Genomic DNA, 111,090 nt, shown 5'->3' on the forward strand with positions numbered 1-111,090 from the left:
ATTGAAAGGCATGTCGAAACGGCAGATTTTCTCGGGAGAGACAGATCTGTGGAGCCGGAAATGCTGAGGATATTGTCGTCGTCGCTGAAGGTCTTTTTCGCTGCGACTACTTCGCATGAGCCGCGCCGGGACAGCGAAACGCAGAGATGGCTGATCGATCCGCTTTCGCATCCGGTGCTGAACACCATGTCGGAGCGCGAACTGGGCGATGTGCCGTTCAGGCTGACGGCACGGCGGACAGTGCACGAGACGGTTCCACTATGCGCCGGCGGTCGCTGCTGAGCAGGTGCCAAGCGTTCCGGCTTGAGGAAGTCGAGGCGAGCACGTCCCGCGTGCGCACTGGCCCAACAGATGGCGATTGTTTCAGCGATCCCTGTACTTATTGTGCAGTGCAATGACATCAGCCACCTCGACAGCGCTGCGTTTCGCTCTCGCCGGCATGATTGCCATGGCGATTGCCATGGGCATCGGCCGTTTCGTCTACACGCCGATCCTGCCCGGGATGATGCAGGAACTGCATCTGTCGCCTGCCGATGCCGGCTGGATCGCGTCGGCCAATTATCTCGGCTACCTCGTCGGCGCGTTGGCAGCGGCGGGCGGCTGGGCGCATGGGCGCGAGCGCCTGCTGATGCTGGCGGGGCTTGGCGCCAGTGCGGTCCTTGCCGCGCTGATGGGGCTGACCGAAGCGATGGCGGCCTTTCTCGCCATCCGCTTTCTGGCCGGTCTGGCCAGCGCCTTCGTCATGGTTTTCATGGCCAGCATCGTGTTCAGCCATATCGCGGCTGCCGGTCGCAACGACCTGCAGGCCTGGCATTTCGGCGGCGTCGGGCTCGGCATAGCGGCATCGGCGGCGATGATGGCGGTGCTGGTCGCCGAGCATTCGGGCTCGGCGGCAGGCTGGCTGTGGTCGGCGGCGATTTCGGCCTGTGGTTTCGTCCTCGTCGCTCTGTTGGTCAATGAGGGGCCGCTCGGAAACGGCGAAGTCGCCCGCGAGCCGGCACTGCGGATGGACCGGTCGTTGGTCAAGGTCATCATCGCCTACGGCCTGTTCGGCTTTGGCTATGTGGTGACGGCGACATTCCTGGTCGCCATCGTTCGGCAAGGCGGCGGCAGCCGCATCTTCGAGGCCATGGTGTGGATGGTCGCCGGTCTTGCGGGCTTTCCCTCGGTCTGGCTCTGGCAGAAGATCGCAGCCCGGACCGGCCTCTATGCCGCCTATGCGCTGGCGTGCTTCATCGAAGTTGCCGGCGTCACCGCCAGCGTCGCCATCGGCGGAGCCACCGGGCCGCTGCTTGCCGGCGTGCTGCTCGGCGGCACCTTCATTGCCATCACCGCATTTGGCCTGCAAGCCGCCCGGCAGCAGGCGCCAGAGGCGCCGCGCCGGATCTTTGCCCTGATGACGGCTGCGTTCGGCCTTGGCCAGATCATCGGTCCGGTCGCCGCCGGATTTCTGGCGCAAATGTCCGGCGATTTCTTCCTCGCCTCGATCACCGCCGCAATCGTGCTGGTCGTCTCCGGCGCCATCACATGGTCGGCTGCGCCAAAATCGCCATGATTGTGGGCTTGCTGTGCGGGGCATCGGGCACGGGCATTTTCTTTCCCACTAATGTGTGACTTTATGCCCGCTGTCGTCAGCTGATTTGCGCCTAGATCGAGGAATTCGCCACAGTGTTCGTATCCTTTTTCCCGCAGCCGAAGCTGTTCTTCACTTCGGCCGCCGTCTGGAGCCTTGCGGCGATCCTGTTCTGGTTCTTCGGTGGTGAACAATTAGGTGCGGTTTTCGGGTTACCGCCCGCCGCGGCTGGCGCGCCGCCCATCATCGGCATCGCCATCCTCATATCGCCGCCATTTCTGTGGTTTTATCTCTATTTCGCGTTCTGCGTGCTCGTCTTCTACGCATTCTGGAGCTGGTATTCGCCGCATCCATGGCAGCGCTGGTCGATCCTCATGACCGCGGTCATCCTGTTCTTCATCTATTTCAATGTGCAGGTCAGTGTCGCCGTCAACGCCTGGTATGGGCCTTTCTTCGACTATGTGCAGGGCCTGATGTCGGGGACTGGAAAGTCGACCAACAGCGAATTTTATATCGGATTGGCCGATTTTTCGTGGCTGGCGCTGGTCGGCATGAATGTGCAGGTGGTCAATGCCTTCATCGTCAGTCACTGGATCTTCCGTTGGCGCACGGCGATGAACAACTACTTCGTCGAGAACTGGGGCAGGCTGCGCCATATCGAGGGTGCCTCGCAGCGTATCCAGGAAGACACGATGCGGTTCTCGCAGATCATGGAAGATCTCGGCTCCAGCTTCGTCCAGTCGATCATGACCTTGATCGCATTCCTGCCGGTCATGATCCAGTTGCAGGCCCATATCACCGAGTTGCCGATTATCGGCGCGATCCCGCAGCCATTGGTGGTCGCGGCCCTTGCCTGGTGTCTGTTCGGGACGATCTCGGTCATGGTTGCCGGTCTGAAACTTCCAGGGCTGCAGTTCCGCAACCAGCGTGTCGAAGCCGCCTACCGCAAGGAACTCGTCTACGGCGAGGATCATGCGGACCGGGCCCAGCCGGCCACCACCGCCGAGCTGTTCGAGAATGTTCGTCACAATTATTTCAGGCTCTATTTTCACTACATCTATTTCAACGTCGTCCGTTACACCTACCTGCAGGCCGACAACATTTTCTCGCTGCTGATCCTCGGTCCCTCGCTGGTGGCGCACAAGATAACGTTCGGCGCGCTGAACCAGATTTCGAACGCATTCGGCAAGGTGACCGGTTCGCTGCAGTTTCTGCTCACCTCCTGGTCGACGATCGTCGAGCTGCAATCGGTCCACAAACGCTTGCGTGCTTTCGAAGCGACGCTGCAAGGCGAGCCGCTGCCTGAAATTGACCAGCGCTATCTGGCAAGGCAGGGCGCCGAGGATCCGGCCTAAAGACCGAGGTTGGAAATCGAACCGGGTTAGCGGCTCAGCCGCCGACCGAGACCTGCCTTTGTCCAGCATCCTGGCGCGAAACATAGTCGCGAAAACTGATGCATTCGACATCGGCCTTGACGCAGACCTCGCCGGCAAAGCGCTCAAGCGCGTTCCAGTAGGCGCCGTCATTCATCAGCGCGAAGTGGAAGCCGAGTTCCAGCGGAATGCGCTTGCCCGCATACTGCTTGTCGAAGGCGGCGCGGAAGGCAGCATAGGTCCGGTTGGCGAACTCGCCCGCTTGGCTTGGCCGCTCGAAGCCGCCGGAATGCCTGACATAGAGGTTGTAGTCCATGGCAATCACCGGCCGCGACTTCGGTCCTTCGGGAATCTGAGGCAGGGAAAAGTGCATGATGCCGTTGCTGGCCGTCGGTCGGGCAGGGCCTTGCGAGACGCCGCTGGCATCGAATTTATATCCGGCCGCCGGCAGCGCTTCGTAAAGCGCCTTGCTGGTCGACAGATACGGCGCGCGAAAGCCGACCACCGCATGCCGCGCGAAATCGCGCCAGCCCTGTGGTTCGGGCGCAATGCCGTTGATGGCATAGGCGTTTTCGAGAATGTGCTCGAACGAACTGAACTCTTTCAGCCAGTCCGCCTTGCTCCAGTCCTTGCCGTCGAAATGGCCGCAGCCATGGCTGGCGATGTCGTGGCCTTCATGCGCGGCAAGCCCGATCTGTTCGAGCCGCTCGGTGACTTCCTGCTTCGAGGCGGCAAAGCCGATGTTGGATTTGCCGGCGCCTTTGCCGGGTGCGGTGTATTCCTTGCGTGTCTCCGTCGACAGCAGGAAGACGCAGGAAAGAAAATAGGTGAAGTGCGCGCCGGTGCGCTCAGCCAGTGCCCGGCTGCGTTTCCACTGCGAAATGTCGCGGGCACTGTCGAATGAGATGATGACGACCTGTTTCGGCTTCGCCGGCGGCGGTGGCGCGGGCGGATCGGCCAAAGCCCCGCCACCAGTGGCGATCGCGGCAAGGGAAAACGCAACAACGCGGAACGGACGAAGCATAGGCAATCTGATCTGAACTCTAGGAACGTCTGCAAGCCGGCTATCGCCCAAATGTGGCGTGGGTGCGATTGGGCCTTTCGGCTGCTTGTCCGTGGCAAACATCCGTTTGCCCTCGGCAATAGGCGATTTTCCGGTTGCACCCCTTCCATGCCGGCAAAATTTCGCTAAAACGCGGGCTGACAAAGCCCGACCGGGCAGGAATGGTTTGATTTGATGTCCGACGACAGTTTTATCCGTGAAGTCAACGACGAGATCCGTCGCGAACAGGCGCAGGCGCTGTGGGACCGTTTTGGCCCCGCTCTGATTGTCGTTGCGATCCTCGTGGTGCTCGGCACCGCCGCCTTCGTCGGCTATCGCTATTGGGACGAGACGCGCGCCAACCGCTCGGGCGATGCGTTCTCGCAGGCGCTGAAGCTCGCCAATGACGGCAAGAACGATGAGGCGCTGACCGCGCTCGATCAGTTGGAGAAGGATGGCTACGGCGCCTATCCATTGCTCGCCCGCATGCGCGGCGCGACCGTCAAGGCGAACAAGGGCGACGTCCCCGCCGCCGTCAAGGATTTCGACGAAGTCGCCGCCGACACGGCCATTCCCCAGGGCATTCGCGACATGGCGCGCCTGCGGGCAGCGCTGCTGCTCGTCGACCACGGCTCCTTCGCCGACGTTTCCAGCCGTGTCGAAGCGCTCACATCCGACACCAACACGCTGCGCCATACGGCGCGCGAGGCACTCGGCCTTTCCGCCTGGAAGGAAGGCAAGACGCAGGATGCGCTGAAACTGTTCGACCAGATCGCCGCCGATGACGGCGCCCCGCGCAACACCCGCGAGCGCGCAACATTGATGTCCGAGCTGATCCGCGGGTCGGGCAGTGCGTCGTGACCTTCAAAGTCGCCATCATCGGCAGACCTAACGTCGGCAAATCGACTCTTTTCAATCGGCTGGTGGGAAGGAAGCTGGCGCTCGTCGACGACACGCCGGGCGTCACCCGCGACCGTCGCGTCCATGCCGCCAAGCTCTACGACCTGCATTTCGATGTCATCGACACCGCCGGCTTCGAGGACGCTGGCGCCTCGACCTTGCCCGGCCGCATGCGTGCGCAGACCGAGATCGCCATCCGCGAAGCCGACCTGATCTTCTTCACCATCGACGCCAAGTCCGGCCTGTTGCCTGACGACAGGACCTTCGCCGAGATCGTGCGCAAGTCCGGCAAGCCGGTCGTGCTGGTCGCCAACAAGGCCGAGGCGAAGGGCGCCCAGGGCGGCATGCTGGAAGCCTGGGAACTCGGACTTGGCGAGCCGATCCCGGTTTCGGCCGAGCATGGCCAGGGCATGCCCGATTTGCGTGACGCCGTGATCGGCGCGCTCGGCGAAGCGCGCGCCTTCGGCGAAGAAGAAGATGGCGAAGACGAAGACGTCGCTGCCGGCGAGGTGCTGATCGGCGAGGATATCGCCGATCCGGATGCCGAGCACGCCTATGACGACACCAAGCCGATGCGCATCGCCGTTGTCGGCCGTCCCAATGCCGGCAAGTCGACGCTGATCAACGCGCTGATCGGCGAAGAGCGGCTGCTCACCGGACCGGAAGCCGGCATTACCCGCGATTCGATCTCGGTCGATTGGGATTGGCATGGTCGCCGCCTGAAACTGTTCGACACGGCCGGCATGCGCCGCAAGGCCAGGATCCACGAAAAGCTGGAAGTGATGTCGGTGCAGGACGGCCTGCGCGCCATCCGGTTTGCCGAGATCGTCATCATCGTGCTCGACGCCACCATTCCGTTCGAGAAGCAGGATCTGCAGATCGCCGACCTGATTATTAGGGAAGGCCGGGCGCCGGTGATCGCCTTCAACAAATGGGACCTGATCGACCATCCCCAGGAGCTTCTGGCCGAACTGCGTGAGAAGACCGAACGGCTTCTTCCCCAGGCGCGCGGCCTCCAGGCCGTACCTGTCTCCGGCGAGACCGGGCGCGGCCTCGACAAGCTGATGGATGCAGTCATCAGGACGCACAAGGTGTGGAACAGCCGCGTCTCGACCGGCAAGCTCAACCGCTGGCTGGAAGGCATCCTGGCACACCATCCGCCGCCTGCCGTGGCCGGGCGCCGGCTGAAGGTCAAATACGTCACCCAGGCCAAGACCCGGCCGCCGGGTTTCGTTGTCCAGTGCTCGCGGCCCGATGCGATGCCGCAATCCTATGTCCGCTATCTCTCCAACAGCCTGCGCGAAGCCTTCGACATGCCCGGCGTGCCGATCCGCATCGCGCTGCGCACGTCGGACAATCCATTCGCCGGCAGGTCGAACAAGCGCAAATAAGCGGTCGGGCGCTGGATACCTGTTCCGGCTGTCTAAGCGACCTCCTTCAACCGCTCGTCCCGTGGCAGCGCCTGCAACGCCGCCTGCAACAATATGTCGGCCAGCCGCGCTGCCACCGGATCCAGTTCCGCATCCTTCTGGTGCAGCACCAACGCCATTTTGGGCAATGCCGGCAGCCCGGCGATCTCCGGCGTCATCGCACTCACGCTGGCCGGCAGGCCGATGTCGGTGCGGATCGTCAGCCCCAGCCCCGCCGCCACGGCTGCCCAGATGCCGCCAAGGCTCGGGCTGGAAAAGGCCATCCGCCACGACAGCCCGGCGCGGTCGAGCGTTTCGGTTGCCACTGTGCGCAGAAGGCATGGCGCTTCGAGCGCCACCAGCGGCAGCGGCTCACCGTCGCGCAGGCTGGTCTCGATGCGCTTTGCCGGCCCGATCCAGCGCATCGGCACATCGGCGACATGCTGGCTGTAGGGCAGCGTTTCGCCGCAGTGCCAGGCGAGCGCGATGTCGAGACTGCCTGACATGACCCTTTCGGCAAGGTCGTGGCTGCGTGCGATCCTGGCTTCGATCTTCACCTTGGGGTGCGCCCGGGCAAATCGGCCGAGCACGTCCGGCAGCACCGCCTCGCCGAAATCCTCCTGCAAGCCGAGCCGTACCCAGCCTTCCAACTCGACATCGTGGATGGCGGATGCCGCCTCATCATTCAATTCGATCAGCCGGCGCGCATAGCCGAGCAAGGTCTCGCCGGCCTCGGTCAGGGCGAGGCCGCGTCCTGATTTGCGGAAGATCGGCGTCGCCGCCTGTTCTTCCAGTTTCTTCAATTGCGCGCTGACCGCCGACGTCGACCGGCCAAGCCGGCCAGCGGCCTTGGCAAAGCTGCCCAGTTCCATGCCGGTGACGAAACTGCGCAGGACGTCGAGGTCGAAAGTTACGCGTCGCATGTGAGTCCCGATTTTCAGGATTGTATGTTCAAAACTTCCTAATTTTCAGGATGAAATTATGGCGGTAGGGACAGATCGTCAAGGCCGGACCACTGGCCAGAACGGGAAATGAAATCATGTCCGCCATTGTCAATTGCACCGACCGGCAGCCGTCAGAACTCCTGGAAGATACGGCAGCCGGTTCCGCCGAAAGGGTATTCAAGCCCGGCCATCGCTGGAAGGTTCTGGGCATCGGCGTCGCCGCCAATGCCGCCTTCTCGGCTACGTTCTCCGGCATCCCGGCGACGGCGGTCGTTCTTCGCCAGGGCTATCACCTGGGCAATGCCGAGCTCGGCCTGGCGCTCGGCCTTCTCGGGCTGGGGGTCGCGCTCAGCGAACTGCCCTGGGGCCTGCTCACCGATCGCTGGGGCGATCGCCGCGTGCTCCTGATCGGGCTCGGCGCGACGGCGGTGTGGCTCCTGGTCATGGCGATGCTGGTTGTGCCGACAAAGGCCGGTACTCCCGGCGTCACGCTGCTCGCCGCGAGCCTGCTCATCACCGGACTGCTCGGCGGCAGCGTCAACGGTTCGAGCGGCCGCGCCATCATGGGCTGGTTCCGGGAAAACCAGCGCGGCTTTGCAATGAGCATCAGGCAGACGGCGGTGCCGCTCGGCGGCGGCCTTGGCGCCCTCATACTGCCCTCGCTTGCTCTGGCTTTCGGCTTTGGCGCGGTGTTCGGGGTCCTGGCGGGTGCATCCGCTCTGTCTGCCCTGTTCGCCTGGCGCTGGCTGCACGAGCCGCCGACGGCGGGCAAGGATCATCTCGCTGCGGCTTCTGTGGCTGGACCGGCGCCGCTGCGCAATCGCGATGTTTGGCGTATCGCGACCGCCATCGGCCTGCTCTGCTTTCCGCAGGTGGCCGTGCTCACCTTCGCCTCCGTGTTCCTGCACGATTTCGTTGGATTGGGAACGGCGGCGATCAGCGCGAGCCTCGCCGCCGTTCAGATCGGCGCCATGGTCATGCGCATCTGGAGCGGCCGCTTCACCGACCGTCACGGCAACCGCCGCCAATTTCTTCGCTTGTGCAGCGCGTTCAGCGCCCTTGCCTTCGCCATGCTTTGGCTGCTGGTCCTGTTCGGCCCAACCGTTCCGGGCGGCCAGCTCATCTGCTTGGCGGTCCTTCCAGTCGTGCTTATTGTCGCAGGCATCTCCGTCTCCGCCTGGCACGGCGTCGCATACACCGAGCTTGCCACCCTTGCCGGCGCCAGCCATGTCGGGACCGCGCTCAGTCTTGCCAACACCTTTGTTTTTGTCGGCTTCTTTCTGGTACCGGTGGCCATTCCGGGGCTCTTGCACCTCTGGTCCTGGTCCGGCGTCTGGCTGGCGGCCGCCATCTGCGCGCTGATCGCCCGGCCGATCTTCCTGCGTCCGGCCTGAATAGTCGGCCGCAAAATCGCCTGACTTCGCAACCACGACCTCGGGTCGGCCGGGAAAACCCGATCGAAGCCGTTAACGTCCCATCAAGGTTAATGCATCATTTTGCTCTCCAGTGGGGTCAGTCGCGTTCCTGGAGAGTGTTCCGTGCATCGACGTGTGTTGAAGCGGCTGGTTGCCGCCGCCGGTGAGAGAAAACGTGGCTTTCTGGCTCCGCTCGTCATCGGTTTCGGCATCTGGATCGGCTTTCCGACGGTCGCCGCCTATCAGGACATGACGAGCCTGGTTTCCGGCCTCGAAGCATCGAGCACGCGCTGGAATTCCTATGTCGAGAAATCCGTCGCCGGCTCGACCCATGCGGCCGAGATGCCCTTTGCCGATTCTGATGTCACCGGCTCCATCTCCGGATCGGGTGTCCACCTGGCCGGTGTCGGCAACGTGTCGTTTCGCGGCAAGGGCGGCAAAGTCAGCGGCACGCCCGATGAGGACCGCGTCGTGCGCGCCGAGAAGAAAGGGCGCATCGTCCAGATGTCTCCCGTCGCACCGCCGAAGAACTTCAACGCCGGCTCGATCTTCGAGCGCACCTCCTCCTTGCTGCGGCCCAGCATGGACAGCGGCCTGAAAATGGCTTTCGCCAAGCCGCAGATCAAAGGCAAGGAAATCCAGATCGCCGCGGCATTCCATGCGCGCGAGGACAAGAAGCCGGATCCCGGCGTGCCGGCCATGCTGGCAGCGCTGGTCAACAACGACCATCCGGACGTGCTGGCCACCGCCTACGCGCAGTCCGAGCCTGATTATGCCAAGGCATCGCCCTTCGAAGCCCTCCTTCAGGACGAGCAGCCCAATGAGGGCCGCTTCATTCCGCCGATGGCCAAGGGCGATCATTCGTGGATCCAGAACCCGCTGCCCGCCAGTGTCTTCTCCCAAAAGGAGCAGGCATGCCTTGCCAACGGCATCTATTTCGAGGCGAGGAGCGAATCCGTGCGCGGCCAGGCCGCTGTCGCCCAGGTCATCCTCAACCGCGTCCGCAATCCGACCTATCCGAATTCGATCTGCGGCGTCGTCTACCAGAACGACAGCTGGTTCAACCGCTGCCAGTTCTCCTTCGCCTGCGACGGCAGGAAGAAGCGCATCGATAGCCCAGCCGCCTACAAGACCGCCCAGGAGATCGCCATGGCCGTCACTGCCGGCAAGATCTTCATCCCGGAGGTCGGATCGTCGACCCACTACTATGCCCAATATGTCCATCCCGGCTGGGCGCGCACAATGCAGAAGATGACCAAGATCGGCCTGCATATCTTCTATCGGACCTATGGCGGCGGCTGGAGCTGAGTGCAGAGCAGCCGCTGATCTTTGATGTGGCGCGCAGCCTATCGAAGAGCCATTGCGCAGGGGATTCGCGCCATGCATCCTCGTCATCATGGCGGGCACGATGTCGCACCTTTCTAATTGATTGATTTTATTGCCTAAAATACATGGCAATGAACTTCCGCCCGTGGCTTGACGGGCGCAAACCCTCTAACTATGTTGCCGGCGACTTTAGAAGCGGACGGACGGTGACGGTCTGACCGGGCAGGGGGGTTGCGATGGCCGACAAGAATGGGCCAGACGGAACCGGAAAAACCGGCCGCGGCATTCAGCATGAACCCGATATCCGCGACGACGATCTTGAGCGCCGCCGCCGTGACCTTGAAGCTTCGCTTGCGACAAGGCGGCCGGGCCGGCTCGAGGGGAAAGACGACGCGAAAGCGGGCAGTGTGGCCGGTTATGGTCAGGCGCTCAAACTCTCCAGCGAGTTTATCGCCGGGGTGGTGGTGGGTGCCGGCATCGGCTGGATCATCGACCGTCTGGCGGGGACATCGCCATGGGGTCTGATCGTGTTTCTGCTGCTTGGTTTTGGCGCCGGAGTGCTCAATGTGATGCGTTCCGCCGGCGTTGTGGCAGAATTTGGACAGGGCGATAAATCGCGCCGTGACCAAGACGACAAGAAATGACCGCGCTTCATGTGCGGTAATGGTAACGAGGCCGTACGCGGCATTGACGGGGTTTGAACGTGGCAGCTGACAAGGTCGATCCGATCCACCAGTTCCATATCAACAAGCTGATTCCGATCGACATCGGCGGCTATGACCTGTCTTTCACCAATTCGGCGCTGTTCATGGTCGCAACCGTGATCGTCGCGGCTGGATTCCTGTTTCTCACGACGTCGAGCCGCAGCCTGGTTCCCGGGCGGCTTCAGTCGGTCTCCGAGATGGCCTACGAGTTCGTCGGCAACATGTTGCGCGATGCCGCCGGCACGCAAGGCATGAAGTTCTTCCCTCTCGTGTTCTCGCTGTTCATGTTCGTGCTCGTCGCCAATCTGCTTGGCCTGTTCCCGTATTTCTTCACCGTCACCAGCCACATCATCGTCACCTTCGGCCTTGCCGTGCTGGTGATCGCAACCGTGGTCGTCTACGGCTTCATGAAGCATGGTTTTGGCTTCCTGAAACTGTTCGTGCCGCATGGCGTGCCGGTCTTCCTGCTGCCACTGGTGGTGCTGATCGAAGTGATCTCCTTCGTGTCGCGCCCGGTCAGCCTCTCGGTTCGTCTGTTCGCCAACATGCTCGCCGGCCACATCACGCTGAAGGTGTTCTCCGGCTTCGTGGTCAGCCTGAGCGCGCTCGGCGCGGTCGGCGTTGCCGGCTCTATCCTGCCTCTGGCGATGGCGGTGGCGCTGACGGCACTGGAACTGCTGGTCGCCTTCCTGCAGGCCTACGTCTTTGCCGTGTTGACCTGCATGTATCTCAACGACGCCCTGCACCCCGGGCATTAGGTCCAAAAGTTTCCGGCCCAGGAATTTCCAACATTGGCGCCGGATGGAATCGCAACGGAATTTTAGATCCAAAGGAGTTGAACAAATGGACGCAGAAGCAGCAAAGTACATCGGCGCCGGCATCGCTTGCCTGGGCATGGGTGGCGCGGGCATTGGCCTCGGCAACATCTTCGGCAGCTACCTGGCGGGCGCTCTGCGCAACCCGTCGGCTGCCGATGGCCAGTTCGGCCGCCTGATCTTCGGCTTCGCCGTGACCGAAGCTCTGGGCATCTTCTCGCTTCTCATCGCGCTTCTGGCCCTGTTCGGCTGAGCACTCGGGAAGATTGGACAGGCCGGCCGCGCGAGCGGCGGGCCTGAATTTCGGGGATAGTCCATGTTCGTGACATCTGCCTTTGCGCAAGAGTCCGCGCCATCAGCCGATACCAGCCACGCTGCGACGGAAGGCGAAACGCATTCCGGCACCAGCGTGCCTGCTGAAGCGCATGGCACGTTTCCGCCATTCGATCCGGCGACGTTCCCGTCGCAGCTTCTGTGGCTGGCGATCACCTTCGGGCTGTTCTATCTCTTCCTGAAGCGGGTGGTGATGCCGCGCGTCGGCGGCATCATCGATGTCCGCAACGATCGCATCACGCAGGACCTTGATCAGGCGGCCAAGTTGAAGGGCGAGGCCGACGCCGCCGTTGCTGCCTACGAGCAGGAACTGGCGGAAGCCAAGACCAAGGCCAACGCGATCGGCCAGCAGGCCAACGACGCGGCCAAGGCCGAGGCCGACACCGCGCGCAAGAAGGTCGAGGCCGCGCTCGACGCCAAGCTTGGCGAAGCCGAAGCCCGCATTTCTTCCATCAAGGCCAATGCCATGAAGGAAGTCGGCAGCATCGCCGAGGATACCGCTTCGGCGATCGTCGAAGCCCTGGTTGGCGGCAAGGCCAGCAAGGCCGAGATCGCGGCCGCGGTCAAATCCGTGGCCCGGTGAGGAGCGCATCATGGATTACACATCTCTCGCGACGCTCTGGGCCACGGTTGCCCTGGTCATTTTCCTGGGCATTGCCGTCTACATCAAGGTGCCTCGCCTGATCGCCAAGGCGCTCGACGCCCGCGCCGAAAGGATCAGCAACGAACTCGACGAAGCGCGCCGGTTGCGCGAGGAAGCCCAGCAACTGCTTGGCCAGTATCAGCGCAAGCGCAAGGAAGCCGAGCAGGAGGCCGCTGACATCGTCGCCGCCGCCAAGCGCGAAGCCGACTTGCTTGCCGCCGAAGCGCACAAGAAGACCGAGGACTATGTTGTCAGGCGCACCGCGCTTGCCGAGCAGAAGATCGGCCAAGCCGAGCGTGATGCCATCAGCGAAGTCCGCGCCAGCGCCGTCGACATCGCCGTAGAGGCAGCGCGCGCGCTGCTTGCCGGCAAGATCGACGCCAAGGCCGGTGCCGATCTGTTCAAGGCATCGCTCGCGGACGTGAAGTCGAAGCTGAATTAGGCCTTCGCAGGCCCCATACAGTCAAAGCCGCCCGGGCAACCTGGCGGCTTTTTTGTTGTGGCGCTGAAGCTGCCAATCTCCCCCCACGAGGGGGGGAGATTGGCTTGTCGCCGCTGCCGTTGCTCAATCCAGCCCAGCAAAGCTCTCTTCTTCGACCACTTCAGCGCCACCCAGCCTGAACGGCGAAAACGACACGCGATGCAGCCGCGCCACCGGGCCATGCGCTTCGATCGCGGTGCGATGGCGAAGCGTGGCGTAGCCCATGTGGACTTCGAACCCGTAGCGGTCGTGATGGTTGCCGCAGCCGCACATCATGCGGTCACGCATCACCTTGGCGACGATCGAGGCGGCAGCGATCGATTGCGAACGCTGGTCGCCCTTGATCAGCGCGCGCCCTTCACAAGGCAGCCCCGGCGGCACGTCGCGTCCATCAGCGAGGGCTAGTTTCGGTCGGACCGACAGTCCGACCAGGGCGCGCCGCATGGCTTCCAGGCTTGCCTTGAGGATGTTGCTGCCGTCGATGCCCTCGGCACTGATTGAGGCCATCGAGACCGCCTGCGCGGAGCCAAGAATTCGCAGGAACAAGGCCTCACGCTGCAAATGGCTGAGGCGTTTGGAATCGTCGAGGCCGTCCGGAATGTTGGCGGGATCGAGCACCACCGCCGCAGCGACCACCGGCCCGGCCAGGGGGCCACGGCCGGCCTCGTCCATCCCGGCGACCGGCCACAGGCCCTCCGCCATCGCCTTCGTCTCGAAGGAGAAGTCAGGCTTCTCGATGATCTCAAAGAGAGGCGGAGAATCAGAACGCGCGCGAGCCATGTTGCGGCGAGGTTCGCATCGGCTCTGATTCTCCGCAAGTCCCTCCGGGTCGGGTGGGGCGCCGGACCGGGAGGGGCACCGTCTGCAGGCCGGGGCAGGCCGGACGGGATTCTGGTGCCGCGACGGATCAAACCATCGCGACGAATTGTCTCTCAAAGCAGCGTCAGCTGAACCTGGTCTTTCCCGGCGGCAACGAACTGGTCGGTTCGCAACGTGCGCCGTTCGGCATTGAGGCCGAGCCGCTTGGCTGTGATCTCGAAGCGCCGGCCGATCTGCCAGGCGTAGGGACCGGCGCCCTTCATGCGCTTACCCCATTCCGAATCGTAGTCCTTGCCGTCGCGCATCGAGCGGACCAGCGACATCACATGGCGGTAACGGTCGGGATAATGGCGCAGCAGCCAATCCTTGAAGATCGGGCTGACCTCCAGCGGCAGGCGCAGGATCACGTAGCCCGCTTCGCGCGCGCCGGCCGCACGTGCGGAATCGAGGATGCGTTCCATCTCCGGATCGGTCAGGCCCGGAATGATTGGAGCCACCATGACCGACGCCGGAATGCCGGCATCCGAAAGCTGCCGGATCGCTTCCAGCCGCTTGGTCGGTGTCGACGCGCGCGGCTCCATGGTGCGCGCCAGCATACGGTCGAGCGTCGTCACCGACAGCGCCACCTTGGCGAGCCCGCGTTCGGCCATGCGTGACAGGATATCGATATCGCGCGTCACCAGAGCGGACTTTGTCACGATGCCGACTGGATGGCCGCGCGCTTCCAGCACTTCGAGGATTTCGCGCATGATCCGGTATTGCTTCTCGATGGGCTGGTAGGGGTCGGTGTTGGTGCCGATGGCGATGGTGCGCGGCTGGTAGCTGTCTTTCGAAAGCTCCTTGTCAAGCAAGCGCGCCGCATCAGGCTTGGCGAACAACTTCGATTCGAAATCCAGACCCGGCGACAGGCCCATGAACGCGTGCGTCGGGCGGGCAAAGCAATAGACGCAGCCATGCTCGCAGCCGCGATAGGGGTTGATGGAACGGTCGAAGGAAATGTCGGGCGATTCGTTGCGGGTGATGATTGTGCGCGGCTTCTCGACCTGCACTTCGGTCTTGAAGGGCGGCAGTTCCTCCAGCGAATTCCAGCCATCGTCGAACACGTGCCGGCTGACCGGCTCGAACCGGCCGGACGGATTGATACCCGCTGACCTGCCGCGGTTGCGGTCCGGGCGGACACGCATGCCGCTCTGCTCGACCATCGCGTTGGCCATCTCGGCTCTTCCTGCTCCGAAAGCTGCAATGTCGGCGCGCACGATCTGTTCCATTTTCGCCCGCTCCCAGGGACTGTCCATGTTGTGTCGAATCGCTCTGCTCATGAAATTATTCCTATTTCGTTGAAGAGAACAAAGCAAGAACTTTCTATGGTGTGATGCAAAACTGGCGCTGTCCGGCGCTTTCCGCTATTCGGCTAAGGATGCTCAGTGTTCTCATCGAAACCCGCAATGACGAGGAGGGCCTCGCCCGCACGCTCGCCTCGCTGATTGGCGGCGCCGTCGAAGGCGTGGTGCGTGAAGTCATCGTCTGCGACACAGGCTCTACCGACCAGACGCATCATGTGGCCGAGCATGCCGGCTGTCAGTACGTGACGGGCGGTGTCGCTGCCGGCATCCGCCAGGCCAAAGGGGATTGGTTGCTGCTCCTGGAACCTGGCGCACGGCTGGTGGAGGGCTGGATCGATGAAGTTGTCGCCCATACGGCCAGGCAAACCATGGCGGCACGGTTTTCGCGCACGCGAGCCAGTCGCGCGCCATTCCTGGCCCGGGTCTTTTCGGGAAACCGCGCCTTGGCCGACGGATTGCTGATCAGCAAGCGTCAGGCGGCGGCCGCGGCCAAGAGTGCCGGCAGTGCCGAGGCCATCGCCCGCGGCCTCGCGACGAAGCGGCTCGACGCTGAGATTTGGATGGCGCCGGCCACGCAGGGGCGCCGCTCCTCGACGTGATTTTTTGCAGTTGCTCAGGTCATTGTGCATTGCACAAAATTTGACGCGGGGTTAGCTTCCGTTCAAGCGGGAATTGGGTTTGGGTCATGCCGAGAGGCGAGCACCGATGCGGCATCGGTGGTGCTCTCATAGCCGAGGACCCAATGAAGCTTTCAACCCCCGACACATCCGGCGCGGTCAGTCTCGAGGCCATTGCGCGCAACGGCAGCCTGCTGCGGCGCATCGCCGTGCGTATTCCAACCTATCTGACCGACCTGCGTGAGAACCCTGCCTGGCTGCCGATGTTCGTGTTGGCGCGCACCATGCCCGGACGCCGCATGCATTGGCTCGGCGCAAAGCGCGCCCGCCCGGTCGCCAATGCCGGGGATACGATGTTTGCCGGTGTCGAACGGGGAGCGGTCGTCGATGCGTTGCGCTCCGACGGGCTGTTCTCAGGCCTGGTCCTGCCGCCTGATATCCATGAAGAGATCGCCGACTTCGCCGGGCGCACGCCTTGCTTCGGCAATTTCGACCGCCGTCTCGAATTCATGCCGGGGGAACATGCCGAGGCCGAGAAACGCCTTGGCCGCTCGCTGCTTAGCGGGCATTTTTTCGAGCGCATCCTCGACTGCCCGGCGGCGCTTGCCATCCAGCGCGATCCGCTGCTTCTGGATATTGCCGCGCACTATCTCGGCGGCCAGGCGAAACTGATCACGACGCGGGTCTGGTGGAGTTTTCCCACAGGTGCCGCTTCGGATGCCGACAAGAACCTCGCCTCGCTCGGCAAGTATCATTTTGACCTCGACGACTGGCGCATGCTGAAATTCTTCTTCTACCTCAAGCCGGTCGACGCCGACACCGGTCCGCATGTCTATGTCAGGGGCAGCCACAAGCGCCGCAGCCTCAAGCATCAGTTTACCCTTCTGGTCGGCCATCCCGCGCAACAGGTTCTGGATGTCTATGGCGAGCAGAGCCCGGTGACGCTGACCGGCGAGGCCGGTCTAGGCTTCGTCGAGGACCCCTTTGGCTTTCATATGGGCACCGTGCCGGCACGCACGCCGCGACTGATGATGGAAGTCGGCTTCGGCGTATCGCCGCCGTCGCGCCGACGGTTTCATGGCGAGCCGGTCATCCGCTGAGAGCTGCCTATCCGAAGCTTATCTCGACAGGTGTCCAGTGTGTGCGGCGTCTGGCTTGGCGCTGCGCCCTGTTTTCCGTATCGAAGTCGACACGGACCGGCTCCTGGTTGAACCGCTCTCGGTCGTCCAGGGCGTTGATGATGACGATCGCCCTTGCATCGTCATCTCCGGTGATTGCGGCGACGTAGACACCGCACTCCCGGCAGATCAGATAGTCGGCCGTCCTCAGCCCGAACTGATATCTCTGCAGGCGCGCCTCGTCCTTGACCGAGATGATCAGTTTGCCGGCCGCGTCGGCAGCCGCGCGCGAACCATGCCTGATACAGAACGAGCACTGGCAGGCGCGAACTTCGATTGCGGCGGGTCGAGCTCGGTTGAAAATCCAAGGCGTATGTTGCCGCAATGGCATCCACCGGTATGCACGGTCATCGTAGCTGCCTTGTCGTGAACGGCGATGATCGCCTTCACGCAAGGTACTTTTCCGTGGTCCGGTTTGGAATGGGGTTTCGAAGGCGCCGGCCCTGTTTTGCCGGGCAAACGCGGCGTGGAACCGGCGCTTTGCCTCGGGTTTTACAGAGCCGATTTGCCGCGCCGCAAATGCTCGTCCAGGCGCGGCATGATCTCGACGAAGTTGCATGGCATGTGCCGGTAGTCGAGCTGCGCCTTCAGGATGCCGTCCCACGCGTCCTTGCAGGCGCCTGGCGAACCCGGCAGCACGAAGACGAAGGTGGCGTTAACGACGCCGCCGGTCGCCCGGCTCTGGATCGTCGAGGTGCCGATCTTGTCGTAGGAAATCCGGTGGAACACTTCCGAAAAGCCATCCATGCGCTTTTCGAAGATCGGCTCCAGCGCGTCCGGCGTCACGTCACGGCCTGTGAAGCCGGTGCCGCCGGTGGTGATGACGACATCGATATTCTTGTCCTGTGACCACGCCAGAACCGTGTCGCGGATTTTCTCGCGGTCGTCGGTGACGATATTGCGGGCCGCCAGCAGATGGCCGGCCTCGGTGATGCGGTCGGCCAGCGTCTGGCCGGATTTGTCGTCGGCGAGGCTGCGCGTATCTGAAACGGTCAGCACCGCGATGCGCACGGGAATGAAGGAGCGGCTCTCGTCAATTCTGGCCATCTGCGCCCTCCGATGCGATGCTGCGCGTCGCGGCAACGAACCAGTCGGGCTGGCGGCCGCGGATTTCGGCGGCGGCGCGCTTGGCGACATTGCCGGTTTCGAACAGGCCGAAACATGTCGCGCCGGATCCCGACATCCGCGAGAACCCCGATCCGGCCTTGTTCAGCCAGGAAAGCGCCCTGCCGATTGCGGGTTGCACCTCCAGCGCCGCGGGCTCGAGATCGTTGCGGGTGATCTCCAGCCAGTTGCGCAGGCTGTGAAAATCGATGCTGCGCGGCAGCGGCGGCAAGGCCTCATTGTCGCACCGGGAAAGCGCTGCAAAGACATCCGCCGTCGACACCGGGGTGCCTGGATTGACCAACACCAGGCCAAGCGCCGAAAAATCCGGCACCATCGACAGTTCATCCCCGATGCCGCGCGCCACCAGCGGCTTTGCCGCCAGGCACATCGGCACATCGGCGCCAAGCGAAAGGCCGATCCGCGCCAACTCGCTGCCATCGATGTCCAGCGCCCATGTCTCCACCAGCCCGCGCAGCACGGTCGCCGCGTCGCTCGAACCGCCGCCGACGCCGGAGGCAACCGGCAGGTTCTTTTCCAGCCGGATAGCGACCGGCGGTGTTCTCTCGTGCCCGGCTGTCTGCCGCAGGGCATCGCGCGCCTTGAGCACCAGATTGCTGGCGTCGAGAGGCACGGCCGGGGCGTAACGGCCGGATACGGTAAACTCATCGCCGTCAGCCAGCGCGATTTCGACTCTGTCGCCAAACCGTGTGAACACCGCCAGGCTCTCGATCAGATGATAGCCGTCAGGGCGCCTGCCGGTGACATGCAGCGCAAGATTGATTTTGGCGTGTGCGTGCCAGCTACGCGACCCGATGTCGGTGTCCACAATCGTCTGCGGGATGATGCTCAGTCCTTGGCCAGCCGGTATTCGCCGGTCTTCGGATCCTTGACCAAAGTGCCGATCGCGCCGTTGGCCGTCTGCTTTTCTGTGCGCCGCACCTTGGCGGTCACGCGCTCGGCTTCCCTAATGAAGGTGCGGTAGCCGAAATAGGCGGCAACGCCAACGACGGCGAAGAAAATGATCTGCGGCATGCCAAAACTCCTCCCACGCTGGGCCGGCGAAGGCGGCCGGTCGGGTCGGTTGGTGCATGTCGACCCGCTTTTGGGAACACGACATGCATGAAACTCAAGCTCTCATGCTAGACGGTTTTGCCGGGTTTTCAAAGCCCGAAGCGAGACCACAATGCGCGCTCTTCCGCCGCATCGATCACGCCGCTGGCGGCAGCGGCTGCGATATCGGGCGCTGAAAAGCCCTTGCTTGAGCCGAACAGGCCGAAGCGGCTAAGGAAACCGCGCGGTGTCGTGATCAGCCTGAGTTGGGTTTTCGCCCCGAAACGGGTCTTGAGCACAGTGCGCATGTCGCCGAGCGCATCGACCAGCCCGAGTTCGAGGCCCTTGATGCCGGTCCAGAACAGGCCGGTGAACAGGTCCGGATCGTCCTTCAGTTTCGTGCCGCGCCGCTCCTTGACGAGGTCGATGAAGGTTGCGTGCACCTCGAGCTGCAGAGCCTTCAACCGCTCGACATCTTCCTTTTTCTCGGGCTTGAACGGATCGAGCACCGCCTTGTTTTGGCCAGCGGTGTGGACACGTCGCTCGATGCCGATCTTCTTCATCAGTTCCGGGAAGCCAAACGAAGCCGAGACGACGCCGATCGACCCGACGATGGAGGACGGATCGGCAAAGATCTCGTCACCGGCGACCGCGATCATGTAGCCGCCCGACGCCGCGACATCCTCGACGAAGACCAGTACCTTTTTGTTCTTTTCCGTGGCCAAGTCACGGATGCGCTTGAAGATCAGCCGAGACTGCACCGGCGAGCCGCCCGGCGAATTGATCGAGATGGCGACCGCCGGCGCGTCGTAGGAAAACGCCTTCTCGATGAGGCCGGCGGTGGAAGCCAGCGACAGGCTCGGCCGAAACTGGCCACCGCCTGCCATGATGGTGCCGTGCAGCCGGATGACTGGAATGGTGACGACGGTGGAGCGCCAGGATTTCGGCAACAGGCGGTTGATGAGTCGTTTCACGAGGGCGCGGTCTCCGGTCGATAGGTTGCAGGCATGTAGGGATTTCCCGGCCAACGGCAATGTGGCCGGGCAGAATAGCTCAATCTCCGAACAGCGAGGCGAGGCCGTTGGTGATCATTTCGCTGCGCTCGTCGGGGCCGTTGCCTGATTGCGCGTGCAGCATCAGGGGCGGGCGGATGGCAAGCTTTCCCCGTGCCCCGAGCGCTGCCCGCACGACGATGCGGATTGCCGCCGCGTCGGGGCGAGGGTGGACGGCGAGCATCTCGGGATCGCCGAAGCGCCCCGTGATCGCATCGAGAATGGCGCCGAGCTGTTCGGGCCGGGCGATCACGGCGAGCCCGCCGCGCGGCCTGACCACCGCCGCCGCACTGCGGATCCAGCTCTCGAACACCCCGCCCTCCATGACATGGGCCTCTTTTCTGAGGCGATCGGGGGAGGCGCGGTCCCGGGGAGCGTTGAAGGGAGGGTTCATGATGACGAAGTCGAAGTCGTTGTCGGCGAGGCCCGCGGTCGCCCGCGCCCGACCCGATACGGTGACATCGGCGACCAGCACGGAGGCGCGATCGCTGAGATGAGCATTGCCGGGATGGGCAAGCGTGGCCGCCGCGAAGGCCGCCATTTCGGGCGCTCGTTCGACAAGCACCGCCTCGGCGGCCGGGCAGCGCGACAGCACTGCCAGGCCGGCGGCCCCGGCACCGGCACCGAAATCGGCGAGACGACCGGCAAAGGAGGACGGCACGGACGCCGCCAGCATCATCGCATCCATGCCGGCGCGATGACCGCCATGTTTGGGCTGCACGAGCCAGAACCGGCCGCGATGGAAAGCGTCGACCGTATGGGCCGGCGTGTCCGGGACAAGGGCGGCGGGCGCGGCGGACATTATTTTCCGCGGATTTCGTTGGCGACGCCGGCATCCCTGAGGATGCGCCGTGCCGCGTCGGCCTGGTCGGCATCGACCATGACGCGTTTCTGCAAAAGGCCGATCGACCCTTCGAGAATGCTCATATTCTGATCGGCGACAAAGCAGGCGATGCCGGCGTCGCGCATCAGCGATTCAACAAAGGAGATGATCACGGCATCGTTGGTGCGGACAAGTTCTATCATCGTATGAAACTCGCAGTTTGCGCTATTGATGTAAACGGGCAGGGGATTCCGAGACAGAGCCCCGTTCCCTCTCGGGTCCCCGTTCCCTCTCGGGTCGTTGACATTCCGTCATCGACGCCGCGCCAATTCGCCACTTGCCGTGGCCATGTCCGCCGCCCTAGAGTCCATGCAGGGACTAAGGGTGCCGTCGCACGCTCTATACCAAGACGGGAGTGATTGTTGTGGGTGTCGTTCTCAACATCGAAAACGGGAAGCGGGAGCCCGCCTCCATCAAGGATCTGATCGATCTGACAGCGGCCGATATGGGGCGCGTCAATGAATTGATCCTGTCCAAGGCCGGCTCTGACGTCGAGATGATCCCGGAGGTCGCCAACCATTTGATCTCGTCCGGCGGCAAACGGCTGCGGCCGATGCTGACGCTGGCCGCCGCGCAGATGTTCGGCTATGCCGGCGAGGGCCACGTCAAGCTCGCCACCTCCGTCGAATTCATGCACACGGCGACGCTTCTCCACGACGATGTCGTCGACGAGAGCGGCATGCGGCGCGGCAAGAAGACCGCCCGCATGATCTGGGGCAACCAGGCAAGCGTGCTGGTCGGCGACTTCCTGCTCGGCCAGGCTTTCCGCATGATGGTCGATGTCGGCTCGCTCGAAGCGCTCGATATCCTGTCGAGTGCTGCCTCCATCATCGCCGAGGGCGAGGTTATGCAGCTTGCCGCCGCCAAGAACCTCGAAACCACCGAGGACGAGCATTTCGCCGTCATCAAGGCCAAGACCGCGGCGCTGTTTTCGGCTGCTGCCGAGGTCGGCCCCGTCATTGCCCAGGCGACCCGCAACGATCGTGCGGCGCTGCGCTCCTACGGCATGAATCTCGGCCTTGCCTTCCAGCTGATCGATGACGCGCTGGACTATGGCGGCACCAGCAAGGATCTCGGCAAGAATGTCGGCGACGATTTCCGCGAAGGCAAGGTGACCTTGCCGGTCATTCTCGCCTATCGGCGGGGCACGAAGGCCGAGCGCACTTTCTGGAAGCGTGCCATCGAGGACAATGTCACCGATGACGCCGGTCTGGAAAAGGCGATCGGCCTGATGACTCGCCATGGCGCCATTGCCGACACGATCGGACGCGCCCGCCATTTCGGCGAGATCGCCCGCGACGCGCTGGCGCCGCTGGAAGCGACGCCGCAGAAATCGGCGCTGATCGACGTCATCGATTTCTGCATCAGCCGGGTGAACTGAGCGGCGTCACCCGGTTGCCGGTTACTTCCCCTTTCCCGGCAAAGCGAAGGCGGCCAGCAGGCTGACAAAGATGCCCGCCGCCGCCAGCCAGAAGGCGATCTTTATGCCATCGGCTATCGCGACCTTCAGTGCATCGCCTGTCAGCCCGCCGACACGGCTGTTGGCGATCGCGATCAATGTTGCCATGCCGATCGCGTTGCCGATGTTGAGCGTCGTGCAGGCCATTCCCGAGGCGACGCCCTGTTCGTCGTGAGCCACGCCTGACGCGGCCGCGATCCACATGGCGGTCCAGACGATGCCCTGTCCGACGCCGGAGATGACCAAGCCGGGAACGAGAGCCAGATAGAAGCTGTCGGCTGATGCTCCAAGGACCATCAGCGCTGTGCCGGCTGCCCCTATGACCATGCCGCCGACCAAGGTGGAACGGGTCGAAAAGCGCGTCGCCAGGCGTTCACCGAGCTGCGTGCCGGCGGCGATGGCGATCGACGGCACCAGGAACGCCAAGCCTGTTTGCAGGGCGGTGAAGCCATGTACGGTCTGCAACAGCACGGTCAGGAAATAGGGCAGGGCTCCGAACGTTCCCATGAACAGAAAGGTGATCGTCATGCCGGCGACGAGGCTGCGATTGCGGAACAGCCGCAGCGACATCAGCGGGTCAGCGCTCTTCGCCTCAATCAGCGCGAAGGCGATGATGAAGATCGCTGCCAGCGCGGCACTGGCGACGATCGCTGGCGAACCCCAGCCATATTCAGGTCCCTGGACCAGCGTAAAGACCAGCAATGTGGCGCCCGCAGTGACGGTCAGCGCGCCAGGCAGATCGAAGTTGCGGCGCTGGTGCCGCTTGGGATCGCGTGGAATGATCGCAAATGCGGCGATGATGGCGATGCCAGCCAGCAGCACATTGACGTAGAAGACCGACGACCAGCCGAAGGCGCCTGTCAGGAATCCACCGGCCAGTGAGCCAAGGGTGAGGCCGCTCGCGCCGGCACCGCCCCACACCGCCAGCGCCCTGTTGCGTTCCGGTCCTTCGGCAAACAGGCGGTTGATCAGCGAGAGCGTCGCCGGGAACAGGAAAGCGCCGCCGATGCCTTGTACAGCGCGGGCAGCGATGATGATTTCCGGCGACCAGGCGAGGCCGCCGACCAGCGACGAAAGCGCATAGAGCCAGAGAGCGAAGATGAAGATGCGGCGCTGACCGATAAGGTCGGCGGCGCGGCCGCCGAACAGCAGAAAACCGCCGGTAAACACGGTGTAGGCGCTCACCACCCATTGCAAGGTCTGGCCGGAAAAGCCCAGCCCAGCCCCGATTTCGGGCAGCGCCACGAAGACGATGTTGATGTCGAGAGCGATGATAAGCTGGGCGAAGGCGAGCAATGCCAGCGTGGCGCCGCGCTTCGCGCCAACCCTTCCCTGTGTCGCAGTGGCGCCGAACGGCACCCCTTGATCGAGTGAACTCATGCCAATCTCCTTTTGATTCTTTATCGATCGACAAAGAATTGGGTTTGCAATCCGGAGTCAAGCGGATTATTTGTTGATCGATAAAGAAATGGAGACGGCGATGGCGGGACGGCCAAGGGAGTTCGACAGAGCCCAGGCTCTGCAGAAAGCGCGTGACGCCTTTTGGACGCGCGGCTACGAGGGCACCTCGATGGCCGACCTCGTCTCCATGCTTGGCCTGGCCTCGGCGCGCATCTATGCCGCCTTTGGCTCGAAGGAGGATCTGTTTCGCGAAGCCGTTGTTCTCTACGAAACCAGCGAAGGAAGCTTCGCCACCAGTGCCCTTGCCGAAGAACCAACCGCTCGGCGGTTTGTCGAGCGGTTGCTGCGCGATGCGGTCGATATCTACACAAGGCCGGATCTGCCGAAGGGCTGCATGGTTGTCTCGGCCGCCACCAACTGCGCTACTGAAAATGACGGCGTGCTGCATTGGCTGGCCGGGCGCCGACTGGCGCGCAATGCGTTGATTGTGGAGCGCTTGAAAAAGGGTGTTCGCGACGGCGACCTCAAGCCGGATACCGATCCGGAAGCGCTTGGCGACTACTACACCACGCTGTTGTTTGGCCTCTCTGTGCAGGCACGCGACGGGGTGCCGAAGAAGCGGCTGCATGACCTTATCACCGTGGCGATGCCTGCGCTCGACGGTTTCGTCTCACAGCCTTGAGTCTTGCTTCTGGCGCCTCGCGATTTCGACTGCAATTGGCTCGACAAGCTGCCCTGCCGCAAATTATCTATAAACATGGCAAAGGGCACGGACGACACCATCGCGGTGCGCATCAGCAAGGTTCTGGCGGACCGCATCATCTCCGGTGCGATCGAGCCAGGGGCCAGGCTTCGGCAGGATCATATCGCCGAGGAATTCCAAACCAGCCATGTTCCGGTGCGCGAGGCCTTCCGCCGTCTAGAGGCGCAGGGACTGGCCATCGGCGAGCCGCGCCGCGGCGTGCGTGTCGCGTCTTTCGATCTGGGCGAGGTCAAGGAGGTCGCCGAAATGCGGGCAGCACTCGAAGTGCTGGCGCTGCGCCACGCCGCGCCGCATCTGACATCGGCCATTCTCGATCGCGCCGAAGAGGCGACCCAGGCCGGCGACAAGTCCCGCGATGTCAGGTCGTGGGAAGAGGCCAACCGCGCCTTCCACCGCTTGATCCTGTCGCCATGCGGCATGCCGCGCCTGCTCGCGACCATCGACGACCTGCACGCGGCAAGCGCCCGTTTCCTGTTCGCGGCATGGCGGTCGGAGTGGGAGACGCGCACCGATCAGGACCATCGCGCGATCCTCACCGCCTTGCGGCAGGGAAACACCGAATCCGCGGCCGTCACACTGGGACGGCACGTCCAATGGATTGGCCGCAAGCCGGTCAGGACGGCTTCCGGAACGACGCGCGAAGCCTTCGCCATCGTAGGTTAGACGGCCTCCGCCAAAGCCAGGGCTTGCAATCCCCAGGGAAGTGTGGATTCGATAATAGATCGAAAACAGAAATTATCTATAATTTGCAATCGATCGAAGGAATCCCAATGACAGACGTCGCATTCTCACCCGGCAAGCCGTCGTTCAGTCCGCTCCGGCTCCAGGATCGTTCTCTTGCCTGGCAGGTTGGAGCCGTCGTGCTTGGCACGCTGTTCCTGGCGCTGGCGTCCTATATCGAGGTGCCGATGGTGCCGGTCCCGGTAAACATGCAGACCTTTGCGGTGACCCTGATCGGCGCCCTCTATGGCTGGCGGCTTGGCGCGCTCACCATCGCCGCCTGGCTGGTCGAGGGTGCGGTCGGCTTTCCGGTTCTGTCCGGAGGGGCAGCGGGTGCGGCGCATTTCGTCGGGCCGACGGGTGGCTATCTCTTCGCCTTCCCGCTTGTCGGCGCACTGGTCGGCTGGCTGGCCGAACGCGGCTGGAACGGCAAAAGGGTGATGCTTGCCTTCGTCGCCATGCTGCTTGGCAACCTTGCCTGCCTTGTGCTTGGCACAGCATGGCTTGCCGTCATGATTGGAGCCGAACAGGCCGTTACCTTCGGCTTCCTGCCGTTCATCGTCGGCGGCTTGCTCAAGTCAGCGCTGGGTGCCGCGACCCTCATGGCCCTCCCCGGCGGCAAGGCGAAGCCGGCCAATCCGTGACGATCAGGCTGCGCGCCCATCACCTCCTTTGCCTGCTCACCTATGTGGGCAAGGGATACAGCCCCGCCTTCATCGCCAATTATGACGGGATCGCGGAGCGCCTGAGCCGGGGCGAGGACGTCCTCCTCGTTTCCGGCCCGGACGATGTCTGCGCCCCGTTGCTTGATGGGCCGGAACCGCACTGCCTCAACGAGAGCGTCGTCGAGCGGGACCGGCTCGCGGCGCAGGACGTGGAGGAATTGTTGGCACGGCCAATCCAGGTCGGCACCCGCCTTGATCTCGACACGGCGACCCTGGTCCGGATGCGGCAGGCGTTTTCGGCTGGCCTTGTACGCAAGGCCTGCGGCGGCTGCGAGTGGAACGAACTGTGCAGCACGATAGCGGCCGGCGGATATAGCGACACGCTGGTGCAGCGGTCCGCCTCGCCAGCCGAGGGCTGATATTGGCCCCGAGCCTTAGCGGTCGAAGCCGAGCTCAAGGGTCGAAGCTGTGATATATTCGGCGCTGCGCAGGGCCATGGCCGAAATTCAAAATCGGAAAACTGCCCCCTGTCGCCATGGTTTGTTAATCGGGTGCCCGGATTGTGAATTCGAGGCGGATTGAAGCGCGACCCCAAAAAGGCCATGCTTTGCCTGGAAAGATCGAGTCTACGCCGATTCCGCTGACGCGGAGATGGCGCTTGGCTGAAAGGGATACGATGCGGCAAGGATGTGCGCGCTGGCTGACAAGGCTGGCAATTGTGACAGGCATGGCGATCTCGGCTTTGCCGGCCTATGCCAAGCAAACCAGCGAACCGGTCAAGATCACGTCGTTTTCGGGCGCCTATCTGGCAGCCCGGATCGCCGAAGGCGATAACGACCTCGACAGCGCCATCGCCTACTACAAGCAAGCATTGGCCTTCGACCCGAGCGACACCGGCCTGCAGCAGAGCCTGATGCTGTCGCTGATCGCGCAAGGGCGCTTCGACGAATCCCTGGTCTATGCCGACAAGCTCAAGGAAGTGCCTGACGTCGAGCGTTTCTCGCGCCTGGCGCTCGCCGTCAATTCCTTCCACAAGAAGGATTTCACCAAGGCGCAGTACTGGCTCAAGCTGTCGCTGGAATCCGATCTCGACCGGCTGATCTCCGGGGTGATGTCCGGCTGGGCGCAGCAAGGCGCCGGCGAGCCCGCCGATGCGATGGCGTCAATCGACAAGCTGCAGGGGCCGGATTGGTTCGGCCTGTTCAAGTCGTTCCACCGTGCCCTGATCGCTGATGCATCCGGCATGCCCGAAAAGGCCGAGGCGATCTATGCCGCGACCATGCAGGATACCGCCGCCGGCGGTGCCGCTCCCGAAACCTGGATGCGCAATGCCCAGGCCTACGCCTCGTTCCTGGTCCGCAAGGGCGACAAGACCAAGGCGCTGTCGGTGCTCGACCAGGCCGAGGCTTTTTCGCCGGGCAAGCTGGAAATCGTCGCCTTGCGCGACCGAATTGCAAAAGGCGACAAGATTGCGCCGCTGGTTGCCGGCCCATCCGATGGCGCCTCCGAAATCCTGCTCGACCTCGCCACCGCGCTCAACCGTGGCGGCGGCGAGCCGTTCGTGCGCCTCTATCTGCAATATGCGCTTGCTTTGAAGCCTGATAGCGACGCTGCCCTTGTGCAACTCGCCGCCGTGTCCGAGCAATTGAAGGACGGCGAAGGTGCCATCGCGCTCTATCGCCGGATTCCCGCCGCTTCGCCGCTGAAGGAGCTTTCGGACCTGCAACTCGGCCTCAATCTTGCCGATCTCGACCGTCACGAAGAAGCGATCACCCATCTGAAAGCCTTGGTCGACGCCCATCCCAATGACATGCGCGCCTACCTGGCGCTCGGTGGCGTCTATTCCTCGAAGGACGATTTCCGTTCGGCCGCCACTCTCTACGATAAGGCCGTCGAGGTGCTGAAGGCGCCGACCGCGGCCAACTGGAACATCTTCTACCAGCGCGGCATCGCCTATGAGCGCCTGAAGGAATGGCCCAAGGCCGAGCCGAACTTCCGCAAGGCGCTGGAACTGTTCCCCGACCAGCCGCAAGTGCTGAACTATCTCGGCTATTCCTGGGTCGACATGAACATGAACCTCAAGGAAGGCCTGGCGATGATTCAAAAGGCCGTCGACCTCAGGCCGAGCGACGGTTACATCGTCGATTCGCTGGGTTGGGCCTATTTCCGCCTCGGCAGGTTCGATGACGCGGTGCGCGAAATGGAACGCGCCGTGTCGCTGAAGCCGGAAGATCCGGTTCTCAACGATCACCTCGGCGACGCCTACTGGCGCGTCGGCCGCAAGCTGGAAGCCACCTTCCAGTGGAACCAGGCTCGCGACCTGAAGCCGGATCCCGATGTGCTGGCCAACTTGCAGCAGAAGCTGATGAAGGGCCTGCCGCCGATCGAATCCAACACGGCGCAGGAGACCCCGAAGGTCAAGCCGGAGCCGGTGCCCGCCCCGAAGGGATGAAGTCAGCCGTTTGAATTCAACGCAAACGGGGCTCTTTTCGGAGTCCCGTTTTCGTTTGAACCGCCTATTCGGCTGGCTGCCTCAGAAGAGCTTGCGATAGACGACAAAGCCGGAGTGTTCGGCGACCTTGTCGTAAAGCTTCATCGCCGTGTGATTGGTCTCATGCGTCAGCCAGTATACCCGGCCTGAGCCGGCCGCCTGGGCGCGCTCGTAGACGCCCTCGATCAGCGCCCGTCCGATGCCTTTGCCACGCGATGCCTGCGTGGTGAAAAGGTCCTGCAGATAGCAATTCGGTGCGATCGCCGTGGTGCTGCGATGGAAGAGATAGTGCACGAGGCCGAGAAGCTGTCCCTCGCCTTCGGCCACCAGCGCGTGGACCGGCTCATAGGCATCGAAGAAACGAGACCATGTCATCTGGGTAATCTCACCCGGCAGGGCCGTTTCGCCCGAGCGGCCATAAAATGCATTGTAGCCGTCCCACAGCGGCAGCCATTGCTCGAAATCCTGTCGCGCGACAGGGCGGATGGCGATCGGGCTGGGCATGGCTGAAACCTGTTGTCGTTGCTGCACAGGCGAACAGAGCGCAGGCCCGAGAGATGGGCAATGGGCCAGCCCCTGCAAAGCTTTCAACATTGTCCATAATGTCGGCGCGACCGCTCGGCGCGCCTTGCTTGACGCTTTGCTGCCGTGTCTCTAGGACGTGCCGGCAAGCTAGCCTGTGCTGTCGAGGCCACCCGTGACAATTGAAATCCCCGCCCATATGCATCCCAGCCGCTCGTTCCAGGGGCTGATCCTGACCTTGCACAACTATTGGGCGGCCTATGGCTGCGTCATCCTGCAACCCTACGACATGGAAGTCGGCGCCGGCACCTTTCATCCGGCAACGACGCTGCGCGCGCTCGGCCCAAAACGCTGGAACGCCGCTTATGTCCAACCCTCGCGTCGTCCCAAGGATGGCCGCTATGGCGAGAACCCGAACCGGCTGCAGCATTATTACCAGTACCAGGTGATCCTGAAGCCGAACCCGCCCAACTTGCAGGAACTCTATCTCGGCTCGCTGGCGGCGATCGGCGTCGATCCGCTGCTGCACGACATCCGCTTCGTCGAGGATGATTGGGAAAGCCCAACGCTGGGCGCCTGGGGTCTCGGCTGGGAATGCTGGTGCGACGGCATGGAAGTCTCGCAGTTCACCTACTTCCAGCAGGTCTGCGGCATCGAATGCGCGCCGGTGGCCGGCGAACTCACCTACGGGCTGGAGCGACTGGCCATGTATGTGCAGGGCGTCGACAATGTCTACGACCTCAACTTCAACGGCCGCGAAGGCGCCGACAAGGTCACCTATGGCGATGTCTTCCTGCAGGCCGAGCAGGAATATTCGCGCCACAATTTCGAACACGCCGACACGGCGATGCTTCTGCGCCACTTCGAGGACGCCGAGGCCGAGTGCAAGGCGCTGCTCGACGCCGGCGCGCCGGCATCAAACGACAATCTGCCGATGCACCGCATGGTTTTCCCGGCCTACGACCAGTGCATCAAGGCCAGCCATGTCTTCAACCTGCTCGACGCACGCGGCGTGATTTCGGTCACTGAGCGGCAGAGCTATATCCTGCGGGTGCGCAATCTGGCCAAGGCTTGCGGTGAGGCATTTTTGAAGACGCAGGCGGGTGGCTTGGCGGCCTGAGTCTCAGGCCCGCTTTATCATCTCGAAGGAAGCTTTGATCGGCGGTATGTTCTGGCTGCTGGCACCGTCGATCGTGCGCAATGCCTGTCGAACGCCTGGCATCGAGAAGGCACCGTGCGCCTGCGCGGTGAAGCAGGCGCCGAGTGCGAGGATCTGCAGAAGTCTGGATGCCGTTTTCATGATCGTTGAGCCAATAGTTTCCTGTCTGAGCGTGGGTCGCTTCAGCGCTGCGTTCGGTTCATGGAAATCTTTGATCCAAGGACGGGTGGCGTGGTCTCGTCCCGACAGGGCGGTCAAAATTTGTGTAAAGGGTGACAGCAGCCAGCCGAGTTGCTATGCCCCGCCCGGACCACTCTCCCGCATGAGCTGACCCCGATGCCTGACCTGCTTCTAGAACTTCGCTCCGAGGAAATCCCTGCGCGCATGCAGCGCAAGGCGGCGGGTGATCTCAGGAAGATGCTGACCGACGGTTTGGTCGAGGCGGGACTGACCTATGAGGCGGCGCGCGAGTACTGGACGCCACGCCGGCTGACGCTCGATATCAGGGGTCTCACCGCGCGCTCGAAGGATATAAGCGAAGAGATCAAGGGGCCTTCGACATCGGCGCCTGAACAGGCGGTTCAGGGTTTCCTGCGCAAGGCCGGACTTTCCTCGATTGCCGAGGCGCATACCCATTCTGATCCGAAGAAGGGCGATTTTTATGTCGCCCACATTTCGAAGCCGGGCAGGGCGGCCGAACAGATCATCGCCGAACTGGTGCCGGGCATCATCCGCAATTTCCCCTGGCCGAAATCGATGCGCTGGGGGCCGGCCTCGGCCAAGCCCGGTTCACTGCGCTGGGTACGCCCGCTGCAATCGATCCTGTGCACCTTCGGCCCGGAGACAGAGGAGCCGGTCGTGGTCGATTTCGAGATCGACGGCCTCCGCTCCGGCAACATCACCTATGGCCACCGCTTCCATGCGCCTGATGCCATCACGGTGCGCCGCTTCGACGACTATGTTTCCAAGCTGGAAGCGGCCAAGGTCGTGCTCGATGCCGACCGCCGCAAGGAGATCATCCTTGCCGATGCCCGCAATCTCGCCTTCGCCAACGGGCTCGACCTGGTCGAGGACGACGGGCTGCTGGAAGAGGTGTCCGGGCTGGTCGAATGGCCGGTCGTGCTGATGGGCGAGTTCGAGGAGGCTTTCCTCGCCATTCCGGCCGAAGTGATCCGGCTGACCATCCGCGCCAACCAAAAGTGCTTTGTGACGCGGCCGCAGGGTGTCGACGACGCGCTTTCCAATCGCTTCATCCTCACCGCCAATATCGAAGCGAGGGATGGCGGCAAGGAGATCGCCCACGGCAACGGCAAGGTGGTGCGCGCCCGCCTGTCCGACGCGCTTTATTTCTGGACGACCGACCAGGGCGATTTGCCGGATCTCGACCAGTTGCGGGCATCTGGGGAAAAGTTCGAGCTCGATCTGAAAAAACCGCTCGACCAGCGCATGGCCCGCCTCGACCATCTCGCCGTGACTTTCCACGCCAAGCTCGGCACGCAGGGCGAGCGGGTGGAGCGGATTGCCCGGCTTGCCGAGGAACTGGCGCCGATCGTTGGCGCCGATCCCGCGCTGGCGCGTCGCGCCGCCGTCCTGGCCAAGGCCGACCTCACCACCGAAGTGGTTGGCGAGTTTCCGGAACTGCAAGGCGCAATGGGCCGCAAATATGCATTGCTGCAAGGCGAACATGCTTCGGTCGCCGCTGCCGTAGAGGAACACTACAAGCCACAAGGCCCATCCGATTATGTGCCCAGCGATCCGGTGTCGGTCGCAGTCGCGCTCGCCGACAAGCTCGACACGCTGGTCGGCTTCTGGGCGATCGACGAAAAGCCGACCGGCTCGAAGGACCCGTATGCGCTGAGACGCGCGGCTCTGGGGGTGGTGAGGATAATTGTCGAGAACGGCATCAGGCTGACGCTTCGCACCGTGTTCGCGCTCAGTATGGCCCGATACGTGGTTGGCGATCATTTTCGGAAATTGGATCGGCAGACTGAGGCAGCTCAGCATTTGGCCGATCTTGGGGTAGGAGAGAAGACCGTTCGTGACTTGAACGAAATGGTTGAACGAGAACAGGCTCCAAGCCGGGCTGAACGTATTATCTCGGAAACCCAAGAGAGAGCTCTGCAAATAGCCACTGACCTCCTCGCCTTCTTCCACGACCGCCTGAAAGTCTATCTCCGCGACAAGGGTGCTCGCCACGATCTGATCGATGCGGTCATCACGCCGCAATCCCACGACCTCCTGCAGATCGTGCGCAGGGTCGAGGCGCTGGGCTCCTTCCTCGACACGGAGGATGGCAAGAACCTGCTCGCCGGCACCAAGCGTGCGGCCAACATTCTGGCCGCCGAGGAGAAGAAGAAAACGGTGGTCGCCGAAAGCGTTGAGCCGGCGCTGTTTCGCGAGGATGCCGAGAAATCGCTGTTTGCGGCCGTGAATCAGGCTGAGAAGCAAGGCGGCGAAGCGATTCAAAACGATGACTTTTCCGGCGCCCTGCTGGCGCTTAGCGTGTTGCGCGAACCGGTTGATTCATTCTTTGAGCATGTTCTCGTGAATGATGAGGATCAGGCCGTGCGCGCCAACCGCCTGGCGCTGCTCGCCCGCATCCGCGCAGCCACCGGTCAGGTCGCGGATTTCTCCAGGGTCGCAGGTTAAGGCGAAGAAAATATTCTCTGCCGCCGGCCGTTCGAGCCGGCTTACAGTCATATGGCGATGATCTCTCCGTGGCAAAAGGGACATGTTCCCCAACCCACGGAGGCTTCCATGAATTCCGATCACGAAATCGAAGTGACAGAAGAAACCCCGGCTCCCGCCGAGGCGCTTGAATCCGCTTCCGAAACCATCCTCGATCATGCCGCCGCCGCAGCGATCGAGTCCGCCGAAGCTGCCACGCTCTCGGATGACGACGAAGATGAAGACGAAGAAGACGAGGACGAAGACGAAGACGACGCCGAGGACAGCGTGAAGGCTGAAGGCGACGAGTCCGAAGAAGATGACGACAAGGAAGAAGCGGCCTGATTTTTTCAGCCGCCGATTTCATCGATGGCAAGGCGGCGCTGAGGCGCCGCCTTTTCCTGTCAGCCGTCCCCGAAGTCGACTTTGTCAGGCCCGGGCAACGGCCGGTCAGTTCTCGAGAATGCTGACGCGCACGCTGTTTTCGTAGACATCGACCTGGATCAGCGGCTCGCCATCGACGATGGCGCGCTTGGTCGAGGAACTCATCGCGCCGCCGCGTTCCAGCATGCGCTGCAGGTCGGCGCGCTGGCCGTTGGTCCTGAACCAGCCATCAGCCTCGTCGTCGCTGTCACGGCGGTGGAATTTGTGCCAGTTGGCGCGGTCCTGCCGCACCATCTGCGCGGCATTGTCCAGCGCATAGCCGTCACTCGCCTGATGGTCGCGATCGGAAATGCGCGCGACATAGGATCCCAGCATGTCGTCGGCGTGAGCCGCGACGACGCCAAGCAGTGACGCCAGCAGAAGGCCTGCCCCGGTTACGATTCCAGATCTTCTCATGGTCCCCCCTTAGTGATGAAATCCCGTCTGCCAGAACCACCTGACGAAATACAGGCGATGGCGTCCGGCGGCTGACATAAACCGAAACGGGGTTTTGCCTGGCAATCGTGCGCCGGGCGCCAGACCGCCGTCAAGTCACGCCATCGATGTCAGGCTGTCTTTGAGCCGCGGCTACTTGGTGTAGCCGTTGGGAGGCATGCGCTGACCTGCTGCCGGCGCCGGAGCGCTCGGCGGGGTGGGTTGGTTTTCGGCGTTCCCCGAGGGGGCTGCGGAGGCGGTGGCCGTTGCCGGCGCCGTGCCAGCGGCCGGCGCGGCACCTGTCGCTGGTGCAGCGATTGGCGCGGGTGCCGGGAAATCGGGACCGGTAACGCCGCCACGAATGACCATCGGGCCCGGCTCGAAGCCGTGCCCGGTCGCGGGCTTGTCCGGGATCGCCGCCACCTTTTCATCGGTGACGTCGGGCTGCGCTTCCCCTTTTGCCACCACCGACCGCGCATCGCTGGCGTTGACTGCATCGGCGGTTCCAGGCTGGTTGGGGGCGCCGATCCTGACGATCGATGGTGTGGAGGATGGCGTGCCTGGAAAAACCAGGGATGACGCCTGGGCTTCGCCGGCCGCAGCAGCAAGAATGATACCCAGCAAGATACGCGCAGACACTGATATCGCTCCCCTTTGCCCAGAAGCTGTTCGATAGCAAGCCGGAATTGATGCCGGCTTTCGTGGAAACATAGCATTTTAGGGATTGATAAATCGCCAATGCTCCTGCTCGCCCAACAATCGTTTACCCAACAGCGACTTGCCCAACGGCCGCCATCGTACTACGCACCCCGCATCTGTGAGGTGACGAGAGTGGCTGAAATACTTGGCTCGGGCGAGGCGCTGGAGCGGGCGCTGGCGCTGCTCAGGGAGGGCGATGTCGTCGCCATCCCGACGGAAACCGTCTACGGGCTGGCCGGCGACGCCACCAACGGCATCGGCGTCGCGCGTATCTTCGAAGCCAAGGGGCGGCCGCGCTTCAACCCGCTGATTGCCCATGTCGCAGACATGGCGATGGCAGAGCGCCTCGCGCTGTTCGATCCGCTGTCCAGGAAACTGGCGCTGGCATTCTGGCCAGGTCCGCTGACGCTGGTGCTGGCGCAACGGCCCGGCAACGGCATCCATCCGCTGGTCACCGCCGGGCTCGACACGATTGCCTTGCGCATGCCGAGGGGCTTTGGCGGTGATCTGATCGCCAGGCTCGACCGCCCGCTTGCCGCGCCCAGTGCCAATTCATCCGGCAAGATCAGCGCAACGACCGCGCAGGCGGTGGCGGCGGACCTCGGCGCGCGGATCAAGCTGATCGTCGATGGCGGCGCAACCCTGGTCGGGCTGGAATCGACCATTGTCAAGGTTGAGGGCGCTGCATTGCGGCTGCTAAGGCCAGGTGGCATCGCCGCCGAGGAGATCGAGGCGGCTATCGGCATGGAGCTGTTGCGCGGCGGCACCGCCGGTATCGAGGCGCCGGGCATGCTTGCCTCGCACTATGCGCCAGGTGCCGCGATGCGGCTCCATGCCGGCACGGTCGGCGAGGGCGAGGCTTTGCTCGGCTTCGGCAGCCAGAGGGCGCAAGGCTGGCGCCGCGCCGAAGCCTTCCTCAATTTGTCCGAAACCGGTGACCTGCGCGAAGCGGCGAGCAATCTGTTCGCCTATATGCAGGAGCTCGACCGCAGCGGCGCGCGGACCATCGCCGTCGAGCCTATTCCCTTCGACGGGCTCGGCGAAGCGATCAACGATCGGCTGTCGCGTGCCGCCGCCCCTCGTGACATCACGCAGCCCACACCATAGTTTTCCCCCAATGACCGAAATCATCGAAATCATAGAGACACTCGATCCCGCTCTCATCGATCGCTTCACGGCGATCGTCGGCGAGAAATATGCACTGCGCGACGAGCGTGATATCGCGCCCTACCTGGTTGAGCGGCGGGGGCTCTGGCACGGCGCGACATCGTTGGTGCTGCGGCCGGGCAGCGTCGACGAGGTCAGCCGGGTCATGCGGCTGGCGACCGAGACAGGCACGCCAATCGTGCCGCAAAGCGGTAACACCGGGCTAGTCGGTGCGCAGGTGCCGGACAGGTCCGGGCGCGAAATCGTCCTGTCGCTGTCGCGGTTGAACCGCATCCGCGAGATCGATGTCCTGTCCAACACCGTAACAGTAGAGGCCGGCGTCATCCTGCAGACGCTGCAGGAGGCGGCCGACGCCGCCGACCGGCTGTTCCCGCTGTCGCTGGCCGCGCAAGGCTCCTGCCAGATCGGCGGCAATCTTTCCTCCAATGCCGGCGGCACCGGCGTGCTTGCCTATGGCAATGCGCGCGAACTCTGTCTCGGTGTCGAGGTGGTGCTGCCGACCGGCGAGGTGTTCGACGACCTGCGCAAGCTGAAGAAGGACAACACCGGCTACGATCTGAAAAACCTGTTCGTCGGTGCCGAAGGCACGCTCGGCGTCATCACCGCCGCCGTGCTCAAGCTGTTCCCGAAGCCGAAGGGGCGCGAAGTCGCCTTCGTCGGCCTGTCGTCACCCGAGGCAGCACTTTCGCTGTTCAGCCTGGCCATGGACCGTGCCGGGGCAGCACTCACCGCTTTCGAACTGATCGGCAGGCGGCCATATGATTTCACGCTGGCGCATGCCCAGGGCGTGGTGCGGCCGCTGATCGAGGACTGGCCGTGGTACGTGCTGATGCAGATTTCGTCCGGTCGTTCATCGGAGGATTCGAGAGCCTTGATCGAGGACGTGCTTTCGGCCGGCCTTGAACAGGAATTCGTCGGCGACGCCGTCATTGCCGCGAGTCTCACGCAGGGCGATGCCTTCTGGAATTTCCGCGAGCTGCTGCCCGAGGCGCAGAAGCCGGAGGGCGCCTCGATCAAGCACGACATTTCGGTGCCTATTGCATCGATTCCGCGTTTCATCGCGGAGGCTGCCGGCGCCGTGGCGTCGGTGAGCGCCGGTGCCCGCGTCGTCTGCTTCGGCCATATGGGCGACGGCAATCTCCACTACAACATTTCGCGGCCCGTCGACGGCGACGATGAGGCCTTCCTCGCTCTCTATCACCCCATGAACAAGGCGGTGCACGATGTCGTGCGCAGCCTGCACGGTTCGATCTCGGCCGAGCATGGCATCGGCCAGTTGAAGCGCGACGAACTGATCGCCACCGCGCCGGCGATTGCGATCGATCTGATGCGCAGGGTGAAAGCTGCCTTCGACCCGGCCGGCATCATGAATCCCGGTAAGGTTATCTGATCCTTTCAACGTCTTGTGGCTGGTGGGATTCCGATAACCATCCCTGAGATCAGCAAAATTTAACCGACTTTCTTAAGCGGGGCGGTAAGGAGCCCGCGCTACTGTCTCCATACAAACGAGGCTGGAAAAACCGGCCCGGAGAGAACCGGACACCGGCTCTCAGGAGACAGACAGGAAGGCACTCTATGAACACCGGACTGAAGCCAGTCTGGGCGGGACGCAACATGCGTCTCGACCCATTTCGCTTGCCGCAAGTGGTGAGCTACGCGACACGCGACGACTACGGCGACGTGACCTTCACCATCGACCAACGCGGCGCCGTGATCCGCCGCCTGCTCGAGATGAGCGGCCTGCCCGCGATCATCGTTCTTCCCGCCAATGCGTTCCGCGGCGTTGCCGCCCGCGCCATGGAGGATCCGGACGGCAATGTCACGGTGACCCTGGAACTCCTGCACAACGACCCGATGCTGTCGGTGCCGCTGCTTGTGGCCGACGATCTCGACGATGTCGCAGCCGACTGGCGCGCCTGGGCCGACGCTTACCGTCTGCCGATGCTGCTGATCGAATCGGACGGTGTCGCCCGCACCCTGGAAGAATCGCTCGGCGCTGCCATCAAGACGCTGCCGCCGCAGGATCGGCGCAAGGGGCGGATTTCGAACACGCGCCGCCCGCGTTTCCTCGCTCGCCGCAGAGCAGGCGACCTCGGTCTCAGGCTGGTCATCGACGGCCAGGAGATTATTTCGCGGGAGTAGTTTCGCTTCACACGCGACGGCGATTGGCGAAACCGCCAATGACAGCCTTCTTCTCCCCGTCACTATACGGGGAGAAGTGCCCGGCAGGGCGATGAGGGGCGGCGCTGACCAAGCCGGTTGTCGATCTCAAAAAATCTGACGCATGCCATATCGCGGCCGTGAATTGCACCTTACCTGCGAGGTTGGCGCTGCCCCTCATCCGGCTGCCGCCACCTTCTCCCCGTATAGTGACGGGGAGAAGGGAGATTAAACCAGCGGCTTCAGCGCCACCCACACAGCGCCGCCGATCAGGCCGAGGAAGATCAGCCAGCCGACCTGGTTGTTCGACCTGAACAGTCGCAGGCATTGGTCCGGATTGTCGATATCCAGAACCGCGATCTGCCGGGCCATATGGGCGCCGGCGGCAATCAGCCCGGCCAGCGCCACCACCGGCGCCTGCGCCGACGCGAAGGCGATCGCAAAACAGATCAGCGCGCCACCATAAAGCCCTGCCAGCCACGACTTGGTGTTGTCGCCGAACAAGCGTGCCGTCGAGCGCACGCCGACGATGGCGTCATCTTCCTTGTCCTGATGCGCGTAGATCGTGTCGTAGCCGATCACCCACAGGATCGAGCCGATATAAAGCATGACAGCAGGCCCATCGAGATCGCCGAACTCGACCGCCCATCCCATCAGCGCGCCCCAGGAAAAGGCAAGGCCAAGCACCAGTTGCGGCCAGTTGGTTATCCGCTTCATGAATGGATAGATGGCGATGACCGCCAGCGAACAGATGCCGAGCAGGACGGCGAAGCTGTTGAACTGGATGAGCACGACGAGGCCGACCAGGGCCTGCAGGACGAGAAACAGCCATGCCCGCCGGCGGGTCGCCTTGCCCGACGGCAGCGGTCGCGAGCGCGTGCGCTCCACCTGGCTGTCGATGTCCTCGTCGACGAGGTCGTTGTAGGTGCAGCCCGCGCCACGCATGGCGATGGCCCCGACCAGGAAAAGCACGAGATACACTGGTGCCGGCAGCAGTGAGAGCAGCGGGTCGCCGGGACGCGGATAGGCGCTTGCCGCCAAGGCCGCCGACCACCAGCACGGCCACAGCAGCAGCTGCCAGCCGATCGGCCTGTCCCATCGGGCAAGCTGCGCATAGGGCCATATCGAGCGCGGCAGCACGCGATAAACCCAATGGCCGTTCGGAGCATCGGCGACACGGCCCTGGGCCGCTTTCGACTGGATGTTTTCCATGCCCATGGAGTGGCAGCAGCGGCAGAAACCGTCAAGCGGCAAGCGGGAGAGTGGTCCGTCAGCCTTTCACGAGGCAAAGATGTCGCGGGTGGCGAACCAGTCCCTGGCCACCTCGACGAAGGCCAGCGCTGCATTCGACACACGCTGATGCGTGTCATAGGTAAGCAGGATCCGCTGCATGGGCAGCGGATCGGATAGCGGCCTGCAGATGAGCGGCAGCCCGTCATAGCTGCGGTCGCCGTGCGGGCGGGTATAGCTGACCGCGACGCCGAAGCCGTTGGCGACCATGCTGCGCTGCAGTTCGAACGAGCTTGTCGTCATGTCGGCCACCGGCGAAAGGCCGCGGCTGCGGAACAGGTCGAGCATGTGCTGCCAACTGTGCGGCTGATCCGTTGTGATCAGCGGATAGGCGGCCAGATCGGCAAGACTGACCGACGGGCGATCCGCCAGGGCATGGCCTGCCGGCAACAGCGCGTGCGGGCGAAGTTCGCGCAGCAGGATGCGGGCGAAATGCGTCGGCAGGCTGAGGTCATAGGTGAGGCCGAGATCGATGGCCGCATCCCCCAGCCGTCGTCCCAGCGTCTCGAACGTCTCGTCGCGAACGACGATTTTGACGGCCGGATAGCGTTCGGAGAAGGCGCGGATCAAAGCCGGCGCGAAGAAAGGCGCCAGATCCTCGAAGCATCCCAGCACCAACTCACCGCTGACAGCCGATTTGCTTGAACCCAGGCCGACGAGTTCGTCCGTTTCGGTGAGAACCTGCCTTGCCTTGGCCACGACGGCGCGGCCGAACGATGTTGGCGACACGCCGCTTCCGCGCTGGCGGACGAACAGCTTCTGGCCAAAATTCTTTTCGACCGCGTCGATCGCCACCGAAATCGACGGCTGAGAGACGTTCAGCATCTTTGCCGCGCCGGTGACGCTGCCGTGACGCGCCACGGCAACAAGATAACGCAATTGGGTCAGGGTTACATTCATAGGTTTGTCCTATGTATAAAATGGAAAGTTATTATTTTACTGAATGAGGGCAGGTTGCGATAGTCGGTTCTTCCAAGAGGAGAACGACATGGTTTCCGCAACCGACACCCAGGCGATCGACACCCAGACAATCGATGCAAAGACAATCGCCGACTATCAGCGTGACGGCGCGGTCTGCATCCGCGGCGCCTTCAAGGGCTGGGTCGACACGATTGCCGCCGGCATCGAACGCAACATGCAGAACCGCAGCGCCACCGCATCCGACATCGCCAACGGCCGCGGCAGTTTCTTCGACGACTACTGCAATTGGGAACGCATCCCCGAATTCGTCAGCCTGGTGCGGGACTCACCCGCCGCCAAACTGGCGGCGGCGGTGATGCAGTCGCGCACCGCACAGTTCTTCCACGATCATGTGCTGGTCAAGGAACCCGGCACGCAGAAGCCGACGCCCTGGCATCAGGACATTCCCTACTACTTCGTCGATGGCCGGCAGACGGTGAGCTTCTGGATACCCATCGACCCGGTGAAGGAAGCGACGCTGCGCCTGATCGCCGGCTCGCACAAATGGGACAAGATGATCCTGCCGGTGCGCTGGCTCGACGACAGCAATTTCTATGCCGGCGAGGGCGACTATCTGCCGGTGCCCGATCCCGACAAGGATCCGTCGATGAAGGTGCTCGAATGGGAAATGGAGCCGGGCGACGCCATCCTGTTCGACTTCAGGACCGCGCACGGCGCGCGTGGCAATATGACCGCGGCGCGGCGCCGGGCGCTGTCGCTGCGCTGGGTCGGTGACGATGCGCGCTATGTCGAGCGGCCGGGCCGCACCTCGCCGCCCTATCATGGCCACGGCATGCAGCCGGGCGAGAGGCTGCGCGAGGACTGGTTTCCGGTGGTCTACCAGGGCTGAGCGGCAGCCAGAATATGAGCCCCGGTATTCGACGCCCATATTCTGGCTGGGGTAACGTTCCCGTGCGCAATTCCGATCAAAACACCCTGATGCCTTGACCCGTCGCCCGGAGAGCAATAGCGGGTGCTCCAAGAGACTGTTTCGAAATTCGCGCTGGCGAGTCATATGGTGGTGGTTTCGAGAACCGTAGCGGAGCGGACATTTGGTCCGTGAGCAACGGAAGCGCAGAAAACGCCATCAGATGGCCGCCAGAGCAGAATTTCGGCATCAAGAGGTGGCCATGAACGTTCTTCTTCTGGGCTCCGGCGGCCGCGAACATGCGCTCGCCTGGAAGATTGCCGCATCACCGCTGCTGACAAAGCTCTATGCGGCTCCCGGCAACCCGGGCATCGGCAGCGAGGCTGAGTTGGTGAAGCTGGATTTAGCTGACCACGCCGCCGTGGCCGCGTTCTGCCGGGAGAAAAAAATCGACCTCGTGGTGGTCGGTCCGGAGGGGCCGCTGGTCGCCGGCATTGCCGACGATCTGCGCGCCGAAAATATCCGCGTCTTCGGTCCCTCCAAAGCTGCCGCACAGCTGGAAGGCTCGAAGGGGTTCACCAAGGACCTCTGTGCCCGCTACGACATCCCGACCGCCGCCTATGGCCGTTTCAGTGATCTGGCCTCGGCCAAGGCCTATGTCGAAAAGACCGGAGCGCCGATCGTCATCAAGGCCGACGGGCTCGCTGCCGGCAAGGGCGTCACCGTCGCCATGACGCTCAGTGAAGCACAGGCAGCACTCGATGCCTGCTTCGATGGTTCCTTCGGCGCCGCCGGCGCGGAAGTAGTGGTCGAGGAGTTCATGACCGGCGAGGAGGCGAGCTTCTTCTGCCTGTGTGACGGCACCACCGCGCTGCCCTTCGGCACCGCGCAGGACCACAAGCGCGTCGGCGACGGCGACACCGGTCCGAACACCGGCGGCATGGGCGCCTATTCGCCGGCACCGGTGGTGACGCCGGAACTGGTCGAGCGCACTATGCGCGAGATCATCGAGCCGACCATGCGCGGCATGGCCGAACTGGGGGCGCCGTTCTCCGGCGTGCTGTTTGCCGGGCTGATGATCACCGACAAGGGACCGAGGCTGATCGAATACAACACCCGTTTCGGCGACCCGGAATGCCAGGTGCTGATGATGCGGCTGAAGGACGATCTGCTGGTCCTGCTCAACGCGGCGACCGACGGCCAGTTGGCGCATATGTCCGTGCGCTGGCGCGACGAGGCGGCACTGACCGTGGTGATGGCGGCGAGAGGCTATCCCGGCACGCCGGAAAAAGGCTCCGTGATCCGTGGCGTCGAGCAGGCGTCGAGCGATGGCGTCCAGATATTCCACGCCGGCACCGCCATCAATGGCGGCGCGCTGGTCGCCAATGGCGGCCGCGTCCTCAACGTGACGGCATCAGGCGCCACGGTCGGCGAGGCACAGAAACGAGCCTATGCCGCGCTTGACCGCATCGATTGGCCGGACGGGTTCTGCCGCCGCGATATCGGCTGGCAGGCCGTGGCGCGCGAACAGGGAACCTGAAGTTCCGCGTTGGCTCACCGCTGGCCGCGATCGAGTTCGGTGGAAGCGGTGCTGAGCGGATCGGACAAGGCAAAGGCAGCGTCGAGTTGTGCGGGCGAACGCCGTTCGGTCCGCTTCCAGGCGACATATTGGACAATGCCGAAGCCTGGCCGTCGCGGCACCGTCTTCACGACTGGCATGCGGAAGCCGTCGCGGAAACGGGACCAGCGTGTGCCCAACGCTGCAACCATGTCCTCGAAAGTCGGCGGCGCGGCCACAGACGCATAGGTGATGGTGACATTGCCGGCAAGGCCGGCCTCGCGTGAGACCGGTAGCGGTATCGAGGCCAGATAGTCCGGCGGCACGTCGATAAGCCCACCGAACGGCCATTGCGCGCGCAGCGTGGCGGCGTCCGTCGGCGCGACGTTGACGTCGATGTCGTTGGGCGTGCCGGCAACCCTGTAGGGGCAGCGGAATCGGCCGCAATTGGCTTGCGCGGAAAACTGCCACAGCGCGTAGCCTTGCCAGTTGCCCATCGGAAAATGCACGTCGATGTCGGACTTGTAACGCGCATACCAGAGCGGCAGCCGCGACAGGAGCCGGTATCTGTAGCTGTTGTCGGCAATGTACTGGGCTGTCTTGCCGTTGGTGTACAGCACCGGGAAACGGCCGATGCGCCGATGCACCTGGCGGACGAACTCCTCGGCATCGTCCAGCGACATCCATTGCGAAGGATCATTGCCCTCGATGTCGAGGGCCATGAGATCGTCCGGCGCTGGTTCGGCGAAATCGAGGAAATTATTGGCCTGCTCGACCGGATTGCCGGGGCGGGCAAGGTGATAGGCGCCCCATTTCAGGCCAAGTGCCTTGGCCACCACCCGGCGCGTCTGGAACAGTTCGCGCGTCACCGCATGACGTTTCCACAGCGCCTTGCAAAGCTTCACCTCAATGTCGTTGCCCAGGCAGAAATAGGGCGGCGGCATGCCGTCGGAGGCCTTGTTGATGAAGCCGACGATCCGCTTGTCGGTGGCGAGCTGGGCCCAGTCGATGGAATTGTATTCGTAGGCATCGACGACCAGAGCGCGGTCGGCGTTCTTCCACGGCTCGGAAAAATCCGAGGCCGTTGCCGCCGTCGAAAGCGCCATCGTCGCCGCAAGAGCGAGGAGCGCCAGCGCATGCCGGCCAAAAGTGTGCAGCGGTTTTGGGGCAACGACATGCGCAGGAAACAGAGGCTTGAAGGGCGTCGGTACGACACTCTTCAAGCGGCGAAATAGGCGCGCCGTCCTTTTCAAAACAGGGAATCCCCGTTGATCAAAGACAAATCCTGAACGGCTATGGTTAAGGAAGTGCTTTCGGGGGGCTGGCCTCAGAAAAGCTGGCGACGCATCAGCTGCTAGAATTCAAACGGGTCCGGCGCCGGCTCTTGCCGCAACGTGCCTTCGGCGGCGCGTTTGCGGTGGTGGGCGAGCGAGCATTGCGGCGAGCACAATATGCCGCGATCCGACCAGTAGGCGGCACCGTGGTCCAGTCTGCCCCCATGGTAGCAGAACCCCTCCGCTCGATAGGGCAGGCCGCATTCGATGCAGCGGTAAGCGTCGGGTCTGGCAAGCATGGGCGGTTCCGGTTGGCTGGTTCTGATTCCATCGCCGGTCGTCTTGATCCGGCGTGGGTTGAACTTAATACGCGCCGCCGCGATTGCAAAATCCGCGTGACAAAATTTGACGTTTACGTAAAAAGAAGATGGGGGACCGCTGATACGGCGGATGGTTTTGCAGCGGCACCGGCTCTAGGGTTGGGCGGGCCGATGCATCAGGAGGAGTGAGCGGCATGTATAGGGCACCGGTCGAGGATATCGCCTTCACGCTCAAGCACGTGGCCGGCATGAAATCGGCGCTCGATGCCGGCACCTTCGGCGATCTCGGCGAGGATCTGGTCGATGCCGTTCTGGGTGAGGCCGGCCGTTTCGCCACCGAAGAGGTCGCACCGCTCTACACGATCGGCGATCGGCAGGGTGCGGTGCTGAAGGGCGCCGCCGTCACCACGCCGCCCGGCTGGAAGGAACTCTATCGCCGCTGGATCGATGGCGGCTGGAACGCGCTCTCCGGGCCTGCGGAATATGGCGGCCAGGCGCTGCCGACCATGCTCGGCGTGGCCGCGCTCGAAATGTGGAACTCCGCCGCCATGGCCTTCGGCATCGGCCCGACGCTGACCATGGGCGCGGTCGAGGCGCTCGACAAACACGCCTCCGACGACCTCAAGGCCAAATATCTCGAAAAGCTCGTCTCCGGCGACTGGATGGGCACGATGAACCTGACCGAGCCGCAAGCCGGTTCGGACCTCGCCGCCTTGCGCGCCCGCGCCGAGCCGGCGGGTGACGGCAGCTACCGCATCTTCGGCCAAAAAATCTTCATCACCTATGGCGAGCACGATTTCACCGACAACATCATCCATCTGGTGCTGGCGCGGCTGCCCGACGCGCCGGCCGGCACGCGCGGCATATCGTTGTTCCTGGTGCCGAAATTCCTGGTCGGCGACGATGGCGCGCTTGGCGCGCGCAACGACGTCTTCTGTTCCGGACTTGAGCATAAACTCGGCATCCATGCCTCACCGACCTGCACCATGATCTATGGCGACGGCTTCGAAGGTGCCGAACCCGGCGCCGTCGGCTGGCTGATCGGCGAGGAGAACAAGGGGCTAGCCTGCATGTTCACCATGATGAACAATGCGCGGCTTTGTGTCGGCATGCAGGGGGTAGCGGTCGCGGAAGCCGCAACGCAGAAGGCGATCGCCTATGCCAATGAGCGCCGGCAGGGCAAGGCCGCGAGCTACACTGGCACGGGTATGGCGCCTATCGTCCATCACCCCGATGTCCAGCGTAACCTGCTGACCATGAAGGCGCTGACCCAAACCGCACGCGCCATCAGCTATTCCTGTGCCCACGCCATCGACATGGCCCGTGTTTCCGCCGGTGACGAGGCGGCACACTGGCGCGACCGCGCCAATCTGCTGACGCCGCTGGCCAAGGCGTTCTCGACCGATATCGGCGTCGAGGTTGCCTCGCTCGGCCTCCAGGTTCATGGCGGCATGGGCTTCATCGAGGAGACGGGAGCGGCCGCCTTCTATCGTGACGCGCGCATCGCGCCGATCTACGAGGGCACCAACGGTATCCAGGCGATCGATCTGGTGATGCGCAAGCTGCCGCTCGGCGGTGGCGGCCATGTGCATGGTTACATCGCCGAACTGGCTGATGTGGCCGGAGCGGTGCGGACGTCGAACCTGCAGGGTTTCGGCCGCACCGCCGACGCCCTCGACGCGGCACTTGGCGATCTCAGCGAAGCGACCCGCTTCCTGCAAAAACTGACGGCCGATGGCCGGTCGGAAGAGGCGCTGGCAGGCGCCACGCCCTATCTCAGGCTGATCTCACTTGCCGCCGGCGGCGCCTATCTGGCGCGCGGTGCTCTTGCCGATCACAACCGCATGGCGCTTTGCCGTTTCTTTGCCGAAAACCTGCTCGGCGAGGTCAGCGCCTTGAGGGCGCGCGTCATCGATGGCGCCGAAAGCCTCGCCGCTGCCGGCAAGACGCTCGTCTCCGCCTGACGTTTCACAAGGAAAAAGCCGTGACAGACCACATCCTCGTCGAGCGCCAGGGCGCCATCCAGATCATCCGCATGAACCGGCCCGACAAGAAGAACGCCTTGACGCGCGCCATGTATGCGAAAATGTCAAAAACCCTGGCTGAAGGCGACGCCGATCCCGCGATCCGCGTCCATGTCTTCCTCGGCGTGCCCGGCGCTTTCTCCTCCGGCAACGACCTTGCCGATTTCATGGTCGTCGCCACCGGCGGCGACGGCGGCACAGAAGTCTGGGATTTCCTGATGGCGCTGGCCAAGGTCGAGAAGCCCATGGTCTCCGGCGTCGACGGCATCGCGGTCGGCATCGGCACCACGCTCAATTTGCATTGCGACCTGACCTTCGCCACGCCACGCACCGTGTTCAGGACGCCTTTCGTCGACCTTGGCCTGGTGCCTGAGGCGGGATCGAGCCTGCTGGCACCGCGCATCCTCGGGCAGCAGGGTGCCTTCGCGCTGCTCGGCCTCGGCGAAGGCTTTTCGGCTGAACGGGCGAAGGCCGCCGGCCTGATCTACGAGGTGGTCGAGGAAGCAGCGCTGGAGGCCTCGGTGCTGGCGGCGGCCGGGCAGATCGCGGCCAAGCCGCCGCAGGCGCTGAAGATCGCGCGCGACCTGATGCGCGGCTCGCGCGATGATCTCCTCGCCCGCATCGGCGAGGAAAGCGAGCATTTTCGCGAGCGCCTGAAATCGGATGAGGCCCGCGCCGCGCTCACCGCGTTCATGACGAGAAAGAAGGCCTGAGCCTCAGGGATAAAGCCGTGTCTTGTCCCAGCCGTCCTTCGCACTGCGCGTAAAAACGAGCCGGTCGTGCAGGCGGAACGGCCTGTCGTGCCAGAACTCGATGGTGCTCGGCACGATTCGGAAGCCGGACCAGTGCTTTGGCCGGGGGATCTCGCCGATCGGATAGCGTGCCGTGTATTCTGCCACCGCCTTTTCCAGCGCAAAGCGGCTTTCCAGCGGTCGCGACTGTTTCGAGGCCCAGGCGCCGATGCGGCTGCCGCGTGGCCGCGTCGCGTAATAGGCGTCGGCTTCGGCGTCGCTGACGATCTCCACCGGTCCGCGAATGCGCACCTGGCGGCGCAGCGACTTCCAATGGAAACACATCGCCGCCTTCATGCTGCCAAGAATCTCCTGGCCCTTGGCGCTCTCGAAATTCGTGTAGAAGACAAACCCGCCTTCATCGAACCCCTTGAGCAACACCATACGCACATCCGGCATGCCGTCGGCATCGACGGTCGCCAGAGCCACGCCGTTGGGGTCGTTCGGCTCGCTTTTCGTGGCGTCGTCCAGCCATGCGGCAAAGAGGCGAAACGGCTCGGCAGCCTCGGTAAAGTCACCGCTTGTTAACTCAGTGTCACTCATAGTTTTTCTCAAATTGTCACAAAGCCAAGATTCTTACAAAACCAAGATTCTTTACGAAGCAAGGGGGAGGCTGCCGATTGTCGCGTATCGCGCAAGCTTTTGACAGCAGGCAATGGAGCGTTATCGCTTCGGCCAGCGCGAAAGCCGCGATCGTGGCGGTCGCCTTGCCGCTTGCCGCGTGTGGCGCCGGCGGCTTCAGCCTGGAAAAAGCCGAAGTCGACCGTTCGATTCTGACCAGCAGCACGTCGGCCTCGGCCGCGCCGGCCAATTTGGATCGCGACTCCGACCAGACGACGATCGGCAATGCAGTCTCCTCGGCCGACATCGAGCAACTCGGCGGGCAGGCCGTCCCATGGGCCAATGCCGGCACCGGCTCGCGCGGTACCATCACCGATCTGGCGGAATTGAAGGACAACGGCCAGACCTGCCGCCGCTTCAAGGCCTCGCGCGAAAGCTTTGACGGCGTTGCCATGTTCGAAGGCGAACTGTGCCTGGCCAGCGCCGGCGGCTGGCGCATGCAGGACTTCAAGGCACTCTGAGCCTGATCCGCATGTCGATCGGGCCGGCTCTGATTTTCCGCGTCTGATATGCGGCTCCAGCACTGGAATTTCTTCCTATGCGAGCGCATATAGGAGGCAACCAGAGACTCAACTCTTCTCCAGGGCAGTAAGCATGCGCGACCCCTATGAGGTGCTGGGCGTTGCCAGGAACGCATCGGCCAAGGACATAAAATCGGCGTATCGGAAACTCGCCAAGAAGCATCATCCGGACCAGAATCCGAATGATCCCAAGGCGAAGGACCGTTTTGCCGCGGCCAACCAGGCCTACGAGATCGTCGGCGACGAAAAAAATCGCGCCGCTTTCGATCGCGGCGAGATCGATGCCGACGGCAAGCCGAGATTCCAGGGCTTTGAGGGCGCTGCCGGTGGCGGCGATCCCTTCGGCGGGTTCCGCCGGCAGCAAGGTCCGGGCGGTTCGCGGTTCGAATTCCGCTCCGGCCGACCCGGTGGCGATCCGTTCGACGGCAACAGCGACATCTTCAGCCAGATTTTTGGCGACACTTTTTCGGGTGCGCGCGGTCCCGGAACGGGCGATCGCCGCCAGCAGGCGACAGCAGCCGATCTGAACGTCACGCTCGATGTCACCATCGAGGAAGCGGCGACCGCCGAAAAGGTCACGGCGATGTTCCCCGACGGCCGCAAGGTGGCGGTCAAGCTGCCGGCCTATGTCGAGGATGGCCAGACCATCCGCCTCAAGGGCCAAGGCGAGCAGGGGCCGGGCCAGCCGGGCGACGCGCTGGTCAAGATCCATCTGCGCCGCCATCCACGCTACCGCATCGAGGGCCGCGACCTGCACGCCGATCTGCCGGTGGCGCTGGCGGATGCGGTGCTCGGCGCCAAGGTGCCGGTCGAGACGCCGACCGGCAGGCTTGCGGTCAACATTCCTGCCTGGTCGAGCTCCGACAAGGTCCTGCGGCTGAAGGGCAGGGGCCTGCCGGAAAAGGCCGGCGGTCACGGCGATCTCTACGCTCACGTGCGCATCATGCTGCCGGAAGGCGGTGATAGCGCGCTCGAAGCGCTGTTGCGCAGCCAAAAAGGCTGATCGGCGGCTTTTGTCCCCTGAACTGTCCGTTTTGAGCGCTTGAAGGGGCTCTGTGCCTGTGCGATAGGGCAACCCACAAAGCTGAAATCTTGCGGAGAGCGCTCACATGGCGGGTGGACAGGGCCTAATGGCCGGCAAGCGCGGCCTCATTCTTGGCGTCGCCAACAACAGGTCGATCGCCTATGGCATCGCCAAGTCGTGCGTCGACCATGGCGCCGAGATCGCGCTGACCTATCAGGGCGAGGCGTTCAAGAAGCGCGTCGAGCCACTGGCGGCGGAACTGGGTGCCTTTGTCGCCGGCCATTGCGACGTCACCGATCCGGCGAGCCTGGACGAGGTTTTCGCCAATGTCGCCAAACATTGGGGCAAGCTTGATTTCCTCGTCCATGCCATCGCCTTCTCCGACAAGGACGAGCTGACCGGCCGTTATGTCGAGACGACGCGCGACAATTTCCTGCGCACCATGGACATTTCGGTCTATTCCTTCACCACCATTGCCAAGCGCGCCGAGGCGCTGATGACCAATGGCGGCTCGTTGCTGACGCTGACCTACTACGGTGCCGAAAAGGTCATGCCGCACTACAACGTCATGGGTGTCGCCAAGGCGGCGCTCGAGGCCAGCGTGCGCTACCTGGCGGTCGACCTCGGCGCCAAGAAGATCCGCGTCAACGCCATTTCGGCCGGCCCGATCAAGACGCTTGCGGCCTCCGGCATCGGCGATTTCCGCTACATCCTGAAGTGGAACGAGTACAATTCGCCGCTGAAGCAGACGGTGACGCAGGAGGAAGTCGGCGATTCCGGCGTCTATTTCCTGTCCGACCTGTCGCGCGGCGTCACCGGTGAAGTGCATCACGTCGATTCGGGCTACCACGTCGTCGGCATGAAGGCGGTCGACGCGCCTGATATTTCGACGGTCAAGGACTAACACCCGGCCAACCGTCGTCCGTCCCGATCCCGCACCGGAAGACCTGATGTACCCGCTGGTTTATATCGCGCGCCACGGCCAGACCGCGTGGAACGCCGAAATGCGGCTTCAGGGGCAGGCCGACACCGATCTCAACGCTCTTGGCCGCGAGCAGGCGACCGGAAACGGGCTTCGGCTAGCCGCGTTGGTCCCAAATCCCTGGGAATTCGATTTCCTCGCCAGTCCGATGAAACGGACGCGCGAAACGATGCAGCGTATTCGCGCTGCGATGAAGCTCGATCCGGGTGCCTATCGAACCGATCCGCGCCTCGTCGAGGTCAATTTCGGCGACTGGCAGGGATTTACCTTTCCCGAACTCGAGACACGGTATCCCGGAGCGAGCATGACGCGGGCTCTGGACAAGTGGAACTTTCAGCCCCCCGGCGAAGGCGCCGAGAGCTATCAGATGCTGCTCGAACGGGTGAGGCCATGCTTCGACGCGATCGACCGCCAGTCGATCTGCGTGACTCATGGCGGCGTCATGCGGACCCTGTTTCGCTTTGTGCTGGGCATTGCCGAGGCCGAGGCGGCGAACCTGGAGATACCGCAGGATCGTCTGCTCAAGCTTGAAGGCAAGAGCCTGGAATGGCTGTAAGCCCACCTCTGAGGGCGAGCCACCGCCCGATTTTTACTGGAAGCTCTAGTTGGCAGAGCTGTCCGGCAGTTCCATGTCGGTGACGATGTTTTCACCATTGGTTACATCGTAGGCGATGACGATGTCCATGCCCGGCTTCAGCGCGTCGAGATCGGTCTCGGCGTTCAGCTTGTAGGACTTGCCGTCATCCAGCGTCAGCGTCGCCGTGTCCTTGTCGATCTTCTTGATCAGGCCTTCGGTCTGGCCGGCGAAAGCGGCGGTGGAAAGCAGCAGCGTGGCGGCAATGGCGCCAATCAGGGTACGCATAATCGTTCCTCTTATCATTGCACCGGCACGGTGGCGGCGGATACTCAACGGCGGATGGAAGAAAGCAGAAAACAGCCGAATGTGTCAAAACTTAAACGGCTGGGATGACAGTTTGACCACTGCGAAAAACGCCAATAGAAGACAGGCTTCAGCCGGCTCCGCTGCCGGGCAGGGCACTCTCCATGTCTCACAACACGTTCGGCCACCTTTTTCGCGTCACCACCTGGGGTGAAAGCCATGGCGCCGCCCTCGGCTGCGTGGTCGACGGCTGTCCGCCCGGCATCCGCTTCACTCGAGCCGACATCCAGGCCGAACTCGACAAGCGCCGGCCGGGGCAATCACGTTTCGTGACGCAGCGTCGCGAACCAGACGAGGTCAAGATCCTGTCCGGCTTCATCTTCGACGAGGACGGCGAGACGATGATCACCACCGGCACGCCGGTGTCGATGCTGATCGAGAATGTCGACCAGCGCTCGAAGGACTATGGCGAGATCGCCCGCCAATACCGGCCCGGCCATGCCGACTACACCTATGACGTCAAATACGGCGTGCGCGATTATCGCGGCGGCGGCCGCTCCTCGGCCCGCGAGACGGCAGCCAGGGTGGCGGCCGGTGCCTTGGCGCGCAAGGTGGTGCCCGGCGTGGTGGTGCGCGGCGCGCTGGTGTCGATGGGCGAAAAATCCATCGATCGCGCCAACTGGAACTGGAATTTCATCGGCGATGCCGAAAATCCGTTCTTCACCCCCGATCCGGCTTCCGTTCCGGTCTTCACTAGATATCTCGACGGCATCCGCAAGGCGGGCTCCTCGGTCGGGGCGGTGATCGAAATCGTCGCCGACGGCGTTCCAGCCGGCCTTGGCGCGCCGATCTATGCCAAGCTCGACCAGGACATCGCCTCCGGCCTGATGTCGATCAACGCGGTCAAGGGCGTCGAGATCGGCAACGGCTTCGAGGCCGCCCGCATCACCGGTGAACAGAATGCCGACGAGATGCGCATCGGCAACGACGGCAAGCCGGTGTTCCTGTCCAACAATGCCGGCGGCATCCTTGGCGGCATCTCGACCGGCCAGGCGATCGTCGCCCGTTTCGCCGTCAAGCCGACCTCGTCGATCCTGACGCCGCGAAAGTCGATCGACAAGGACGGCAAGGACGTCGAGATCATGACCAAGGGCCGCCACGATCCATGCGTCGGCATCCGCGCCGTGCCGATCGGCGAAGCAATGGTTGCCTGTGCTATCGCCGATCATTATCTGCGGCATCGGGGACAGACGGGAAGGGAATAGGGGAATAGGGGAATAGGGGAATATGTTGCGCTCTTAGCCCGGCCGGCCAAATCTTTTTGCTTTTCCCTACTCCCGTACTGCCCTACTCCCTTATTCCCCTGCGAGCGAAGCGAGTACCCATGCCTTACGACCAGAAAAAAATCGTCGAAGCCCTGCGTGCTTTCGAACGCGGCGAGATCGTCGTCGTCATGGATGATGACGGGCGCGAGAACGAGGGCGACCTGATCGTCGCCGCCGTCCACTGCACGCCCGAAAAAATGGCGTTCATCGTTCGCCACACGTCCGGCATCGTCTGCACGCCGATGCCGCGCGAAGAAGCCAAGCGGCTTAACCTTGCGCCGATGGTCGCCGACAACGATTCCGCCCACACCACGGCTTTCACCGTCAGCGTCGATTTCAAGCATGGCACCACCACGGGCATCTCGGCCGAAGATCGCACTTTGACCGTTCGCAATCTTGCCAACGGCAATGTCGGCGGCTCGGATTTCGTCCGGCCCGGCCACATCTTCCCTTTGATTGCGCGCGAAGGCGGCGTGCTGATGCGCTCCGGCCATACCGAAGCCGCCGTCGACCTGTGCAAGCTCGCCGGCCTGCCGCCGGTCGGCGTCATTTCCGAGCTGGTCAATGATGACGGCACCGTCAAGCGCGGCCCGCAGGTGCAGGCCTTCGCCGAGGAGCATGGGCTGAAGCAGGTTTCGGTCGCCGACCTCATCGCCTACCGGCAGCGCAAGGAAACTCTGGTCGAACGCGTCGCGTGCTCGGAAATCGACACGCTCGGCGGCAAGGCACAGGTCTTCACCTACACGCTGCCGTGGGACTCCATGCATCACGTCGCGATAGTCTTCGGCGACATCCGCGACGGCGAGGAGGTCCCGGTGCGTCTGCATTCCGAGGATGTGGTGACCGATGTCTTCGGCACCAGCCACCGGCTCGACGCCATCATGAAGGCAATGGGCGAGCGCAGGCGCGGCGTCATCGTCTATCTCAGAGAAGGTTCCGTGGGTGTTGCGCATCAGGAGCGCAAACGACCGGCAAGCGGCGACCGCGAGGATCACGAAGAGGCTCGCCGCCGCGAAAACGAGTGGCGCGAGATCGGGCTCGGCGCGCAGATCCTCAAGGATCTCGGCATCTCCTCGATCAACCTGATCGCCTCGCGCGAACGCCACTATGTCGGCCTCGAAGGTTTTGGCATCCACATCGCCAAGACCGAGATCCTCTAGGCAGCTAGCGCCCGGCTCGAAACCGGGCGCTATCTGATTATTCCGCGGCAATCGCGGCCGCTTCACATCCGTCCATCTCGCACTCAGTCGTGGCAAGGCTGCGCTGGCCAAGCAGCACCGTGGCCAGGGCGATGGTGCCTGAAGCAACCGACACCCAGAACCCGTTCTGTGAACCGAACGCATCCACCACCGCGCCGGCGGCAAAAGAGCCCAGCGCCATGCCGATGCCGATGCCGGTCATGACCCAGGTGATGCCTTCGGTCAGCATCGCTTCCGGCACATGCCGCTCGATCAGGCCGAAGGCCGTGATGAAGGTCGGCGAGATCGCCACACCGCTGATGAACACGGTCAGCGCCAGCAGCGGCACGGTGTCGGCGGCGAGCGGCAACAGCGTGCCGAGCGCGACGAGGGCGACTGCGATGGCGAGCTGGCGTTGCAGCGGCGCCTTCAGGCTGAGCGCGCCGACGATGATGCCAAGCACGAACGATCCCAGCGCATAAACGCCGATGACAAGGCTGGCGGCGCCCGGCTGGCCAAGCTCCTTGGTAATCGCCACGGTGGTCACTTCCGTCGTCGCGAAGGTTGCGCCGACGAAGATCAGGGCAAGCGTGATGATCTGAACCGGCCGCAGGCGGATCGCCGAGCCGCTTGAGCCATGGTCCACCGGCCGCACTTGCGGCTCCGTCGAGCGTTGCAGGATGAAGGCCGCTGATCCGAATGCGAGAAATAATGTGCTCACCAGAACACCGGCTTCCGGGAACAGAGCAGCACTGAGGCCGACCGACAGCGATGCCCCGGCGATATAGACCAGTTCATCGGCCACGGACTCGAAGGCGAATGCGGTGTTCATCTGCGGCCGCCCCCGGAAAATCTCGGTCCAGCGTGCGCGCACCATTGCCGGGATGCTGGGCATGGCGGCCGCCAGCAGTGCCGACACGAACAGCGTCCACACCGGCCAGTCCTGGTTGGCCGCCGCTATCAGGATCGCGAAAGCCAGCACCGCGATGATGGTGGTGGGCACCACGATTCGTGTCTGGCCCAGGCGGTCCACCAGTCTCGATATCTGCGGCGCGACGAAGGCGTTGGCCAGCGCGTATGTCGCCGAGACGGCTCCGGCCAGCCAGTATTCGCCACGCGTCTGCGACAGCATCGCCACGATGCCGATGGGCGCCATGGCGATCGGCAGGCGCGCCATGAAGCCGGCGGCGGCAAAGCCCTTGGCGCCGGGGGCACGAAAGATTTCCGCGTAAGGATTTTGCATCTGTTGGTTCCTCGACAAAGGACGATTGGACAATTACATACGGAGCGTATGATTATTAGATAGAGCATACGTCGCGTATGTCAATTGGCATACGTTGCGTATGTGAATAGGGCCAGAGGCATGCACAGACCCCGCAAGGAGATGATCGCCGAGACGCGCGCAAAGCTTATTGCGGCGGCCCGTCATGCCTTCGGCACAACAGGCTATGCGGAAGCCTCGATGGATGATTTCACCGCTTCGGCCGGGCTGACGCGCGGCGCGCTCTATCATCATTTCGGCGACAAGAAGGGGCTGCTGCAGGCGGTCATAGCCCAGATTGACGGCGAGATGGCGGCGCGCATCAATGAGGTCGCGTCGAGAGCACCGACCCGCTGGCAACATTTCGTCGACGAGTGCTCCACCTATATCGAGATGGCGCTGGAGCCGGAAATCCAGCGCATCATGTTCCGCGATGGCCCGGCCGTGCTGGGGGATCCAGCGCAATGGCCGAATGCCAGTGCGTGCATCGCTTCAATGACCGACCATCTGACCGCGCTGCAGGAGGAGGGGGTCGTTGTCTCCAGCCTCGACCCCGAAACGGCCTCGCGACTGATCAACGGAGCGAGCAGCCAGGCGGCGCAACGGATCGCCAATTCGAACGACCCCGAAGCGACGTCGAAGAAGGTGGTGACGGCGTTCAAGCAACTGCTCGAAGGCCTGCTCAAGAAGCCGAATCCGCAGTCGAATTGAAGTTCTCACGGAGCTTTCGTGCCGGCAGCTGTTCACGATAGGAATTTTTTCTTGACACCATGCCCTCAGCTAAGGTATATATTCGTCTATGGTGCTGATTTGCGCCAGTGACCCGCCGCACAGGCGGGTTTTCGTTTGATGCTCCGTCAGCCAACGCGCCAACGCGCTGGCGGGCTCCGAACCAACCCGTTACCCCGAATTCGTCGCCCTTCGGCGTCGGGGGCCGGCAATTGACAATCGCCGGGTTGAGTCCATCCTCTTCCACCATCTCTGAGGCGGAGATTCGGGGCACATGTGGGATTTCGAGATCGGCCGGTCGGTGTCCATCATGATGCGGACCTGGCCGTTCATCGTCTTTCGCATGATCGTCTATTTCGGCATCACGTTGGCCTACATCATGGCGACCGGCACCGGTGCCTCGGTCGGCTATGGTGTCGGCCATATCTCCACCGATCCCGACGGGCCCATGTCCTTTGCCCTGGGGGGCGGCGTGGTCGGGTTCGGCATCGTCTCGATCGCGGCTACTGGATCCGCGAATACATCCTCTATATCGTCAAGGCCGGCCACATCGCCGTCATGGTTCATCTGATCGACGGCCGCGACATTCCCGGCGGTCAGGACCAGATCGCCTACGCCAGGGATGTCGTCACCCAGCGTTTTGCCGAAGCCAACATCCTTTTCGTCGTCGACCAACTCGTCAAGGGTGCCATCCGTGCCATCACCGGCCTGCTCGGCGGTATCGCCGCCTTCCTGCCGATACCGGGCCTGAGCGGCCTGGTCTCCTTCATCAACACGGTGATCCGCCTGTCGCTGACCTATGTCGACGAGATCATCCTCGGCTATAACATCCGCATCAATTCAGCCTCGCCCTTCGAGACGGCGCGCCAAGGCATAGTGCTCTATGCCCAGAACGGCAAGGTCATGGTCAAGAACGCTGTCTGGCTGGCGGTCATCATGTGGGGCATGTCGTTCATCCTCTTTCTGATCATGCTGGCGCCTGCTGGTGCGATGCTGTTCCTGATGCCTGGCCAGCTCGCCGGCTGGGCTTTTGTGCTCGCCATCGTCTTCGCCTGGGCATTCAAGGCGGCGTTCATTGAACCCTTCGCCATCGCCTGCTTGATGCAGGTCTATTTCAAGACCATCGCGGGCCAGGTGCCGGATCCGGCCTGGGACGCCCGGCTGGCCGAGGCGTCGTCGAAGTTCAGGGAGCTCAAGGACAAGTCGCTCGCCTCCTTCGGCGGTTCGCGCTGGGATACGGCCGGCGCCACACCCTGATCGGCTGGGCGGGTGGTGTCTGGTGCGGCAGAAACGGTGTTGAGGCGCGCCACGGCGGATTTGAGCTGTGTCTCGCCTTGCCCGGAAAAGGTCTCGCTCATGATCAGCTCCGGCAGCGGCAGCCGCCGTCCCCAGCCATGCGTTTCAAGGTCCGGTTTGGGAGCGAACTCGGAAACACGGCCGACGCAGAGATAGGCGATCGGCGTTACGTGGTCCGGAATGGCCAACAGCCGCTTCAGCGCCTCAGCCTCGATGATGCTGACCCAGCCGACACCAACACCCTCGGCACGCGCGGCCAGCCAGAAATTCTGCACCGCGCAGACGGTGCTGTAGAGATCCATCTCCGGATTGTGCCAGCGTCCCAGCGGCGAACCCTTCGAGCGCTGCCGGTCGCAGGTGATGCAGATGTTGAGCGCGCTCTCGCAGATGCCTTCCAGCTTGAGCTTGCGATAGAGCGCCTGTTTTTCCGCCTCGATCGCCGGCAGTTCCTGCTCGCGCGCGGCCAGGAACAGGTCGCGCACCTCCGCCCGTCGTTTGACATCGCGAGTGACAATGAAATTCCATGGCTGCATGAAGCCGACCGATGGCGCGTGATGGGCGGCAAGCAGCAGCCGTGCCAGCACGTCGTCATCGATCGCGGTGGGCAGGAAATGGCTGCGCACGTCGCGCCGCGTGAACATGGCGCGATAGACCGCATCGCGCGCATCCTGGTCAAATCCATCGTCAATGGCAGCGGTCATGTGTTCCGGCATCGCTTGTCCCCCTGCGATTGCAGATTCAAAACTGACAGAGCGTACTTTGTGCGTCCAAGTAGACGCACGTCGCTCTGATGCCATCCGCCTGACCACGCGGATGACAATGCCTGCCAGGCCGGTCTTCTGGCTCGGGATCAACCCGCGTCCGGTGCCTTCCCGTCATCGACAGTGGCATTTACCGGCGCGGTCCCCCTCACAGCGTTGGGCACGCCACGGGATTCAACCGTGTTCCCGATTCTCCCGCTTGCGGCGGGCACCAGGCAGTACCAGGGACCTTACGCCGAAGCGCCCGCGGGGCCAATGCCTGCGGCGACGCGAATGGACGCAGTCGCGATTTTCCCCAGTCATCGGCCGCCCGTGCATGGCCTTTGTCGATCCGGGTCACTAGATTAGGACGATGACCACCCGTCTCTACACCCATCCGATCTTCCTCGAGCATCTCACGCCGCCCGGACATCCCGAGCGGCCCGACCGCTTACGCGCCATCGAGCGCGTGCTCGACGACGAAGCCTTTGCCGGGCTCGATCGTATCCAGGCGCCCGAAGGCGACGAGGCCACCATCCTCTACGCGCATCCCGCCGATTTCGTCGCCCGCGTGCGCGCCGCCATCCCCGACGAGGGGATTGCCCGCATCGATGCCGACACCACTGCCAGCCCGAAGAGCTGGCAAGCGGCGATCACCGCGATCGGCGCCGCCAACGCCGCCGTCGATGATGTCTTTTCGGGCCGCGCCGACAACGTCTTCGTCGCCGCGCGGCCGCCCGGCCATCATGCCGAAAAGACCACGGCGATGGGCTTTTGCCTGTTCAACACGGCGGCGATCGCGGCGCGTTATGCGCAGAAGAAACACGGTGTCGAGCGCGTTGCCGTCGTCGACTGGGACGTGCATCACGGCAATGGCACGCAGGATATTTTCTGGGACGATCCGTCGGTGCTCTATTGCTCGACCCACCAGATGCCGCTTTATCCCGGCACCGGAGCGAAGACCGAAACGGGCGCCGGCAACATCGTCAACGCACCGCTGGCGCCGCAGACCGGCAGCGAAGTGTTTCGCGATGCCTTCCTGTCGCGCGTCCTGCCCGCGCTCGACAATTTCGCGCCCGATCTGATCATCATTTCGGCGGGGTTCGACGCGCACCATCGCGATCCGCTGGCCGAGATCAATCTGACCGAGGATGATTTCGACTGGGCGACCGGCCAGCTGATGCAGCGCGCGGCACGCCACAGCGGCAACCGGCTCGTCAGCCTGCTCGAGGGCGGCTACGATCTGCAGGGATTGGCATTTTCGGTCGCCGCCCATGTCGGGCGACTGATGAAAGGATGAATGATGGCCGATGAGACCAACGAAGACGTCAAGGCGATGAGCTTCGAGCAGGCACTCGATGCGCTGGAGAAGATCGTCGATGATCTGGAGCGTGGCGATGTGCCGCTCGACCAGTCGATCAGGATCTATGAACGTGGCGAGGCGCTGAAGGCGCATTGCGACCGGCTGCTGAAGGCCGCCGAGGACAAGGTCGAGAAGATCAGGCTGTCGCGTGACGGCAAGCCGGTCGGAACGGAGCCACTCGACGCGGATTGAGGCCCGGTCCGACGATGGCCTCGCCTCACCGGTTTTTGGACATGATCATGATCGAGGATATAACTCGTCCCGATTGAAACAGCTCAAGGACAAGAGGAGATACGGAAGCGATGTGCAGAAACATCAAGACCCTGTTCAACTTTGATCCGCCGGCAACCAATGACGAGGTGCGCGACGCGGCCCTTCAGTTCGTCCGCAAGCTGAGCGGAACGACGCGACCCTCGAAGCAGAATCAGCACGCCTTCGACCATGCCGTCGAAGCCATCGCGGCCTCGGCGCGCGAACTGCTCGATTCCCTGGAAACCCATCAGCATCCGCGTAATCGCGAAGAGGTGGCGGCCAAGCTGCGGGCAAAGGCAGCCATCCGCTTTGCCTGATGCGGCCAAGCGGCCTTCGACCACCGACAAGGAGAGTCCATGAGCTTCTTCCCCGGGAAAGACCCTGAGGCAGGCGATGCCTTCGCCAGCGATCAGATCGAATTGATGGTCATCCCGAACGCCAAGGACATAGGTGGTTTTCAGGTGCGCCGTGCCCTGCCGACCGCCAAGAGGCGGCTGGTCGGGCCGTTCATCTTCTTCGACCGCATGGGGCCGGCGATCCTGCGCGCCGGCCAGGCGCTCGACGTCCGCCCGCATCCGCATATCGGCCTGTCGACGGTCACCTATCTGTTCGACGGCAAGATCCGGCACCGCGATTCACTCGGCACCGAAATGGTCATTCAGCCCGGCGACGTGAATTTGATGACCGCCGGCCGCGGCATCGTCCATTCGGAGCGTACGCCGGAGGAACTGCGTGGCGCGCCGATGTCGGTATCCGGCCTGCAGACATGGCTGGCTCTGCCGGACGACAAGGAAGAGGTGGCTCCGGTTTTCGAGAATACCGCAGCGCTTCGGCTTCCCGAGATCGAAGCCGAAGGCGTCAACGGGCGCCTCATCATCGGCGATTTCCAGGGACTGCGGTCTCCGGTCAGGGCCGACTCGGAGACGCTCTACGCCGACCTGCGCCTGGCGCCCGGCGCCAGCGTGAAAATCCCTGCCGATGCAGAAGAGCGCGCCATTTATACGCTGGAGGGCGAGGTGTCGATTTCGGGTGATGTGTTCCCAGCCGAACGGCTGCTGGTGTTCCGTCCCGGTGACGAGATCGTCGTGTCGTCGCAGACCGGGGCGCATTTCATGCTGTTCGGCGGCGCCTCTCTTGGTTCGAAGCGTTACATCTGGTGGAATTTCGTCTCGTCGTCCAAGGAGCGCATCGAACAGGCGAAAGAGGAATGGAAGAGGGGCCGCTTCGACATCGTTCCCGGAGACGAGGAAGAGTTTATTCCGCTGCCGGAAAGCTGATGCCCTGTCACCCAAAAGTGGCAGAACGAAATGCATAGACAAAAGACTAGGGCCTGATCCGCGTCACTGACACGCATTTACTTTCGCCGGCCGGCGGCCTATTCGCCCATCAACCGAAAGGCCCGAGCACCGTGAACGCAACGCCGCATACGCCGCTTCTCGACAAGGTCCGCATCCCGGCCGACCTGCGCACGCTTGCCGAAAGTGAACTGCCGCAATTGGCGTCCGAGCTTCGCGCCGAGCTGGTCGACGCCGTGTCCCGCACCGGTGGTCATCTTGGCGCCGGGCTTGGCGTGGTCGAGCTGACAGTGGCGCTGCATTATGTCTTCAACACCCCCGACGACCGGCTGATCTGGGATGTCGGCCACCAGGCCTATCCGCACAAGATCCTGACCGGCCGCCGCGACCGTATCCGCACGCTGCGCCAGGAAGGCGGCCTGTCCGGCTTCACCCGCCGCGCCGAAAGCGAGTACGATCCCTTCGGTGCCGCCCACTCCTCGACGTCGATATCTGCCGGCCTCGGCATGGCCGCCGCCCGCGATCTCTCCGGCGGCCGCAACAACGTCATTGCCGTCATCGGCGACGGTGCCATGTCTGCCGGCATGGCTTATGAGGCGATGAACAATGCCGGCGCGCTCGATGCACGGCTGATCGTCATTCTCAACGACAACGACATGTCGATCGCGCCGCCGACCGGCGCGATGAGCGCCTATCTGGCGCGGCTGGCCTCCGGCAAGGCCTATATCGGCTTGCGCGATTTCGGCAAGAAACTGACGTCCTATCTCGGCAAGCGCGCGGATCGTGCGATCACAAGGGCGGTCGAGCATGCACGCGGCTACGTCACCGGCGGCACGCTGTTCGAGGAACTCGGCTTCTATCACATCGGCCCGATAGACGGCCACAATCTGGAGCATCTGATCCCGGTCCTGAAAAATGTCCGCGACAATGGCGAAGGCCCGGTGCTAATCCATGTCGTCACCCAGAAGGGCAAGGGCTATGCGCCGGCCGAAGCCGCCGCCGACAAATATCACGGCGTCAACAAGTTCGACGTCATCACCGGCGCGCAGGCCAAGGCGCCGGCCAACGCACCGGCCTACACCAAGGTGTTCGCCGAAAGCCTGGTCCAGGAGGGCCGCGAGGACGACCGTATCGTCGCCGTCACCGCAGCCATGCCGAGCGGTACCGGCCTCGACCTGTTCGGTGAAGCGTTCCCGTCGCGCACCTTCGATGTCGGCATCGCCGAACAGCACGCGGTGACCTTCGCGGCGGGCCTTGCCACCGAAGGCTACAAGCCGTTCGCGGCCATCTATTCCACCTTCCTGCAGCGCGCTTACGACCAGGTCGTCCACGACGTCGCCATCCAGAAATTGCCCGTGCGCTTTCCCATCGACCGGGCCGGCTTCGTCGGCGCCGATGGCGCCACCCATTGCGGCGCCTTCGACACCACCTTCCTGGCGACACTGCCGGGTTTCGTGGTGATGGCGGCCGCGGACGAGGCGGAGCTGCGTCACATGGTACGCACTGCGGCAAGCTATGATGAGGGCCCGATCGCCTTCCGCTATCCGCGTGGCAACGGCGTCGGCGTCGACATGCCGGAGCGCGGCTCGGTTCTCGAAATCGGCAAGGGCCGCATCGTCAAGGAGGGCACCAAGGTTGCATTGCTGTCCTTCGGCACGCGGCTGCAGGATTGCCTGATCGCCGCGGAGGAGCTAGGTGCTGCCGGGCTGTCCACCACGGTCGCCGACGCCCGTTTCGCCAAGCCGCTCGACCAGGATCTGATCCGGCGGCTGGCCCGCTCGCATGAGGTTCTGGTGACGGTGGAGGAGGGCGCCGTCGGCGGCTTCGCCAGCCACGTGCTGCAGTTCCTTGCCCATGAGGGCCTGCTGGAAAGCGGCCTGAAGGTGCGTCCGCTGGTGCTGCCCGACGCGTTCACCGATCATGCCAAGCCGGAAAAGATGTATGCCGATGCCGGGCTCGATGCTGCCGGCATCGTGCGCACCGTGTTCGTGGCACTCGGGCACACAGTCCACGCCCAGAGCGCCTGAATCAAAGTCTCAATGACTTGCATCGGTTTGCCGGCCAACGATCTTAACGCGTTGTTTACGCTGACGTTTGGCGCTTTGCTTACCGTGTCTGTTGGCCGTTTTTCAATGCGCCCTGCTAGATCGTGATCAGGCAGGGAGACAACAACAATGAAAACGCTTCTGTGCGGTGCAGCGCTTTGCGCCGTCATCGTCGCGCCGGCCACAGCCGAAACGCGCTATGATCGCAGCCTCGAAAAGGCGGCGATGGGCATCATCGCCGGCAAGATGGGCGACATCCGCGGCGGCTTTTCATTCAAGCAGGTACCGCAATTGGTGGTTCTGCCGGCCCCTGTTCCCGCGCCTGCGGTTGCCATCGAGCCTGCACGCGAGCAAGCTTCAGGAGGGCGTGAGGATGGGTTGTCTCCAGCCGTCGAGCGTCCGGTTCCGCGAAGCGTATTCTGAGCTGGAGAGCAGCAAGCCTTGATCGGGATTGCCCGATCGTTTCATCGTGCTTGCCGCTGTGCGGGTGATCTAAGAAGGCGTCGGCAATGCTACTCTGCCGCCACCAACTCCGCTTGCTGCGCCGATTTGTCGGGGCGCCAGGATTGCGCCGTGTGGCGGGCGCGGTCTGCCAGGGCGGCTAGGCGTCCGCGCAGGTTTCGTCCACCCACCACTGACGACAACGTCACCGAATGCGTCGCAAAGCGGCGCTTGAAATCCTCGCCGCCGCAGAGAAAATCGATCGTGGTCAAGCCCCGGTCAAACGACCACTGGATGTAGTCCATCATCAAGACCATGCCCGGCGAGGCCCGTTCGAAGGCCGGATCATAGGTGGTGACGAAAGCCATCATCGTTCCATGCTGCTCGAAATTGATCGAGATGGCGATGATCTCGTCTTCGCGTTCGAGCACGAAGATGCGCAGCAATCCAAGCTTGGCCAGAACGGATATGAGTGCCGCCAGCGCGGGGGAACCTTCGTCGAAGAGGTCCGAAACGCGGCCGTGTTTTGCAAGCCATACCCGCTTCAGCGCCGCGACGCGCTCCAGCACCGGCTCGCGGGCTTCGTGCGCATCCATCAGGCGGAAACGCAGCGCGCCGCCTTCCTCCATGAATTTGTAGCCACGGCGATAGTTTTGCCGGGTTTTCTTCGACTGGCTTTCAAACCATTGTGCGCCGCGTTGCCCGGCGCCGGAAACTCGATAGCTGACCTCGCTGCGGTGGCTTGGCTGCAAGATATTGTCTTGGCCTGGGGCGGCGGGACCGAGCAGGGTCCGAAATCGGGCATCGGGCAACAGACGATTGAGGTAGGCAAGATCGAAGCCGCCATCGTCGAGGATATGTTGCCAGAGTTGCGGCAGGATCTGTGGCTCGGCATCGGGAGCAAGCAGGACATCGCCATAGTCGCAGTGATCCTTCGCCGCCCACTCCAGCATACGGATGCCCGAGCGCCAGAAGGTCGCGAGCGCAATGACGGCCTCGAGGCGCTCGCCGCTCCAGACCAGGCCGATCCTGAGGCCGCGGTGGTCCTGATGCGGTGTGGTGTGCCACCAGGCCGAGATCCAGTCGGGATGCTGGAAAACGAGGCCGCCGGCGCGTTGCCAGAGCGCTGCCCAGGCGGGTGCGATTTCTGCCAGCCGCGCTGGCGAGGTTGCAATTTCGATCCGGTGCGTTCGCGGCATCCGGAACACAGCGGGTCCGTTCATGGCTTGCCCCCTTGCGGCGATTGCTGTGGCTCGGGCTTGTCGGTGCGGAAATGTCTGGCGATCTGCCGCCACATCCGCTTCAGCGGCAGGACATAAAGGCCTGCGAGCGACTGGTAGTCGCGCACGTTGCGTTCGATCAAACCGAACTTGAAGTCCTCGTCGGGTCTCGGGACGCACAGAGTTCCGAAGAGCCGATCCCAGAACGAGAAGAGCAGCCCGAAGTTCTTGTCGTAGTGGCGCGGGTCGGTGCTGTGGTGCAACTGATGCCAGTGCGGGCACAGGATCAGATTGTTCAACGGTCCAAACGAGATCTTGAAATGCGTGTGCCTGACGAAATCCATCATCAGGATGTTGCGTATGATGTAGACGTTGACGCCGAAGACCGTCAGCTCGACGAGGTTCAGCGACACCAGCGACCAGATGCCGAAGCAGATGCCGGGAATCACACCGTCCCAGGCCCGGTTCATCAATTCGTCCAGCGGGTGGACGCGATCCTTGGTGATGCCAACCATCACCTCGGCCGAATGGTGGACCTTGTGCAGTTCCCAGAGCACCGGGTAGCGGTGCTGGGCGACGTGATAGAGATAATACGAGATGTCGTAGGCAAGCAGCATGGTGATGGTGAAGATCGTCACCGTCACCGGCCCTGCCGGCCCTTCGATCAGGGGCGGCTGGATTGCCAGCAGCGTGGAAAGCAACCAGTTCGTCGCATAACCGACGGCGCTGACGAAGACGACGCCGGCGGGCAGCATGAGGAATGGCATCAGCGCCTTCCGCGTCACCCAGAACAAAAGGTCGGCTTTCGCCGAAGGATGCGTGATGACCTCGTGCGGGACCGCGAACTCGAAGAACTCTTTCCAGCTCTTTTTCTCGACGGTGCGCCAATAGGCGACCAGGGCGCTGACCAAAGCAGTCAGCAACAGAAGTCCGGTCGCCAGCAGGCCGGCGCCGGAAATCCGGTCAAGAACCTTGTAGACGATATCGTTGGCCATTTCCAAGGTTGCCGCCTCTTCATCCGGGTTTTCCGGTCGTCGCGGTCATAACATTGAAGTCCTCAAGCAAATGCGATGAAAATTGGTTAAGAAATCATGAGGCTTTCTAGGCTTCTGGTATTTCCCGGCAAGCGGCGAGACGTCATGCTTCGGCGGTCATCCGTCTCAACGGGCGTAACGCATGGATATTCATAAGGATGGTCGGCGGGACGGAACGCCTCACCATCGTCGCGGTCCAAGATGCTGGGCGTGATGATGGGAACGGGAGACGAAATGCTTCCAGCCGGCGCTCTTGCCATCGTCGTCGGCTTTCGCCATGAAGGCCGATGAATTCCCCTCTGCCAGCCAGCGCACGCCAGCGGCTCGACGACCTCCTCGTCCGGCGCGGGCTGTTTGCCAGCCGCTCACGTGCCCGCGACGCGGTCGAGCGTGGCACGGTGACCGTTGACGGCGTCATAGCGCGCAAGCCCGGCCAGAGCGTTTTGCCGCAATGCCTTGTTACCATCGATGATCCGGCGCAAGGCTATGTGTCGCGCGCGGCACTCAAGCTGATCGGTGGGCTCGATCATTTCGGCCTTGACCCTGCCGGCTGTGAAGCGCTCGACATCGGCGCCTCGACCGGCGGCTTCACCCAGGTGTTGCTCGAGCGCGGCGTGGCCCATGTCACCGCCATCGATGTCGGTCATGGCCAGATGCATCCTGATATCGGCGGCGACCCGCGTGTGACGGTGATCGAAGGACTGAACGCCCGCGACCTCGCCGTCGCCGATCTCAGCGGGCGTATTCCGGATTTCATCGTGTCCGACGTCAGCTTCATCTCGCTGAAACTGGCGCTGCCGCCGGCGCTTGGTCTGGCGAAGGCTGGCGCCAAGGCCATGTTTCTGGTCAAGCCGCAATTCGAGGCGGGCCGTGATGCGATCGGCAAGGGTGGTCTGTTGAAAGACCCCTACGACGCCTCCCGTGTCGCCGGCCTGCTGCAGGATTGGCTGGATGCCGTCCCCGGCTGGCGCTCGCTCGGGCTGCATTTGTCGCCGATCGAAGGCGGCGACGGCAATCGCGAATTCCTGCTCGGTGGGATCAAGGATCGATGAGCACGCGCTTCAGCATCAGGAAACTTGGCGCTCAGGGCGACGGTATCGCCGAAACCGAGACAGGCGATCTGTTCATTCCCTTCACACTGCCCGGTGAAACGGTCACCGCCGCGCGCGAAAGGGACCGCGCCATGCTGATGGCGGTGCTGGAAGCATCGCCGCTTCGCATCGATCCCGCCTGCCGCCATTTCACCGAATGCGGCGGTTGCGCGCTCCAGCATTTCGAAGCCGAAGCCTATCACCAGTGGAAACGCGAAAAGGTGGTGCACGCCTTGAAGGGCAAGGGCATCGATTGCGAGATCGGCGAACTGGTCGCCTGCGCGCCGCAGACGCGCCGCCGTGTCGCGCTTGCCGCCCGGCGCACCGATACAGGCATGCTGCTCGGCTTCCACCGCCATCTGTCGCCAGAGATCATCGCCATATCGGAATGCCCGATCTCGCTGCCTGAGATCGTTGCCGCGCTCGATCGCTTGAAGGCGCTCGCCGAATTGGTCTGCGCCACCACCAAGTCGTTCCGCATGACGGTCACCGTGACCGGTTCGGGGCTCGATGTCGCGGTTCACGAATCCGGCAAGCTCGGCGAGCACCAGCGCCGTATCGCGGCCAATTTCGTCATGGCGCAGGACTTTGCCAGGCTATCCATCGATGACGAAATCATCATCGAGCCGAGGAAGCCGGTCGTCATGTTCGGCAGCGTCGCTGTCGCCTTGCCCCCGGGCGCGTTCCTGCAGGCAGCCGAGGCCGCCGAACAGGCGATGGCCGATATCGTCGGCGGGCATCTGAAGCGTGCCAAGAAGGTGGCGGATCTTTTCGCCGGTTGCGGCAGTTTTGCTCTGCGCCTGGCCGCGAAGTCTGAAGTCCATGCGGTGGAGGGTGATGCGGCAGCCCTTTCGGCGCTCGACCGGGGATCACGCTTCGCCACTGGCCTGAAGCGGGTGACGGGCGAACGCCGCGACCTGTTCCGCCGGCCGCTGACGTTCAAGGAGTTGAATGCGTTCGACGGTCTGGTGTTCGATCCGCCACGCGCCGGCGCCGAGGACCAGTCGAAGCAGATCGCCCGCTCGGATGTTCCCTACGTTGCGGCGGTGTCCTGCAATCCGGTGACGCTCGCGCGGGATTTGCGCATCCTGCTCGACGGTGGCTACACCTTGAAAAGCGTCACCCCGATCGACCAGTTCCTGTGGTCGCCGCATGTCGAGGCAGTGGCGCTGCTGGAGAAGCCGAAGAAGAGGCGGTAGATCATTCGCTGGTTTGGCGACGCCGTGCTTCCGCGAGCACGCCCGTTTCCATTTCTCTCAATGTTTTCGACTTGCCTCTGTTGGGCAGCGACCCGAACACATCCTCGGGTCGCGTTGGGGGAAAGACCGGAGCAGGCCGTGTGACCTGATCGTCGGTTGAACTGGAGGCAACGGATTTTTCTCCAGTGGCCATCGCATCAGACCCGCGTACCGCCCACCGTCATCTGGTTCATGCGCAGATGCGGCTGGCCGACGCCGACGGGCACGCCCTGTCCGGCCTTGCCGCACATGCCAATGCCGGTGTCAAGCTTCATGTCGTTGCCGATCATCGCCACGCGGTGCATGGCGTCCGGCCCGTTGCCGATCAGCATGGCGCCCTTGATCGGCTGCGTCACCTTGCCGTTCTCGATCATGTAGGCCTCGGTGCAGCCGAACACGAATTTGCCAGAGGTGATGTCGACCTGGCCGCCGCCGAAGGAGACGGCATAGATGCCGTTCTTGACCGAGGCGATGATTTCGTCCGGCTCCATGTCGCCTGATGTCATATAGGTGTTGGTCATGCGCGGCATCGGCTGGTGTGCGTAGCCTTCGCGACGGCCGTTGCCGGTGGCCTTCATGCCCATCAGCCGGGCGTTCTGGCGATCCTGCATATAGCCGACCAGCTTGCCGTCTTCGATCAGCACATTGCGGGCCGAAGGCGTGCCTTCGTCGTCGACGGTCAGCGAGCCGCGCCGCTCGGGCATCGTGCCGTCGTCGACGACGGTCACCCCCTTGGCGGCGACCTGCTGGCCCAGCAGGCCGGCGAAGGCCGAGGTCTTCTTGCGGTTGAAATCGCCTTCCAGCCCATGGCCGACGGCCTCGTGCAGCATGACGCCCGGCCAGCCGCTGGACAAGACGATGTCGAAAGTGCCGGCCGGCGCCGGTATGGCCTCGAGATTGACCAGGGCTTGCCTGAGCGCCTCCTTGGCGGCGTGCTTCCAGCTGTCCTCGACCAGGAATTCGCCAAACGCCTTGCGGCCGCCCATGCCGTAGGAGCCGCTCTCCTGGCGGTCGCCATCGCCGACCACGACGGAGACGTTGATGCGGACCAGCGGGCGGATGTCGCGCACCATTTGGCCATCAGCGCGCACGATCTCGACATGCTGCCAGGATGCGGCGAGCGATGCCGAAACCTGCCGCACGCGCGGATCCTCGGCGCGCAGCCAGGCATCGATTTCCTGCAAGAGCTTTGCCTTGGCCTCGAAGGAAGGCGAGGGGATCGGGTTCTCTTCGCCATAGAGATGGCGGTTGGTGCGGGCGGGTGCCGCGGCAAGCGTGCCGGAATAGCCGCCCTTGACGGTCGAAACGGCATCGGCCGCGCGCAGCAGCGAGGCCTCGGACAGGTCACTGGAATGGGCATAGCCGCTGGCTTCGCCGGCAACCGCACGCAGGCCAAACCCTTGGTCGGTGTTGAAGTTGGCGGTCTTCAGCCGGCCGTTGTCGAACATCAGCGCTTCGCTCTCGCTGTATTCGAGGAACAGCTCGCCGTCATCGGCGCCGTTGATGGTCTCAGCGACGATCTGCTTGATTCGATCGTCTGAAATGTCGAATTGGCCGATCAGGCTGTTCATGGCGCGTCCGTTCACAGGAGGAATGGGTCTTTGCCACGATGTAGGCGCGAAGGTGCGCCGAGACAATCGTTCTGCCGCATTGTGAAGACAAAAGCGGTTTGCCAGCAGCCCGCCGATGTCACTTCTGGTTGATGAAGTCGGTGATGTCGCCGGGCTGTCAGGGGAGCGCGGCGAAGCCGTCGGCAAAACCCTTGAGGTCGACCGGGATGCCGATGCCTTCTTCCGGGGTCTGGAAGACGATGAAGGTGGCCGACGTGCCGGTCTTCAGCGTGTCGAGAAGCGGCTTTTCGAGAATGACCTCGGCATAGCAGCCGTCCTGGAAGCAGCGCACGAAATAGGCGCGGCCGATATCCTTGCCGTCGACATTGAGGCCGAGCCCGTTGGGCAAAAGCACGCCGAGCGGCGCCAGCACGCGCAGGATCTCCGCCTTGTTGTCAGCGGTGCGCAGCACGACGACCGACAGTCCCATCTCGGGACGGTCCTCGGCGACGACGTTCTGCATCATCACGCATTGTTCCGAGGTGGCGCCGGCCGGTGTGTCGCAGATGATCGACCATGCGCCATGCGTCGAGCGCACGGTGCCGCTCGGCTGCGCGGCGTTGGCCGTGCCGGACACGATCGCGGACAAGCCGATGCCAGACAGGGCGGCGAGAAAGATGACCTTCGCCCAGTTTCTCGAAAACCGAGAGTTTCTCGAAAGCCAGTAATTCATGACGGCTCCATTGCGAATCACGGCACTTTAAGCCGCGCCAAAGCCAAGTAAAGGACGAGACCGCACCAGGTCTGCCCCGAAAAAGCCAATAGGGCGCTTTTCCCTGCCAATTTCGCCCGAATTGCGACGTTCGGCACCTGCGGCCCGCGGGAATGCTGCTGCGGGCTCACTGTAGGCGATTCGGTGCTGCCGCGGCTGCCTCCAAAGGCACATCCGGGCTTGCGCGCAAAAATGCCGCACGGTTTCGTCCGCTCCTTTCTTGCGGAGGGAAAAAGAGTATGGTTTGAACCAGCTTGAAACTGTCGGGATTCCCGTCCCGGCATTGTTCATTATTCTCGTGGGTACCGCAGCGAGGAACTGGGAGACGATGAGGGCGATGAGAAATTTCCTGGCAAACGCCAAGGTTCCAGCAAGTGCCAAGTTTCTAAGTGCTTGTGCCGCTATCACGTTTTTCGCCGGCGCATCCGCCCATGCCGACCAGCCCAAGAACTGGGAGACAACCTTCCAGGCGCCGGCGACCGACATGATGCGGCAGATCGAGTGGTTCGGAAACTACACCATGTGGTTCATCGTCCCGATCACCATCCTGGTGCTGCTTCTGCTCGCCTACTGCATCGTCAGATTCCGCGCGAGCGCCAACCCGGTTCCGTCCAAGACCAGCCACAACACGCTGATCGAGGTGATCTGGACTGTCGGTCCGGTCGTCATCCTGCTTTGCCTGGCAATTCCCTCGTTCCAGTTGCTGACCGCGCAATATACGCCGCCGGAAGAAGCAAAGCTGACCGTCAAGGCGACCGGCAACCAGTGGAACTGGGACTACGAGTACCAGACCGACAACACGCTCTCCTTCAACTCCGCGATCCTCCAGGACGGTGATCGGGCCGGCGCCGGCAAGGAGGACCGCAAGGTCTATCCGCGTCTGCTGGCCGTCGACAACGAACTGGTGGTGCCGGTCAACACCATGACCCGCGTGCTCGTCACCGCGACCGACGTGATCCACTCCTTTGCCATGCCGTCGTTCGGTATCAAGATCGATGCCATTCCGGGCCGCACCAACGAGACCTGGTTCAAGGCGGAGAAGGAAGGTATTTTTTACGGCCAGTGCTCGCAGCTCTGCGGCAAGGATCATGCCTTCATGCCGATCGCCATCCGCGTCGTCTCCGATGCGCAGTTCAAGACCTGGCTGGCGGCAGCCAAGACCGATCTGCCCGGCGCCAACAAGACGCTGATGGCCGAGGTCGACGGCCAGAACAAGGTAGCGGCCGCCGGCAACTGATGCCGCGGGTTAGCAAGATTTAGGGAACGGAGCGGAACATGGCAGACGCTGCAGCTCACGACGGGCATGACCACAAGCCTTATCACGGCTGGGTCCGCTGGGTTTATTCGACCAATCACAAGGACATCGGCACGCTCTACCTGATCTTCGCGATCATGGCCGGCATCATCGGCGGTGCCTTGTCGGTCGCCATCCGCATGGAGCTGCAGGAGCCTGGCATCCAGATCTTCAGCGGCCTGGCGCAGATGGTCTATGGCATGAACGGTGACGCCGCGATCGACGGCGGCAAGAGCATGTACAATGCCTTCGCCACCGCGCACGCCCTGATCATGATCTTCTTCATGGTCATGCCGGCGCTGATCGGCGGTTTCGCCAACTGGATGGTTCCGATCATGATCGGCGCGCCCGACATGGCGTTCCCGCGCATGAACAACATCTCCTTCTGGCTGTTGCCGCCGGCCTTCATCCTGCTGCTCACCTCGATGTTCGTGCCGAGCGCGCCGGGCGCCTTCGGCGTCGGTGGCGGCTGGACGCTCTATCCGCCGCTGTCGACCTCGGGCCAGCCCGGGCCGGCCATGGATCTGGCGATCCTGTCGATCCACATTGCCGGTGCGTCGTCGATCCTCGGCGCCATCAACTTCATCACCACCATCTTCAACATGCGCGCGCCTGGCATGACGCTGCACAAGATGCCGCTGTTTGCCTGGTCGGTGCTGATCACCGCCTTCCTGCTCCTGCTGTCGTTGCCGGTTCTGGCCGGCGGTATCACCATGCTGCTCACCGACCGCAATTTCGGCACCACCTTCTTTGCGCCCGACGGCGGCGGCGACCCGATCCTCTTCCAGCACCTGTTCTGGTTCTTCGGTCACCCTGAAGTGTACATCCTGATCCTGCCAGGCTTCGGCATCATCAGTCACGTCATCTCGACCTTCTCGAGGAAGCCGGTGTTCGGCTATCTCGGCATGGCCTATGCCATGGTGGCGATCGGCGCCGTCGGCTTCATCGTGTGGGCGCACCACATGTACACGACCGGCCTGTCGCTCGACACGCAGCGCTATTTCGTCTTCGCCACCATGGTCATCGCGGTGCCGACAGGCGTGAAGATCTTCTCCTGGATCGCCACGATGTGGGGCGGGTCGATTTCGTTCAAGACGCCGATGCTGTGGGCGCTGGGCTTCATCTTCCTGTTCACGATCGGCGGCGTCACCGGCGTCCAGCTGGCCAATGCCGGCCTCGACCGCTCGCTGCATGATACCTATTTCGTCATTGCCCACTTCCACTACGTGCTGTCACTGGGCGCGGTGTTCGCCATCTTCGCCGGCTGGTACTACTGGTTCCCGAAGATGACCGGCTACATGTATTCGCCCGTCATCGCCAACACCCATTTCTGGGTCACCTTCGTCGGCGTGAACCTGATCTTCTTCCCGCAGCACTTCCTCGGTCTCGCCGGCATGCCGCGCCGCACCATCGACTACCCCGATGCGTTTGCCGGCTGGAATTATGTGTCGTCCATCGGCTCCTATATCTCGGCCATCGGCGTCCTGATCTTCCTCTATGGCGTGTTCGAGGCCTTCCAGAAGAAGCGGATCGCCGGCGCCAACCCATGGGGAGAGGGCGCAACGACGCTCGAATGGCAGCTGCCTTCGCCGCCGCCCTTCCACCAGTGGGAACAGCTGCCGAAAATCAGGTAAGGCGGCTGCCCGCTCGAATACGAAACCGCCGGTCCGCCGGCGGTTTTGGCCAACGGATGATGGACTTAAGTACGCATGGCCCTTGTCGACGACCCATTGATTGACGAAGCGGGCTTTCGCATGTCGGAAGCGACGGCGGGCGATTTCTTCGCGCTGCTGAAGCCGCGCGTCATGTCGCTGGTGGTGTTCACCGCCTTTGTCGGCCTTGTCGCCGCACCCGTGACCATCAACCCTCTGCTGGCGGTGATCGCCATCCTGGCTATTGCAATAGGTGCTGGTGCCTCCGGCGCGCTCAACATGTGGTACGATGCCGACATCGATGCGGTGATGACCAGGACCGCCACCCGCCCGGTCCCGGCCGGTCGCATCCAGCCGCACGAAGCGCTGACCTTCGGGCTGGTGCTGTCGGTGCTGTCGGTGATGACGCTCGGCGTGCTGGTTAACTGGCTGGCGGCGACGCTGCTGGCCTTCACCATCTTTTTCTACGCCGTCGTCTACACGATGTGGCTGAAGCGCTGGACGCCGCAGAACATCGTCATCGGCGGGGCCGCCGGTGCCATTCCGCCTGTGATCGGCTGGGCCGCGGTGACCGGGACAGTCAGCCTCGAAAGCATTGTCCTGTTCCTGATCATCTTCCTGTGGACGCCGCCGCATTTCTGGGCGCTGGCGCTGTTCAAGTCCGAGGACTATGCCAAGGCCGGCATTCCGATGATGCCCAACGTCGCCGGCCACGCTTCGACCCGCCGCCAGATCTTCGCCTATGCGCTGGTGCTTGCCCCGGTCGGCGTGCTGCCGTGGCTGCTTGGCTACACCACACCGTTCTATGGCGTGGCCGCCCTGCTTCTGGGAGTCGGTTTTGTCTGGTACGCGTGGAAAGTGCTTGGCATGGCCGACGATGATCGCGTCATGAAACCGGCCAAGGCCCTGTTCGCCTATTCGCTGCTTTATCTCTTCGCCATCTTCGCTGCCTATCTGGCCGACAGCGTTGTCGAACGCGCGCTTGCCATGGGTGGAGCATGACCATGATCGAGGAAAAGCTCGAGACCGTCACGTTGACCGAGCGTCAGAAGAAGGCGCAGCGCAGCCGTTCTATCGCCATCGGTGTGGCGCTGGCGCTGCTGGTGGTCATTTTCTACATCGCGACGATCGTGAAGTTCGGCCACAATCTGGGCACGATGTGATGAGCGTCGAGACCTCAAAACAAGCGGCTGGCAAGAACGGCAACGTCATCGTCGCGGCTGTCTGCCTCGCCTTTTTCACCGGCATGATCGGCATGGCCTATGCCGCGGTGCCGCTCTACAAGATGTTTTGCCAGGCGACCGGCTATGGCGGCACGACGCAACGTGCCGAGAAGCAGTATGCCGGCCGCGTGCTCGACCGCGAGATCACTGTCCGCTTCGATGCCAACATCGCTGGCGTGCCGTGGGAGTTCCAGCCGGTCCAGCGCTCGATGACGATGAAGATCGGCGAGACCGTGCAGGCGCACTATCAGGCGACCAACAAGTTCGATCGTCCCGTGACCGGCCGCGCTACCTTCAACGTGCAGCCTGAACTGGCAGGTCCCTATTTCAACAAGGTCGAGTGCTTCTGCTTCACCGACACGACGCTGAAGCCCGGGGAGACGCTGGACATGCCGGTCCTGTTCTACGTGGACCCCGACATCGTCAATGTGCCGGAGCTCAAGGACGTGAAGACGATCACGCTGTCCTACACGATGTTCCCGGTCGAGAAGACCAAGCCGGTCGCCTCCTCGGAGCCGGCCGGTGGCAACAGCAAGACAAATTCGAATACCGAAGCAAATCTCGGGGGTTGATATGGCAGACGCGCACGCAAAACCACAGCATGATTATCATCTCGTCGACCCGAGCCCATGGCCTTTCCTGGGATCGGTAGGGGCGCTCGTCATGGCCTTTGGCGGTGTCGCCCTGATGGAATATCTGAAGGGCGGGTCGTTCCCGATCTTCGGCTTCAACATCGCCAATCCGTGGCTGTTCTTCATCGGCCTCGTGATCGTCCTCTACACCATGTTCGCCTGGTGGTCGGACACGATCAAGGAAGCGCATGAGGGTCATCATACGCGGGTCGTGTCGCTGCATCTGCGCTACGGCATGATCATGTTCATCGCCTCTGAGGTGATGTTCTTCGTTGCCTGGTTCTGGGCCTATTTCGATGCCAGCCTGTTTCCGAGCGAAGCCCAGCAATATGCCCGCACCGCGTTTACCGGCGGTGTCTGGCCGCCGAAGGGCATGGAAGTTCTCGATCCTTTCCATTTGCCGCTCTACAACACCGTCATCCTGCTGCTGTCCGGCACCACGGTGACCTGGGCGCACCATTCGCTCATCCATGGCGATCGCAAAGGCCTGATCAACGGCCTGGTGCTGACTGTTGGCCTCGGCATGCTGTTCACCATGGTGCAGGCCTACGAGTACATGCATGCTCCGTTCGCCTTCAAGGATTCCATCTATGGCGCCACCTTTTTCATGGCGACCGGCTTCCACGGTTTCCACGTCATCATCGGCACTATCTTCCTGTTGGTCTGCCTGATCCGGGCGATGAAGGGTGATTTCACCCCCAAGCAGCATTTCGGCTTCGAGGCGGCCGCCTGGTACTGGCACTTCGTCGACGTGGTCTGGCTGTTCCTGTTCGCCTCGATCTACGTCTGGGGATCGGTCGGCGCTGTGATCGAAGGCCACTGATCCGCCCAAGGGGATTTTCATTTCTGGAGGCGGCCGCGGCAACGTGGCCGCCTTCTTCTTTTTGGCGCAATGATCGCTGATCGATAGCCAATGCGACTGACAATCTTCCGGGCCATTTGCGCATTGATGATCGCGGCACTCCCGGCCTTTGCCGGCGAGAAGGTGGACCTGGTGCGTGTCCACAAGGCCGAACGCCGGTTGGAACTGATCGGCGACGGCAAGGTCCTGCGAAACTACGGCATCGCGCTCGGTGGCGATCCTGTCGGGCACAAGCACCAGGAGGGCGATCAACGCACGCCCGAGGGGAACTATGTCCTCGACTGGCGCAACCCGAACAGCATCGCGTACAAATCGATCCATATCTCGTACCCCAATGCCGACGATGAGGCCGCCGCCAAGGCGCGCAATGTCGACGCGGGCGGCATGATCATGATCCACGGCCAACCGAATGGTTATGGCTGGTGGGGCTGGCTGCTTCAATTGGTCGACTGGACCGACGGCTGCATTGCGGTTACGGACTCCGACATGGACGAAATCTGGGCGCTGGTGGCCGATGGCACACCGATCGAAATCGAGCGGTAAGCAATGAGCGACGACGCTCCCATGAGTGAAGACAGGGCGATCTGGCCGCCGATCGATCCGATCTCGGCCGGCGTGCATGGCCGCTGCCCGCGCTGCGGCGAGGGGCGGTTGTTTGCCGGTTTCCTCACTGTCGGCAAGCGCTGCGGCAATTGCGGCCTCGATTATTCCTACGCCGATGCCGGCGACGGGCCGGCGGTCTTCGTCATCTTGATCATAGGCTTCCTCATTGTCGGCCTGGCGCTCTGGGTTGAAGTCACGCTTAGCCCGCCGCTTTGGCTGCATCTGCTGGTCTGGATTCCGCTGGCTATCGTGCTGTGCCTGGCGGCGCTGAGGCTGATCAAAGGCGTGTTGCTGACGCTGCAATACCGCAACAAGGCGGCCGAAGGCCGGTTGGATCGTGGCGAATGAGCGAGGCATCCGTTAAAGCCGACGGCCGATCGCGGCCTGGGACGGCATTGCTGCTTGGCCTTGGCCTTGTGCTGTTCCTGATCCTGCTGGCGCTTGGTACCTGGCAGGTCCAGCGCCTGTACTGGAAGGAAGGTCTTCTTCAGACCATCGACCGGCGCACCCATTCGGCGCCCTTGCCGTTGGTTGCGGTCGAGAAAGAGTTCGCCGCCACCGGGGATGTCGATTATACGCCGGTTACCGTCACCGGCACGTTCCTGCATCAAGGCGAACGCCATTTCTACGCAACCTGGGAAGGTGACGCCGGCTTCAATGTCTACACGCCGCTGGCGCTCGACGACGGCCGCTTCGTCCTGATCAATCGCGGCTTCGTGCCTTACGATCTGAAGGACGCCGCCAAGCGCGCCAAGGGACAGGTGACTGGCAGAGTGACCGTGACCGGGCTGGCCCGCAACCCGCTGCCGGCGAAGCCGTCGATGATGCTGCCCGACAACGACGTGGCGAAGAACATCTTCTACTGGAAGGACCGCGACGTGATGGCTGCGAGCGCCGGTCTGCCGGCGGGCGCCGCGCTGGTGCCGATTTTCATCGACGCAGACAAGACGCCAAACCCAGGCGGCTTGCCGGTTGGCGGAGTCACCATCATCGACCTCCCGAACAGCCATCTGCAATATGCGATGACTTGGTACGGGCTTGCCGCGGCGCTCGCAGCCGTGCTCATCCTGCGGCTTCGCCGTCCCGCGAAAGACGAATGAACGCGGCTGATGCCCTTGACAGGGCAGGGGTGCGCACCTCATTTCGGCTTTGATCAACCGGCCCGGATTTAATGCTTCAGACAACCACCAAACCACCTCTGACGATCCGGCTCTGCCAGCCGCGCGGTTTCTGCGCCGGTGTCGACCGTGCCATCCAGATCGTCGTGCTGGCGCTGAAGAAATATGGCGCGCCGGTCTATGTCCGCCATGAGATCGTGCACAACCGCTACGTCGTCGAGGGGCTGCAAAGCCTTGGCGCCGTCTTCATCGAGGAACTCTCCGAGATACCGGCCGAACATCGGCAGTCGCCCGTCGTGTTCTCGGCGCATGGCGTGCCGAAATCGGTGCCGGCGGATGCGAAGGCGCGCAATCTCTTCTATCTCGATGCCACCTGCCCGCTGGTGTCGAAGGTCCACAAGCAGGCGATGCGCCATCAGCGGCTCGGCCGTCATGTGCTGTTGATTGGTCACGCCGGACATCCCGAGGTGATCGGCACCATGGGCCAGTTGCCGGACGGAGCGGTGACGCTGATCGAAACCGAAGCCGATGCCGCAAAGCTCTCGCCCGCCGATCCGCAGGCGCTCGGCTTCGTTACCCAGACCACATTGTCGGTCGAGGACACCGCCGGCATCATCCGCGCCTTGCAGGATCGCTTTCCGGCGCTGCAGGCACCGGCGGCGGAATCGATCTGCTATGCCACCACCAACCGCCAGGAAGCCGTCAAGGACACCGCGCCGGGCGCCGATCTCTATCTGATCGTCGGCGCGCCGAATTCCTCCAATTCGCGACGACTTGTCGAAGTCGCGGAGCGTGCAGGCGCCACCATGTCGCTTCTCGTGCAGCGCGCCGCCGAGATTCCGTGGAATGACATCGGCAACATCTCGACGCTCGGCCTGTCGGCCGGCGCGTCGGCGCCCGAAATCATCGTCGACGAGATCATCGACGCGTTCCGGCAGCGCTTCGATGTCACGATCGATTTGGCCGTCACGGCCACGGAAACGGAGGATTTTCCGGTCATGCGGGTATTGCGCGATGTCGAACTGACGCGGGCCGACATGGCCTTCGTCAATGGAGCCGCGTAAGCCACATGGCGGTCTACACCGACGTTGCGGAAGGCGAACTCGGCGCATTCCTGAAGCACTATCCGGTCGGCAATCTCCTGTCCTACAAGGGCATCGCCGAAGGCACCGAGAACTCGAACTTTCTGCTGCACACCTCCAGCGGTTCCTACATCCTGACGCTCTATGAGAAGCGCGTCGAAAAGGCGGATTTGCCGTTTTTCCTGGGGCTGATGGGCCATCTCGCCAACAAGGGCGTGTCCTGCCCGCTGCCGGTGACCGCGCATGACGGCAGCGTCATCGGCACGCTCGCCGGCCGGCCGGCGGTCATCATCACCTTCCTGGAAGGGCTTTCGTTGCGGCGGCCCACAGCAACGCATTGTGCCGAGGTCGGCAAGGCGCTGGCGCAATTGCATCTGGCCGGCGCCGATTTTTCGATGACGCGTCCGAATGCCCTGGCCATCGACGGCTGGCGCAAGCTCTGGGATGCAGCGCGCGATCGCGCAGACGAGGTCGAGCCGGGTCTGGCCGCCGAGGTCGATGCCGACTTCGCCGATTTCGAGCGCAACTGGCCCAAAGACCTGCCGCAAGGCATCATCCATGCCGATCTTTTCCCCGACAACGTTTTCTTCCTCGGCGAAAAACTGTCCGGCCTGATCGATTTCTATTTCGCCTGCGACGACCTCTACGCCTACGATGTCGCCACCTGTCTCAACGCCTGGTGCTTCGAGAAGGATTTTTCCTTCAATCTCACCAAGGGCAAGGCGCTGCTCGCCGGCTACCAGAGCGTCCGGCCCCTGAGCGACCAGGAAAAGGCTGCGCTGCCGATGCTGGCGCGCGGTTCGGCGTTGCGCTTCATGCTGACCCGGCTGTACGACTGGTTGACCGTTCCCGATGGCGGGCTGGTGATGAAACGCGATCCGACCGAATACATCAGAAGGATGCGGTTCCACCGGGCGATCAAATCGTCTTCGGAATATGGATTGGCCTGATATGGGTATCATGAGCAAACAGGTTGAGATCTTCACGGACGGCGCCTGTTCGGGCAATCCCGGCCCCGGCGGCTGGGGCGCGATCCTGCGCTTCAACGGCACCACCAAGGAGCTTTCCGGCGGCGAAGCCGAGACGACCAACAACCGCATGGAACTGTTGGCCGCCATTTCGGCGCTGAACGCGCTGAAGGAACCGTGCACGGTCGACCTTCACACCGACAGCAAGTATGTCATGGACGGTATTTCCAAGTGGATCCACGGCTGGAAGAAGAACGGCTGGAAGACCGCCGACAAGAAGCCTGTGAAGAACGGTGAACTCTGGCAGGCGCTCGACGAGGCAAACAAGCGCCACAAGGTCACCTGGAACTGGGTCAAGGGCCATGACGGCCATGTCGAGAACGAGCGCGCCGACGAACTCGCGCGCGAAGGCATGGCGCCGTTCAAGAAAGGCCCGTTCAAGTCCGCAGCAGCGCCAAAGCCTGCTGCGCCGGCCAAACAACCGGCAATCGCGAAAGTGCGGCGCTCTACTCAGAGCTATTGAATTTCCGGAGCGGCGCGGCTAGGCGCGCATCGCGTTATCAACGGTTGACGGCCGACGACAGGCTGCCTTGACCAGCGCCCAGCGGACGTAAGGCCTTTGGTGGCGTCGCAGTTGCTCCAGAATACGGATGGGAGTAATATTTCCTACCATAGAGCAAATGCGATAAGGAACGGCGTGGCAAACGTAGAAAAAATGAGCGTGGCTGTGACCCCGCAACAAGCAGCTGTGATGCGTGAGGCTGTCGAGGCGGGCGAGTATGCCACCGCAAGCGAGATTGTGCGTGAAGCGGTGCGGGATTGGCTGGCCAAGCGTGAACTTCGGCATGACGATATCCGCCGGCTAAGGCACCTGTGGGATGAAGGCAAGGCAAGTGGGAGGCCGGAGCCTGTGGATTTCGACGCGTTGCGAAAGGAAGCTCGGCGAAGGCTGGCGGAAGCCTCGCGGAATGACAGTTAGGCTGGTCTGGTCACCTGCGGCCAAGGCGGACCTCATCGACGTCTACGTGATGATAGGCAGCGAAAACATATGAGCGGCCGATCGCTATTATGATCAACTAGAAGCGCGGGCCTTGCAGCTGGCAGACCATCCGCGCATGGGTGTTAGGCGACCCGATGTCAGGTCTTCAGTACGGATGCTGGTGGAGGCGCCGTTTGTACTGCTCTACGAAACGATTCCGGACACGGATGATGGCCCTGTTGAGTGGGTTGAAATCGTCCGTGTGGTGGACGGCCGGCGGGATCTGAACCGTCTATTCTAGCGAGCTGTTTATCGGATCAGCAGCGCTGTGCCCCAAAGCCCGAGCGCGAACACCGTGTGCGACACCAGGTTCCGCCCAGGTTTGTGCAGGGGGGGGGGCCGGTCCGTGGCGCCCAAACGGGCGCCCATGCCGGGTGCAAGCAGGAACCAGCCGGCGCCGACGGTGACGATGCCGAGGATGAAGGCCGGCAGGAATGTCGGCGCGGCAAGCCAGCCCGCTCCGGCCAGCACCACCAGGATGATGCCGTAGACGATGCCGACAAAATAGTGAAAGGCCCAGCCCAGCGCCTTTTCATGCGCGTAGGGCGCTGCACCGCCGATATCATCGTGAAAGACCTTGTCGCGGAGATGCCAGACCCAGCGCCCGACCGGTCCCCAGTTCGGCCGTGGCTGCCCGAACGCCTTGTGCAGGAAAATGGCCCAGAGATCCATCGCCACCGTGGCGCCGATGCCGATCGCGATAGCACGCCAGAATATGTCAAACATCGAGGTCCCCCCAAAGGCAATCCCTGGAATACAAGGGCGATCGTCGGGCGGCGGCAACCGTTGCGGTCCAGCCCGACGTTGTCGCTGAAGTTCAGAGCTGCCCCAGAATATGAGCCGCACCGGACTCGTCGACACCGGGCTTGGTCTCGACATTGAGCGCGGTGACCTTGCCGTCGTCGATGATCATTGAGAAGCGCCTCGAGCGCAGGCCCATATCGTTGCTGATGTAATCGAGGCCCACCGCCTTGGCGAAATCGCCACTGCCGTCGGCGAGGAACAGGATCTTGCCCTCGCCGCCGGTGAAGTGCGCCCAGGCGCCCATGACATGGACGTCATTGACCGAAACGACGGCGATGGTGTCGACGCCGCGCGCCAGGATGGCATCGTGGTTCTCGAGATAACCCGGCAAATGGTTGTTGCTGCAGGTAGGTGTGAAGGCGCCGGGAACCCCAAACAGCACGACCTTCTTGCCCGAGAAAATCTCGGCCCCGGTGATCGGCTTGGCGCCATCGGCGGTCATCGTCTTGAAGGTCACGTCAGGCAGCTTGTCGCCAACGGAAATGGTCATGGATTCCTCGCTTGGGAAAATGGGAAGGACGTGTCTTTGCGTAGCGAACTCAACGGCTTCCTGCAATCGTTGCGACAGGCTGGATCAAGGGAAAGGCAGAACCCCTTCGACCGCGCCCGCCGCACTCGTCAGCGTATAGTGAAGCCCGCCATCGGTCGGCGTGGTCGAGGGGCGATCGAGGATCGGCACGGTGAAAATCAGCTTGCCGTCCTTTTCGCTGCGGGCCGGGGTGCCGAACATGTAGTCCCGCTCGCCGGCAACGAAGAGATCCGCCGCCGCCGGATCGCCGGGAAAGCTCGCCTCGACAATCAGCGTCTCGTGGTCGCCCGGCAGCACATTGATGCCGAAATCGGACCTCGCGGGCGCAGGCAGTGCCGTAAAACTCGCCTTCACCAGCGCCGCGTCCTCGGCATTGTCCGGATCGGAGGCGGGGTCGACGGTCAGCCGCGTCTGCACCGGAATGCAGATCGTTTCGCAGATGCCGAGAAAGATGTCGGCATCGATCACCGCCGGCTGGTTCGGCGTCGCCAGCGTGAATGTCACCGGCAGAGAAACCGGATAGTTGTAGCCTGCCCATTTGCCATAGCCGTCGTCATGGCGCTGCGGCGCCGGAAACGACAGAGTGGCGTCGGCGATGTTGGTGCTGGCTGAAATGTCGAGTTGCGGCGGCACGCCCGCGTCGCCCGGATCGCGCCAATATGTCTTCCAGCCAGGCTTGAGCGCAATATCGAGAACGCCTTGGATACGGCCGGCATCGTCGGCTTTGCCTGATGTAACCAGCCGAACCTTGCCGCCTTCACTGTTGTACCACGCCGACGAAGAGGCGGCGGCTGGAAGAGCGGTTGCCGATCCGATGGCGGCGCCGAGCAGCAGGATTTTCAAGCTTCGCATGGCGGTGATTTGATCGTCCGTTCGTGGCCGCGCAATGATTTCATGGCCTTGCCGGTATCATATTTGCGTGACTTCGAGGGAGAAGAATGTTCGAGCCGCCGCAACAGGCTTTGGTCGAATCCAGCACGGCGCATCTTTTCGGCGCTTTGGAAACGCGTTACGCTCCCTTTATGGACTTGTTGCGCCACAAGAAGACGGTCGCCAGTCGCGGCTTTCTCGACGATCAGTTCCTGATTGCCATGCCCGGCATGAAGGACGACCGTTTCACGCGCTCGGTCATCTATGTCTGCGCACATTCCGATGAAGGCGCCATGGGCCTGATCATCAACCAGACGCAGCAGATGCTGTTTCCGGACCTGCTCGTGCAACTGGGCATCATGAACGAGCAGGAGGCGATCCGCTTGCCGGCGCAGGCGCGCGACTTCGTCGTGCGCAATGGCGGGCCCGTGGATCGCAGCCGGGGCTTCGTCCTGCATTCGGGAGATTATCGGGTGGAATCGTCGCTGACCGTTTCCGACGACATCTGCCTGACCGCGACCGTCGACATATTGCGCGCCATTTCGTCCGGCCGCGGGCCTCGTCATGCGCTGATGGCGCTCGGCTATTCCGGCTGGGGCGCCGGCCAACTGGAGACCGAGATTGCCGAAAATGGCTGGCTGACCTGCCCGGCCAATGCCGAGCTTCTGTTCGACACCGATATCGAGCGCAAATACGACCGGATCCTCGCCTCGATTGGTATCGACCTTGCGCATCTCAGCCTCGCTGCCGGGCACGCCTGATCCGCTTACGCTTGCGTCAGCGGATACTGCTCCTTTAGCGTCTTCAGCACCTGGTCGCCCGGCATTGGTGCGCCGAACATGAAGCTCTGGACATATTCGCAGCCCATCTGGCGCAGTTCCAGCGCGTCGCTCTCGTCCGAAATGCCCTCGGCGACGACGGACAGGCCGAGTTCATGCGCCATGTTGACCATCGATTTCAGCAGCACCGCGCGCTTGGGCGTGTTGTCGTCAACGAAGCTCTTGTCGATCTTGATGGTGTCGAAGGGAAAACGCGTCAGATAGGCCAATGAGGAATAGCCGGTGCCGAAATCATCCAGCGACAGGCCGATGCCGAGCTGCTTCAGCTTGGTCAGCACATGGGCGGTCTGCTCGGGATTGTCCATGACAAGCGATTCGGTGAGCTCCAGCCGGAAGCAGCGCGGCTTCAGATTGGCCCGAGCGATGACCGAGCGGACGTCGCTGACCAGGTCGCGGCGGATCAGCTGGCGGCTGGACAAATTGACCGAGACCGACAGCGGCGCGTCGCCGATCTGCTTTTGCCAGCTGGCGAGGTCTTCCGCCGCCTGCTGCATGGCAAACAGGCCGAGCTGCACGATCAGCCCGCAGCTTTCGGCGACCGGGATGAAATCCGCCGGCGGGATCATGCCGCGGCGCGGGTGGTCCCAGCGCAGCAGCGCTTCGAAGCCGGCGACGCTGCCATCCTCAAGCCGCACGATCGGCTGGTAGGCAAGCGTGAATTCGCGTCGCTCGATGGCGCGGCGCAGGTCGGATTCGAACTGCAGCCTGTCGGTGCCGACAGTGCGGAAAGCCGGACGGAACGGCTCGATCCTGTCGCCGCCGAAGCGCTTGGCCTGGTGCATGGCAAGCTCGGCATCCTTGACCATGTCCTCGGCCGACATCTGCGGCGAATTCCAGGTGATCAGCCCGATCGACGCGGTCAGCACGATCTCGCGCTTGGCAAAGGTGATCGGGTTGTTGATGGCATGCTTGATTGCATCAGCGACCGCAGCGATGCGGGCCGGATCCTGTTCGGACAATAGCATCAGAGCGAACTGATCGCCGGCAAAGCGCGACAGCGAATCCTTCGGCTTGAGCAGCCGGTGCAGCCGGCGTGCGATGGTCAGCAAAATGGTGTCGCCGGCCGAGATGCCGAGCCCGTCATTGACCTGCTTGAAACGGTCGATGTCGATTACGAAGACGGTTGGCCGCACCTTTTCTTCGGTGCGCGCGATCGAGATAATCGCTTCCAGCCGATTCATCAAAAGTTCGCGGTTCGGCAGACCGGTCAGATTGTCGTGCACGGCGTCGTGCAGCAGCCTTTCCTCGGACTTTTTCTGCTCGGTCACGTCGACCATGGTACCGACGCAGCGGATGACCTCGCCGTCGGATCCGATGACAGGGCGCGCGCGCAGCGAAAACCAGTGGTAGTGGCCGTCGGCGCCGCGCAGTCGGAAGTTCTGCGATACCCGGCCGCGACGGTGTTCGAGCACGACGTCGAGCGTGGTGCGGAACGTGTCGCGGTCGTCGGCATGCAGCACCGGGAGCCAGTTGCGGGCCGCGCCGCCAAGGCTGTTCGGCGCCAGTCCGAGCTGGATGCTGACGTCGGGCTTGGTGACGACGCGGTCGCGCAGCACGTCCCAATCCCATACCGTGTCGCCCGAACCGGCCACCGCCAGCGCCTGCCGCTCGAGGTCGGAGAACAGGCCCTGATGCAGCGCGCCGCCGGCAAAAGCATGCTGCATGACGGTGAAGCCGATCAGAAGGATGATCAGGATCAGCCCGCCGCCCAGGGCCGGCTGGGCGATATCGTTGTCGAGCATGCCGGTGATCGCCATCCACGATCCGCATAGCCACAACAGCACCATGACCCAACTGGGCACCAGCATGATGGCGCGGTCGTAGCCGCGTATGCCGAGGAAGATGATCAGGCCAAGCCCGGTCAGCGCGGTGGCGGCGAAGGACAGCCTTGCGATGCCGGCGGCGACCGCCGGATCGATGATGGCGACGCCGGCGATCAGCACCAGCCCGAGTATCCAGACCAGCGCGCCATAGCTGAAATGGCCGTGCCATCGGTTGAGGTTGAGATAGGCGAACAGGAACACCACGAAGGTTCCCGCGAGCGCCACTTCGGTCCCCGCTCGCCACATCTGCTCGTTGCCGGGCGATATCTCGATGATCTTGTTGAGGAAGCCGAAATCGACGCAGATATAGGCCAGCACCGCCCAGGCAAGGGCTGCGGTCGCGGGGAACATCGAGGTTCCCTTGACCACGAAAAGGATGGTCAAAAACAGCGCCAGCAAGCCTGCGATGCCGATGACGATGCCGCGAAACAGCGTGTATGAATTGACCGAGTCCTTGTAGGATTCGGGATCCCAGAGGTAGACCTGCGGCAGCTTCGGCGAGGCCAGTTCGGCAATGAAGGTGATCACCGTGCCGGGATTCAGCGTCACCCGGAAAACGTCGGCATCGGGGCTGGTCTGGCGGTCGAGCGCGAAGCCCTCGCTGGGCGTGATGGCCGCGATGCGGGTCGAGCCGAGATCCGGCCAGAAGATGCCGGAATTCACCAGGCGGAAATGCGGTGCGACGATCAGCCGGTCGAGCTGCTGGTCGGTGGTGTTGGCGAGCGCGAAAACAGCCCAGTCGCCGGTCGAACGCGCATCATTGGCCTCGACCTCGATGCGCCGCACGATACCGTCCGGACCCGGCGCGGTCGACACCTGGAAATTCTCGCCCTGGTTCCGGTAGATCTCGACGGCGCCGGAAAGGTCGAGCGCGACGTCGTCGCGGGCGATCTTGATCGGCTCCACGGCGAAGGCCGACGATGCTGCCCACAGCGTCAGGAGTGTCGCGAGGACAAAGGCGAACAGCGACCCGTTTCGCAGGAAATTCGTCAAAAATCAGTCCTTCGTTCCAACGCCCGGCGGATCGTCCGCGATCCGGGCGTAGAGGTAATGGTCCTGCCAGATGCCGTTGATCCTGAGATAGGATCGCAGCAGTCCTTCGCGCCGAAATCCGGCTTTTTCAAGCACGCGGATCGACCTGATGTTGTCGGGGATACAGGCCGCTTCGATCCGGTGCAACCTCAGCGTATCGAAGGCGAAGCGGGCCACCACCTTGACCGCGTCGGTCATCAGGCCGCGGCCGCCGAAGCGCTCGCCGATCCAGTAGCCGACATGGCCGCTTTGCGAGACGCCATGGCGTATGTTGCCGAGCGTGATGCCGCCGGCCAGCTTGCCACTGCTCCTCTCGAAGATGAAGAAGGCGATAGCGGTTCCCTGAGCATAATCCTCGCGGTAGCGGCTGATGCGCAGCCGCCAAGCGTTGCGGTCGAGTTCATCGGGGGTCCAGCGTGGTTCCCATGGTTCGAGGAAGGCGCGGCTTTCGCCGCGCACTGCCGCCCACTCGCGATAGTCATTGGTGAACGGCACGCGCAGCGTGACGCGGTCGCCTTTCAGTGCCGGCAGGTCACGGCGAAAGAAAGGGAGCGCGAACATGGCGCTTTGAGGGGCTTAGACGGCGAGCTTGCGGGCCGTGGTCTGCGTGCCCGCGAGCGATTCGAGGATCGCCTCGTAGGGCGCCAGCGTACCCACAGGCCCGACAGCGGTGAGCGTCGGCTTGGTCGAGAACAACCGCGACGACAGATCGGTCAGCCGCTCGATCGTCAGCGCCGACAGCCGTTCCATCAGTTCCTCCTTGGCGATCGGCCGGCCGAACAGAAGCAGTTGCCGTGCGATCTGCGAAGCGCGGCTGGCCGGGCTTTCGGCGGACATGATCAGTCCGGCGCGATATTGGGCGCGCGCCCGGTCGAGTTCTTCCTGCAGGATCTTCTCGCCGGCCTTCTGCAGTTCGTCGATGATGACAGGCACCAGTTCGGCGATGTCGCTTTGGCCGGTCGCGGCATGGACGCCGAAGACGCCGGTGTCGGAAAAGCCCCAATGGAAGGCATAGACCGAATAACACAGGCCGCGCTTCTCGCGGACCTCCTGGAACAGGCGCGACGACATGCCGCCGCCGAGGATCATCGACAGCACCTGCGAGGCATAGAAGTCGCGCACATGATAGGCACGACCCTCGAACCCCAGCACGATCTGCGCGTCCATCAGGTCGCGGTCTTCGCGGAAATCGCCGCCGACATATTGCGCATATTGCGGGATGGTGCTGTCGGCCTTGCTGCGGAAGCCGCCGAGTTGCTTTTCGACCTCGCGCACGAAATTGTCATGCTTGATGTCGCCGGCGGCGACAATCACCATGCGCTCGGCGCCGTATTGCCGCTCGATGAAGTCGTGGAGTTGCTTGGAGGTGAAGGATTTGACCGTTTCGGGCGTGCCGAGAATGGAGCGCCCAATCGTCTGATGGCGATAGGCGGTTTCCGTGAAACGGTCGAAGACGATGTCGTCGGGGGTGTCGTGCGCGGCGCCGATCTCCTGCAGGATCACATGCTGTTCGCGTTCGAGTTCCTGCGGGTCGAACTCGGACTCCTGCAGGATGTCGGCAAGAATGTCGACGGCCAGCGGCACGTCGTCGGAGAGCACCCTGGCATAGTAGGAGGTGGTCTCGACGCTGGTGGCGGCATTGATCTCGCCGCCGACGTCCTCGATCTCCGAGGCGATTTCGAAGGCGCTCCGCCTTTTCGTGCCCTTGAACGCCATGTGCTCGAGCAGATGGGCCATGCCATGCTCGTCGTCACGTTCATTGCGGGCACCCGACTTGACCCAGGCACCAAGGGCAACCGATTCGATGCTTTGAAGGGTTTCGGTGGCGACTGTCAGGCCGTTCGACAGACGGCTTACCTCAACACCCATATGGCTACTACTCCCTAACGCGCCGCCCGCGCGCGGCGGCCGACGTAATCTTCCACCATTTTCAGGTCGGATGGAAGTACCGTGTATTTTTCCTCCGATGTCATCAACCCACCTAGCCATGCGGGCAGTGCGGGCGACACGCCGCTGGCGGCTTCGACGGCGGCCGGGAATTTTGCCGGGTGCGCGGTACCCAGCACCACCATCGGCACGGCGCCTGACGCCTTGCCCGCAGCGACATGCACGGCTGCCGCGGTGTGCGGATCAAGCAGATAGTTGCTGGCCGCGAGCGTCGAGCGGATGGTGGCCGCGACCTCGTCCATATCAGCGCGGCCGGCGTCGAATTCGGACCGCATCCCGGCGATTTGCTGAGGTTCGATGGTGAAAGCGCCGGACTGCTTCAGGCCGTCCATATAGCGCCGCACGGTCGCCGCGTCACGGCCGGAGGCCTCGAACAGCAGGCGTTCGAAATTCGACGACACCTGGATATCCATCGACGGCGACGTGGTCGCAAAGACGCCCTTGGTGCGGTATTCGCCGGTCGAAAAGGTGCGCGCCAGAATGTCGTTGTCATTGGTGGCGATGACCAGCCGCTCGATCGGCAGTCCCATCTTCTTGGCAGCGTAGCCGGCGAAGATATCGCCGAAATTGCCGGTCGGCACGGTGAAGGAGACCGGCCTGTCCGGTGCGCCGAGCGACAGTGCCGAGGAGAAATAATAGACGATCTGGGCCATGATGCGGGCCCAATTGATCGAATTGACGCCCGAAAGCGCAACCCGGTCGCGAAAGCCGTGATCGTTGAACATGTCCTTGAGCAGGCCCTGGCAATCGTCAAAATTGCCTTCGATCGCCAACGCATGGACGTTTGCAGCCGTCGACGTCGTCATTTGCCGCTGCTGCACCGGCGAGACGCGGCCATGCGGGAAAAGGATGAAGATGTCGGTCCGGCTGCGACCGGCAAAGGCATCGATGGCCGCCCCGCCGGTATCGCCCGAGGTCGCCCCGACGATGGTGGCGTGCTGATCGCGTTCGGTAAGCACATGGTCCATCAGCCGGGCCAGAAGCTGCATCGCCACGTCCTTGAAGGCGAGCGTCGGCCCGTGGAAGAGTTCCAGGATGAAGGTGTTGGGGCCGGTCTGCACCAGCGGGCAAACGGCCTCGTGGCGGAAGGTGGCATAGGCTTCGCGCACCAGCCGCTCGAAAACGGGGGCCGGGATTTCGTCGCCAAGGAACGGCGACAGCACGCGGATGGCAAGGTCGGGATAGGCAAGGCCGCGCATGGCGCGGATCTCGGCGGCGGAAAACTGTGGCCACTCGCGCGGCACGTAGAGCCCGCCGTCGCGCGCCAGCCCGGCCAGCACGGCGTCGGAAAATCCAAGAACGGGGGCTTCCCCGCGGGTACTCACATAGTGCATGTCACAATTCCGTTACTGCTTGGCTCTTCCATCCACCGCAAGGTGGTTAATTTCTGCGCTGGCTCAGTCGCATTTTTGCCGCGCGGTTGATATACGTCACCAGCTTTGCGAGAGGGAAGTGCAGTTTCATGGCGTTTCGTACATTCAGTGGTCGCTTTTTGGCGGGTCTTGCGCTCACCGGCTTTATGCTTGCCGCCGCCGGCTGCCAATCGGGCGACAATGGCATCCTGAACCTCGGCATAGGCAAGAAGGAGGACCCGACGGCGCCACCGCCGCCCCAGGATCCCAAGATACTGGCCAGCCAGTTGCAGGCCTATTGCCCTCGGGTGATGGTGCGCGACGGCACGGCTTTCTTCAACACCTATTCCAAGGAAGCTCAGAAGCCCAAGCCCAGGATCAAGAAGACCGGCGACGCCGCGCAGGATGCCGCGGCCCAGGCCGAGGCTGACGCCGCTGCTGCAACTCCGCCCGACGAATCGGCCAACATCATCTACCAGGCATCGGTCAGCGATGTGACACGCGACTGCAGCCGTGCCAACGGCCAGTTGACGATGAAGATCGCGGTCGCCGGCAAGATTGTCCCCGGACCGAAGTTTTCTCCAGGCACCATCACCATGCCCATCCGCACGGCTGTGATGCATGGCACCGAGGTCCTCTATTCGCAGATCCACCAGTATCAGGTCCAGGTCACCGATCCTTCGGTCGCCACGCAGTTCGTCTTCACCGATTCCAATATTGTCGTGCCCGAGCCGACGGCGCAGGACTATCAGGCCTTTGCCGGCTATGACGAAACCGCGCATCAGGCAACGGCCGACAAGCCGAAGAAGACCCGCCGCAAGAGGGCTGCCGCGACGAACTAGGCGGCGAACACAAGACATTGGCGGGCTATGTGTGGCCCTCCGGCCATTCTCTGGCCCCATGAACAATGGCGATGATTTCAACGTCGCTGCCGCGCACCCGGTAAACAACGATGTAGGGTGTCCGCGCTATCACAAGCTCGCGGGTTCCGCCCGCTCGCCCCTGGCGTCCGATCATGGGATTTGACGCCAAGAGTTCGTCGGTGCGGCCAATTATATCGGCTGTTAGCCGATACGCCGCAACGGGACTGTCCTGCGCTACAAAATCCTGAATCTGGTCGAGGTCATCGAGAGCCGCGCCCGTCCATGAAACCTGCATCAGGTGGGGCGGTACTTGTTCAACACCCGCTCGATATCGGCACGGCTGGCAAATTCACCACGGTCGGCCGCTTCAATTCCTGCGTTCACCTTGTCTAAAAACCGCTCCTGCCACTCAAGGGAGTGGCCGTTCTCAAGCGCATCCGCAACGACTTCCGACGCGGACAGGCTGGACCGCGCCGCGATAGCATCGATGCGGGCCTGTAGCTCTGGCGTGATTTCAAGCTCGATCGTCATGACGCAATCATCGCATAGCCATCAGGGTTTTGAAATGAAAAACCAGCTCCCAAAATTGCAGTATCGCCTCCTACCACTCTGAAGCACGAGAACGGTAGACTGACCGGGCGAGAAAAGTCCCGCCGGGGGGGGCTATTTAATAGCCCCCCGGCGGCCGGCCCCACCCGCCGCGCCGCGGTGACGCGTTTGAAAAAAGCCCCCCGGCGGGTGCCCCGTTTGGCGCCGGCCCAGGGGGGCGCGGGGGCATGGCCGGGATAGCTGTGGGCGGCTCCGGTGAAGCCGATCACCCGCATGCCCGCCGTCCTTGCGCCGTGAACGCCGTGCACGGAATCCTCGATAACGAAAGTGTTCGCCGGGTTGGCGCTGAGTTTCTCCGCCGCGAACAGGAACACGTCCGGCGCCGGTTTCGTTTTCCCGGTCGGTGTTTCCATCGCCGAAAAAATCCGGTCGGTGAAAAACGGCAGAAGATGCACCTTTTCCAGCATGAATTCGATCCGCTCGGAGCGTGAATTCGAGCAGACGCAGCGCGGCACGCTTACCGCGGCAACGGCCTCGCGCACGCCATCGATGGCGCGGACGTCGCTGCGCAGTTTGCGGTCGACCAATTGTTCCTCCCTGTCGATCAGAGAGGCCTGGAAGGGGATGCGGGACTTTTCCTCGACCCGCAGCATGATGTCCTTGAAGGTCAGGCCGGCATAGCTCTCCGAAATCTCCTCAGCCGATATCTCGTATCCGGCCAAGGTCAAAAGCTCGGCGTCGACGCGGGCGGCGATGATCTCGGAATCGACGAGCACGCCGTCGCAATCGAAGATGACAAGGTCTGGCTGGGGCATGGTGATCCGGACAATGGGAGGGCGAAGTGGCCTTGGAAGGCTCAGGCGGCGCGGCATACACCAACAGGGCCGCGTTCGCAAATTCGCCACCCGTCCCTTTGGCCTTCACGGAATATTTACGCTGATCGGTAACCATAACCAGGAGTAAACAGTAACGCGTGCCCTGGGTGTCAGAATGTCTGCCGTGCGTCTTCTCGACGAGCTATCCCACGCCCCCCAGCAATCCGAATGGCTGGACACGATCCTCAAGGGCGACTGCGTCGCCGCGCTCGACCGGCTGCCCGAAAAGTCGATCGACGTCATCTTCGCCGATCCGCCCTACAATCTGCAGCTCGACGGCGACCTGCACCGCCCCGATCAGTCGAAGGTCGACGCCGTCGACGACGACTGGGACCAGTTCGAGAGTTTCGAGGCCTATGACGCTTTCACGCGTGCCTGGCTGCTGGCGGCGCGCCGGGTGCTGAAGCCCAACGGCACCATCTGGGTCATCGGCTCCTATCACAACATCTTCCGGGTCGGCGCCAAGATGCAGGATCTCGGCTTCTGGATCCTCAACGACGTGATCTGGCGCAAGACCAACCCGATGCCGAATTTCCGTGGCCGCCGCTTCCAGAACGCGCATGAGACGATGATCTGGGCTACGCGCGACCAGAAGGGCAAGGGCTATACCTTCAACTACGAAGCCATGAAGGCGTCCAACGACGATATCCAGATGCGCTCCGACTGGCTGTTTCCGATCTGCACCGGCGGCGAGCGGCTGAAGAACGACAATGGCGACAAGCTGCATCCGACGCAAAAGCCGGAAGCGCTGCTTGCCCGCATCATGATGGCCTCGACAAAACCGGGCGACATCGTGCTCGATCCCTTCTTCGGCTCCGGCACCACGGGCGCGGTGGCCAAGCGTCTCGGCCGCCATTTCGTCGGCATCGAACGCGAGCAGGCCTATATCGACGCCGCCAACGAGCGCATCGACGCGGTGCGGCCACTGGATGGCGCCGATCTCACCGTGCTGACCGGCAAGCGCGCCGAGCCGCGCGTTGCTTTCGTCAGCCTGATCGACACCGGCCTGATGATGCCGGGTGCGACGCTCTACGACGCCAAGAAGCGCTGGGCCGCCAAGGTGCGCGCCGACGGTACTGTGGCGATCGGCGACAGCGCCGGTTCGATCCACAAGATCGGCGCCGAAGTCCAGGGGCTCGATGCCTGCAACGGCTGGACCTTCTGGCATTATGAGCGCAGCGGTGGCCTGACCCCTATCGACGAGCTTCGCCGCATCGCGCGGCTCGGCATGGAGCGGGCAGGGGCCTGAACCCCTGCCAATTGGCTTCTAATTTCGCTGATTCAAAGTCTCAGCGGATCGCTCGAAGCGATTCAAATCACGCCTTGATTCCGAGACGCTCAAGGTCTGCTTGAAGCGTCTTCGCATCGGTGAACAGCACCGATTGCCAGCCGGCCGCCTTGGCGCCGTCGACATTCTTCTGGCTGTCGTCGATGAACAGCGTCGCGGCCGGTTCGAGGTCGAAGGCAGCGATGTGATGATCGTAAATGCCGCGATCCGGCTTGATCATGCCGATCTCGCCCGAGATGGTGACGCCGCGCGGACGATTGAGAAAATCGAAGCGCTCGCGGGCTTCGGCCAGCGTGTCGCTGGCGAAGTTGGTCAGCATGGTCACGTCGTGGCCGCTCTCGATCAGGCCGACCATGATGGCGACGCTGTCGTCATAAGCATGCGGCACCATCTCGTGCCAATGGCGGCGGAAACCGCGGATGTTTTCCGCGTGATCGGGATGGTCCGCGATCAGCAGCGCCTCGGCCTCTTCCCAGGTGCGGCCGCGATCCTGCTCGATGTTCCAATCATGCGTGCAGACATTGTCGAAAAACCACTTTCTCTCTTCGGCATCCGGAATGAGGCGGCTGAACGGAATGTTGGGATCGTAGTGGATCAGCACTCTGCCGATGTCGAAAACGATGTGGCGTATTTCAGTCATGGGGCCTCTTTGCACTGTGTGGCGACGGCTTTTTCGTCGCGCCGGGTATCGCAGCCTCGATTGCCTTTTTCATGACAGTCGGCAGCGCCTCGCCGGAAATCTCGTGAGCGAGCGACCAGAAATGCCCGTCTGGCGCATCACCTTTGATGTGAGCGTGAAAGACTTCGAGTTCGAGAGCGAAATGCGTGAAGACATGCGCAATGCGGCCCGCATGCCGCCAGTCGGCGGGAAAGGGCGCGGCCGCTTCCGTGGTTGCCCCATCGATCCGCGCGGTCCAGCCCGTCGTCGGCACCTCGGTCATGCCGCCGAGCAAACCCTTCTCTGCCCGTTTGCGCAGAAGGATGGCGCCGTCGGCCCGCACGGCGACAAAGGCCGCGCCGTGCCGCTGCGGCTTGTCGGCCTTGGGCAGGCGCACCGGGAAGTGCTCGGGATCGCCTGAAACGACCGCGCTGCAGTCTTCGCGCAGCGGGCACAGCATGCAGCGCGGCCGGCGTGGCGTGCAGATGGTGGCGCCGAGATCCATCATCGCTTGGGCGAAGTCGCCAGGCCTTGTCCCGGGCACCATGCGCTCGACATGGGCACGGATCTCGGGCTTGGCTTCGCTGAGCGGGGTTGCGATCGAAAACAGCCGGGAGATGACACGTTCGACATTGCCGTCGACAACGGCGGCGGGGCGATCGAAGGCAATCGCCGTGATGGCCGCCGACGTATAGGCGCCGATGCCGGGCAGTTCTCTCAAACCCGTCTCCGTGTCGGGAAACCGGCCGCCACGCGCGGCCACAAGATCGGCACAGGCCTTGAGATTGCGGGCGCGGGAGTAGTAGCCGAGCCCGGCCCAGGCCTTCATCACGTCCTCGGTGGGCGCCGCGGCCAGCGCTTCGACATCGGGCCATTTCTCGACGAATACCTGGAAATAAGCCTTCACCGCTTCGACGGTGGTCTGCTGCAGCATGACCTCGGAGAGCCAGATGCGGTAGGGATCAGGCCGCACCCCGCGCGCATGCTCAATTGGTGTGATGCGCCACGGCAATTCACGGTGATGCACATCGTACCAGCTGAGCAGGCGGGATGCGATATCGTCGCTGACACCGGATGCAGCTGTGCTGCTATCTCCGGATGTGGCTTTGCCACTATCCCAGGATGCGGTCTTGCGGGTCTGGTCTGCTGATGCCATTGATCTTGTGTTGGCCTGGCCGGTATCTGCTGGGTCGTCGCTGGAGGACGTACATGGCAGGGAGAACGCCCTACGGCAATCCCGTCCCGGTCAGCGATCTCGCGACCAGGATCCTCGATCCGGTGCTGCGCAAGCGGGCCGGCATTTCGATCGGCCTCGTCCAGTCATGGGACGAGATCGCCGGCCCGCGGCTGGCCAGCCATTCGCGCCCCGAAAAAATCCAGTGGCCGCGCCGTATGCATGAGGACGATCCGTTCGAGCCGGCCGTGCTGGTCATTGCCTGCGAAGGCATGGCGGCACTTCATCTGCAGCACGAGACGGGCGAGATCATCAACCGGGTCAACGCCTTCCTCGGCTTCACCGCCATCAACCGCATCAGGATCCTGCAGAAGCCGGTGACAGCCGACAAAGGAAAGCGCAAACCGGCCCTGAGGCCGCTGACGGCGGCTGAGAAGACGAAATTGTCGGGAACTGTCGGCCTAGTCGATAATGATGAACTGCGCGCCTCGCTGGAGAAACTTGGCGCGACCATTATTGGGGAGAGAAAATCATAGGCGTCTTGAAGAAAGTCATGGATTCGTCGTCAATATCTCGCATTCGTGATCGCCCTTGTCAGGTTTCGCGATTGGATTGGGGATCGAGATGCCTTAATTCGCGCCAACTCTCGCCTTTTCGTGTCTTTGCATTGCAAAATCCAACCCTTGTCAGGTGATTCGTATGAACCGTCCCCCGTTTGGTCAAAGCTTGTCTCGCAGAAATGTCCTGTCTTCGCTGGCCGCCATTCCGGCGGTGGCCCTGCTCGCCGCCTGCAGCGACTCTGGCGAGGAGGCGAAGGCTGCGGATGTGAAGCCTGCGGCCCCGGCCGCCCCCGCGACGCCGGCCACGCCGGCCGCCGCCACCGCGCCGGAAGCCCAGGGCACCGTGGACATGGCGGAACTGATGAAGCCGGGTGCGCTGCCCGACAAGCAGCTTGGCAAGGATGACGCCAAGGTCACCATCGTCGAATACGCCTCGATGACCTGCCCACACTGCGCGCATTTCGCCGAGACCACCTTTCCGGACCTGAAGACCAAGTACATCGACACCGGCAAGGTCCGCTACATCCTGCGCGAATTCCCGTTCGATCCGAGCGCCGAAGCCGGTTTTATGCTGGCGCGCTGCGCCAAGGATAACTATTACCCTATGGTCGACGTCCTGTTCAGGCAGCAGGCGAACTGGGTTGGCGTTCAGAATACCAAGGATGCGCTGCTGCAAATCTCGAAGCTCGCCGGTTTTACACAGGAGTCCTTCGAGGCCTGCTTGACGGACCAGAAACTTCTGGACGATGTGAGATCGGTCCAGAAGCGCGGCGCCAATGAATTCAAGGTCGACTCGACACCGACCTTCTTCATCAACGGTAAGACCTACAAAGGGGCGATGTCGATTGAGGAAATGTCGGCCATCATCGACCCTCTGCTCTGACATCCAGTCAGCCCTGAGGCGGCGGCGCTTCGGCGTGCGCGGCTTCCTGTCGTGCCGCGAATTCCTTTCGCAAAATCACGGAAATCCGCTTAGTGGGCGGGGCGAATGAAGTTTTCGCGCCTTCGCCTCCTCGGTTTCAAGTCCTTCGTCGAGCCCGGCGAGTTCGTCATCGAACGCGGCCTGACCGGCATTGTCGGGCCGAATGGCTGCGGCAAGTCGAACCTTGTCGAGGCGCTGCGCTGGGTGATGGGCGAAAGCTCCTACAAGAACATGCGCGCGTCCGGCATGGACGACGTCATCTTTTCCGGCTCGGGCACTCGGCCCGCACGCAACACCGCCGAAGTCACGCTTTTCCTCGACAACAGTGACCGCTCGGCGCCCGCTGCCTTCAACGATGCCGACGAACTGCAGGTGTCGCGCCGCATCGAGCGCGAGGCCGGCTCGCTTTACCGTATCAACGGCAAGGAGGCCCGTGCCAAGGACGTGCAGCTTCTGTTCGCAGACCAGTCAACCGGCGCGCGTTCGCCGTCGATGGTCGGTCAAGGCCGCATTGGCGAACTGATCCAGGCCAAGCCGCAGGCACGCCGCGCGTTGCTCGAAGAGGCGGCAGGCATTTCCGGCCTGCACACCCGCCGCCACGAGGCAGAACTGCGGCTGAAGGCGGCCGAGCAGAACCTCGAACGACTGGACGACGTCGTCGGCGAGCTGGAAAGCCAGATCGAAAGCCTGAAGCGCCAGGCGCGCCAGGCGTCCCGCTTCAAGAACCTGTCGGCCGATATCCGCAAGGCAGAAGCGACGCTTTTGCATTTGCGCTGGACACTGGCCAAGACCCAGGAAGGCGAGGCACGTTCGGCGCTGGCGGTTGCGACAGCACTGGTCGGCGACCGCGCCGCAGCCCAGATGGCCGCCGCCAGGGAGCAAGGCATCGGCGCTCATAGGCTGCCGGACCTGCGCGACGCGGAAGCCGCCGCCGCCGCTGCCTTCCAGCGCCTGTCGATCGCCAAGTCGCAGATCGAGGAGGAAGCCGGTCGCATCCGCGCCCGTCAGAGCGAACTCGAGCGCCGGCTGCAGCAGCTCGACGGCGATATCGCACGTGAAGAGCGCATGGTCCGCGACAATGCGGACATTCTCGAGCGCCTTCGCACCGAAGAGGCAGCACTCAATTCGGAAAATGCCGGCGCCGCCGAACGCGAAGCCACCACCCGTGCGGCGTTCGAACAGGCGGCGTCGACGCTTTCGCAAAGCGAAGCCAAGCTCGCCGCGCTGACCGCCGAACGGGCCGAGGCTTCCGCCTCGCGCAACCAGATCGAACGGACGCTGCGCGATACCGCCGAACGCCGCGACCGCTTCGCGCGCCAGCTTGCCGATGTCGACCGGGAATTGTCTGAGATATTCTCCAAGGTCGCTGGCCTGCCCGATCCGGCCGAGAAGCGGGTGCTGGTCGAACAGGCCATGGCGCTGCTGGAGGAGGCCGAGGCTGCCGTGTCCGAGGCCGAGCAGTCGGTCATCGATGCTCGCGCCACGGAAAGTTCTGCCCGGCCACCGCTTCAGGATGCCAGGGCCGAGCTGGCGCGGATCGAAACCGAAGCGCGCACGCTGGCAAAAATCCTGAATGCCGCCAGTGGGGATCTCTTCCCGGCCGTGCTGGAGCAGATCAGCGTCGATCGCGGTTTCGAAACGGCGCTGGGTGCGGCCCTTGGCGAAGATCTCGACGTGCCGCTCGACCGCAGCGCGCCGGTGCATTGGGGCGAAAGCGCGATCCAGCCCGGCGACGCGGCTCTGCCGGAAGGCGTCAAAAGCCTGGCCAGCGTGGTCCACGCGCCGGCACAGCTCGCCCGCCGCCTGGCGCAGATCGGGATCGTCGATTCCGCCGGCGACGGCCGCCGGTTGCAGTCGCTGCTTGCTCCCGGCCAGCGGCTGGTCAGCCGTGAAGGCGCGCTCTGGCGTTGGGATGGCTTTACCGCCAGCGCCGATGCGCCGACCGCCGCAGCACAAAGGCTGGCGCAGAAGAACCGGCTGGCTGAGCTCGATGCCGAGGCGATACAGGCGACGCTCGTCCTGCGCCAGGCTGAGGAGGCGCTGGGAGAGGCTGAACAGGCGCTCCGCCTGGCGAGCGAGGCCGAGCGCAACACGCGCCAGGCCGGTCGTGACGCCCAGCATCGGCTGGACGCTGCCCGCAATGCGCTGGCCGAGGCCGAGAGAGCCGGCGGCGAATTGCAGAGCCGGCGCGCAGCACTCGATGAAGCGCGCGCCCGCATCGTCGACAGCCATGAGGAGATTTCGGCCGCCTTCGCCGAGGCCGAAATGCTGCTGCAGGACGCGCCCGATCTTGGCGATCTGCAATTGCAGCTCGAACAGTCCTCGGCCAATGTCGCCCGCGACCGCGCCGCGCTTGCCGATGCGCGTGCCGTGCACGAGGGTCTGCGGCGCGAAGCCGAGGCGCGCGCGCGCCGGCTCGATGCCATTGGCGCCGAGCGCAGCAACTGGCTGGAGCGGGCCGAAAACGCCTCGACGCAGATCGCATCGCTCGGCGAACGCAAGGCCGAGGCCGAGGCCGAACGCGAGCGGCTGGCCGATGCTCCCGATGAAATCGACGCCAAGCGGCGTGCCTTGCTGTCGCAGCTCACCGAGGCCGAGAGCTTGCGCAAGGCGGCGGCCGACCGTCTGCAGGAAGCGGAGAACCGGCAATCCGAACTGGACAAGGCAGCCACCGGCGCCATCCAGTTCCTGGCCGAGGCGCGCGAGACCCGCGTTCGTGCCGAAGAGCGGCTGACCGCGGCCGACGAACGCCGGCTGGAGGTCGAGGCGCGCATCCAGGAGACGCTGAACACGCCGCCGCATCTGGTCATTCGCCACACCGGTCTGGAGGCTGACAGCCCGATGCCGGAAATGGCCGAGATCGAGCGTCAGCTCGATCGGCTGAAGATCGAGCGCGAACGGCTCGGCGCCGTCAACCTGCGCGCCGAGGAAGAGCAGAAGGAGCTGTCCGACCGGCTGGAAGCGATCGTGTCGGAGCGCGAGGACATCATCGAGGCGATCCGCAAGTTGCGGCAGGCGATCCAGAGCCTCAACCGCGAAGGTCGTGAGCGGTTGCTGGCCGCCTTCGAGGTCGTCAACGGCCATTTCCAGCGGCTGTTCTCGCATCTGTTCGGCGGCGGCACGGCGGAATTGCAGCTGATCGAATCCGACGATCCGCTCGAGGCTGGCCTCGAAATTCTTGCCCGCCCGCCCGGCAAGAAGCCGCAGACCATGACGCTGCTGTCCGGTGGCGAGCAGGCGTTGACGGCGATGTCGCTGATCTTCGCGGTGTTCTTGACCAATCCGGCGCCGATCTGCGTGCTCGACGAAGTCGACGCGCCGCTCGACGATCACAATGTCGAACGCTTCTGCAATCTCATGGACGAGATGGCGGCCACCACCGAGACGCGTTTCGTCATCATCACCCACAATCCCATCACCATGGCGCGCATGAACCGGCTGTTCGGCGTGACCATGGCCGAGCAGGGGGTCAGCCAGCTGGTGTCGGTCGACCTGCAGGCGGCCGAAGCGATGCGCGAGGCAAGCTGACCCAGGTCGCGCTACCTGCGAATGGGCGGCTCTGGAGCGATTTCAGGGAAAAGTGTGAACCCCGGCAAAAAAATCAGAGCGTCGGATTGTGTTTGTGCGAATGCTGTTTGGCCGAAGCCCAGACGAAATAGAGTGATCCCAATTTCAGCACAGGCACCCTGCGATCCCGCTCGCGATCACGCAGTTCGCGGTAGGTCTTCACCTTCAGTGTGCCTCCCGGCAATCTGATTCGAAAAGCCATGATGCATAGAGCTTACGTGCCTTCTCCAGTCGATGGAAGCGTCATTTCAAGCTCCTTGTCAGTATTCGAGCTCTTGGAGGGTCGATCAGGAATTGTACTCGGCCACCAGATGACGAAATATTTGCCAAACTGCCAGACCGGGACTTCGCCCTTGTGCTCCCGCCGCCGCAACTCATGGCGTTGCTTGACCTTCAACACACCGCCCGGAAGCCTGATCTTGATCGTCATCGTCCCTCAATGCTGATGGCGCGCTTCCTGGGTGCCGCGCCCGAAGATTCATCTGTCCGGCCAAGGTAGAAAAATCGCCCACTCTCGGATCGGATCGTTGCAATCCGATTTCGCCGAGTCAATGGAGCCGAGGGCGAACTCCTGTGGCTATCGGCGCCCGTGCACATAAGGCTTGAGAACAGGGTCAACCTCTGCGCCGCAAGATCCAGTTCACACAGATCACGGCCACGAGGCCACATGCGATGCCGGCGCAATCGGCAACCCAGTCGAACACATCCAGATCACGTCGTATCAGCGCCGTGCCCTGAAGGACCTCGATCGCCGCTCCAACCATGGCGAGGAAGACGATCAGCCTTGTCTTGCGATCGGGCCAGCCGAGCCCTCCAAGGAAAGTCATGACGGCAAAGGCGCTGACGTGGTTCAGCTTGTCGGACCGGAAACCGATATCGATCCCATACTCCTCGAGTCGGGGTATAGGCAGCAATGCAAGGGCAAGAACAGCGATAAGCGTGCCGAAAAAAGCGATCCGTTCGGCGGCTGGATAAAATCTCATTCTGTTCCAATCTGTGCCTGGCCGCCGCGAAGGTCGAATCCGGCTCGGTATTGGCGGTTCAGGCTGAAACTCAGATCGACGGCGTTGTCTTTCAAAGCCGCAATTTTTGCTTGAGCCTTTTCAGCCAGGTCTGTTCCGCCTCATCCTGGTTTTGATGCGCCGGGACGTAGCGCGGCCGTATCTTTTTTCCTTTGATGTAGAATGGCTTTTCGACTTCTCCAACCAGGTTGACGAAAAGCCGGGATTTGTTGGTGGGTTGGCGGACTGTGACGCCGTGGACCGATTCAATCGAATTGATGAACAATACAAGAATGTTCTTGTCGTATTTAACTGTTTCGACGCATTCCAAATGGGTGTCGTCGACATAGGCATCATTGAAGAGTGTCGCTTTGGCTTTCAGTGTGGCGTATTTGGACTTGAAACGACTAATTGTCAGGTCCCCGCCAACGGCATCATAATCTTCCGGCCTCATATAAAACAGGCCAGAAAATAGCTTGTCGCCATTGTCGATGTGGCTTGTCCGCACCGATCCGGCATCGGTTACCGGCGTGTTCCCGCTGAGCATCGCATCCATCAGTATGTCGCGCGTTGCATAGGTGTCACTAAACCTGATGCCCGCTTTCATATTCTTGAGGCGTTCATAATTGGGGTAATAATCAGGGTAAAGCTTGTGAATATCGTCGTAGAACAGTTCGGCGATCTCGGCGAAAAATGCTTGAGATACATGGTAGGCGATAAAATCGCGCCATATTTGCGGCACAGCTTCGTTCGACCGAATGCGGTGGGCCTCATAGTCCCATCTGGTGTTGTTGCGGCGCGTATCGATTTCGAGCGCTTCCGGAGCGGGAAACGTGTCGGCCAACTCCTGGTAGAGATCGAGGGGAAGGGCGTCGCGCAGGATGATGTGTGGAAACGGCTCCGATCGAACGTCGGCCCTGGTGGCACGTTGAAGGACTGAAAGCGGCTTTGACATCGATGGTGTCCCAGATCGAGTTTGCCTGAGTTGGATTCAGAGGATCGTGTTCAACCTGTTCGGGCTGCCGCCTTTCAACGGATCCTTGGTTGCGTTCAAAGATTGGAGCCCTGAAAAGGGCTCCGCATGGGCTTTCACCATTTCGCTCATTAGAATATCCGCGCCGGTCATCAGGGGGATCAAGGTTTCCGCGAATGTGTATGTTTTGATGCCGTAAAGCCACTTCAGGTAGAGAAGGGCAGCTGACGTGCCGGAGACGCACCCAACAATGTTCATCCGGGATACGACAAGCTCTATCGGATATATGTGTGGGAGGCTCGCCTCCATGATCCTGGTGCTGGCGTCGGCCGTCACATTGCCGACCGTATCCAGCAATTCGGGGAAGAAGGGCGTGCTTATTCTTGGATGTTCCTTCCAGACGACGTCGTATCCCCTCTCGACGATCTGCTCCGCAATTCGTCTATAGATCGCCGCCTCTTGCGCGTACGACATTATGCCGTTTCGCGACAATGCTTGGCCGAGCAGCAGGATCCGTGGGTTGGCTGACGCACGGCAATGTTTGCCGCCGGAAAGCGCATCCCTGCAGGCTTCATCTATTACGTCGCGCATCAGCGAAGCGCCGACCTGAAATCTTGGTACGTTCTCCAGAGCATCGTGAATGGGGATTTCGTGAAGCAAAGAATAAAACTTTGTCACCCGCCTCAGATGGTGTCTTTCTATCTTGTCGGCCGCTTTCCTCAGTCGGAACGCCGGTGAAATTGTAGAGAATCCTGCAATCAAGGCTCCGGTGATGCGCCGTCTAAACCTGGTGCCTGGCGGCCGTGACATGGTTGACATTTCGAATGGAAGGTATGACGTCAAGCCATCCTCATACAAAATGATCTTGGCTTCCGGGTATGAGTCCAGCAGTATTTTTTCCGATGGCCGGTTAACGAAGCAGGCCCAGATTTCAGCTGCGGTACTCGCGTCGAGACCAATTGTGTCTCGGATCAGACGATGGACCCGGAAAATTTGCAGTTGCCCATATTTACGCTCGGACGTCAGAAGGTCGTACGCCCATATGATCCGTCTCCAGGTCCATACTGCAGACGCAAGTTCAGCAAGACCGGTCTTGAAATGCTCGGAAACGCCGGCCGTTTCATAGAGCAGAAGGTAATCCTCATGCTCCTCATCCGCCGGGGAGCTTCCATCCATTGTTGATTGGCGAAGTGAGGCAACCAGGCTGAGCAATTGCCAGCTGCCAAAGACGCAGCATATTCGAGCTGGCAATTTAAAATCTCCAGATTGGATGGAAATAACGCTGCATGTTCCGCGATCTCAACGCAAAATTGCTTCATATCCGACAGGCGGTGTGGCTTGGGGGCGTCCCACCCGCTTCATAATACTGCCTATCGCGTCAGCAGGAAATATCTCGCAGATGTCGGTTCTAACGTTCGAGACAGGCTGGAGTTCCGCACAATAGGCAGGCGAATTCACTCCAACTGAGCGGCAGAGACCTGTTGAGATCCGGCATAACATCAGGCGGCGGCAAACCGCTGATGCGGGTCGTCTTGCTGCCTCGGCTCCCCGTCGGCACCAAGAGCGCAATTCTCCCGGTTTTCGGGAAGGTCGTTGCCCGGGAAAGCGGGTTTCACTTCCATCAGTCAAAAGTAAGCTCCAGCCATGAACCGGAGCTTGATGATGACAGAGGCGGAAACCAAAAAGTTTCACCCGCTTGATGTGCCAACCGGTCCGGTGCGGTGGCCCGGAATCCCGGCCGACCTGCCAAGGCATGGCGCGTGTGGCCGCACCTGCGCATCATGCCCGATGCGAAGCCCGCACTGCTCCTCGGATGCCCTTGATGCCGAGCTTCGGCGCAACTTTCCCGGTGAGCAGGCGAAGGGCGGCGCCGAAAATGCGCCACCCTGTCGGAGGGATTGCCCGCGATCAGGCGGCGAGCCAGGCCCGGGTGAAATCCTGCTCATAGGCCTGATGCATCTGGTAACCCATCAAGGCAGGTTTCATGTGGCAGAACAGCTTTCGCCAGTAGGGCTGAACGATGATGCCGGAATCCTGCAGCATGACCTGCAGTTCCTTCATCACCGCACGGCGCTGCTCCGGATCGGCGATGGCGTTGGCCTTGTGGACCTTGGCATCGAAGTCGGGATCGGCGAACCCTGTCTCGTTCCATGCCGAACCGGTCTGGTAGGCAAGCGCATAGGTCTGGATGCCGAGCGGTCGGGCGTTCCAATTGGTGGTCGCGAAGGGATACTTCGTCCAGTCGTTCCAGAATGCCGATTCCGGGATGACGGTGCGTTTCACCTTGAAGCCCGCGTCGCGCATCTGCTGGGCGACGGCATCGGAGCTTTCCTTGCGGTAATCGGCTTCGACCGAGATCAGATCAAACTCGAAATCGAGCTGGCCGGCTTCCTCGAGCAATGCCCTGGCCCGGACCGGATCACGTTTGATCGGCGGCAGGTCGGCGTGTTCGGGATGCATCGGTCCGACATGATCGTTCTGCGCGACGATACCCATGCCGTCGGCGCCCAGTTGCAGCACCGCTTCGTTGTCCACCGCAAGCTGTATGGCGTTGCGCACGCGCTTGTCGTCATAGGGTTTGGCGTTGACGTTGCAGCGCGAGACCAGGGTGGCGGCAGTGACGATCTCGCTTTTCTTCAGGCCCAGCCTGTCAAGCATGGCGACGTCATAGGACTGCGTCTGCCCATTCAGGTCGATCTCACCGGATTCGAAGGCGGAGACGGTGGCGGCCGAGTCGGTGCCGTAGTCGGTCCAGTCGATGCCGTCCAGGAACACCTCGCCGCCCCACCACGACCCGTCCGGCCGCTTGCGCACCGAGGCAGCAACGCCGACATCGAGTTTTTTAAGTTCGAACGCGCCCGTGGAAACGGGGTTGGCCGACAGTGGCGCAGCCTTCGGATTGAAGGTGTGGTGGACGATCAATGCCGGGTAGTCGGTCATCGCGGGGATGATGGTGATGTCGGGCTGAGACAGTTTCAGGACCACGGTGTGGCCGTCGCGAACCTCGATAGCACCAGTGCGCGCCACCTTGGTGTCGGGATCGATCAGCGCGGTCATGCGCCCGGCCATCGAGTTGCCGGCGGCATCCTTCTCGCACCAGCGCGTGATGTTTAAGGCGACATCCGTGGCGGTGAAATTGTCGCCGTTCGACCATTTCACCCCCGGGCGCACCTTGAGCACATATTCCGTGGCGTCCGCATTGATCTCCCAGCTCTGCAGCAGCACCGGCTCGAAGGTGAAATCCGGCTTCCAGCGCACCAGCGGTTCGAGAAACTGCATGGCGATGTTGCCCATCTGCGAAACCTTGAACTTGCGCGGGTCTTCCAACTCCATCACCTGCATGGCAACACGCAGCACGCCGCCCTTCCTGGGTTGGGCGGCTTCCTCGGCCCGCGCCGGGACCGGCTGACCGATGAGCCCATAGGCAATCGCCGTGCTGGCGCCGAAGGCGCTGGCCAGCGCCAGGAACTCGCGGCGGCCAAGCGCGCCGCTCTTCGCGCCTTTCGCAAATGTGCCGATCGCCGGATGTAGAGGTCTGGATGTCATATCGGTTCTCCCATTGTTGATTTTACGCCCAAATTCGGTGGAATGCCCTTGCCGCGTCGTTGCTGGGCGCTGTTTTCTACAGGACGCAGCCGATGGCGGCGGGGCCGCGACGGCGAGGGGAAGGCAAGATGAATCTTCTGACGGCGATGCGGGTGTTCGATCGGGTCTGCCTGCTGGGCAGCCTGTCGGCGGCGGCGCGCGATCTCAACATGTCGACGACGGCGGTCAGCCGCACCATCAAGGAACTGGAAGACGACCTCGGCGTCCGGCTCATCAATCGCACCACAAGGCGTCTTAGCCTCACCGAGGCGGGCCGCGACTATGCTCCGCGTGCGCGCAGCCTGCTCGACGACATTTCCGAACTGCAGGATTCGACGCGCGGCCTGCACAAGGAGACGCGCGGCCTGATCCGGGTTTCCTGCTCCAATGTTCTGGGCCACACGCGCATAACCAAGCTGGTGCCGAAATTCCTCGAAGAAAACCCGCTCACCACGATCGAGTTCGACCTCACCGCGCGTTATGTCGTCGGCATTGTCGAGGAAGGCTACGATGTCGCCATCCGCTTCGGCGGTCAGGCGGATTCCGCCCTGATTGCCCGCCGGCTTGGTGAAGTCCGCAACTATGTCTGCGCCACGCCCGATTATTGGGATGCAAACGGCCGTCCGGTCCACCCGGATGAGCTGGCAAGCCATTCCTGCGTGCTGAGCAATTTCGCCAAGCGCCTTGGCACGTGGCCATTCATCGGACCCGACGGCCCTTTCGATGCGGCTGTCGGCGGGCGCATCTCGACCAACAGCGTCGAGGCCGCCTACCAGATGACCACCGCCGGTTTCGGCATCGGCAACCTGCCCAGCCTGCTGGTCGACGCTGCGATCAGGGACGGCCGGCTGGAAGTGCAACTGGATGAGTTTCGCCCCGGCTCCAGCCCGATCTACGCACTCTATCCGCACCGCACCTATATTGCGGCCAAGGTGCGCGCGTTCGTCGATTTCCTGATCCGCGAACTGTCGGCCGACTTCACCGCCTGAAATGCTGCCCGATTGCCCATGGCCAACGCCGTCAGGGGCCTGGCGCGAACGCCAGGCCCCCTCTGCCCCCGTCGCCGACGCGGCAGCGTCATTTCCACCAGGCGGTGGTGTCGTACATCGGTCCCGGCTCCTCGAAGAGCTTTTCGTATTTGCACAGTGCCGGCGTCTTGCCGAGCGGCACCGAAACACCGTCCCTGAACGCCCATTCGCCACGTTGCGTCGTATCGGCCCGCATATAGCTGGACAGCGCAAAGGCCCGGTCGTGCTGCGATTTGTTGGGCGAGGAGCCGTGCACGGTAAGCAGCCCCCATAAAGCAAGGTCGCCCGGCTCCAGCACCAGCGGAACGATGGTCGCCGGGTCGATGCCGACCTTGCGCAACTCTTCTTCGGCGGTCAGGCCCTTCATCAGTTCGCCGGTTCCCTCGTCCGACAGGCCGAGATAGCCGAGCTTGTGGCTGCCGGGCACGACCTGAAGGCAGCCATTGTCCAGCGTCGCCCCATCGACCGCGAGGCCTGTTGTCACGGTGGCGTCGGCGACATTGTCGAAGGCGGCCTGGTTACGGAAGCGCAGATCCTGGTGGAAGCGATAACCCGTGACATTGGCGCCGGGCGGCTTCCAGTGCAGCTGTTGGGCGATCTGCCTTATGTCACGGCCGATCAGGCCCTCGAGCAGCTTCAGATAGTCGGGATTGCGGCGGAATTCTTCGAAATAGGAATTGATCCAGGAAAACCAGTAAGCCTGCAGCACATAGCGCTGGCCAAAGTCCGATTCAGGCAGGATCTGGAAATTCAGGTTGCCGTGCCGGAAGGTGGCGTGATGCTTGAGGCCTTCGGCATAGACCGCATCGGTTTCCTTCTTCAGCCGGATCATCTCGTCGCCGTCGACGAATTGTCGAACGACCGCGTATCCTTCCTCGCGGTACTGCTCCACCGCCTCGCGTGCCTGCCTGTCCGTCAGCATGTCCGTGACAACCCCTGTCTGTGATCCGTGTCGATCGTAACGAAGGGGTCGCCGGCGATAAGCCATGGATTTTGGCATCGACTTTCCCGATTATCGGGAAATTGAGCGGGGCGTCAAAGGTGCATTGGTCGCAATCGGCTGGTCAGATACGTGCTGCGCCGGCAGGCCCTAAAAATAGGTCCGCGGCGCGACAAGGTTCTTCTGCTGGCGAACATAAAAACAGTAGAAGCCGAATGCCCCGGCAAACCACATGAAGGCCTCACCCATGGCCAGCCGGTTGTTGGAATTGGTAAGGATGCTTAGGGCGAAGAAGACCAGTGTGGAGATGTAGCAGGACCATGCGGCCGGAGCGACAAGCTTGGCTCGCATGGCCAGTAGAACCTGCCTGGCCGACCAGGTGTAGAGAAAGGCAAAGAACGCCAGTCCGACCACACCATAGCGCACGGCAATCTCCAGATAACCATTGTGGAAGACGTTGAAGATCATGGGATGATAGGTTCTGTTCTGCCATTCGGTCAGCCAGCTGGAACTGGCTCCGAAGATCGGGTGGCGCTTCCAGATATTGATGGCATCCGCCCACAGCATCAGCCTCTCCTTGGCTGCAAGCGGAACCGCGTCGCTCGCAATGGCGCGGTCGAAGGCGGGGAGGACCCCATGCCTGAACACATCCGGAACCAAGGTTTTGATGAATGCCATGGTATCGTCGGCGGTGGACGAGAAGATGTTGTGTGCTGCGACAATGCCGGCCGCCACGATCACCAGCACGCCACCCGAAACCAACAGTTCGCGACGATGGCCTCTCGCCAGGGTCATGACCGCCAACAAGAGCAGAGCGAGCGCAAGCGCAAGCCACACTCCCTTTGACCGCATCTCGATGATATTGACGAGGGCAAGCAGCAGGACGGCTGTCGACAGGACCCAATGCAGGTTCTTGGTTGCTTTCCCGAGGTCCGTTCTCTGGGCCGAGTAGGCCATGAATTGCAGCGTGCAGAGGAAGATGAAACCGGCCGCTACCGACGCGTGGATGGGATTGTTGAAAAGCCACGGGGCCGGTTGGATGCCTTGAAACATGTCCGAATAGAAGGTGTCCGCCGCCAGGAAGACGAGACTGAGGATCATGAACCAGAGCACGAGCCGTGCGGGTTGCCTGACAAACAGCAGAAACGCGAAGCCGGTCGTCGCGTAGAACAGCGGAAACATGTAAATGCCTTCGGCGCCACCCAACTGGTGGGTGCCGAAATAGACGATCGCCAGTCGGATGAAGACATAGAGCGACCAGACCAGACACAGAAAGCCGACCCAACCGATCAGCGGTTTGCTGTAGGTCCACAAATCCACCCTGAACCAGCGGATGACCGCGACCAGGGCCAGCGCCAGGCCCGCATAGCGGTAGGTGTCGGCCTCGCGCCACACCGCGGAGACCAAAGCGAGAATGGCGAGTGCCGCAAGCAACAGAAGCAAGGTGTGGCGCGGCGCGTTGTCCTTGGCATCATCCAGGGCATCTCGCGGCAGAGGGGGCGGCAGCAGGACGTGATGCAGGCGGCGCAGCTCGTCGCTGGCCCGCAACACCCCGGCACGTAGCCGGCTCGGCCCGCCCAGCCTTGCGGATTTGTAGCTTCCCGAGGGGCCGGCTATGCCCGAGATTCCACTGCTGGCGGCGAAGCCAAGCACGTTTTGGCGGACCGAATAGACTTTCAGGCCGGTAGCCCAAAAGCGCTCGAGTGCAACGTCCCATGGCATTTTCATAACGGCGAGCGCCGACAACAGACCCTGCGCGCCCTGCCGCGTCACCAGATAGGCGGCGGCCGAGCCTTGCGGGCCATGCAGCGCACGACCGATCTCGTCGCCTTCCACTGTCTCGACCGCGCGCATGAAGAAGCTCATGCGATGGTTGGTCAGCTTGATGACATCGAAATCCGGCACCGCCGCGATGATGGCCTCGATGCGCCGCATGGTGTTTTCGCTGAAGAGGACGTCGTCCTCGACGATCAGGCCATGGGCGCTGCCACCGGCCAGGAACGTTTCCAGCGCCTGGATATGGCTGCGGTAACAGGCATATTCGCCCGAAAGGATGTCGCGCCCGCTCAGCTTGCGCGCGGCTGGCAGATCGATCTCCGTCCAGTCTTTTTCAGCAAGCGCCCGACCGTCGACGGCGGCAATGCGCTGCAAGGTCAGTCCTGCCGCTTCGGCGCTGGCGAGCAATTCGCTCCAGCGCTGGGTCTCGCGATCGAGGTTGATGGCGAAGATAGGAAGGTTCATTGAAGTTCCATGTTGAGCCGCCACCCACCTGGCCGACCTATGTATGGAAAGAGGAAGATGTTCAAGGCGACACTGTCCAGATCATGTGCAAATGCTGACCCGAATTTGCCGCATGGCGTTGGCTCATCTGATTTTATGACGCAGTCGAATATTAGCTGATCGGCTTCATGGAAGGTACTCTCGGGTCCCATGTGCCCCAAAGGGAATAGAACGGCATGGCCGGGCAGGTTCTTTAGACCTCGGATAGGTTTTGTCGGTATTTATCGGAAAAAAGGAGCCGAAGTCATGACCGACATCTGGCACTCACTCCTCGCCAACCTTGCCCTGGTCTCCATCCTCGTGGTCGCCTGGGACCTTGTGGCGGACTTCACCGGGCGTCTCTCGCGGCGGATGCAGTCGCTGCTTCTCGGCATGGTCATGTGCGTGGGCGCGATCATTTCCATGGCGACTGCCCTGTCCGTCTCCGGCTTCGTCGTCGATCTGCGCGCCGCCTTCATTGCTGCTGCCGCGTTCTTTGGCGGATGGCCGGCAATGCTCATCGCCACGGTCGGCTCCATTGTTTATCGCGTCCATCTCGGCGGGCAGGGTGCGGGTGCTGGTGTCATGGGTATCCTCATTACCGCAATCGTAGGCATTGCGTGGCACCACATCGTCGCGGCCCGATCGCGCACCATGTACGACATATTCGGTCTGGGCGTAACGGTCGCTCTCGCCGGGCTGATCACGCTCCTGGTCATCCCGGCGCAAGCCGTCACGGGCCTTGTGCAGCAGAGCACGTTCCCCTCCCTCGTGTTCCGCTTTCTCAGCACAATCATCATCGGCGTCCTGCTCGACCGGCAGCAGCGCCGGCGGGAGCTCTTGATGTCCAACATGACCTACCGGGCCATGGTTCGCGAACTGCCGGATTGCCTGAACATAAAAGATGTCGACGGCCGCTTCATCGCCGCCAACCCCGCCACCGCCGAAATGGTTCGCGCCGCTTCGGTCGACGATCTGATCGGCAAGACGGATTTCGATTTCTACCCCAGGGAGGTGGCCGAACGCTTCCGGCAGGATGAGATGGGCGCGCTGGAGGCCGGGCAGACGTTGCGGATCGACCAGCCCGCGCTTTTCCCCGATGGGCGGCAAGGTTGGCTCTACACGCTCAAGGCCCCTTTTCGCGACGAGGCCGGCAAGATCGTCGGCGTCATCACCTACAATCGCGACATCACCGAGCAGAAGCGCACCGCCCAGCTCAAGAACGATTTCATTTCCACGGTCAGCCACGAATTGCGGACCCCGCTGACCTCCATCCGCGGCTCGCTTGGCCTGATCGCGGCCGGTGTGGCCGGCGAACTGCCGCCCAAGGCCGCCAATCTCGTCAACATCGCGCACACCAACAGCGAAAGGCTGGTTCTTCTCATCAACGACATTCTGGATATGGAGAAGATCGAATCGGGCGTGATCACCTTCAAGATCAAGCAGATGCCTGTCCGTCAGGTCCTGGAGCAGGCCATTGCCGCCAGCTCCAACTACA

Annotated in this window: 112 protein-coding genes, 4 pseudogenes and 1 riboswitch (1 of these 117 running past the window's edge); of the genes and pseudogenes, 68 read left to right on the forward strand and 48 right to left on the reverse strand. The window is 62.7% G+C overall.

Annotation, left to right across the window (positions count from 1 at the left end; genetic code table 11):
- Positions 1-60 precede the first annotated feature (60 nt).
- From NKH52_RS12815 to sbmA, 3 genes are all read left to right on the forward strand, one after another.
- Positions 61-282, forward strand: coding sequence for a hypothetical protein (locus NKH52_RS12815; protein ID WP_352734640.1), 222 nt, complete (start codon positions 61-63; stop codon positions 280-282).
- Positions 283-394: 112 nt separating this feature from the next.
- On the forward strand, positions 395-1,555 hold the full coding sequence (locus tag NKH52_RS12820) for a YbfB/YjiJ family MFS transporter (RefSeq protein ID WP_352734638.1): 1,161 nt from the start codon (positions 395-397) through the stop codon (positions 1,553-1,555).
- Between the two features lie 113 nt (positions 1,556-1,668).
- Positions 1,669-2,928, forward strand: coding sequence for a peptide antibiotic transporter SbmA (sbmA, locus tag NKH52_RS12825; protein WP_352734636.1), 1,260 nt, complete (start codon positions 1,669-1,671; stop codon positions 2,926-2,928).
- 34 nt (positions 2,929-2,962) lie between these two features.
- Here sbmA and NKH52_RS12830 read toward each other — a convergent pair whose 3' ends face one another.
- Positions 2,963-3,970 (reverse strand): polysaccharide deacetylase family protein, encoded by a 1,008-nt coding sequence (locus NKH52_RS12830; protein WP_352734634.1) that lies wholly within the window; start codon positions 3,968-3,970, stop codon positions 2,963-2,965.
- 213 nt (positions 3,971-4,183) lie between these two features.
- Between NKH52_RS12830 and NKH52_RS12835 the strand changes: the two genes are divergently transcribed.
- Together NKH52_RS12835 and der are read left to right on the forward strand one after the other, a co-directional pair.
- Positions 4,184-4,849: a tetratricopeptide repeat protein gene (locus NKH52_RS12835; protein WP_023808683.1), complete on the forward strand. Its 666-nt coding sequence runs from the start codon at positions 4,184-4,186 to the stop codon at positions 4,847-4,849.
- Positions 4,846-6,279: a ribosome biogenesis GTPase Der gene (der, locus tag NKH52_RS12840; protein WP_023808682.1), complete on the forward strand. Its 1,434-nt coding sequence runs from the start codon at positions 4,846-4,848 to the stop codon at positions 6,277-6,279. Before NKH52_RS12835 ends, der begins: the two co-directional genes overlap by 4 nt.
- A gap of 32 nt (positions 6,280-6,311) precedes the next feature.
- Here der and NKH52_RS12845 read toward each other — a convergent pair whose 3' ends face one another.
- Positions 6,312-7,220: a LysR substrate-binding domain-containing protein gene (locus NKH52_RS12845; RefSeq protein ID WP_352734632.1), complete on the reverse strand. Its 909-nt coding sequence runs from the start codon at positions 7,218-7,220 to the stop codon at positions 6,312-6,314.
- 116 nt (positions 7,221-7,336) lie between these two features.
- On the opposite strand from NKH52_RS12845, the gene NKH52_RS12850 reads away from it, so the two are divergent.
- The 7 genes from NKH52_RS12850 (at position 7,337) to NKH52_RS12880 (ending at position 12,919) form a co-directional block, all read left to right on the forward strand.
- A complete protein-coding gene (locus NKH52_RS12850; RefSeq protein ID WP_352734630.1) occupies positions 7,337-8,635 on the forward strand; it encodes an MFS transporter in 1,299 nt (432 codons plus the stop codon).
- 144 nt (positions 8,636-8,779) lie between these two features.
- Entirely contained in the window at positions 8,780-9,964 is a 1,185-nt protein-coding gene (locus NKH52_RS12855; protein ID WP_023808679.1) for a cell wall hydrolase, read from the forward strand.
- Positions 9,965-10,218: 254 nt separating this feature from the next.
- Positions 10,219-10,626, forward strand: a complete 408-nt coding sequence (locus tag NKH52_RS12860) for an AtpZ/AtpI family protein (protein WP_352734628.1) — start codon at positions 10,219-10,221, stop codon at positions 10,624-10,626.
- Between the two features lie 59 nt (positions 10,627-10,685).
- Entirely contained in the window at positions 10,686-11,444 is a 759-nt protein-coding gene (locus tag NKH52_RS12865; RefSeq protein WP_023808677.1) for a F0F1 ATP synthase subunit A, read from the forward strand.
- 85 nt (positions 11,445-11,529) lie between these two features.
- Positions 11,530-11,754 (forward strand): F0F1 ATP synthase subunit C, encoded by a 225-nt coding sequence (locus tag NKH52_RS12870; RefSeq protein ID WP_006206606.1) that lies wholly within the window; start codon positions 11,530-11,532, stop codon positions 11,752-11,754.
- 63 nt (positions 11,755-11,817) lie between these two features.
- Positions 11,818-12,417 carry a F0F1 ATP synthase subunit B gene (locus NKH52_RS12875; RefSeq protein WP_127290956.1) on the forward strand — a complete coding sequence of 200 codons (600 nt, stop codon included), beginning with the start codon at positions 11,818-11,820 and terminating at the stop codon, positions 12,415-12,417.
- A gap of 10 nt (positions 12,418-12,427) precedes the next feature.
- Positions 12,428-12,919, forward strand: coding sequence for a F0F1 ATP synthase subunit B (locus tag NKH52_RS12880; RefSeq protein WP_352734626.1), 492 nt, complete (start codon positions 12,428-12,430; stop codon positions 12,917-12,919).
- A 123-nt stretch (positions 12,920-13,042) separates the two neighbouring features.
- Here NKH52_RS12880 and rnhB read toward each other — a convergent pair whose 3' ends face one another.
- Both rnhB and NKH52_RS12890 read right to left on the reverse strand, forming a co-directional pair.
- The gene (rnhB, locus tag NKH52_RS12885; RefSeq protein WP_023808674.1) at positions 13,043-13,738 is read right to left on the reverse strand and encodes a ribonuclease HII; all 696 of its coding nucleotides are present in this window, start codon (positions 13,736-13,738) and stop codon (positions 13,043-13,045) included.
- A 152-nt stretch (positions 13,739-13,890) separates the two neighbouring features.
- A complete protein-coding gene (locus NKH52_RS12890; RefSeq protein WP_023808673.1) occupies positions 13,891-15,045 on the reverse strand; it encodes a PA0069 family radical SAM protein in 1,155 nt (384 codons plus the stop codon).
- Between the two features lie 149 nt (positions 15,046-15,194).
- Here NKH52_RS12890 and NKH52_RS12895 point away from each other — a divergent pair, with 149 nt between their 5' ends.
- Positions 15,195-15,719 carry a glycosyltransferase gene (locus NKH52_RS12895; protein WP_352734624.1) on the forward strand — a complete coding sequence of 175 codons (525 nt, stop codon included), beginning with the start codon at positions 15,195-15,197 and terminating at the stop codon, positions 15,717-15,719.
- A gap of 143 nt (positions 15,720-15,862) precedes the next feature.
- On the forward strand, positions 15,863-16,837 hold the full coding sequence (locus NKH52_RS12900) for a hypothetical protein (RefSeq protein ID WP_352734622.1): 975 nt from the start codon (positions 15,863-15,865) through the stop codon (positions 16,835-16,837).
- 7 nt (positions 16,838-16,844) lie between these two features.
- Here NKH52_RS12900 and NKH52_RS12905 read toward each other — a convergent pair whose 3' ends face one another.
- From NKH52_RS12905 to NKH52_RS12935, 7 genes are all read right to left on the reverse strand, one after another.
- Complete coding sequence (locus NKH52_RS12905) at positions 16,845-17,246, reverse strand: GFA family protein (RefSeq protein WP_352734620.1); 402 nt, start codon at positions 17,244-17,246, stop codon at positions 16,845-16,847.
- A 161-nt stretch (positions 17,247-17,407) separates the two neighbouring features.
- Complete coding sequence (gene moaB, locus NKH52_RS12910) at positions 17,408-17,962, reverse strand: molybdenum cofactor biosynthesis protein B (protein WP_023808669.1); 555 nt, start codon at positions 17,960-17,962, stop codon at positions 17,408-17,410.
- Positions 17,949-18,848: a 4-(cytidine 5'-diphospho)-2-C-methyl-D-erythritol kinase gene (locus tag NKH52_RS12915; RefSeq protein WP_352734617.1), complete on the reverse strand. Its 900-nt coding sequence runs from the start codon at positions 18,846-18,848 to the stop codon at positions 17,949-17,951. The genes moaB and NKH52_RS12915 overlap by 14 nt, the downstream gene beginning before the upstream one ends.
- 20 nt (positions 18,849-18,868) lie before the next feature.
- Entirely contained in the window at positions 18,869-19,054 is a 186-nt protein-coding gene (locus tag NKH52_RS12920) for a membrane protein (RefSeq protein WP_023808667.1), read from the reverse strand.
- A gap of 128 nt (positions 19,055-19,182) precedes the next feature.
- Positions 19,183-20,046 carry a S49 family peptidase gene (locus tag NKH52_RS12925; RefSeq protein WP_023808666.1) on the reverse strand — a complete coding sequence of 288 codons (864 nt, stop codon included), beginning with the start codon at positions 20,044-20,046 and terminating at the stop codon, positions 19,183-19,185.
- Positions 20,047-20,125: 79 nt separating this feature from the next.
- A complete protein-coding gene (locus NKH52_RS12930; protein WP_352734615.1) occupies positions 20,126-20,926 on the reverse strand; it encodes a tRNA1(Val) (adenine(37)-N6)-methyltransferase in 801 nt (266 codons plus the stop codon).
- Positions 20,926-21,150, reverse strand: coding sequence for a putative signal transducing protein (locus tag NKH52_RS12935; RefSeq protein ID WP_352734613.1), 225 nt, complete (start codon positions 21,148-21,150; stop codon positions 20,926-20,928). Before NKH52_RS12935 ends, NKH52_RS12930 begins: the two co-directional genes overlap by 1 nt.
- A 221-nt stretch (positions 21,151-21,371) precedes the next feature.
- On the opposite strand from NKH52_RS12935, the gene NKH52_RS12940 reads away from it, so the two are divergent.
- On the forward strand, positions 21,372-22,388 hold the full coding sequence (locus tag NKH52_RS12940) for a polyprenyl synthetase family protein (protein WP_127272280.1): 1,017 nt from the start codon (positions 21,372-21,374) through the stop codon (positions 22,386-22,388).
- Between the two features lie 21 nt (positions 22,389-22,409).
- Here NKH52_RS12940 and NKH52_RS12945 read toward each other — a convergent pair whose 3' ends face one another.
- Positions 22,410-23,846 carry an MFS transporter gene (locus tag NKH52_RS12945; RefSeq protein ID WP_352734611.1) on the reverse strand — a complete coding sequence of 479 codons (1,437 nt, stop codon included), beginning with the start codon at positions 23,844-23,846 and terminating at the stop codon, positions 22,410-22,412.
- A 73-nt stretch (positions 23,847-23,919) separates the two neighbouring features.
- On the opposite strand from NKH52_RS12945, the gene NKH52_RS12950 reads away from it, so the two are divergent.
- The 5 genes from NKH52_RS12950 to NKH52_RS12970 all read left to right on the forward strand — a co-directional run bounded on the left by NKH52_RS12950 (position 23,920) and on the right by NKH52_RS12970 (position 28,467).
- Entirely contained in the window at positions 23,920-24,549 is a 630-nt protein-coding gene (locus NKH52_RS12950) for a TetR/AcrR family transcriptional regulator (protein ID WP_352734609.1), read from the forward strand.
- Between the two features lie 75 nt (positions 24,550-24,624).
- Complete coding sequence (locus NKH52_RS12955; protein WP_352734607.1) at positions 24,625-25,293, forward strand: GntR family transcriptional regulator; 669 nt, start codon at positions 24,625-24,627, stop codon at positions 25,291-25,293.
- A 107-nt stretch (positions 25,294-25,400) separates the two neighbouring features.
- Positions 25,401-25,994 carry a biotin transporter BioY gene (locus NKH52_RS12960; RefSeq protein WP_352734605.1) on the forward strand — a complete coding sequence of 198 codons (594 nt, stop codon included), beginning with the start codon at positions 25,401-25,403 and terminating at the stop codon, positions 25,992-25,994.
- Positions 25,991-26,434 (forward strand): DUF1284 domain-containing protein, encoded by a 444-nt coding sequence (locus tag NKH52_RS12965; RefSeq protein ID WP_352734603.1) that lies wholly within the window; start codon positions 25,991-25,993, stop codon positions 26,432-26,434. Before NKH52_RS12960 ends, NKH52_RS12965 begins: the two co-directional genes overlap by 4 nt.
- Before the next feature lie 257 nt (positions 26,435-26,691).
- The gene (locus NKH52_RS12970) at positions 26,692-28,467 is read left to right on the forward strand and encodes a tetratricopeptide repeat protein (RefSeq protein WP_352734672.1); all 1,776 of its coding nucleotides are present in this window, start codon (positions 26,692-26,694) and stop codon (positions 28,465-28,467) included.
- 81 nt (positions 28,468-28,548) lie between these two features.
- On the opposite strand, the gene NKH52_RS12975 is transcribed toward NKH52_RS12970, so the two are convergent.
- Entirely contained in the window at positions 28,549-29,010 is a 462-nt protein-coding gene (locus NKH52_RS12975) for a GNAT family N-acetyltransferase (RefSeq protein WP_352734601.1), read from the reverse strand.
- Between the two features lie 217 nt (positions 29,011-29,227).
- On the opposite strand from NKH52_RS12975, the gene NKH52_RS12980 reads away from it, so the two are divergent.
- The gene (locus NKH52_RS12980) at positions 29,228-30,148 is read left to right on the forward strand and encodes a glycine--tRNA ligase subunit alpha (protein ID WP_352734670.1); all 921 of its coding nucleotides are present in this window, start codon (positions 29,228-29,230) and stop codon (positions 30,146-30,148) included.
- Positions 30,149-30,151: 3 nt separating this feature from the next.
- On the opposite strand, the gene NKH52_RS12985 is transcribed toward NKH52_RS12980, so the two are convergent.
- Entirely contained in the window at positions 30,152-30,328 is a 177-nt protein-coding gene (locus NKH52_RS12985) for a hypothetical protein (protein ID WP_352734599.1), read from the reverse strand.
- Between the two features lie 195 nt (positions 30,329-30,523).
- On the opposite strand from NKH52_RS12985, the gene glyS reads away from it, so the two are divergent.
- Together glyS and NKH52_RS12995 are read left to right on the forward strand one after the other, a co-directional pair.
- Positions 30,524-32,836 carry a glycine--tRNA ligase subunit beta gene (gene glyS / locus NKH52_RS12990; protein ID WP_352734597.1) on the forward strand — a complete coding sequence of 771 codons (2,313 nt, stop codon included), beginning with the start codon at positions 30,524-30,526 and terminating at the stop codon, positions 32,834-32,836.
- 108 nt (positions 32,837-32,944) lie between these two features.
- Complete coding sequence (locus NKH52_RS12995) at positions 32,945-33,199, forward strand: ATPase (protein ID WP_352734595.1); 255 nt, start codon at positions 32,945-32,947, stop codon at positions 33,197-33,199.
- A 105-nt stretch (positions 33,200-33,304) separates the two neighbouring features.
- On the opposite strand, the gene NKH52_RS13000 is transcribed toward NKH52_RS12995, so the two are convergent.
- Entirely contained in the window at positions 33,305-33,694 is a 390-nt protein-coding gene (locus NKH52_RS13000) for a hypothetical protein (RefSeq protein ID WP_352734593.1), read from the reverse strand.
- Positions 33,695-33,865: 171 nt separating this feature from the next.
- On the reverse strand, positions 33,866-34,351 hold the full coding sequence (locus NKH52_RS13005; RefSeq protein ID WP_352734591.1) for a hypothetical protein: 486 nt from the start codon (positions 34,349-34,351) through the stop codon (positions 33,866-33,868).
- A 192-nt stretch (positions 34,352-34,543) separates the two neighbouring features.
- On the opposite strand from NKH52_RS13005, the gene NKH52_RS13010 reads away from it, so the two are divergent.
- The 3 genes from NKH52_RS13010 (at position 34,544) to NKH52_RS13020 (ending at position 37,720) form a co-directional block, all read left to right on the forward strand.
- The gene (locus tag NKH52_RS13010; protein ID WP_352734589.1) at positions 34,544-35,518 is read left to right on the forward strand and encodes an L-threonylcarbamoyladenylate synthase; all 975 of its coding nucleotides are present in this window, start codon (positions 34,544-34,546) and stop codon (positions 35,516-35,518) included.
- A gap of 10 nt (positions 35,519-35,528) precedes the next feature.
- Positions 35,529-36,968 (forward strand): FAD-binding oxidoreductase, encoded by a 1,440-nt coding sequence (locus NKH52_RS13015; protein WP_352734587.1) that lies wholly within the window; start codon positions 35,529-35,531, stop codon positions 36,966-36,968.
- Between the two features lie 185 nt (positions 36,969-37,153).
- The gene (locus tag NKH52_RS13020; RefSeq protein ID WP_352734585.1) at positions 37,154-37,720 is read left to right on the forward strand and encodes a DUF6101 family protein; all 567 of its coding nucleotides are present in this window, start codon (positions 37,154-37,156) and stop codon (positions 37,718-37,720) included.
- A gap of 246 nt (positions 37,721-37,966) precedes the next feature.
- Here NKH52_RS13020 and ubiA read toward each other — a convergent pair whose 3' ends face one another.
- Both ubiA and NKH52_RS13030 read right to left on the reverse strand, forming a co-directional pair.
- Entirely contained in the window at positions 37,967-38,950 is a 984-nt protein-coding gene (gene ubiA / locus NKH52_RS13025; RefSeq protein WP_352734669.1) for a 4-hydroxybenzoate octaprenyltransferase, read from the reverse strand.
- Between the two features lie 66 nt (positions 38,951-39,016).
- Entirely contained in the window at positions 39,017-39,928 is a 912-nt protein-coding gene (locus NKH52_RS13030; RefSeq protein WP_352734583.1) for a LysR family transcriptional regulator, read from the reverse strand.
- An 88-nt stretch (positions 39,929-40,016) separates the two neighbouring features.
- Here NKH52_RS13030 and NKH52_RS13035 point away from each other — a divergent pair, with 88 nt between their 5' ends.
- Complete coding sequence (locus NKH52_RS13035; protein WP_352734581.1) at positions 40,017-40,838, forward strand: phytanoyl-CoA dioxygenase family protein; 822 nt, start codon at positions 40,017-40,019, stop codon at positions 40,836-40,838.
- A gap of 280 nt (positions 40,839-41,118) precedes the next feature.
- Positions 41,119-42,396 carry a phosphoribosylamine--glycine ligase gene (purD, locus tag NKH52_RS13040; RefSeq protein WP_352734579.1) on the forward strand — a complete coding sequence of 426 codons (1,278 nt, stop codon included), beginning with the start codon at positions 41,119-41,121 and terminating at the stop codon, positions 42,394-42,396.
- A 14-nt stretch (positions 42,397-42,410) separates the two neighbouring features.
- Here the strand turns inward: purD and NKH52_RS13045 are convergent, their stop codons facing one another.
- Both NKH52_RS13045 and NKH52_RS13050 read right to left on the reverse strand, forming a co-directional pair.
- Positions 42,411-43,520, reverse strand: a complete 1,110-nt coding sequence (locus NKH52_RS13045) for a glycoside hydrolase family 25 protein (protein ID WP_352734667.1) — start codon at positions 43,518-43,520, stop codon at positions 42,411-42,413.
- Between the two features lie 248 nt (positions 43,521-43,768).
- A complete protein-coding gene (locus tag NKH52_RS13050) occupies positions 43,769-43,987 on the reverse strand; it encodes a hypothetical protein (RefSeq protein ID WP_013532811.1) in 219 nt (72 codons plus the stop codon).
- A 215-nt stretch (positions 43,988-44,202) separates the two neighbouring features.
- On the opposite strand from NKH52_RS13050, the gene NKH52_RS13055 reads away from it, so the two are divergent.
- Positions 44,203-45,972: an acyl-CoA dehydrogenase family protein gene (locus NKH52_RS13055; RefSeq protein WP_352734577.1), complete on the forward strand. Its 1,770-nt coding sequence runs from the start codon at positions 44,203-44,205 to the stop codon at positions 45,970-45,972.
- 20 nt (positions 45,973-45,992) lie between these two features.
- Positions 45,993-46,745 (forward strand): crotonase/enoyl-CoA hydratase family protein, encoded by a 753-nt coding sequence (locus tag NKH52_RS13060; protein WP_352734575.1) that lies wholly within the window; start codon positions 45,993-45,995, stop codon positions 46,743-46,745.
- A 3-nt stretch (positions 46,746-46,748) separates the two neighbouring features.
- Here the strand turns inward: NKH52_RS13060 and pdxH are convergent, their stop codons facing one another.
- Positions 46,749-47,366 (reverse strand): pyridoxamine 5'-phosphate oxidase, encoded by a 618-nt coding sequence (gene pdxH, locus NKH52_RS13065; protein ID WP_352734573.1) that lies wholly within the window; start codon positions 47,364-47,366, stop codon positions 46,749-46,751.
- A gap of 77 nt (positions 47,367-47,443) precedes the next feature.
- Here pdxH and NKH52_RS13070 point away from each other — a divergent pair, with 77 nt between their 5' ends.
- The 4 genes from NKH52_RS13070 to NKH52_RS13085 all read left to right on the forward strand — a co-directional run bounded on the left by NKH52_RS13070 (position 47,444) and on the right by NKH52_RS13085 (position 50,527).
- Positions 47,444-47,905: an RT0821/Lpp0805 family surface protein gene (locus NKH52_RS13070; protein WP_352439988.1), complete on the forward strand. Its 462-nt coding sequence runs from the start codon at positions 47,444-47,446 to the stop codon at positions 47,903-47,905.
- A gap of 133 nt (positions 47,906-48,038) precedes the next feature.
- Positions 48,039-48,968 (forward strand): DnaJ C-terminal domain-containing protein, encoded by a 930-nt coding sequence (locus tag NKH52_RS13075; RefSeq protein WP_023808635.1) that lies wholly within the window; start codon positions 48,039-48,041, stop codon positions 48,966-48,968.
- A 106-nt stretch (positions 48,969-49,074) separates the two neighbouring features.
- Entirely contained in the window at positions 49,075-49,893 is an 819-nt protein-coding gene (fabI, locus tag NKH52_RS13080) for an enoyl-ACP reductase FabI (RefSeq protein ID WP_023808634.1), read from the forward strand.
- 46 nt (positions 49,894-49,939) lie between these two features.
- Positions 49,940-50,527 carry a histidine phosphatase family protein gene (locus tag NKH52_RS13085; protein ID WP_023808633.1) on the forward strand — a complete coding sequence of 196 codons (588 nt, stop codon included), beginning with the start codon at positions 49,940-49,942 and terminating at the stop codon, positions 50,525-50,527.
- Positions 50,528-50,572: 45 nt separating this feature from the next.
- On the opposite strand, the gene NKH52_RS13090 is transcribed toward NKH52_RS13085, so the two are convergent.
- Positions 50,573-50,833, reverse strand: coding sequence for a DUF1344 domain-containing protein (locus NKH52_RS13090; protein ID WP_027035965.1), 261 nt, complete (start codon positions 50,831-50,833; stop codon positions 50,573-50,575).
- Between the two features lie 182 nt (positions 50,834-51,015).
- Here NKH52_RS13090 and aroC point away from each other — a divergent pair, with 182 nt between their 5' ends.
- Together aroC and ribB are read left to right on the forward strand one after the other, a co-directional pair.
- Complete coding sequence (gene aroC, locus NKH52_RS13095; RefSeq protein WP_352734570.1) at positions 51,016-52,116, forward strand: chorismate synthase; 1,101 nt, start codon at positions 51,016-51,018, stop codon at positions 52,114-52,116.
- A 119-nt stretch (positions 52,117-52,235) separates the two neighbouring features.
- On the forward strand, positions 52,236-53,336 hold the full coding sequence (gene ribB, locus NKH52_RS13100; protein WP_127268178.1) for a 3,4-dihydroxy-2-butanone-4-phosphate synthase: 1,101 nt from the start codon (positions 52,236-52,238) through the stop codon (positions 53,334-53,336).
- 37 nt (positions 53,337-53,373) lie between these two features.
- Here the strand turns inward: ribB and NKH52_RS13105 are convergent, their stop codons facing one another.
- Positions 53,374-54,597, reverse strand: coding sequence for an MFS transporter (locus NKH52_RS13105; RefSeq protein WP_352734568.1), 1,224 nt, complete (start codon positions 54,595-54,597; stop codon positions 53,374-53,376).
- A 120-nt stretch (positions 54,598-54,717) separates the two neighbouring features.
- Between NKH52_RS13105 and NKH52_RS13110 the strand changes: the two genes are divergently transcribed.
- Together NKH52_RS13110 and NKH52_RS13115 are read left to right on the forward strand one after the other, a co-directional pair.
- Complete coding sequence (locus NKH52_RS13110) at positions 54,718-55,326, forward strand: TetR/AcrR family transcriptional regulator (RefSeq protein ID WP_352734566.1); 609 nt, start codon at positions 54,718-54,720, stop codon at positions 55,324-55,326.
- 292 nt (positions 55,327-55,618) lie between these two features.
- Positions 55,619-56,601, forward strand: a pseudogene (locus tag NKH52_RS13115) (hypothetical protein).
- A 122-nt stretch (positions 56,602-56,723) separates the two neighbouring features.
- On the opposite strand, the pseudogene bluB reads toward NKH52_RS13115, so the two are convergent.
- Positions 56,724-57,437, reverse strand: a pseudogene (bluB, locus tag NKH52_RS13120) (5,6-dimethylbenzimidazole synthase); the annotation flags it as partial.
- 15 nt (positions 57,438-57,452) lie between these two features.
- Positions 57,453-57,632, reverse strand: a riboswitch (cobalamin riboswitch).
- Between the two features lie 121 nt (positions 57,633-57,753).
- Here bluB and NKH52_RS13125 point away from each other — a divergent pair.
- From NKH52_RS13125 to NKH52_RS13150, 6 genes are all read left to right on the forward strand, one after another.
- On the forward strand, positions 57,754-58,680 hold the full coding sequence (locus NKH52_RS13125) for a histone deacetylase family protein (RefSeq protein ID WP_127290880.1): 927 nt from the start codon (positions 57,754-57,756) through the stop codon (positions 58,678-58,680).
- A gap of 3 nt (positions 58,681-58,683) precedes the next feature.
- Complete coding sequence (locus NKH52_RS13130) at positions 58,684-58,935, forward strand: exodeoxyribonuclease VII small subunit (protein ID WP_023808624.1); 252 nt, start codon at positions 58,684-58,686, stop codon at positions 58,933-58,935.
- A gap of 110 nt (positions 58,936-59,045) precedes the next feature.
- Positions 59,046-59,312 (forward strand): DUF2277 domain-containing protein, encoded by a 267-nt coding sequence (locus NKH52_RS13135; RefSeq protein WP_027035955.1) that lies wholly within the window; start codon positions 59,046-59,048, stop codon positions 59,310-59,312.
- 39 nt (positions 59,313-59,351) lie between these two features.
- Entirely contained in the window at positions 59,352-60,272 is a 921-nt protein-coding gene (locus NKH52_RS13140; RefSeq protein ID WP_352734564.1) for a pirin family protein, read from the forward strand.
- Positions 60,273-60,403: 131 nt separating this feature from the next.
- Positions 60,404-62,317, forward strand: a complete 1,914-nt coding sequence (dxs, locus tag NKH52_RS13145; protein WP_352734562.1) for a 1-deoxy-D-xylulose-5-phosphate synthase — start codon at positions 60,404-60,406, stop codon at positions 62,315-62,317.
- 147 nt (positions 62,318-62,464) lie between these two features.
- Positions 62,465-62,758, forward strand: coding sequence for a hypothetical protein (locus NKH52_RS13150; protein WP_127290872.1), 294 nt, complete (start codon positions 62,465-62,467; stop codon positions 62,756-62,758).
- An 89-nt stretch (positions 62,759-62,847) separates the two neighbouring features.
- Here NKH52_RS13150 and NKH52_RS13155 read toward each other — a convergent pair whose 3' ends face one another.
- Complete coding sequence (locus NKH52_RS13155) at positions 62,848-63,999, reverse strand: GNAT family N-acetyltransferase (protein WP_352734559.1); 1,152 nt, start codon at positions 63,997-63,999, stop codon at positions 62,848-62,850.
- Positions 63,996-64,991 carry a sterol desaturase family protein gene (locus NKH52_RS13160; RefSeq protein WP_352734665.1) on the reverse strand — a complete coding sequence of 332 codons (996 nt, stop codon included), beginning with the start codon at positions 64,989-64,991 and terminating at the stop codon, positions 63,996-63,998. Before NKH52_RS13160 ends, NKH52_RS13155 begins: the two co-directional genes overlap by 4 nt.
- Before the next feature lie 326 nt (positions 64,992-65,317).
- Between NKH52_RS13160 and NKH52_RS13165 the strand changes: the two genes are divergently transcribed.
- Positions 65,318-66,082, forward strand: a complete 765-nt coding sequence (locus tag NKH52_RS13165) for a TlyA family RNA methyltransferase (RefSeq protein WP_352734557.1) — start codon at positions 65,318-65,320, stop codon at positions 66,080-66,082.
- A complete protein-coding gene (locus tag NKH52_RS13170; protein WP_352734555.1) occupies positions 66,079-67,320 on the forward strand; it encodes a class I SAM-dependent RNA methyltransferase in 1,242 nt (413 codons plus the stop codon). The genes NKH52_RS13165 and NKH52_RS13170 overlap by 4 nt, the downstream gene beginning before the upstream one ends.
- A 197-nt stretch (positions 67,321-67,517) precedes the next feature.
- Here the strand turns inward: NKH52_RS13170 and tldD are convergent, their stop codons facing one another.
- Complete coding sequence (gene tldD / locus NKH52_RS13175; protein ID WP_352734553.1) at positions 67,518-68,930, reverse strand: metalloprotease TldD; 1,413 nt, start codon at positions 68,928-68,930, stop codon at positions 67,518-67,520.
- Between the two features lie 157 nt (positions 68,931-69,087).
- Positions 69,088-69,642, reverse strand: coding sequence for an invasion associated locus B family protein (locus tag NKH52_RS13180; protein WP_023808613.1), 555 nt, complete (start codon positions 69,640-69,642; stop codon positions 69,088-69,090).
- A 376-nt stretch (positions 69,643-70,018) separates the two neighbouring features.
- On the opposite strand from NKH52_RS13180, the gene coxB reads away from it, so the two are divergent.
- The 14 genes and pseudogenes from coxB to NKH52_RS13250 all read left to right on the forward strand — a co-directional run bounded on the left by coxB (position 70,019) and on the right by NKH52_RS13250 (position 80,395).
- Positions 70,019-70,918, forward strand: coding sequence for a cytochrome c oxidase subunit II (coxB, locus tag NKH52_RS13185; protein ID WP_502908024.1), 900 nt, complete (start codon positions 70,019-70,021; stop codon positions 70,916-70,918).
- Between the two features lie 38 nt (positions 70,919-70,956).
- On the forward strand, positions 70,957-72,609 hold the full coding sequence (ctaD, locus tag NKH52_RS13190; protein WP_352734549.1) for a cytochrome c oxidase subunit I: 1,653 nt from the start codon (positions 70,957-70,959) through the stop codon (positions 72,607-72,609).
- A gap of 75 nt (positions 72,610-72,684) precedes the next feature.
- The gene (locus tag NKH52_RS13195; RefSeq protein ID WP_127290860.1) at positions 72,685-73,629 is read left to right on the forward strand and encodes a heme o synthase; all 945 of its coding nucleotides are present in this window, start codon (positions 72,685-72,687) and stop codon (positions 73,627-73,629) included.
- Positions 73,626-73,790 (forward strand): cytochrome c oxidase system small membrane protein, encoded by a 165-nt coding sequence (locus NKH52_RS13200; protein WP_024503613.1) that lies wholly within the window; start codon positions 73,626-73,628, stop codon positions 73,788-73,790. Before NKH52_RS13195 ends, NKH52_RS13200 begins: the two co-directional genes overlap by 4 nt.
- A complete protein-coding gene (locus NKH52_RS13205; protein ID WP_352734547.1) occupies positions 73,790-74,422 on the forward strand; it encodes a cytochrome c oxidase assembly protein in 633 nt (210 codons plus the stop codon). Before NKH52_RS13200 ends, NKH52_RS13205 begins: the two co-directional genes overlap by 1 nt.
- A gap of 1 nt (position 74,423) precedes the next feature.
- Positions 74,424-75,305 (forward strand): cytochrome c oxidase subunit 3, encoded by an 882-nt coding sequence (locus NKH52_RS13210; RefSeq protein WP_352734545.1) that lies wholly within the window; start codon positions 74,424-74,426, stop codon positions 75,303-75,305.
- 90 nt (positions 75,306-75,395) lie between these two features.
- On the forward strand, positions 75,396-75,887 hold the full coding sequence (locus NKH52_RS13215) for a L,D-transpeptidase family protein (RefSeq protein ID WP_352734543.1): 492 nt from the start codon (positions 75,396-75,398) through the stop codon (positions 75,885-75,887).
- A gap of 21 nt (positions 75,888-75,908) precedes the next feature.
- On the forward strand, positions 75,909-76,295 hold the full coding sequence (locus tag NKH52_RS13220) for a DUF983 domain-containing protein (RefSeq protein WP_352734541.1): 387 nt from the start codon (positions 75,909-75,911) through the stop codon (positions 76,293-76,295).
- Positions 76,292-77,047: an SURF1 family protein gene (locus NKH52_RS13225; protein WP_352734539.1), complete on the forward strand. Its 756-nt coding sequence runs from the start codon at positions 76,292-76,294 to the stop codon at positions 77,045-77,047. The genes NKH52_RS13220 and NKH52_RS13225 overlap by 4 nt, the downstream gene beginning before the upstream one ends.
- Before the next feature lie 71 nt (positions 77,048-77,118).
- Positions 77,119-78,129, forward strand: coding sequence for a 4-hydroxy-3-methylbut-2-enyl diphosphate reductase (ispH, locus tag NKH52_RS13230; protein ID WP_352734537.1), 1,011 nt, complete (start codon positions 77,119-77,121; stop codon positions 78,127-78,129).
- Positions 78,130-78,134: 5 nt separating this feature from the next.
- The gene (locus NKH52_RS13235; RefSeq protein ID WP_352734535.1) at positions 78,135-79,097 is read left to right on the forward strand and encodes a homoserine kinase; all 963 of its coding nucleotides are present in this window, start codon (positions 78,135-78,137) and stop codon (positions 79,095-79,097) included.
- A 10-nt stretch (positions 79,098-79,107) separates the two neighbouring features.
- The gene (gene rnhA, locus NKH52_RS13240) at positions 79,108-79,638 is read left to right on the forward strand and encodes a ribonuclease HI (protein ID WP_352734533.1); all 531 of its coding nucleotides are present in this window, start codon (positions 79,108-79,110) and stop codon (positions 79,636-79,638) included.
- A gap of 174 nt (positions 79,639-79,812) precedes the next feature.
- Entirely contained in the window at positions 79,813-80,094 is a 282-nt protein-coding gene (locus tag NKH52_RS13245) for a ribbon-helix-helix domain-containing protein (RefSeq protein WP_352734531.1), read from the forward strand.
- Positions 80,084-80,395 (forward strand): annotated as a pseudogene (locus NKH52_RS13250) (type II toxin-antitoxin system RelE/ParE family toxin). The gene NKH52_RS13245 and the pseudogene NKH52_RS13250 overlap by 11 nt, the downstream one beginning before the upstream one ends.
- 8 nt (positions 80,396-80,403) lie before the next feature.
- Here NKH52_RS13250 and NKH52_RS13255 read toward each other — a convergent pair.
- From NKH52_RS13255 to NKH52_RS13265, 3 genes are all read right to left on the reverse strand, one after another.
- Positions 80,404-80,880, reverse strand: a complete 477-nt coding sequence (locus NKH52_RS13255) for a DUF2938 domain-containing protein (protein ID WP_352967141.1) — start codon at positions 80,878-80,880, stop codon at positions 80,404-80,406.
- A gap of 91 nt (positions 80,881-80,971) precedes the next feature.
- On the reverse strand, positions 80,972-81,448 hold the full coding sequence (locus NKH52_RS13260; protein ID WP_023808596.1) for a peroxiredoxin: 477 nt from the start codon (positions 81,446-81,448) through the stop codon (positions 80,972-80,974).
- An 84-nt stretch (positions 81,449-81,532) separates the two neighbouring features.
- On the reverse strand, positions 81,533-82,339 hold the full coding sequence (locus NKH52_RS13265; RefSeq protein ID WP_352735958.1) for a protein-disulfide reductase DsbD domain-containing protein: 807 nt from the start codon (positions 82,337-82,339) through the stop codon (positions 81,533-81,535).
- 170 nt (positions 82,340-82,509) lie between these two features.
- On the opposite strand from NKH52_RS13265, the gene NKH52_RS13270 reads away from it, so the two are divergent.
- Positions 82,510-83,118 (forward strand): YqgE/AlgH family protein, encoded by a 609-nt coding sequence (locus tag NKH52_RS13270; protein WP_023808594.1) that lies wholly within the window; start codon positions 82,510-82,512, stop codon positions 83,116-83,118.
- Positions 83,119-83,123: 5 nt separating this feature from the next.
- Here NKH52_RS13270 and NKH52_RS13275 read toward each other — a convergent pair whose 3' ends face one another.
- Genes NKH52_RS13275 through thrC form a run of 4 tightly spaced genes read right to left on the reverse strand, consistent with a single transcriptional unit; the run spans position 83,124 to position 89,332 of the window.
- Entirely contained in the window at positions 83,124-86,012 is a 2,889-nt protein-coding gene (locus NKH52_RS13275) for an EAL domain-containing protein (protein ID WP_027035929.1), read from the reverse strand.
- 3 nt (positions 86,013-86,015) lie between these two features.
- The gene (locus tag NKH52_RS13280; protein WP_127412055.1) at positions 86,016-86,612 is read right to left on the reverse strand and encodes a GNAT family N-acetyltransferase; all 597 of its coding nucleotides are present in this window, start codon (positions 86,610-86,612) and stop codon (positions 86,016-86,018) included.
- A 15-nt stretch (positions 86,613-86,627) separates the two neighbouring features.
- Positions 86,628-87,920: a M16 family metallopeptidase gene (locus NKH52_RS13285; RefSeq protein WP_056580991.1), complete on the reverse strand. Its 1,293-nt coding sequence runs from the start codon at positions 87,918-87,920 to the stop codon at positions 86,628-86,630.
- Positions 87,921-87,934: 14 nt separating this feature from the next.
- Complete coding sequence (gene thrC / locus NKH52_RS13290; protein ID WP_127395642.1) at positions 87,935-89,332, reverse strand: threonine synthase; 1,398 nt, start codon at positions 89,330-89,332, stop codon at positions 87,935-87,937.
- Between the two features lie 128 nt (positions 89,333-89,460).
- Here thrC and NKH52_RS13295 point away from each other — a divergent pair, with 128 nt between their 5' ends.
- Complete coding sequence (locus tag NKH52_RS13295) at positions 89,461-90,192, forward strand: hypothetical protein (RefSeq protein WP_352735956.1); 732 nt, start codon at positions 89,461-89,463, stop codon at positions 90,190-90,192.
- A gap of 25 nt (positions 90,193-90,217) precedes the next feature.
- On the opposite strand, the gene NKH52_RS13300 is transcribed toward NKH52_RS13295, so the two are convergent.
- From NKH52_RS13300 to NKH52_RS13310, 3 genes and pseudogenes are all read right to left on the reverse strand, one after another.
- Positions 90,218-90,508 carry a type II toxin-antitoxin system RelE/ParE family toxin gene (locus tag NKH52_RS13300; RefSeq protein WP_352735955.1) on the reverse strand — a complete coding sequence of 97 codons (291 nt, stop codon included), beginning with the start codon at positions 90,506-90,508 and terminating at the stop codon, positions 90,218-90,220.
- Positions 90,508-90,744, reverse strand: coding sequence for a transcriptional regulator (locus NKH52_RS13305; protein WP_023808587.1), 237 nt, complete (start codon positions 90,742-90,744; stop codon positions 90,508-90,510). Before NKH52_RS13305 ends, NKH52_RS13300 begins: the two co-directional genes overlap by 1 nt.
- 170 nt (positions 90,745-90,914) lie before the next feature.
- Positions 90,915-91,577 (reverse strand): annotated as a pseudogene (locus tag NKH52_RS13310) (HAD family hydrolase); the annotation flags it as partial.
- Positions 91,578-91,752: 175 nt separating this feature from the next.
- Here NKH52_RS13310 and NKH52_RS13315 point away from each other — a divergent pair.
- Positions 91,753-92,886 (forward strand): site-specific DNA-methyltransferase, encoded by a 1,134-nt coding sequence (locus NKH52_RS13315; RefSeq protein ID WP_352735954.1) that lies wholly within the window; start codon positions 91,753-91,755, stop codon positions 92,884-92,886.
- A gap of 67 nt (positions 92,887-92,953) precedes the next feature.
- Here NKH52_RS13315 and NKH52_RS13320 read toward each other — a convergent pair whose 3' ends face one another.
- Together NKH52_RS13320 and mutY are read right to left on the reverse strand one after the other, a co-directional pair.
- Positions 92,954-93,565 carry an HAD family hydrolase gene (locus NKH52_RS13320; RefSeq protein ID WP_352735953.1) on the reverse strand — a complete coding sequence of 204 codons (612 nt, stop codon included), beginning with the start codon at positions 93,563-93,565 and terminating at the stop codon, positions 92,954-92,956.
- Positions 93,558-94,739, reverse strand: coding sequence for an A/G-specific adenine glycosylase (mutY, locus tag NKH52_RS13325; protein ID WP_352735952.1), 1,182 nt, complete (start codon positions 94,737-94,739; stop codon positions 93,558-93,560). The genes NKH52_RS13320 and mutY overlap by 8 nt, the downstream gene beginning before the upstream one ends.
- Before the next feature lie 53 nt (positions 94,740-94,792).
- On the opposite strand from mutY, the gene NKH52_RS13330 reads away from it, so the two are divergent.
- The 3 genes from NKH52_RS13330 (at position 94,793) to smc (ending at position 99,767) form a co-directional block, all read left to right on the forward strand.
- Positions 94,793-95,293, forward strand: coding sequence for a DUF721 domain-containing protein (locus tag NKH52_RS13330; RefSeq protein ID WP_127290824.1), 501 nt, complete (start codon positions 94,793-94,795; stop codon positions 95,291-95,293).
- Between the two features lie 163 nt (positions 95,294-95,456).
- The gene (locus NKH52_RS13335) at positions 95,457-96,200 is read left to right on the forward strand and encodes a DsbA family protein (RefSeq protein WP_352735950.1); all 744 of its coding nucleotides are present in this window, start codon (positions 95,457-95,459) and stop codon (positions 96,198-96,200) included.
- A 105-nt stretch (positions 96,201-96,305) separates the two neighbouring features.
- Entirely contained in the window at positions 96,306-99,767 is a 3,462-nt protein-coding gene (smc, locus tag NKH52_RS13340) for a chromosome segregation protein SMC (protein ID WP_352735949.1), read from the forward strand.
- Between the two features lie 73 nt (positions 99,768-99,840).
- Here smc and NKH52_RS13345 read toward each other — a convergent pair whose 3' ends face one another.
- From NKH52_RS13345 to NKH52_RS13370, 6 genes are all read right to left on the reverse strand, one after another.
- On the reverse strand, positions 99,841-99,969 hold the full coding sequence (locus NKH52_RS13345) for a hypothetical protein (protein WP_352442773.1): 129 nt from the start codon (positions 99,967-99,969) through the stop codon (positions 99,841-99,843).
- A 51-nt stretch (positions 99,970-100,020) separates the two neighbouring features.
- Positions 100,021-100,236 (reverse strand): hypothetical protein, encoded by a 216-nt coding sequence (locus tag NKH52_RS13350; protein WP_352613229.1) that lies wholly within the window; start codon positions 100,234-100,236, stop codon positions 100,021-100,023.
- Between the two features lie 184 nt (positions 100,237-100,420).
- On the reverse strand, positions 100,421-100,789 hold the full coding sequence (locus NKH52_RS13355; protein ID WP_352613231.1) for a VanZ family protein: 369 nt from the start codon (positions 100,787-100,789) through the stop codon (positions 100,421-100,423).
- A 91-nt stretch (positions 100,790-100,880) separates the two neighbouring features.
- The gene (locus NKH52_RS13360; protein WP_352613233.1) at positions 100,881-101,762 is read right to left on the reverse strand and encodes a hypothetical protein; all 882 of its coding nucleotides are present in this window, start codon (positions 101,760-101,762) and stop codon (positions 100,881-100,883) included.
- A 36-nt stretch (positions 101,763-101,798) separates the two neighbouring features.
- Positions 101,799-103,031 (reverse strand): polysialyltransferase family glycosyltransferase, encoded by a 1,233-nt coding sequence (locus tag NKH52_RS13365; RefSeq protein WP_352735947.1) that lies wholly within the window; start codon positions 103,029-103,031, stop codon positions 101,799-101,801.
- Positions 103,032-103,688: 657 nt separating this feature from the next.
- Entirely contained in the window at positions 103,689-105,326 is a 1,638-nt protein-coding gene (locus NKH52_RS13370) for an ABC transporter substrate-binding protein (RefSeq protein ID WP_352735946.1), read from the reverse strand.
- A 128-nt stretch (positions 105,327-105,454) separates the two neighbouring features.
- Here NKH52_RS13370 and NKH52_RS13375 point away from each other — a divergent pair, with 128 nt between their 5' ends.
- Positions 105,455-106,354: a LysR family transcriptional regulator gene (locus NKH52_RS13375; RefSeq protein ID WP_127290810.1), complete on the forward strand. Its 900-nt coding sequence runs from the start codon at positions 105,455-105,457 to the stop codon at positions 106,352-106,354.
- Positions 106,355-106,442: 88 nt separating this feature from the next.
- Here NKH52_RS13375 and NKH52_RS13380 read toward each other — a convergent pair whose 3' ends face one another.
- On the reverse strand, positions 106,443-107,315 hold the full coding sequence (locus NKH52_RS13380; protein ID WP_352735945.1) for a phytanoyl-CoA dioxygenase family protein: 873 nt from the start codon (positions 107,313-107,315) through the stop codon (positions 106,443-106,445).
- Between the two features lie 168 nt (positions 107,316-107,483).
- Entirely contained in the window at positions 107,484-109,574 is a 2,091-nt protein-coding gene (locus NKH52_RS13385) for an O-antigen ligase family protein (protein ID WP_352735944.1), read from the reverse strand.
- Positions 109,575-109,859: 285 nt separating this feature from the next.
- Between NKH52_RS13385 and NKH52_RS13390 the strand changes: the two genes are divergently transcribed.
- Positions 109,860-111,090 carry the 5' portion of a hybrid sensor histidine kinase/response regulator gene (locus NKH52_RS13390; RefSeq protein WP_352735943.1) on the forward strand. 1,205 nt of this gene lie beyond the right edge of the window, so only the first 1,231 of its 2,436 coding nucleotides appear in the window; the start codon lies at positions 109,860-109,862; its stop codon lies beyond the right edge, outside the window.

Source organism: Mesorhizobium sp. M1066 (assembly GCF_040318635.1).
GTDB lineage: Bacteria > Pseudomonadota > Alphaproteobacteria > Rhizobiales > Rhizobiaceae > Mesorhizobium.

What these genes read in the sequence shown, in the direction of transcription:
- NKH52_RS12815 (WP_352734640.1), top strand. Translation starts at nt 61, where the DNA reads ATGCTGAGGATATTGTCGTCGTCGCTGAAGGTCTTTTTCGCTGCGACT.
- NKH52_RS12820 (WP_352734638.1), top strand. Translation starts at nt 395, where the DNA reads ATGACATCAGCCACCTCGACAGCGCTGCGTTTCGCTCTCGCCGGCATG.
- NKH52_RS12830 (WP_352734634.1), bottom strand. Translation starts at nt 3,970, where the DNA reads ATGCTTCGTCCGTTCCGCGTTGTTGCGTTTTCCCTTGCCGCGATCGCC.
- NKH52_RS12835 (WP_023808683.1), top strand. Translation starts at nt 4,184, where the DNA reads ATGTCCGACGACAGTTTTATCCGTGAAGTCAACGACGAGATCCGTCGC.
- NKH52_RS12845 (WP_352734632.1), bottom strand. Translation starts at nt 7,220, where the DNA reads ATGCGACGCGTAACTTTCGACCTCGACGTCCTGCGCAGTTTCGTCACC.
- NKH52_RS12850 (WP_352734630.1), top strand. Translation starts at nt 7,337, where the DNA reads ATGTCCGCCATTGTCAATTGCACCGACCGGCAGCCGTCAGAACTCCTG.
- NKH52_RS12860 (WP_352734628.1), top strand. Translation starts at nt 10,219, where the DNA reads ATGGCCGACAAGAATGGGCCAGACGGAACCGGAAAAACCGGCCGCGGC.
- NKH52_RS12870 (WP_006206606.1), top strand. Translation starts at nt 11,530, where the DNA reads ATGGACGCAGAAGCAGCAAAGTACATCGGCGCCGGCATCGCTTGCCTG.
- NKH52_RS12875 (WP_127290956.1), top strand. Translation starts at nt 11,818, where the DNA reads ATGTTCGTGACATCTGCCTTTGCGCAAGAGTCCGCGCCATCAGCCGAT.
- NKH52_RS12880 (WP_352734626.1), top strand. Translation starts at nt 12,428, where the DNA reads ATGGATTACACATCTCTCGCGACGCTCTGGGCCACGGTTGCCCTGGTC.
- rnhB (WP_023808674.1), bottom strand. Translation starts at nt 13,738, where the DNA reads ATGGCTCGCGCGCGTTCTGATTCTCCGCCTCTCTTTGAGATCATCGAG.
- NKH52_RS12890 (WP_023808673.1), bottom strand. Translation starts at nt 15,045, where the DNA reads ATGGAACAGATCGTGCGCGCCGACATTGCAGCTTTCGGAGCAGGAAGA.
- NKH52_RS12895 (WP_352734624.1), top strand. Translation starts at nt 15,195, where the DNA reads ATGCTCAGTGTTCTCATCGAAACCCGCAATGACGAGGAGGGCCTCGCC.
- NKH52_RS12900 (WP_352734622.1), top strand. Translation starts at nt 15,863, where the DNA reads ATGAAGCTTTCAACCCCCGACACATCCGGCGCGGTCAGTCTCGAGGCC.
- NKH52_RS12905 (WP_352734620.1), bottom strand. Translation starts at nt 17,246, where the DNA reads ATGCCATTGCGGCAACATACGCCTTGGATTTTCAACCGAGCTCGACCC.
- moaB (WP_023808669.1), bottom strand. Translation starts at nt 17,962, where the DNA reads ATGGCCAGAATTGACGAGAGCCGCTCCTTCATTCCCGTGCGCATCGCG.
- NKH52_RS12920 (WP_023808667.1), bottom strand. Translation starts at nt 19,054, where the DNA reads ATGCCGCAGATCATTTTCTTCGCCGTCGTTGGCGTTGCCGCCTATTTC.
- NKH52_RS12930 (WP_352734615.1), bottom strand. Translation starts at nt 20,926, where the DNA reads ATGTCCGCCGCGCCCGCCGCCCTTGTCCCGGACACGCCGGCCCATACG.
- NKH52_RS12935 (WP_352734613.1), bottom strand. Translation starts at nt 21,150, where the DNA reads ATGATAGAACTTGTCCGCACCAACGATGCCGTGATCATCTCCTTTGTT.
- NKH52_RS12945 (WP_352734611.1), bottom strand. Translation starts at nt 23,846, where the DNA reads ATGAGTTCACTCGATCAAGGGGTGCCGTTCGGCGCCACTGCGACACAG.
- NKH52_RS12955 (WP_352734607.1), top strand. Translation starts at nt 24,625, where the DNA reads ATGGCAAAGGGCACGGACGACACCATCGCGGTGCGCATCAGCAAGGTT.
- NKH52_RS12960 (WP_352734605.1), top strand. Translation starts at nt 25,401, where the DNA reads ATGACAGACGTCGCATTCTCACCCGGCAAGCCGTCGTTCAGTCCGCTC.
- NKH52_RS12970 (WP_352734672.1), top strand. Translation starts at nt 26,692, where the DNA reads ATGCGGCAAGGATGTGCGCGCTGGCTGACAAGGCTGGCAATTGTGACA.
- NKH52_RS12975 (WP_352734601.1), bottom strand. Translation starts at nt 29,010, where the DNA reads ATGCCCAGCCCGATCGCCATCCGCCCTGTCGCGCGACAGGATTTCGAG.
- NKH52_RS12980 (WP_352734670.1), top strand. Translation starts at nt 29,228, where the DNA reads ATGCATCCCAGCCGCTCGTTCCAGGGGCTGATCCTGACCTTGCACAAC.
- NKH52_RS12985 (WP_352734599.1), bottom strand. Translation starts at nt 30,328, where the DNA reads ATGAAAACGGCATCCAGACTTCTGCAGATCCTCGCACTCGGCGCCTGC.
- glyS (WP_352734597.1), top strand. Translation starts at nt 30,524, where the DNA reads ATGCCTGACCTGCTTCTAGAACTTCGCTCCGAGGAAATCCCTGCGCGC.
- NKH52_RS12995 (WP_352734595.1), top strand. Translation starts at nt 32,945, where the DNA reads ATGAATTCCGATCACGAAATCGAAGTGACAGAAGAAACCCCGGCTCCC.
- NKH52_RS13000 (WP_352734593.1), bottom strand. Translation starts at nt 33,694, where the DNA reads ATGAGAAGATCTGGAATCGTAACCGGGGCAGGCCTTCTGCTGGCGTCA.
- NKH52_RS13015 (WP_352734587.1), top strand. Translation starts at nt 35,529, where the DNA reads ATGACCGAAATCATCGAAATCATAGAGACACTCGATCCCGCTCTCATC.
- NKH52_RS13020 (WP_352734585.1), top strand. Translation starts at nt 37,154, where the DNA reads ATGAACACCGGACTGAAGCCAGTCTGGGCGGGACGCAACATGCGTCTC.
- ubiA (WP_352734669.1), bottom strand. Translation starts at nt 38,950, where the DNA reads ATGGAAAACATCCAGTCGAAAGCGGCCCAGGGCCGTGTCGCCGATGCT.
- NKH52_RS13030 (WP_352734583.1), bottom strand. Translation starts at nt 39,928, where the DNA reads ATGAATGTAACCCTGACCCAATTGCGTTATCTTGTTGCCGTGGCGCGT.
- NKH52_RS13035 (WP_352734581.1), top strand. Translation starts at nt 40,017, where the DNA reads ATGGTTTCCGCAACCGACACCCAGGCGATCGACACCCAGACAATCGAT.
- purD (WP_352734579.1), top strand. Translation starts at nt 41,119, where the DNA reads ATGAACGTTCTTCTTCTGGGCTCCGGCGGCCGCGAACATGCGCTCGCC.
- NKH52_RS13045 (WP_352734667.1), bottom strand. Translation starts at nt 43,520, where the DNA reads ATGGCGCTTTCGACGGCGGCAACGGCCTCGGATTTTTCCGAGCCGTGG.
- NKH52_RS13050 (WP_013532811.1), bottom strand. Translation starts at nt 43,987, where the DNA reads ATGCTTGCCAGACCCGACGCTTACCGCTGCATCGAATGCGGCCTGCCC.
- NKH52_RS13055 (WP_352734577.1), top strand. Translation starts at nt 44,203, where the DNA reads ATGTATAGGGCACCGGTCGAGGATATCGCCTTCACGCTCAAGCACGTG.
- pdxH (WP_352734573.1), bottom strand. Translation starts at nt 47,366, where the DNA reads ATGAGTGACACTGAGTTAACAAGCGGTGACTTTACCGAGGCTGCCGAG.
- NKH52_RS13075 (WP_023808635.1), top strand. Translation starts at nt 48,039, where the DNA reads ATGCGCGACCCCTATGAGGTGCTGGGCGTTGCCAGGAACGCATCGGCC.
- fabI (WP_023808634.1), top strand. Translation starts at nt 49,075, where the DNA reads ATGGCGGGTGGACAGGGCCTAATGGCCGGCAAGCGCGGCCTCATTCTT.
- NKH52_RS13085 (WP_023808633.1), top strand. Translation starts at nt 49,940, where the DNA reads ATGTACCCGCTGGTTTATATCGCGCGCCACGGCCAGACCGCGTGGAAC.
- NKH52_RS13090 (WP_027035965.1), bottom strand. Translation starts at nt 50,833, where the DNA reads ATGCGTACCCTGATTGGCGCCATTGCCGCCACGCTGCTGCTTTCCACC.
- aroC (WP_352734570.1), top strand. Translation starts at nt 51,016, where the DNA reads ATGTCTCACAACACGTTCGGCCACCTTTTTCGCGTCACCACCTGGGGT.
- ribB (WP_127268178.1), top strand. Translation starts at nt 52,236, where the DNA reads ATGCCTTACGACCAGAAAAAAATCGTCGAAGCCCTGCGTGCTTTCGAA.
- NKH52_RS13105 (WP_352734568.1), bottom strand. Translation starts at nt 54,597, where the DNA reads ATGCAAAATCCTTACGCGGAAATCTTTCGTGCCCCCGGCGCCAAGGGC.
- NKH52_RS13110 (WP_352734566.1), top strand. Translation starts at nt 54,718, where the DNA reads ATGCACAGACCCCGCAAGGAGATGATCGCCGAGACGCGCGCAAAGCTT.
- NKH52_RS13125 (WP_127290880.1), top strand. Translation starts at nt 57,754, where the DNA reads ATGACCACCCGTCTCTACACCCATCCGATCTTCCTCGAGCATCTCACG.
- NKH52_RS13130 (WP_023808624.1), top strand. Translation starts at nt 58,684, where the DNA reads ATGGCCGATGAGACCAACGAAGACGTCAAGGCGATGAGCTTCGAGCAG.
- NKH52_RS13135 (WP_027035955.1), top strand. Translation starts at nt 59,046, where the DNA reads ATGTGCAGAAACATCAAGACCCTGTTCAACTTTGATCCGCCGGCAACC.
- NKH52_RS13140 (WP_352734564.1), top strand. Translation starts at nt 59,352, where the DNA reads ATGAGCTTCTTCCCCGGGAAAGACCCTGAGGCAGGCGATGCCTTCGCC.
- NKH52_RS13150 (WP_127290872.1), top strand. Translation starts at nt 62,465, where the DNA reads ATGAAAACGCTTCTGTGCGGTGCAGCGCTTTGCGCCGTCATCGTCGCG.
- NKH52_RS13155 (WP_352734559.1), bottom strand. Translation starts at nt 63,999, where the DNA reads ATGAACGGACCCGCTGTGTTCCGGATGCCGCGAACGCACCGGATCGAA.
- NKH52_RS13160 (WP_352734665.1), bottom strand. Translation starts at nt 64,991, where the DNA reads ATGGCCAACGATATCGTCTACAAGGTTCTTGACCGGATTTCCGGCGCC.
- NKH52_RS13165 (WP_352734557.1), top strand. Translation starts at nt 65,318, where the DNA reads ATGAATTCCCCTCTGCCAGCCAGCGCACGCCAGCGGCTCGACGACCTC.
- NKH52_RS13170 (WP_352734555.1), top strand. Translation starts at nt 66,079, where the DNA reads ATGAGCACGCGCTTCAGCATCAGGAAACTTGGCGCTCAGGGCGACGGT.
- tldD (WP_352734553.1), bottom strand. Translation starts at nt 68,930, where the DNA reads ATGAACAGCCTGATCGGCCAATTCGACATTTCAGACGATCGAATCAAG.
- NKH52_RS13180 (WP_023808613.1), bottom strand. Translation starts at nt 69,642, where the DNA reads ATGAATTACTGGCTTTCGAGAAACTCTCGGTTTTCGAGAAACTGGGCG.
- coxB (WP_502908024.1), top strand. Translation starts at nt 70,019, where the DNA reads ATGAGAAATTTCCTGGCAAACGCCAAGGTTCCAGCAAGTGCCAAGTTT.
- ctaD (WP_352734549.1), top strand. Translation starts at nt 70,957, where the DNA reads ATGGCAGACGCTGCAGCTCACGACGGGCATGACCACAAGCCTTATCAC.
- NKH52_RS13195 (WP_127290860.1), top strand. Translation starts at nt 72,685, where the DNA reads ATGGCCCTTGTCGACGACCCATTGATTGACGAAGCGGGCTTTCGCATG.
- NKH52_RS13200 (WP_024503613.1), top strand. Translation starts at nt 73,626, where the DNA reads ATGACCATGATCGAGGAAAAGCTCGAGACCGTCACGTTGACCGAGCGT.
- NKH52_RS13205 (WP_352734547.1), top strand. Translation starts at nt 73,790, where the DNA reads ATGAGCGTCGAGACCTCAAAACAAGCGGCTGGCAAGAACGGCAACGTC.
- NKH52_RS13210 (WP_352734545.1), top strand. Translation starts at nt 74,424, where the DNA reads ATGGCAGACGCGCACGCAAAACCACAGCATGATTATCATCTCGTCGAC.
- NKH52_RS13215 (WP_352734543.1), top strand. Translation starts at nt 75,396, where the DNA reads ATGCGACTGACAATCTTCCGGGCCATTTGCGCATTGATGATCGCGGCA.
- NKH52_RS13220 (WP_352734541.1), top strand. Translation starts at nt 75,909, where the DNA reads ATGAGTGAAGACAGGGCGATCTGGCCGCCGATCGATCCGATCTCGGCC.
- NKH52_RS13225 (WP_352734539.1), top strand. Translation starts at nt 76,292, where the DNA reads ATGAGCGAGGCATCCGTTAAAGCCGACGGCCGATCGCGGCCTGGGACG.
- ispH (WP_352734537.1), top strand. Translation starts at nt 77,119, where the DNA reads ATGCTTCAGACAACCACCAAACCACCTCTGACGATCCGGCTCTGCCAG.
- NKH52_RS13235 (WP_352734535.1), top strand. Translation starts at nt 78,135, where the DNA reads ATGGCGGTCTACACCGACGTTGCGGAAGGCGAACTCGGCGCATTCCTG.
- rnhA (WP_352734533.1), top strand. Translation starts at nt 79,108, where the DNA reads ATGAGCAAACAGGTTGAGATCTTCACGGACGGCGCCTGTTCGGGCAAT.
- NKH52_RS13255 (WP_352967141.1), bottom strand. Translation starts at nt 80,880, where the DNA reads ATGTTTGACATATTCTGGCGTGCTATCGCGATCGGCATCGGCGCCACG.
- NKH52_RS13260 (WP_023808596.1), bottom strand. Translation starts at nt 81,448, where the DNA reads ATGACCATTTCCGTTGGCGACAAGCTGCCTGACGTGACCTTCAAGACG.
- NKH52_RS13265 (WP_352735958.1), bottom strand. Translation starts at nt 82,339, where the DNA reads ATGCGAAGCTTGAAAATCCTGCTGCTCGGCGCCGCCATCGGATCGGCA.
- NKH52_RS13270 (WP_023808594.1), top strand. Translation starts at nt 82,510, where the DNA reads ATGGACTTGTTGCGCCACAAGAAGACGGTCGCCAGTCGCGGCTTTCTC.
- NKH52_RS13280 (WP_127412055.1), bottom strand. Translation starts at nt 86,612, where the DNA reads ATGTTCGCGCTCCCTTTCTTTCGCCGTGACCTGCCGGCACTGAAAGGC.
- NKH52_RS13285 (WP_056580991.1), bottom strand. Translation starts at nt 87,920, where the DNA reads ATGGGTGTTGAGGTAAGCCGTCTGTCGAACGGCCTGACAGTCGCCACC.
- thrC (WP_127395642.1), bottom strand. Translation starts at nt 89,332, where the DNA reads ATGCACTATGTGAGTACCCGCGGGGAAGCCCCCGTTCTTGGATTTTCC.
- NKH52_RS13295 (WP_352735956.1), top strand. Translation starts at nt 89,461, where the DNA reads ATGGCGTTTCGTACATTCAGTGGTCGCTTTTTGGCGGGTCTTGCGCTC.
- NKH52_RS13300 (WP_352735955.1), bottom strand. Translation starts at nt 90,508, where the DNA reads ATGCAGGTTTCATGGACGGGCGCGGCTCTCGATGACCTCGACCAGATT.
- NKH52_RS13305 (WP_023808587.1), bottom strand. Translation starts at nt 90,744, where the DNA reads ATGACGATCGAGCTTGAAATCACGCCAGAGCTACAGGCCCGCATCGAT.
- NKH52_RS13315 (WP_352735954.1), top strand. Translation starts at nt 91,753, where the DNA reads ATGTCTGCCGTGCGTCTTCTCGACGAGCTATCCCACGCCCCCCAGCAA.
- NKH52_RS13320 (WP_352735953.1), bottom strand. Translation starts at nt 93,565, where the DNA reads ATGACTGAAATACGCCACATCGTTTTCGACATCGGCAGAGTGCTGATC.
- mutY (WP_352735952.1), bottom strand. Translation starts at nt 94,739, where the DNA reads ATGGCATCAGCAGACCAGACCCGCAAGACCGCATCCTGGGATAGTGGC.
- NKH52_RS13330 (WP_127290824.1), top strand. Translation starts at nt 94,793, where the DNA reads ATGGCAGGGAGAACGCCCTACGGCAATCCCGTCCCGGTCAGCGATCTC.
- NKH52_RS13335 (WP_352735950.1), top strand. Translation starts at nt 95,457, where the DNA reads ATGAACCGTCCCCCGTTTGGTCAAAGCTTGTCTCGCAGAAATGTCCTG.
- smc (WP_352735949.1), top strand. Translation starts at nt 96,306, where the DNA reads ATGAAGTTTTCGCGCCTTCGCCTCCTCGGTTTCAAGTCCTTCGTCGAG.
- NKH52_RS13350 (WP_352613229.1), bottom strand. Translation starts at nt 100,236, where the DNA reads ATGACGATCAAGATCAGGCTTCCGGGCGGTGTGTTGAAGGTCAAGCAA.
- NKH52_RS13355 (WP_352613231.1), bottom strand. Translation starts at nt 100,789, where the DNA reads ATGAGATTTTATCCAGCCGCCGAACGGATCGCTTTTTTCGGCACGCTT.
- NKH52_RS13360 (WP_352613233.1), bottom strand. Translation starts at nt 101,762, where the DNA reads ATGTCAAAGCCGCTTTCAGTCCTTCAACGTGCCACCAGGGCCGACGTT.
- NKH52_RS13370 (WP_352735946.1), bottom strand. Translation starts at nt 105,326, where the DNA reads ATGACATCCAGACCTCTACATCCGGCGATCGGCACATTTGCGAAAGGC.
- NKH52_RS13375 (WP_127290810.1), top strand. Translation starts at nt 105,455, where the DNA reads ATGAATCTTCTGACGGCGATGCGGGTGTTCGATCGGGTCTGCCTGCTG.
- NKH52_RS13380 (WP_352735945.1), bottom strand. Translation starts at nt 107,315, where the DNA reads ATGCTGACGGACAGGCAGGCACGCGAGGCGGTGGAGCAGTACCGCGAG.
- NKH52_RS13385 (WP_352735944.1), bottom strand. Translation starts at nt 109,574, where the DNA reads ATGAACCTTCCTATCTTCGCCATCAACCTCGATCGCGAGACCCAGCGC.